The sequence below is a fragment of the Hyphomonas sp. UBA3195 genome, from assembly GCF_002366485.1.
Lineage (GTDB): Bacteria > Pseudomonadota > Alphaproteobacteria > Caulobacterales > Hyphomonadaceae > Hyphomonas.
Genome location: NZ_DEXB01000034.1, coordinates 4726 through 113307 on the forward strand (window position 1 = coordinate 4726; position 108582 = coordinate 113307).

The window sequence follows — 108582 nt, forward strand, 5'->3', positions numbered from 1 at the left end:
TGCAGCTCGTCGATCGTCTTGGCGCCGACATAGCCCATCGCCGCGCGCAGGCCGCCGACCATCTGGTGAATGATCGGACCGAGCGGGCCCTTGAACGGCACCTGGCCTTCAATGCCTTCCGGCACCAGCTTCTCCTGCGCGGCGTCCTTCTGGAAATAGCGGTCGGCCGAGCCGCGCGCCATTGCGCCGAGGCTGCCCATGCCGCGATAGGCCTTGTACGAACGGCCCTGATAGAGGAACACTTCGCCGGGCGCTTCCTCGGTGCCAGCGAACATGGAGCCCATCATCGCGGTCGAGGCCCCGGCGGCGAGCGCCTTGGCAAAATCGCCCGAGAATTTGATGCCGCCATCGGCAATCACCGGCACGCCGCTCGCCTGCGCCGCATTCGCGCACGCTTCAATTGCAGTTAGTTGCGGCACGCCAACCCCGGCCACAATCCGCGTCGTACAGATCGAGCCCGGCCCAATGCCGACCTTCACCGCATCCGCGCCCGCATCGATCAGCGCCTTGGTCGCCTCGGCGGTCGCCACGTTCCCGGCAATGATCTGGACGGAATTGGATATCTTCTTCGCCCGCTCAACCGCCTGCGCGACAGAGATCGAATGGCCATGCGCGGTGTCAATGATGACACAATCCACGCCCGCCGCGATCAGAGCTTCGGTGCGCTCGAACCCGGCATCGCCCACGGTCGAGGCCGCCGCGACGCGCAAGCGACCGGCGGCGTCCTTGGCGGCGTTCGGGTTCACGGCCGCCTTGTCCATGTCTTTCACGGTCAGCAGGCCGACGCAGCGATTATCGTCATCCACGATGACCAGACGCTCGATCCGATGCTTGTGCAACAGGCGCCGGGCTTCGTCGTTCGGCGTGTCCATTTTCACGGTCACGACCTCTTTCGTCATCAGGTTTGCCACCGATTCCGAGACGTCATCGGCAAAGCGCGTATCACGATTGGTGATAATGCCGACGACCTTGCCGCTCTTGTCCACGACCGGCACGCCGGAAAAGCCCGTGCGCTGTTTAAGCTCGACCAGATCACCAAGGCTCGCACTCGGCGAGATCGTGACGGGGTTCATCACCACGCCGCTCTCATATTTCTTCACCATGGCCACTTCACCGGCCTGCTGTTCGATTGAGAGATTGCGGTGGATCACGCCGATACCGCCGGACTGCGCCATGGCAATCGCCAGGCGTGCCTCGGTCACCGTGTCCATCGCCGCCGAGATCAGCGGAATGTTCAGCGGAATGGCTTTGGTCAGGAAGGTGGAGACGTTGACGTCAGCGGGCATGACCTCGCTGGCCCCGGGCTGGAGCAGCACGTCGTCGAAGGTAATGGCTTGCCGGATTTTCATGTGGGGAGCTCCCTTTTTGGCCCAATAAGGGAGTCGCGAGCCTTTGTGAAGTCCCCTCCTGAAAATCCCTGCAATGTGCGAGCTTTTCGCAGAATATAGCCTCAGCTTCGACCGAGGTTTCCTGTCATCTTTCGATCCAGCCAATGTGACCCTGCCGGAATTTCTTCATCCGGTCCGCGATGTCGCGCTGGCCTTGCCGCGCATTCTGCCAACAGGTCGCGTCCGCGCCCATCTCCAATCCCTGCCCGCCTGTCTTGCCGTGCCGATCTGGCAGATCGGAAAGGCCACCGGCCAGCCGCCCCTGTTGCCCCATTCCAGCTACACGCTGGAAAATTGGGGCCGGTTCGACCCTACGGGCCCGATTGATCTTTCCAATATATATACAATCCAGCATTTCGACGGCGGCCTCGACGAAGCGCAGGCGCACCTTCTTCCGGTGTAATCTAGTCTACGCAGAGCGCCGGTGTCGCGCGTCCATTTTCGACGGTGGCATAGCATCCGAAGGGGCTGTCAGTCGCTTGGCACTTGCCCGTAACAGGCTTGCCGGCTTCTGGCATGTCGTCGCCGAGGCTGAGACGGCATTGGCCAATGCAATCAGCATTATCCGCACACGCCTTTCCGGCGTCTTCGAAGGGTTGAATGCATTGTTCCCACCCCCGCATGCCGTCACGCGCGACGCGACCGCCTGCGGATTCACATGCGGCACGTTCGGCCCCAGTGGCCTTTTCTCCCGCGAACTGGATCTTTTCATAAGGGTCCGCCCCGGAACCATACACGCCGTCGCTGGAATAGACATCCTGCAGATAGGCACAGCCCGACACTACTACACCTGCGAGTATGATGGAAATTATCCTGATCATTGGCCGGGAAACCTTTCAAATCTGGCGATATCGTCTGGAACATGATGGAAGCTCTGCGCATCCGCAACCTGCATGGCCATTTGGGCCGCACCGAACACGGATGGATCATCCAGTGTGCCGACTTTCAGGATCACCGCCTGCGGCAGTGAGGGGGATCGCGTTGCGATATGCGTTCCGCAATCGGAGCAAAATTCGCGTAGCGCTCCACGTTCCAGATCTCCCCGGCGATATCCTTTTGGCGTGCCGAGCGTGTAACGGAACTCCGCAGTTGGCATCGCCATGATCGTATTGGCCTGCCCACCCGTGAAGTATTGGCATTCCCGGCAATGGCAACTTGCCTTCATGATCGCATCGCCTCCCGCCTCATACCGGATCGCGCCGCAATAACATCCACCTTTGATGGCCATTAACTTTCTCCCTGACTCGCTGACGGATAGTGGAGCGGACACAAATCTAAAGCAATACAAGGTTTTTTCGGAACAATTACTCTGGTCTTGCATAGTACTTGCAAGAGAACCCACAAAACGCAGAAGCAACCTATTAACTTATGGCAAGCGCCCACCCTCCTCTTCGCCGCATCGTCGGCCTGTCACCGATTTCGGTTGACGACGCGATTGATCGGGCCCTGGTTCAAGCGCGCGATCTCTTTGGGGAACCAGACTGGTTCGAAGTCTCGACCGCCCGTGGCTTCATCAGCAAGGGACAAGTCACCCATTACGAAGTGTCGGTCGAATTGGGCTATGAATCCAAGCCCAGAAAATCCGAAAACGACGCCTATCTGAATTCCGTTCTCTCCAGACGCCCCAACCGCCGCGTACGGAATACAATCGATTGGCGGCTCTGATAGCGCCCTTGAATTAACCCTTGAATCCCTTTGCCACCACGAAAATTTCGGGACTTCCGGCCCGGCTTGATGGCGGTTTGATGTGGCGCACCGTCTTGAAATGCGCCTTCAACGTGTCCAGCACATCCTTCGTCGCGCCACCCTGAAACACTTTCGAACAGAATGTGCCGCCCGGCGCGAGATGTTCAATCGCGAACGCGACCGCCATCTCGACCAAAGCGACGGTGCGCAAATGGTCCGTCTGCTTGTGCCCGGTCGTGTTCGCCGCCATGTCGGACAGGACAAGGTCAACCGGTCCACTCAGCCCTTCCAGCAAGGCCGCAACATCTTCCGGCTCATTCACATCGCCTTCAATGATATGCGCGCCTTCAATCGGCTCGACCGGCAAGAGGTCGATACCCGCCACTTCCAGCGCGCCCTTCTTCAGCGCGACCTGCATCCACCCGCCGGGCGCACAGCCCAGGTCAACAACGCGCTGACCCTTGCGCAGCAGGTCCAGCTTTTCATTTATCTCAAGTAGTTTGTAGGCCGCGCGGGCCCGATAGCCCTCTTCCTTGGCCTTGCGCACATAGGGATCCTGTAGCTGGCGTTCGATCCAGCGTTTGGAACTTTCATTCTTCGCACGATGCGCCGTGACCTTGCGCTCGGTCATCTGGCGACCGGACGTGTTCTTGCTTTCCTTGCCGGGACCTTTCCAGCGGCGCTTTCCATCATCCGTCATTGCCGGCCTCCGCTGCCGAATGGGTTTGAGGCGTGTTGCCGCCTTCGCGCCGTTTGCGCCCGCCTCTGCGACGACGCCGCGCGGGCTTCTGGCCATACATCATGCTGAGTAGCAGGCCTTCCCTCAGGCCACGGTCGCCAACCCGCAAACGCCCCGCCGGATAGGCCCGCCAAAGCGCGTCCAGAATAGCACAGCCCGCCAGCATCAGTCCTGCGCGCTCTTCACCAATCGTCGGCAGGGCCGCCCGCCCGTCCGGTCCGGCTTCGCGCAGCATGTTCAGCACTTTTTCGCCCGAGGTCCGGCTCATCCACGTCCCGTCCACCTTGTCACGGCGATAGCGGTCGAGCTTCAGATGTACGCCCGCCAGGCAGGTCACTGTGCCGGACGTACCGATCAGGTGCGCCCCTCTCAAACCCATCGCAGAACGGATCGCCTGCGTGCCTTGCCAGGCTTCAATAACTTCTCCGGCATGATCCAGCATTGCCTGATAGGCTTCTGCGTCCGGCAGATGAGCAAAGGCTTCGGTCAGGGTCACGACGCCCAGCGGCAGGCTGGTCCAGTTCTGGATGGGCGCACGCTGGATCAGGCCGTTCAGGCCATTGGCCCGCGCCAGTTCGGCATTCAGCCACGACAATTCCGTCGACCCGCCGCCAATATCCACCACCAGTACCGACGGCGCATCATCGCCAATCAGGTCATGACACCCGATACTGGCAAGGCGCGCTTCTTCCTTCGCGCCAATGATCTTGAAGGTCAGGCCGGTCTCGTCGTGCACCCTCTGGATGAAATCCGGACCATTCTCTGCCTTTCGGCAAGCCTCGGTCGCGATGCAGCGGACCTTGCCGACTCCATGCGTCTTGAGCTTCCCGCGGATCGCATTCAGCGCATCCATCGCGCGCTCTATCGAAGCTTCGGACAGCCGACCGGTTTCGTGCAATCCCTCACCCAAACGGGCAATTTGGGAGTGCGAATCAACCACACGGAAAGTTTTTCCGTGTGGAGTGGCCACCAGAAGGCGGCAATTATTGGTTCCAAGGTCCACGGCCGCATAGAGGTCCGAGGCCCTGGCTGGGCGCGGTCGGCCGCGTTTTCCGCGCCGTACCGCTGATTTTTTTTCAGCCATAGTGTGGCCCAAGTTTTTCAGTTGATGCATGGTGTATCACAGGAGTGGGAAATGACCAGACGCGCATCGCTCTTGGGAAAGCTGCTAGGCAGCGTGGGAATCGGTCGCCGTAAGGTTGCCGACGACGCGCTGCTGCTCGACAAACCCCTCGACCGTGACCAGCGCTATAACGACATCACCCCCCTGCTCGCAAAGTTCCAGATCGGCCAGGTTGTGCGCCACCGCCACTTCCCCTTTCGCGGCATCATTTTCGATGTCGACCCCGTCTTCGCCAACACTGATGAATGGTATGAATCCATTCCTGAAGAAGTGCGTCCGTCAAAAGACCAGCCCTTCTATCATTTGTTCGCCGAGAACGAGCGCACACATTACGTCGCCTATGTCTCGGAACAGAACCTGGTGATTGACGATTCCGACACACCGCTCAGCCATCCGGACATCCAGGAATGGTTCAACGAAACCGGACGCGGGCGCTATGAGCTCAAAAAGGGCGTCGCCAACTGACGCGCTAGTTCGGCAGCCCTTCAGGAGCTTCACCCGTCAGGCAGGCGATCACCGCGTCCCAGTGCGCCAATGCCTCGACGTCACCCTGCGCGGCCACTTCCGCTGCACGCAGCGTGGCAATCACTTCTGCGTCTTCGCCATATTGTTTGAGCAATTGGGCGGCTGTTTGCGCAGCCGGGCTCATTCTGTCTTGGACTGCGCCCGAGCAATCGCCGCCGTGGTCGACTGTCCATCCACCAACGGCACGATATGCACCGTTCCGCCGCGTGCCTGCACTGTGTCAGCGCCAACAATCGTATCGATGGAATAATCCCCGCCCTTGACCAGCAAGTCCGGCTGCAACGCCTCGATCAGCGCGCCGGGTGTGTCTTCCTCGAAAACAACCACCGCATCCACGGCCATCAGGCCCGACAGGACCCGCGCGCGGGAGTCAGCGTCATTGACCGGCCGCGTCGGTCCTTTCAGGCGCGATACGGACGCATCCGAGTTCAGGCCAACCACCAGACGGCCACAGCGCGACTTGGCCTCTTCCAAAACCCGCAAATGCCCCGGATGAAGGATGTCGAAACAGCCATTTGTGAAGCCGACGGTCAGCCCGGAATCCCGCCAGGAAGCGACCTGTGCCCTGGCTGCGTCGAGGGTCAGATAGCTGACGCCACCATTGCGCAGCCCCATCTGCAACGCCGTGATCATCTCATCCGCAGAGACCGTAGCCGTGCCCGCCTTGCCGACGGCAATCCCGGACGCCGTGATCGCCAGGCTGACCGCATCCGCCACCGAGCCGCCGCCTGCCAGGCCCAGCGCCAGCGCCGCAATGCTCGTATCGCCCGCGCCCGACACGTCATACACTTCGCGCGCCTGACCGCTCAGATGCACGGCCGGCTCGCCCTCGATGGCATAGGACATGCCCTTTGCGGCCCGCGTCACGACAATGGATTTCGCCATCAGCAAGGTCTGCGCAGCCGTCAGGGCCTCACCGACATCCTGATCCGTTTCCACCCTCAGCCCCATGGCTGCGGCCAACTCGCTGGCATTCGGCTTGAGCAAGTCCACCGCGCCATAGCGCGTGAAATCGCGGCCTTTCGGATCGGCAATCACCGGAATGCCATATTGGTCTCCAGCCGCCAGCGCGGCTGCAATGACGCCATCCGTCACCGCGCCCTTGGCATAATCGGACAGGATGATCACGCTTGCTTCATTCGCCTCGTCGGCAATGGAGGCAATCAGCTCGGCTTCCGGGCTCGGCCCGATGGGGCTGGTATCTTCCGCGTCCACGCGCAGCAATTGCTGTCCCCCGGCGACAAAGCGCGTCTTCAGCGTGGTTGACCGGTCGCGCATGGCGATCAAATCGGCATCAACGCCCTCAATGTCTCCCAGCAGCGCGGCCAGTTCCCGGCCTTCGCCATCATCCCCGACAACCCCGATAAGCGAGACCGACAAGCCGAGCGAAGCAAGGTTTCGTGCCACATTGCCCGCACCGCCCGGCATCGCCGCTTCGCGGGTGCGCCGCATGATCGGCACAGGCGCTTCGGGGGATATGCGGGTGACGCCGCCATAGATAAACCGGTCCAGCATGACATCGCCAACACAGACAACACGCTTGCCCGCAGCGGCGTGGATGAGACCCGGAAGATGTGTGCCTGACATTTCGGTTACACTCCGCTGGGGCGTATGATTCTTTTGAACATCGAAAGGGTATACCGCCCCAATTGCAGGCGCGGAAGACCAAGGCTCAGCCCCGCATGATCCATTCCGCGAACTCGCGCGTAGAGGCTTTGTAAACTGTTCAACCCTGCCCGGAGGTCTTGTGTCACAATCTGCGCCTGCCATCGTCTGGTTCCGCGAAGACCTGCGCCTTTCCGACAATCCGGCCCTGCATGCCGCCGTCTCGTCCGGCAGGCCCCTCGTCTTGCTCTACATACTGGACGAGCAGACCAAAGGCCTGCGGCCCCTCGGCGGCGCCTCGAAATGGTGGCTGGACAAATCCCTGCGCGCGCTTGCCGCGGATATCAAACAGGCGGGCGCCCAGCTGACCCTTCGCTCCGGGCAATCCGCCGATGTGCTGGACACCGTCATCGAAGAGACCGGCGCAGAGACCATTTTCTGGAATCGCCGCTATGACCAGCCCGAACGCGATCTGGATGCCGCAATCAAGGAAGACCTCACCCAGCGGGGCCTGGATGTCTCCAGCCACAATGCGCGGCTGCTGAACGAGCCGTGGCAGGTCGAGACCAATGCGGGTGGCTACTACAAGGTGTTCACTCCTTACTGGCGCGCGGCCCGCAACAACTTCGTCGCGCGCGACACGTATGGCCGCCACAAAACGCTGAGCGGCCCCAAACACGAAAGCGAATCTCTCGATGATTGGGGCCTCCACCCGTCGAGCCCTGACTGGTCCACAGGCTTTGATGACTGGACTCCCGGCGAGGACGGCGCGATTGCCCGCCTGACCGATTTCCTTGATGGGCCAATCAATGGCTACAAGGAAGATCGCAACCGCCCGGACCTCGACATGTCCACGTCCGGTCTCTCCCCACATCTCCGTTTCGGCGAGATCGGACCACTGCAGATATGGCGCGCTGTCCATGCTGGTATGGAAGCCGGCACGATCCCGGAAAAGGATGGTCACACCTTCCTGTCAGAAATTGGCTGGCGGGAATTTTCCCATACACTCCTGTTTTACAATCCGGCGCTCGCCTCCGAAAACTATAATGACTCATTCGAGTTCATGCCGTGGCGAAAAGACAAGAATGCCTTTGACGCCTGGACCAAGGGCCAGACCGGCTATCCGATGGTCGACGCCGGAATGCGCCAGCTCTGGCAGACAGGCTGGATGCACAACCGGGTACGGATGATTGTCGCCTCCTTCCTGACCAAGCACCTTCTCCTGCCCTGGCAGGACGGCGAAGCATGGTTCTGGGACACGCTGGTCGATGCTGACCCGGCCAACAATGCCGCCAGTTGGCAATGGACTGCAGGCTCAGGCGCCGATGCGGCGCCTTATTTCCGGGTCTTCAACCCGATCAGCCAGGGCAGCAAGTTCGACGAGACCGGCGCCTATGTGCGGCGCTTCTGCCCGGAACTGAAGGACCTGCCAGACAAGTACCTGCACGCCCCGTGGGAAGCCAGCGAAGAGATACTGAACAAGGCCGGCATCCAGCTCGGCAAGACCTATCCGAAACCCATAGTCGACCATTCCGGCGCTCGCCAGCGCGCACTCGACGCATATGATACATTGAAAGAAAAGCGAGACGCCGCATGAAACGCATCGCCATTATTGGATCTGGAATATCCGGCCTCGGCGCTGCATGGGCGCTGCGCAATTCCGCACACGTAACACTTTACGAACAATCAGGCCGGGCCGGGGGGCACGCATGCACGCATGCGTTCGACTATGACGGCCACGAAACGAAGGTCGATCTCGGCTTCATCGTTTATAATGCACTCAACTATCCGAACCTGATCGGCTTCTTCGATGCACTTGGTGTCGAAACACAAGCGTCCGACATGAGCTTTGCGGTCTCTGATCCGAAAGGCTGGGAGTGGGCGTCTACACTGAAAGGCATCTTTGCCCAGCGTCGCAATCTCCTGAGCCCGAAATTCCATCGCTTCTGGCGCACCATCCTCCGCTTCAACGACATTGCGCGCGCCGAACTCGCCGATGGCACGATTACGGATACAACTCTGGGCGCATGGCTCGACCGCCATGAGTTCGATACAGATTTCCGCACGAACTATATTCTGCCCATGGGAGCCGCCATCTGGTCCACCTGCGAAGACAAGATGGTCGACTACCCCGCCATGAGCTTCTTCCAGTTCTTCGACAATCACCGCCTCATGCACAAGGAACGCCCGAATTGGCGTACCGTCACCGGTGGCAGTGAAAACTATGTCCGCACTGTTGCGGACGCGCTCGGCGACCGGGTTCGCCTCAACTTGGGCGTCGAGCGCATTTTTCCCTTTGGTGACCATATCGCGGTTGTGACGACCGATGGCCGTCGCGAAATATTCGATGATGTCATTCTCGCCACCCATTCCGACCAGGCCCTGCGCCTGACCGAGGAACATTTCGAAGATCAGGCCTTCCTGCTCCGCTCGGTTCGCTATCGGCCAAACCGTATCTATCTCCACCGCGACCCGGCGCTGATGCCCTCGCGCAAGGCCGCCTGGGCCAGCTGGGCCGTGCTGAAACAGGAAAGCGGCGACATCTGCCTCACCTATTGGATGAACCGGCTGCAGGGCCTGCCCGATGAGCGCCCACTCTTCATCACGCTGAACCCCGACACGCCCCCTCGCGACGAGCTGACCTTTCTCGAATATGATTTCGACCATCCGCAGTTCGATGCCGCCGCCGAAGCAGCCGTGCGCAGCCTGAAGCGTATTCAGGGTCAGAACGGTCTCTGGATCGCCGGCGCATGGATGGGCCGCGGCTTTCATGAGGACGGCCTGAAATCCGGCCTCTCAGCCGCCCTTTCCCTTGGCGGATCCGTGCCGTGGACGGCCGAAGGTGTGGACATTGTACAGCCAGCACGCAAACTTCGCCCTGTGGAAGTCGCTGCCGAGGTGTCTGTTTGACCAATGCGCATCCCCAGCCCGCACTGAGCCTCTGGAAAGGCCAGACTGTCCATGTGCGCTATCAGCCATTCGAGCGGCGGTTTGCATATGATCTCGTCCTGATTGATCTCGACATCGACCGGTTGGACGAGGCCGCGGCCAGCTCAGCCCTGTTCAGCGTCAACGCGCCCGGCCTGTTCGCCTTCCGCACCGAAGACCACGGCCCCAAGCAGAAAGACGCGCCGCTACGTCCCTGGGCCGAATCCGAACTTGCCAAGGCAGGCATTACACTGGACGGCGGCGCCATCCGCCTCGTCACCTTCCCGCGCCACCTGTTCTACAAATTTGCGCCCCTCTCGCTCTGGTATGGCTACGGCCCGGACGGCGACCTGCGCGGGATCATCTATGAAGTGAACAACACATTCGGCGAGACCCATTGTTACGTTGCCGCCGTCAATCCGGGCCGCAACGCGCACAGTGCGCCAAAGTCTTTCCACGTATCCCCCTTCTTCGACGTCACCGGAACCTACCGCTTCACCCTGCGTTCGCCGGAAGAAAAATTGGGAGTGGTCGTGGAAAGCCTGAGACATGAAAAGCGCCTTCATATGGCAAACATCACCGCCCGGCGGATGCCTGCCACCAGCGCAAACCTGCTGAAACTCGCAGTCACCAACCCGCTCTCCACGCTCGGCGTGACCCTCGGAATCCACTGGCAGGCCCTCAAAGTGTGGATACGCGGCGCCGCCTATCGCCCAAAGCCCGCCCCTCCGGAAACCGGCACAACAATTGCGTTATCCCAACAAATACGTAATGCTGATAAGCGGAAGGATGCCGCATGACTGAGGTCATCAAAGCCAGCACCCAGACCATTCGGAACCTGAAAGACGTTCCGACAAGCTTTCGTCTGGCCGCCTTCGCGCTGCTCAATACCCAGAAGGGCAGCGTGTCCTTTGTCTTGCCCGGCGACCGCGTGCTCGAATACAGGCATGACGATACCGGTCCTCATGCCACCATCATTGTCCACGATTATAATTTCGTGAAACGCGCCATGGCTGGCGGCGATGTCGGCTTTGCCGAGGCTTACATGGATGGCGAATGGTCAACGCCTGACCTGACCGAAGTGCTGCGCTTCTTCTCTGCCAATTTCGACAATATCGGCAAACTTGCCGTGGGCGGCGCAGTGGTGCGCTGGGTCAACATGGTCCGCCACATCTTCAACCGCAATTCCCGGGAGGGCGCGAAGAAGAACATCATGGCCCATTATGATCTGGGCAATGATTTCTACAGTCTCTGGCTGGACCCTTCGATGACCTATTCCTCGGCCATCTTCGACAGCCCGAACACGAGCCTCGAACAGGGCCAACAGAACAAGTACCGGAACATCTGTGACCGGATCAGTGCGGGGCCCTCGTCGGAAATCCTGGAAATCGGCTGCGGCTGGGGCGGCTTTGCCGAATATGCCGCCAAGCAACGCGGCTCGAAAGTCACGTGCCTGACCATCTCGCCATCCCAGCGTGATTTCGCCATGCAGCGGATGCAGAAACAGGGCCTGAATGAACGCGTCGAAATCCGCCTCGAAGACTATCGCGACCATCAGGGCCAATATGATGGCGTCGCCTCCATCGAGATGTTCGAAGCGGTCGGGGAATCCTACTGGCCGAGCTATTTCGCGAAAATCTTCGAAAGCCTGAAACAGGGCGGCCGCGCCGCGCTCCAGATCATCACCATCGATGACGAACTGTTCCCGCGCTACCGCAAGCGCGTCGACTTCATCCAGCGCCACATATTTCCGGGCGGCATGCTGCCCAGCGAGACCGCTCTGAAGGAACAGTTCCACACGGCGGGCCTGCGCCATGATGGCGTCACCTATTTCGGTCAGGACTATGCCCGCACCTGCCGCGAATGGGCGCGCGATTTCAATGCCAACTGGGACACGATCGCCAAGCTGGACTTCGATGAGCCCTTCCGCCGCATGTGGAATTTCTACCTGTCCTATTGCGATGCCGGCTTCACTGACGGGCGCATCAATGTCGGCCAGTTCCAGGTGTCCAAGCCTTAGAACCACATCCGCCTTTCGGCGCATGCCGATGATACGGGCTCGGTAGTCCCGCAAGCCCCGCAGAATTCTCCAATAAAATCAAAGACCGTTGAAAGACCAATCCGACCGGCACCCCCACCCCGGATGCTCAGCTCATGTCCGAACTGCGCTATTCACCTCCACAGGAAATCCGCTCCGCCGTCTGGCTGATGCTGAATGTCATCAGCCTCGGCGTGATCCAGTTGCGCGAGCGGCTCGGCCTGACGCCGCATACGCCGCTCCTGCCGCGTCACGCGATTTCGCGCCTGTCGCGCTTCCTGGCCCAGGCCGAACCGGCGCTGCGCCGCTGTCTCTATCTCTGCGCGGCCGAACTGGGTGCGTTGCCTGTATTCCCTCGAGAGACAGCCAGTTCAGGTCCAGCGCGCCCGCAAGAAACCACGCAACACATCGCCCGCGTATTCCAGCCAGCTTTCCGTCTGTTCGAGACCCGCGCTCATCGCCCGGATGCAAAGCCGCCCAGGCCGACATTCAAGACAGGCCCACGCATCCGCTTCCTTGATGCGGACGACGTCCCAGATATCCATGAATACGATAAACTCCCGAGCGACATCCTGCCCGCCAAACGCCTCGTCCGCCGGCTGATGGCCCTCGACCATGCGATGGATCATCGCGATCTCTATATCAAAAAGATCCGCCGCTGCCTTGGCGAAGCCAGACAACTGATCGCCAAAACCGGCAAGCGCCTATTCCGGCACGGCCCTCTGACGCGCCTGCAACGCGAGACAGCCCAACTGATCGAGGCTGAAACGCACGCCGTGCAACCCCACTTCAATTCGTCCTGAGGCGGATTGTTTTTGGAGACACGCACCCGGCCGGAATCTTCCGCGCCGGATAAAAGTGCTGGTCGCCCCCTCCGCGTCACACCCGATGAGCGCAGCTCATCTGGGTGCCCATCTCGGAACCGGGCCGCTAGTGCATGAGGCAAAACCAGAGATGGGCCCTCAGACCGCTTCGCGGTCGAGGGTGACGGATCTTGACGGAAGGATCCTAAACCAGTCGGCTCTGCTTGACCGCCGCGCCGATGAAGCTTGCAAACAGCGGGTGCGGCTCGAACGGACGGGACTTCAGCTCTGGATGATACTGCACGCCGATGAACCAGGGGTGCTCCGGAAGCTCGAAAATCTCCGGCAGCTTGCCGTCTGGCGACAGGCCGGAGAACAGCCCGCCGGCCTTTTCCAGCGCCTTGATGTAACCGGCATTCACCTCATAGCGGTGACGGTGGCGTTCGGAGATATCGAGCGTGCCATAGATTTCGGCGACCTTGCTGCCCGGCGTCAGGCGGGCCGGATAAGCGCCGAGGCGCATCGTGCCGCCCTTGTCGGTATTGGCGTCGCGCTGGACCTTTTCGTTGCCCTTGGTCCACTCTTCCATCAGGCCGACCAGCGGTGCAGACGTGTCCGGGTCATTCTCGGTCGTGTTCGCTTCCTCGATACCGGCCATGTTGCGGGCCGCCTCGATCACCGACATCTGCATGCCATAGCAAATACCGAAGCACGGCACGTTGCGCTCGCGGGCAAACCGTGCCGCACGCATCTTGCCATGTGCGCCGCGCTCGCCAAAGCCGCCCGGCAGGATGATGCCATGCACGCCTTCCAGAATGTCCAGCGGCCGATGCTCATCATCGAATTCTTCGGAATTGATCAGGCGGATATCGACCTTCACCTTGTTGGCAAGGCCGCCATGCGTCAGCGCCTCGGCAACGGATTTGTAGGCGTCCGGCACATCGGTGTATTTTCCGACGAGGCCGATACAGACATTGCCGTCCGGATGATGCGTCGTGTGCGCAATCTCGCTCCAGCCGGACAGGTCCGGCTCCGGGGCGTCTTCGATGCGGAAATGCGACAGGACTTCCTTGTCGAGCCCCTCGGCATGATAAGCGCCCGGCACATCATAGATATGGCCCACATCGCGCGCTTCGATCACGCTGGAGAGGCGCACATTACAGAAGCTGGCAATCTTGCCCTTCTCGGTCTCCGGAATCGGCCGATCACACCGGCAGAGTAGCACATCGGGCTGAATACCGATCGAGCGCAGCTCCTTCACCGAGTGCTGGGTCGGCTTGGTCTTCATCTCGCCCGCCGCCGGAATATAGGGCAGCAGTGTCAGATGGATGAAGCAGGCGCGCTCCGGCCCGAGTTCCTGGCCGAGCTGACGGATCGCCTCGAAAAATGGCAGGCCCTCAATATCGCCGACCGTGCCGCCGATTTCGCAGAGCACGAATTCCACATCCTCGCCCGGATCGGACAGGACGAAATCCTTGATCTCGTTTGTGACGTGCGGAATCACCTGGATCGTCGCGCCGAGATAATCCCCGCGCCGTTCCTTCTCGATGATGCGGCTATAGATCCGCCCCGTCGTGATATTGTCGGACTGGCGTGCCGAGACGCCGGTGAAGCGCTCATAATGACCAAGGTCCAGATCGGTCTCTGCGCCGTCATCGGTGACATAGACCTCGCCATGTTGGCGGGGGCTCATCGTGCCGGGATCGACATTGAGATACGGATCGAGCTTGCGCAGACGGACCTTGTAGCCACGCGCCTGAAGCAACGCACCGAGTGCGGCGGAAGCGATACCCTTGCCAAGGGAGGACACCACGCCGCCTGTAATGAAAATATAGCGGATCATGGGATCACCCTGATGCCGTGATTCGGACAAATGGGACGCAGGGAAAACACCTGCGCGGCGCAATTACTGGGGATTACCTGTTTCCGGCTCGGTTTCCGGCACAGGATCAGCCTCGATATCGGCGGGTGGCATGTCTGCCGTAGGATCGATCAGGACACCCGGCTCAGCCGCTTCCGGCGCGGGCGTGGACAGGCCGTCCTGGCCCTCCAGCAGCGGCGCGGTTGGATCCAGCAGGTCAACCGGGCCGGTTGCGCCATCTTCGTCAGCGCCAAGTGCGCGCTCGACATTGGTGCGCGTATCCGTGTTGCGATTGGCCAGTGTGGTCAGCGCCAGGCTGGTCACGAAGAAGATACCGGCAAACATGATCGTGGAACGCACCAGGGCGCCGGCAGCGCCACGTCCGGACATGAGCGATCCCGCGCCGCCCCCGCCGCCACCACCAATACCGAGGCCGCCGCCTTCGGATTTCTGGATCAGGACCAGTCCTGTCACGATAAGACAGGCGAGGATGTGGACTACAAGGATGACGTTCTGCATGGCTGGTGCGTTTCCAGTAAAATTCAAGCGGCCCGCATATCCCCATTGGGGACAGACGCCAAGCCTTCGGGTTCAGTCTTTGATTACTTTGCTTGACCGTAAATGGCGAGGAAATCCGCCGCCTTCAAGCTTGCCCCCCCAATTAGACCGCCATTCACATCCTTGACCGCAAGGATTTCAGCCGCATTTCCCGGCTTCATGCTGCCGCCATAGAGCAGCGGAATGAGGTCTGCGGCCTCAGCACCGAATCGTTCTGTAAGGCGCGTGCGGATCGCGGTATGAACTTCATCAATCTGATCTGGCGTGGCAACTTCGCCCGTACCGATGGCCCAGATTGGCTCATATGCAATCACAATCTGTTCAGCCGTGGCCCCGTCCGGAATCGAGCCTGCGATCTGGCTGGCCACGAATTCCAGCGTCTCACCCGCCTTGCGCTGGTCGAGGCTTTCGCCAATGCAAATGATCGGCGTCAGACTCGCGCGCAGGGCGGCTGCGGCTTGTGCGGCCACGATTTCATTGCTCTCCGCATGGTCTGTCCGGCGCTCTGAATGGCCAACAATGACATGGGTTGCGCCCGCGTCTGCCAGCATTTCTGCCGACACATCACCAGTATGCGCGCCGCTTTCGGCCGCATGGCAGGTTTCGCCACCGACCCGCAGCGCTGAGCCGTGCGCGGCCTCTGCCGCAAGGGTCAGAAGGGTTGCCGGTACGCACAACAGCGCCTCGACCCCGGCCTTGCCTTGACCCACGCCTGCAGCCGCATCTCGGATTTCCCCAAGGCTGGACTTGAGGCCGTTCATCTTCCAATTCCCGGCGATAAGTGTTCTGGTCATAAGCTATCCCTATCTTGAAAGACCTAACGGGGTCGCCTAGCAAGCACTGGACCACCGCTCAACCTGCCAGAAAGACGCTGCCGATATGCTAGCCTTGATGAAAAGCCTGATGAATTCCTTCGTCGGGAAGATTATTGTCATGATCATCATTGCGGGGATGGCGTTCTGGGGTGTTGACCAGATGTTCGCTCAGCTGCGGGGCGGAATCGGCTCCAACATGGCCGCCGCGGGCAGCCGGGGCTTTGATGCCGTCACCTTCGATCGCCGCGTTGAGAGCGTCATCCGGAACATCAATGCGGACTCCGAAGAGCCCGTTACCAAGCCGGAATTGCTGGAACAGGGTGTCATCGACCAGGTCTTCCAGCTCGAAGCCGCCAAGCTCACCTTGCTCGGCTATGCCGACTCCATCGGCGTCCATCCCTCCACCGATGCCGTTGTGGAAGAACTGAAGAACATCGACGCCTTCAAGAACCCGCTGACCGGCGCGCTCGACCTCGATACATATCGCGATGTCCTCTATCGCAGCCGCATCACTCAGGCTGACTATGAACAGCAATTGTCTGACGATCTGACGATGAAAGCGCTGCGCGACGCAGCCGGCGCCGCGATCTTTCCGCCGAAAACGCTTTCCGGATTGCAAGCGCGCTATATTGGCGAAGCGCGCAATGTCGGCTGGTTCATTCTCGACACGAGCAGCCTGCCAGAGCCTGACGCGCCCACGGAAGACGAAATCCGCGCCTATTATGATGAAAATCTCGAAGCGCTGAAACAGCCTGAGCGTCGGATGATTGATGTGCTGCGCATGTCTGCCGAAGACTTCCTGTCAGAGGTCACCGTGACTGATCAGGAAGTGGCCACCGTCTATGAAGCTAGCAAGTCGGAGCGGTACTCAGAGCCTGACACCCGCACCTATGTCGAGCTCATGTTCTCCAGCCGCGAAGCGGCCCGCACGGCCTTTGGCCTGCTCGCCGCGGGCGCAGACCCGGCAAGCGTAGAAGGCGTCGCCTCGCGCGAAACCCGCACCGGCCGCCGTGAAAGCGTGTCCGATCCTCTGCTCGCAGAAGCCATGTTCGGGGCCGGCAAGCAAAGCGGCGCCCTGTTTGGCCCGGCCGAGCGCGGCGACCAATGGCTCGTGGCGCGGCTCGTCTCGGTCCAGCCCGGCGCAGTCTTTCCCCTGGAACAGGTTGAAGGCGAGATTCGCGACCAACTCTCCCGCGAACGCGCAGCCGTCCTCCTGTTTGAGAAAATGGAAGCGCTGGATCGCGCAATTGGCGCTGGCTACCCGATCGGTCAGATCGCCGAGGAAGTCGGCGTGCCGCTCATCACATTCGCGCCCGTTGACCAGTCTGGCCGCACCCGTGAAGGCGTGGCGCTCATGGGCCTGATCAGCGCCGGAGAAGCTTTCCAGCAGGCGTTCGAAATCCCGGTCGGTGAAACCAGCAACCGCATCGATATTGGCGAAGCGACCTATCTCACATCCCCCCGCAAAGTACTTGAAAGCTACACGCCGGAATTTGAGGAATTGCGTGAGGATGTGCGCACCGGTCTTGTTCGCCAGCGTGAAGCCAACGGCGTACAGGCCGCGCTGGATGATCTGACCGACCGGATCAAGTCTGGCGAGAGCACACTGGAAGCTGAAGCGCGCGCTGCCAACGAAGTGGTCGAAACACCCCTCGCGCCGATCACACGGCGCACGGCTGCCGATTCCGGCCTGCCAAATGCGGCAGTCACTTCCGTCTTCAGCGGCAAGGAAGGCGATGTCTTCACCTTCCCGAGCCGGACGGGTGATGCAGTCATGGTGATGCAGATCACCGACATCACACCACCGAGCGAGGCGGACATGTCGGAACTGGCCCCATTGGCCAATTCCAGTCTGCTGACCTCTCTGCAGACCGATCTTGATCAGGCGATGGAAGCCGAGATCGCGGCCACCATGAAGCTACGCACCAATCAAGGCACGCTCAGAGCCTACAAGGCCACTATCACGTCAGACCAATGAGCAATGCCAGACTGATTGTCCGTCGGCGAATCGGGGACATAGAAACCCCGGTTGCCGCCATGCTGAAGCTGGGCGCGGAAACGCCCGGCAGCTTCCTGTTCGAGTCGATTGCAGGTGGCGAACGCCTTGGGCGATATTCCTTCATCGGGCTTGAACCTGACCGCTGGTTTCGCATTCTCAATGGCAAAGCCGAGACGGCCAGCGATGCTGACTTCTCGGACGCCAAGACGCTTGATGCCGAGCCTGTTGCGGCTCTGAAAGCCTTTGCCCGCGATGCCCGCGCCAGCGCCGACGAAGACCTGCCACCTATGGCCTCAGGGGCCTTTGGCTATGTCGGCTATGACATGATCCAATATGTCGAGCCGGTGGAGATTACAAAGCCGGACATGCTGAACGTGCCGGAAGCCCTTCTGGTCATCCCGCGCGTGGTCATCGTGTTCGATCACATCTATCAGGAAATCCTGCTGATCGGCCGCGTCGAAGCCGACAACGAATCCGAGATCGACGCCCTGCTGGATGATGTCGAGGCACGGCTGGAACGCCTGCCCCAGATTCCACCCAAGGATCAGGCGCCCGCGCCGGTGGAACTGCAGTCCAACACCTCCAAGGCGCGCTATTTCGAGATTGTCGAAGCGTGCAAGGACTATATCCGCGCCGGGGACATCTTTCAGGTCGTACCGAGCCAACGTTTCTCCACACCCTTCCCGCGCCAATCGATCAGCTATTACCGCGCGCTTCGCCGCCTGAACCCGTCGGCCTTCATGTTCCACATGAATCTCGGCGCGGTCAGCCTGGTCGGCTCCAGCCCGGAAATTCTCGTTCGCGTCCGCGATGGCCGCGTCGCCATCCGCCCGATCGCCGGCACACGCCCACGCAGCGGGGATGATGAGGAAGACGCCCGCCGCGCCGAGGGCTTGCTCAACGATCCGAAAGAGATCGCCGAGCACCTCATGTTGCTGGACCTTGGCCGCAACGATGTCGGCCGCGTCGCCGCCTATGGCAGCGTGACGGTCACCGAGCAGTTCATCGTCGAGCGCTACAGCCACGTCATGCACATCGTCAGCCATGTCGAAGGCGACCTGCGCGAGGGGCTCGACAGCGTGGATGCGCTCTTCGCAGGCTTCCCGGCGGGCACCGTCTCCGGCGCGCCGAAGATCCGTGCCATGCAGATCATCAACGAGATGGAGAGCCATCGCCGCGGCATCTATGGCGGCGCAGTCGGCTATTTCGGCTGGAATGGCGATCTCGACACCTGTATCGCGCTGCGCACCGCGGTGCTGAAGGATGGCCAATTGCACATCCAGGCTGGCGGCGGCGTCGTGCTCGATTCCGTGCCGCAATACGAATATGATGAAACCGTCCACAAGGCTGGCGCACTTCGCCGCGCTGCCGAACTGGCCGCCGCATATGAGCATGATCAATGAGCGCGCCAAAGAAGCAGATCCTCGTCATCGACAATTATGACAGCTTCACCTGGAATCTCGTCCATTATCTGGAAGAGCTGGGCGCGGAAACGCGCGTGGTCCGCAATGATGAAATGACGGTCGAGGAAGCCCTCGCCACCGGTGCGGACGGCATTCTCCTGTCTCCCGGCCCCTGCTCTCCCAACGAGGCCGGCATCTGTGTGGGGCTGATCCAGAAGGCGCCTAAAGACCTGCCGATCCTCGGCGTCTGCCTCGGCCATCAGTCCATCGGGCAAGCCTTTGGCGGCGAGGTCATCACCGCCAGGGAAATCCGTCACGGCAAGCTGTCAGAAATCCGCCAGACCGGCGGGGACCTTTTCGAAGGTTTGCCCGAAACCTATCAAGTGGTGCGATACCATTCACTCGCGGTGAAGCCCGAAGACCTGCCGGAAGTTCTGGTAGCCGACGCCTTCACCGAGGATGGCGAAGTCATGGCCCTGCACCACAAGACACGGCCGATCTACGGCGTGCAATTCCACCCGGAAAGCATCCTGACCGAGCACGGCCACGCCTTGCTCAAGAACTGGCTCGACAAGCTCTAGAAGCTGATTTCGAAATGCTCGCCAATGTCCGGCTTGTCGTCGGTGAGATTGGCTTTGGCAATTTCGTAGAAGAACTTCGCGCCGCCTTTTGACGTCCAGACTTCACCGGCATCAAGCGACAGTTTCAGCAGTAGGACGTCAGGATCCTGTTTGCCGTCTTCGTACCAGCTGGCCGCGATGAAGCTCCAGTATTCATCAAGCTTCTCCTTGTTGATTTCTGGCATGAGGCGACCGGACAGGCTGGCATAGAGCCCTTCCTTGTCATTGCACAGAACATAGTGCGCGTTCGTTCCGTTGGCATGTTCGGCCATGAACGTACCCTTGGCGGTGATGAACCACAGCTCGCGCTTGTTCTCATCAACATAGTGGGACATGGGCACAGCCCGGCCATCAATCACGAGCATGCCTGTGCGGCAGTCTTCAAGACGATCCCAGAAAGTTTCGGTGAGGTCCTTGTCAGCGAGTTGGGTCATGGGAGGGGAAGTTCCTTTCAGTGTTTCCCTCTCAACGCCTTTCCGGGCAGCCGGTTCCGCAAGACGGTTCGCGCCCCAATGAAAAAGGGGCCCGGTCAGGGCCCCTTCCCGATACGGATGATGACGCGTCTATTCAGGCTTGCGGAAGCGCAGCGTCATCCGGTCGGATTCGCCAATCTCGGCAAAAGCTGCACGCTCTGCAGAGCCTTCTTCCGACGTCCCAAAGCTCGGTGGCAGGCGCCACACGATGTCGCCTGGACCGGCATCGTCGGCGGGGTTCGCATTGACCTCACTCGACTCTTCCAGTTCGAACCCGGCAGCCTCGAAAGCTTCGACCACGAAGCTGGTCTTCAGATATCCTGCATTTCCATCGGCCCACTCATCCGGCGTGTCTTCCGACGCGCGATGCTGGACCACGCCGACGACGCCGCCTGGCTTCAGAATGCGATACGTCTCGGCAATGGTAGCTGAGAACGTGCCAAGCTCTGCTTCCGTCCGGTAGAGATTGTGCAGTGCGCGAATGAACAATGCGGCGTCGGCCTTCTCGGCCTTGTCGTCCGGCAGGGTCGTCAGCTTGTAGTCATAGACTTTCGCGCCATTCTCGCCGGCCCAGCCTTCTGCGGTCTCGGTCCAGCCTTCAAGCTGGGCCAGGATACCCGCGACGCGTTCCTCGTCAGCGCCTGGAAGGATGCGGATCCACATCTCGTCCGGATAGTGCGCGCCGATCAGCTTGCCCTCAGGACCGAGATAAGGAAGCAGGATCTTGGAGTACCAGCCACGGCCCGGCAGGGCCTCGACGACCGTCATACCCGGCTCAATGCCGAAGAATTCCAGCGTCGCACCCGGATTGCGCGCCTCGTAGCGGGCCTGAACGTCTTCGGGCTGCGATGCGAGCGCCGCAGCAAGCGCGACAGACGAGGAAACATCCATCGCCTCATCAGCTGTCTCGGCCATCTCCGCCATCTCGGCTTCGGCAGACTGGTCAATTTCCACTGATCCTTCAGCTTCCATCACCCTTTCCACCTCGATCGTCTCTTCGGCGGTCAGGTTGTCTGACATATCGTCAGCCGGTGCGGTCTGACAGGCGGCCAGCAAGGCCATGCCAGCAACGCTCGCGAGCAACAAATTGGGTTTCATAATGTCCTCCTCAATCAGGTCAGTTTTCTCTTGAAGTTCCCCTGTTCGGCGAACCTAACCCAATCTTCCTGCAAATGCGATCACGTGTTCGTGTATCCTGCTTGAAGCCTTTGTGGCGGATGCAGTGAAACCTCGCCCTGCGGCGTCGTCAGACTTGATCTGACGCCCCCACACACCCTATGCAGACGCGAACCAGACCCGGATGACCTTCCTATGCCATCAGACAGTCTCACCACCGCCCTGCTGGCCATTGCCCGCCGCCAGCCACTGGACATCGCTACGCTTGAGGGGGCTTTCGACAAGCTCTTGTCCGGCGAGGCGGCCCCCGAAGAGGTCGGTGCGTTCCTCATGGGCCTGACCGTGCGGGGAGAGACAGCCGACGAGCTCGCCGCCGGGGCGCGCATCATGCGCCAACATGCCCGCAAGGTGCATGTGGAAGGGCCTGTCCTCGATACATGCGGGACAGGCGGCCTGCCATGGAAAAGCCTGAACACCTCCACCGCCAGCGCGATCGTGATCGCGGCGGCGGGCGGACGGGTCGCCAAGCATGGCAATCGCTCGGTGCCGCCCAAGACCGGCTCGGCCGACGTGCTCGAAGCGCTCGGCGTCAATCTCGACATGGACGAAGAAACCTTCCTCGAATGCCTGAATGGCTGCGGCGTCGCGTTCATGTTCGCGCGCAGCCATCACAGTGCCATGCGCCATGTCGCGCCGGTGCGCGCAAAACTCGGCATCCGCACCATCTTCAATCTGCTCGGCCCACTCAGCAATCCGGCCGGTGCCGAATACCAGGTTCTGGGCGTATTCGCGCCCGAATGGGTGCGACCGATGGCCGAGACCCTGTCGCGTCTCGGCACCAAGCGCGCCTGGGTCGTGCACGGCCTGGACGGCATCGACGAGATCTCCATCGCCGGCACAACGAAAGTCTGTGAAGTGGCGGGCGACGATTTACACGAATTCGAGCTGACCCCTGCCGACGCCGGACTGGAAACGAGCCCGCTGTCGACCCTGGAGGGCGGAGGCGTGGAAGACAATGCGCTCGCCATCACCGAATTGCTGGAGGGCCAGGAAGGCCCGTTCCGCGATGTCGTGCTGCTCAACGCAGCCGCCGGCCTGCATGTTTATGGCAAGGCCGACACGCTCAAACAGGGCGCCGCCATGGCCGCCGAGGCCATCGACAGCGGCAAGGCCCGGCAAACCTTGCGGGCCCTGGCTGCTCTCTCCAACGGGCAGGATCCGGAATGAGCACCGCCCTTGATCGGATCATCGCCTACAAGGTCGATGAAGTCGCCGCCGCCAAGCGCGAGACCCCGCTGGCCGCGCTGGAGGCACGCCTGCCCGAGGCCAGCCCGCCGCGCGGCTTCGCTCAATCCATGTCCATGATTGCCGGCCTCGACGAGAACGCACTGATCTGCGAGCTGAAGCGCAAGAGCCCGTCCGCCGGGGACATCCTGCCGGGCGCGGACCCTATCCAGATTGCCCGCGAATATGAATCCGGTGGCGCGGCCTGCCTCTCTGTCCTGACGGATGGGCCGAGCTTTGGCGGCAGCCTGGAGGATTTCGCTCAAATTCGCTCCGCTGTCGGCCTGCCCATGCTGCGCAAGGATTTCATGATCGATCCCTATCAGGTGATCGAATCCCGCGTGCATGGCGCCGATTGCGTCCTGGTCATCATGGCCTGCCTCAGCGACGCTCAGGCCAGCGAGATGACGGATACGGCACTCGACCTCGGCATGGACGTCCTGCTCGAGACCCACAATGAGGAAGAGCTGGCACGCGCGCTCGATCTGCCGTCTCCGCTCATTGGCATCAACAATCGGGACTTGAAGCGCATGGTCACCGATCTGGGCACAACCGAGCGCCTCGCGCCGCTGGTCCCGGCTGAGAAGGTGCTGATTTCCGAAAGTGGCGTCTCATCGCCCGAACATATCAAAAGATTGCGCGAAACAGGCACCCGGCGCTTTCTTATCGGGGAAAGCCTTATGAAAATGGGCATAAACCGCCACAAAAGCGTTACACAAATGAGGGTAGCTGGCACGAATTGACCCGAAGCATGAACACATGTAGAACATAAGTGAACATAGATTCGCCCGAAGGGAGTCACCCGTGCTGACTAGTAAACAAAAGGAATTGCTGCTCTTCATCAATGAGCGCATTCAGGAAACCGGCGTTTCGCCATCCTTTGACGAGATGAAGGATGCGCTGAACCTGGCGTCCAAATCCGGCATCCACCGTCTTATCACAGCGCTTGAAGAGCGCGGGTTCATCCGGCGTCTTGCGCATCGGGCCCGCGCCCTTGAAGTGCTGAAACTACCGGAATCGGTTTCGCCCGGCGCCCCTCGCGGCCGCAAGGAGTTCAAGCCGGCACTCGTATCCTCCGGTCAGCCCGCCCCGACTCAGAGCGCACATACCGTGCCGCTGATCGGCCGTATCGCCGCTGGTCTGCCGATTTCTGCGATCCAGCAGGACAATGGTCACGTCAATGCGCCGGATGGCCTGACCGATGGGGAAGAACACTTCGCCCTCGAAGTTCAGGGTGACTCGATGATCGACGCGGGTATCCTTGAGGGTGACATCGTGGTCTGCCGCCGCACGGATACAGCCAATACGGGCGACATCGTCGTCGCGCTGGTCGATGGGGAAGAAGCCACACTGAAGCGGCTTCGCCGCAAAGGCGCCTCCGTGGCGCTTGAAGCCGCCAACCCGGCGTTCGAAACACGCATTTTCGGGCCTGACCGGGTGCAGGTGCAGGGCCGCCTCGTCGCTCTGATCCGTCGCTACGACTAATCGGTTTCCACACCGCAAGGTTTCCAGGGCCGCGCTTTACAAGGCGCGGCCCTTTTTGATGGCGCACCTTTCGTGTTGAGAGTGATGGCACCTGTCCGGACCACGTCAGACCACAAGACAGGCTCAGCGCAACTGACGGATCGTTCGCCCGTATCCGTCAGGGCGTGTGGGACAAGTTCATACGCGGCATCGGCGCGAGGATGACAGGCTGTGGCATCGGCGTCGGGGCGCGGCAGCGCTATCCGGCCGATCTCGGCATCCAGAATGCACGGCCAGTCTGCACACAGGCCTGACGGCTCCAACGTGCTGAACCGCATCGGCGACAAACCATCGCCATCGATGTAGCGGATCTTGTGCACCTCGCCGCCAGCCAGCCGCACGAACACGTCGCCCGAAGCCGACCAATGCAGCGCCATGGCCGGGGCCGCGATCCAGAGCCAGGTTGCCGGCCCGCTGAGGGCCACCACAAACAGCCAGCGTCATATGCCCCTTGCAACCACAGCCAGTCCCAACGCCGCACTGAACAGGACGAGTGAGACACCCGGCATTTGCTTGCCGGGAGACAGCCCGCCTGGTGCCTGTTCGGTACACGTCTGGGCGATCCAGAGAATGGCCTCCAGCGAATAGCCAAAGACACGCAAGCCCAGATCTCCGTATCCAAATGGTGTGAGGATCAGCGCAGCCGCAGCGGCGGGCGCGCTCACGAACGTGATCACCGGCATGGCTGCGAGATTGGCCAGTAGGCCGAGCCCCGCGAGCCGGTCAAAATGGTAGAGTGCATACGGGGCCGTTGCCGTGCCGGCGACGAGAGACGTGACCGCGAGCGAGGCCCAGCTATAGCTGAAGCTGCCCAGCACCTTGTCGGAAGCGGATCGGCGCGCTGTCCACGCCTCGTAGGTGGCGATCAGGGCGCCTGACGCTGCGAACGACATCTGGAAGCCGGGCGTCATGACGCTTTCCGGCTGCAACAGGATCACCAGGATCATCGCAATTGCAAAGGAGCGCAGGCTCAGCGCTGCCCGGTCGAACAGGACCGCGCCGAACACGACCGCCAGCATGATGAAAGCCCGCTGGGTGGAAACGCCGGCGCCGGAAAGGATCAGATAAGCCAAACTCGCCGCGAGTGCGATGATCGCTGCGGGTTTCTGCACCGCCACGCGCAGCGCCAATGGCTCGATACAGGCGAGCAGTCGCCGCATGAGGTAGAAAACCAGCGCGCCCACAATCGCCATATGGAGACCGGAGATTGCCAGAAGGTGCGCCAGGCCGGAATTACGCAGGGCGACCTGATCCTCCACGCGCATATAGCTGCGGTCGCCCGAAACGAGCGCAGCCGCGAAGCCACCCGCCCGATCACCCGCGGCAATGTTCACATGCGCCGCCAATTGCCTGCGGAAGGCTGCGACCTTCATCCGGATATCGGGCAGTATTCCATCCGGCGCGCCAAGCGTGCCACCCCGGCAGCGGCCCTGCACATAGCCGACGCCTCCAAGTTGTTCGAACCATGCCTGCCGCCGGAAATCATATTCCCCCTCCATGCTCGGGGCGGGCGGCGGCCTCAGCACACCCCAGCATCGTACAAAGCGTCCGGAGGAAACCTCCAGCCGGGAGCGATGCGTCAGGCGCACGGTCTTGGGTGTCGTTTCCGGCGTCAGCCCTGCGATGGCGTGCACATCGATGCGCAAACGGGGTCCCTTGGCGCCAGTCTCGATTTCCGACAGCCAGCCCTCGACCATGACCGGCCCGGTCTCTGCAACGATCACGGGCGCTGCGACCAGCCGCGCCCGCAATGCTGCAGAACTCATCCCAAGCGCCGCGCCGAAGGCAAGCCACACGCAAAGTTGAAGCAGGGATGGCAACAGGAATCGTCGCCCCAGCGCGATCAGGATCGCCATGGCAAGCGGCGCCAGCAATACCGGTTCAAAGTCTGGTTCAGCGGGAGCTAGAAAATACGCCGCAGCGCCGCTTGCCATGGCAAAGGCGAGCAACAGGGGCAGTGCATCGACGGTCGCAATTGACCATATCTGACGTGGCTGCGCTGCATCCTGCGCGGCGCGCCCCTTGCCTTTGGCAGGGGAGTTGTGTTTCTGCGGCGCAAGAGCCTCACCCGCGTCCATCAATCGGAGCCTGCCTGTCCCATGAGCGTCATCACGCGTTTTGCCCCCTCTCCCACTGGCATGCTGCACATTGGAGGGGCAAGGACGGCACTTTTCAACTACCTCTTCGCGAAACGGCACAACGGGAAGTTTCTTCTGCGGATCGAGGATACCGACCGCGCCCGTTCATCTGACGAGGCGACAGCCGCCATTCTGGAAGGCATGGAGTGGCTGGGCCTGACACCGGACGCCCCTCCGGTCATGCAGTTTGACCAAGCCGCTCGCCACACGGAAATTGCCCTCGACATGATCGCGCGCGGCACCGCCTTCCGTTGCTATGCAACGCCCGAAGAACTGCAAGCGCGCCGCGACCTAGGCGAAGAAAAGCGCCAGGCTGCCAAGGCCGACGGTGTTTCGGAAGATGCGAAAGCTGCGCTGCTGGCCGAGGCCAACGAATTGCTCGCCCCCTATCGCTCTCCGTGGCGCGATGGTGCGCCGGCGCCTTCCGAGGATGCCCCCTATACTGTGCGCCTGCGCGCGCCGGATGGCGGCGACCGAATACTTGAGGATGGCGTTCAGGGTCGCGTGACCATTCAGGCGAGCGAATTGGACGACATGATCCTGCTGCGCGCCGACGGCACCCCGACCTACATGCTGGCCGTGGTGGTAGATGACCACGATATGGGCGTGACCCATGTGATCCGGGGCGATGACCATCTGAGGAATGCTTTCCGCCAGATCCCGATCTATGAGGCGATGGGCTGGGATATCCCCAAATTCGCTCACGTTTCCCTGATCCATGGACCGGACGGGGCGAAACTGTCCAAGCGCCACGGCGCCCTTTCGACGCTGGCCTATCGCGAGATGGGTTATCTGCCGGAAGCCATGAAAGCCTACCTGCTCCGCCTTGGCTGGAGCCATGGTGACCAGGAAATCTTCACCGAAGCCGAAGCGACGGCACTTTTCGATATCGAGGGTATCAACAAGGCGCCCGCCCGGCTGGACCTTGAAAAGCTGGGTCAGATCAACTCCCATTTCATGCGCGCGACCGATGACGCGCGCCTCTTCGATCTTCTATTGCCCTATCTTGAAGCCAATGCCCCAATGAGCGAAGCCGAGACTTTTCGCATCCGCGCTGCGATGGCCGGCCTGAAGGATCGCGGCACGACGCTCCCCGAACTGGCTGAGGCGTTCGCGTTCCTGCGCGACATCCGGCCAATCCAGATGAACAAGAAAGCGCGAAAGTCGCTGTCAGAAGAAGGACTTGACCGGCTCGCCGGTCTGCGCGACGAACTGCAGCAATTGCGCCAATGGACGGCAGAAACTATATCGCACGTCATAAGTTCCTATTGCGCTGACCACGACCTCTCCATGGGGCAGGTGGGTCAACCGCTAAGGGCTGCGCTGACAGGCGGCTTGCCCGCGCCAGACATTGCACCGGTCCTTGAATGGCTCGGACAGGATGAGGCGCTGGGACGTATTGAAGATCAAACGGCGAAGGCAAGGGATTAAACTCCCACGCCGCGCTGGACAAAAACATGATTTGGAAGGGCTAAAGCTGATGGAAAACAAGACCAAAGACGCTGGTACAGCGAAGATCGAAATTGACGGCAAATCGTATGACATGCCCGTCCTGTCCGGTACGCATGGGCCGAACGTCATGGATGTGCGCAAATTCTACGCGCAATCCGGCCAGTTCACCTTTGACCCGGGCTTCACCTCCACGGCGAGCTGTGAAAGCCAGATCACGTTCATTGACGGGGAAGAAGGCGTCCTGCTGCACCGCGGCTATCCGATTGGCCAGCTGGCTGCGCAAGCGACTTTCCCCGAAGTCTGCCACCTGATCCTGAATGGCGAACTGCCTTCCAAGGCCGAACTCGACAGCTTCAATGACGAAATCAAGCAGCACACATTGCTGCACACCCAGATGGACCGCTTCTTCGAAGGGTTCCGTCGTGACAGCCACCCAATGGCCATGCTGACCGGAACGGTTGGCGCGATGGCGTCATTTTATCCTGGCGCCATGGACAGCGAAGATCCGGAAGAGCGTCGCCTCGCCTCGATCCGCCTGATCGCGAAGATGCCAACGCTCTGCGCTCGCATCCTGAAGTACAATATGGGCCAGAAATTCGTCGATCCGCGCAACGAGCTGTCTTATGCGGAGAACTTCCTCAGCATGTGCTTCTCGGTCTCCGCTGAAGACTACAAGGTCGATCCGAAGATTGCGAAAGCAATGGACCGCTTCTTCATCCTGCACGCCGATCACGAGCAGAATGCCTCGACCTCGACCGTGCGTCTTGCAGGCTCGTCGGGCGCGCACCCATTCGCGGCTGTGGCCGCTGGCGTGGCCTGTCTCTGGGGCCCGAGCCATGGCGGCGCAAACGAAGCCTGCCTCAACATGCTGCACGAAATCGGCACCGTGGACCGCATTCCGGAATTCATTGAAAAGGCCAAAGACAAATCTGACCCGTTCCGCCTGATGGGCTTCGGTCACCGCGTCTACAAGAACTACGATCCGCGCGCGACCGTGATGCGCGAGTCGGCGCACGAAGTGCTCGACCTGCTGGGTCTGAAGGATCAGCCGATCCTGAAAGTCGCCATGGAGCTGGAACGGATTGCTCTGGAAGACGAGTATTTCGCCGAGAAGAAACTCTACCCGAATGTCGACTTCTATTCCGGCATCATTCTCGACGCGATCGGATTCCCGAAGCAGATGTTCACCGTCCTGTTCTCGCTGGCCCGTACGGTTGGCTGGATTGCCCAGCTCAACGAGATGCTGGTCGACCCGACCCAGCGCATTGGCCGCCCGCGCCAGATCTATACCGGCGCTGCCCAGCGCGATTATGTACCAATGGATCAGCGTTAATCCGCCATCCACGATTCAGAAAGCCCCGGCAGCGTCCGGGGCTTCTTTGGTTTCGGGACAGGTAATACCGCAAATGCCTGTTCCCTTTTCACCCGACTCCCTGCTAAAGGCCTGCGCATGAAAACCGCTGTGATTGTCTTCCCCGGATCGAACTGCGACCGCGACGCGCATGACGCCCTTGCCAAGGTAACCGGTCAGGCGCCGGCCATGGTCTGGCACAAGGATGGCACGATCCCCGAGGGCACTGACCTCGTCATGGTTCCCGGCGGCTTCTCCTACGGCGATTACCTGCGCTGCGGCGCGATGGCAGGCAATTCACCCGTGATCTCGCAATTGCACGATCATGCCGCGCGCGGCGGCTATGTGCTCGGCGTCTGCAACGGCTTCCAGATCCTTTGCGAAACGGGTCTCCTGCCCGGCGCGCTTATGCGCAATGCCTCGCTCCACTTTGTCTGTCGCCCTCAGGCCCTGAAGATCGAGTCGACGAACACGGCCTATACAAGCGCCTATTCCGGCGCATCGGACGTAGTGATCCCCGTCGCCCATCATGACGGCAATTATTTTGCTGACGACACCACGCTCAATACGCTGGAAGGCGAAGGCCGCGTGGCCTTCCGCTATGCCAGCGGCCAGAACCCGAACGGCTCTGCGCGGGACATCGCCGGCATTCTCAGCGAAAATGGCCGCATCCTCGGCATGATGCCGCATCCAGAGCGCGCCATTGGCGGGCATGAGGGCGGCACCGACGGTCTTGGCGTGTTCGAGAGCCTGCTCAGCGCGGCCTGACCCTGGGCCTCCCTGACGGCCCGCCCCCACCCAAGATTATTCTTGACGCGATAAGCGCATGAATATATCGATAATCAATAATTTTGGGGCTGCGGGGAACACCATGACATATCTTGAAGAAAGCCAGGCTGCTGGCCGCGAAATCTTTCCTGACCTTGCACGCGCATGGGCACTGTTCGGCATCGCGCTGGTCAATGTCGGCGTCCTATCCTGGCCCATGATGAGCAGCTATCATGCCGATGGTGCAACAGTGAGCGGCATCGATGACGCGGCCTGGTTCGGCGTCAACGCCCTGTTCCTGATGAAGTCCTACTCACTGTTCTCCTTCATGTTCGGGGTCGGCTTCGCCTATCAGATGCAGTCCGCTGAACGGCGCGGGGTCGGGTTCGCAGGGCGGTACTGGCGTCGCATCGTGGGCCTGCTGGCCTTTGGTGCGTTGAACATTGCCTGCTTCTTCATCGGCGACATTCTCGTGATCTATGCGGTGCTCGGCTCAATCCTGTTCCTGTTCCGCAATGCGTCCCAGAAGACGCTGATCGTCTGGGGCTGCATCATCTACGCGATCCAGATCCTGCTCGTCTCAGCGATCGCGCTCATGATGTATCTAGGGGTCACCTTTGCACCAGAGGAAATGGTGGCGGTGACGGAAGAGTTCGCCGTGGCAGACGCCAAGGCGCTCGAAATCTTCGGGTCGGCCGGTTTTGCCGAAACAGCGGCCTATCGCGTGTCTGAATATCTTTCAGGCTTCCCTTTCATGATATTGTTCCAGGGATTTGGTGCGTTCGCCTTCTTCCTGTTTGGCCTTGCGGCCGTACGCAGCAGCATCATCGCCCGTGCCTCGGCCCCTATCTGGAAACCTGCGCGCCGTTTCGCACTGCCTGTCGGTTTGCTGCTCAGCAGCGCAGGCGGCTGGTTGCTGGTCGACAGCCACGGCATGACCGATCCGAGAATGCTGCTCGGCCTCGTCCTGGTCACGATCGGGAGTCCGTTCTCCACTTTTGGATATCTCGGCGTGATCGCGAAATGGGCCGAAGGTACACCGGGGCCCGTCACGGTTTTCTTCGCACGGGGCGGCACGTCCTCGCTCACCGCCTACCTGATGCAGGGCCTGATCTTCTCGTTGCTGTTCACCGCGTATGGCTTTGGTTACTTCGCGAGCCTGACCGCGGCACAGACCATTGGCGTTGCCTTCCTCACCGCACTCTTCAGCGTCGCCTTTGTCAGCCTCTGGCGGGTGAAGTTCCAGCGCGGCCCCATGGAGGCCATCCTGCGCAACTGGACCTATCTCGGCGCACGTTAGCCGCGTTCGACCGGTTGCCCTTCGCGTCCGATCCGGTTCTATGGGACTGACCCAACAGGAGGCTTCCATGACCGCCCACAAAGATCTCATCGCGCGCTTGCCCAAGGCTGAGCTGCACCTGCACATCGAAGGCAGTTTCGAACCGGAGATGATGATGGCGCTGGCCGAGCGCAATCAGATCGAGATTCCGTTCAAGACGCTGGAAGAGGCCAAGGCGGCCTATGATTTCAACAATCTTCAGGAATTCCTGGACCTTTATTATCAGGGCATGAATGTGCTGCGCACCGAGCAGGACTTCCATGACATGACTTTCGCGTATCTGAAGCGCGCCAAGGAAGACAATGTCGTCCATGTCGAGATGTTCTTCGATCCGCAGGCGCATACAGAGCGCGGCGTGGCGTTTGGAACTGTCGCTGATGGTATAATCTCGGCGCTGAAGCGCGGCGAGGAAGAGCTGGGCATCACATCCGAACTCATCATGAGCTTCCTGCGCCATCTGAGCGAAGAGGACGGGTTTGCCTTGCTCGAAGAATCCGCACCCTGGCACGACCATTTTGTCGGCGTGGGCCTCGACAGTTCCGAGGTCGGGCATCCACCGTCGAAATTCCAGAAACTGTTTGCGCGCTGTCGCGAGCTTGGCTTCAAACTCTGCCTGCATGCCGGCGAGGAAGGCCCTCCGGAATATGTGCGAGAGGCCCTTCTGGACATCGGTGCGGACCGGATCGATCATGGTAACCGCGCGATGGAAGATCCCGCTCTGATCGCCGTATTGCGCGACACCCAGACGCCGCTCACCAATTGCCCCCTGTCAAACCTGTCGCTCTGCGTGCTCGACGACCTGCGCAAGAGCCCGGTGAAACGTCAGCTGGAAGAAGGCTTGCTGGTGTGCGTGAACTCTGACGATCCGGCCTATTTCGGCGGCTATATCGGCCAGAATTACGAGGCCATCACCGAAGCGCTGGACCTGTCGGCCGATCAGATCGTCCAGCTGGCCCGCAATAGCTTCACCGGCTCGTTCCTGAGCGACGCCGACAAAAGCCGCCACCTGTCAGAAATCGACCGGGTGCGGGGTAGCTGACCCACGTTCGATCCGTCCATTCCAAAATCTAAGGAAATCCGCAATGCTCAAGAAATTCATTTTCGGTTCGGCCGCGCTTGCGATTTCCGCTTGCGGAAACGACGCCGGCTCAGTGACTGACGCCCCAGCGGACCCACCTATTGAGCCGCCTGCCTTCGCGGTGAATGACTATTCTGATACGGCGAACTGGCTTTGTCATCCGGACAAGAGTGACGATGCCTGCTCCATCGACCTGGCAGCCACCGAAATATTGGCGGACGGCACCACGACCCGATTGCCCCACACCCCGGCAGCTGAGCCCGCTTTCGACTGCTTCTACATCTACCCAACAGTCTCTTTCGACGTCACGCCAAACAGCGACATGATTGCGGGGCCCGAAGAGTTGAACGTTGTAGCCAATCAGTTTGCCCGATACGGCGAAACATGCCGCCTCTTTGCACCAATCTACCGACAGACCACATTGCTGGAACTGCAAAAGCAGATGACAGCCGGTCAGACAGCTGCAGATGACGCGATGCGCTACGCCGATGTGATCGGCAGCTGGAACACCTATCTTGCCAACGAGAACAATGGCCGCGGCGTTGTCCTGATCGGTCACTCGCAAGGTGCCAGCATGATCTACCAGATGCTGGAAAAGGATATTGTCGGCTCTCCCGCTCAGGAGAAGCTCATCGCAGTCCACGCAATCGGCTATGAAACTGTGATTGATCCCGGCACCGGGCGCGCATCCGGTCTGCCGGTCTGCTCCTCTCCGTCCGAAACCGGATGCATCGTGAGTTTCGCCAGTTTCCGCGAATCCTCGCCACCGCCCGAAGATTCCTTTTTCGGCAAGGCCCAGGACGGCAAACGCGCGGTCTGTACGAATCCGGCGGCGCTCGGCGGTGGCCAGGGTGATTTGAAAGCCTACATGCCCCGCCAAAGCCTTGGAAGACTTGCTCCAAATGACTACGGCGTCGCGGTCGACACACCTTTTGTTTCGCTACCCGGCCTGCTCTCAGCCCAATGCCTGGCCAACGACACCCATGACTGGCTGGCTGTCACGATTCACGCTGATCCAGCGGATCCGCGCGCCGATGACATTCCAGGCGATCTTGTTTTCAACGGCAAAGTGGTCCCCGATTGGGGCCTGCATCTTGTCGACATGAATCTCGCAATGGGCAACCTCGTGGACCTTGCCAGAACGCAAGGGCAGGCCTGGTTGGACGCCCAAAACGCAGAGTGAGCACAATGAGGCTGGCGACTCGTGGCAATTGCCGCTAAAGCGCCGGTCATGACTGACAAAACTGCGATCCTCGCCCACCTCACCGCCGAGCAGGATGACACTGCCGGCCTGGAACATGGCATCAAGGCCGACGAATGGGAGCGCCTCGTCACGCGGCTCGGGCGCAAGCCGAACCTCGTCGAACTCGGCATCTATTCGGTAATGTGGTCAGAGCATTGCTCGTACAAATCCTCGCGCCGTCATCTGTCCAAATTCCCGACCAAGAATGACCGCGTCATCCAGGGCCCCGGCGAGAATGCCGGCGTCATCGACATTGGTGACGGCCAAGCTGCCATCTTCAAGATGGAGAGCCACAACCACCCGTCCTATATCGAGCCTTATCAGGGCGCGGCGACGGGCGTGGGCGGCATCCTGCGCGATGTCTTCACCATGGGCGCGCGCCCGATCGCGCTGGTCAATGCATTGCGCTTCGGCTCCCCGGACCATCCCAAGACCCGCAGCCTCGTGGCGGGCGTGGTCGCGGGCATCGGCGGATACGGAAACTGTGTGGGCGTGCCGACCGTGGCCGGGGAAACCCAGTTCGACGAAGGCTATAATGGCAACATCCTCGTCAATGCGATGGCCGTCGGCCTCGCCGATCAGGACAAGATTTTCTATGCCCGCGGCGCGACGCCCGGAAATCCGATCTTCTATGTCGGATCGAAGACCGGGCGCGACGGCATCCATGGCGCGACCATGGCGTCTGCCGAATTCTCCGAGGGCGACGAGGAGAAGCGCCCTACCGTGCAGGTTGGCGACCCGTTCACCGAGAAGCTGCTGATCGAGGCCTGCCTCGAACTGATGGCGACAGACGCCATTCAGGCAATCCAGGACATGGGCGCTGCTGGCCTGACCTCCTCCTCGGTCGAGATGGCCGCCAGCGGCGGCGAGAATGGCGAAGGCATCGGCGTGGTCATGGACCTCGACAAGGTGCCCCAGCGCGAAGAAGGCATGACAGCATATGAGATCATGCTGTCCGAGAGCCAGGAGCGCATGCTCATGGTGCTCTATCCCGACAAGATCGATGTCGCGAAAGCGGTGTTCGACAAGTATGACCTGTCGGCTGAAGTCATCGGTCACACGACCGATACCGGCCATCTTGTGCTGACGCAGTTTGGCGAGACGGTTTGCGACATCCCCGTCGCTCCACTGGCTGAAGATGCGCCGAATTATGACCGCCCCTGGACAGAGCCGCCGAAGCGCGCGCCTTTGGACATTTCAAAATATCCCGAGCCTGAAGATTATGGCGAAGTGCTGCTCAAACTGATGTCGTCGCCTGACATGGCGTCAAAGCGCTGGATCTGGGAACAGTATGACCGCCACGTGATGGGCGACACGGTCGACTCGTCGCAAAGCATGGGTGACGCCGCCATTGTGCGCATCCACGGCACGAACAAGGCGCTGGCCATCACATCCGACTGCAACCCGCACTATGTAGCCGCCGATCCCTATGAAGGCGGCAAGCAGGCGGTGGCGGAAGCTTACCGTAACCTCTCCGCTGTTGGCGCAACGCCGATTGCGATCACGGACAATCTCAATTTCGGCAATCCGGAAAAGCCCGCCACGATGGGCTATATCGTCAAGGCGATCGAAGGCATGGCCGAAGCCTGCCGCGAACTCGATTTCCCGGTCGTGTCGGGCAACGTGTCCCTCTACAATGAGACCGATGGCATTGCCATTCCGCCGACACCCGTTGTGGGCGGCGTGGGCCTGATTGAGGATTTGTCAAAGGTGGCGACGCTCAACGGCGCGCAGCCCGGGGACACCCTGGTTGTAGTCGGCGAAACAAAGGGTCATCTTGGCGCTTCGCTCTACGCTCGGGAATGGCTCGGACTCAAGGGTGACGATCTAGGTACTCCGCCGCAAGTGAACCTCGCGATTGAAGCAAAGAATGCAGCATTCGTTCGCGAGATGATACGACAAGCGAAAGTCACCTCCGCTCACGACGTGAGCGAGGGTGGTTTGATATGTGCCGCCATCGATATGGCGCTGGCCACCGGAATTGGAATCATCATTGATCCAACTATTCACAAAGACCTTACGAATTGCACTTGGTTGTTTGGCGAAGATCAGGCGCGAACCCTCGTTTCCGTCTCCGAGGACTGTTTATCAGAACTAATTGGAAGAGCGGCAGTCGCTGACGTTCACGTAGACGTACTTGGCCAGCTCACCGAGTCGCCAGACGATGACCTGTTGGTCCTAGGAACATACGGCGTGGTTTCCGTCGGAGAGCTAAGAAAAGCCCATGAGGGGTGGCTGCCGGCCTATATGAATTCCGTCGACTGAACGAGAAACACCCCTTCTGAATTCTGCAAAAGGGGTGCTCACTCTGGTGACTTTATGTCAGGCTAAAACTTGTAGCCAACGCCCAGCATCACACCATTCGTGTCGGTATCTTCGAACGAATAGTAGGTGTAGTCGCCGCGAAGCTCCCAGTTTTCGGTCAGGTCATAGGTAAGACCTGCACCGATGGCCGGGCCTTCCTCGGAATCCTCAACCGTAATCGGCGTACCGCCCGGCGTGGCCAGCGACGCATCAAGATCGATATATGCATAACCGGCGCGACCGAAGGCGCTCAGGCGCTCCGTAAGCGGCACATCTGCGCGGCCATACAGACCAACCAGATAGTTCAGGCCGATGTCGCCGGAAGCGCCGATCAAGTCGTTGAAGTCGCCATCATTGTTGTCGTCGAGATTGAATTCGTCTTCGTCAACATTGTAGTCGAATTCGCCATCATCGATGCCCGAGGCCAGTTCACCTTCAAGGCTAAAGACATTGTTGAACTTGTAGCCGAGACGCGCGGCGATGCCGTTCGTGTCAACACCCTGCTCTGCACCATCGGGTTCGATTTCCAGGTACTGGTACCCGCCATCAAGATAGAAGCCCGTGTCACTCTCATAGGACTGCGCCTGAGCGGACACAGCCAGACCCGTGGCTGCAGATGCGATCAGAAAATACTTAAACATGTGGTCTCCTTTAAAGACGTGTTCAGCTCCCGCCAGATCGGCGAGACCACAAGAAAACCGTGTCTGAACTGTGTCTGTTCCCATGACAAATCCGCAACCCCCAGCAGTTGCCGGAAAGTCACATGTTCTTAATGCGGATTAACCACCCTTACCGTTGTTTTATTTATTGAAATACGGTGCTCAGAGACTTTCGTGCAGCATTGCAAATCGGTGACGCACAGCGGGTTTGGAACCAACCCGCGGTGCCGACGTTCTCACGCCCCTTCCTCCTTGAAAGGATTAGTTTTCCTGCCGCTTGGACGAGATGAGCCAGGCATCCGCCGCCTTCACCGCCATAACAAGCGTGTCGCCCGCCCGCACAAAGAAATCATGTGTCAGATCGCCATAATCATCCGAAGGGGCGTGATATCCGGGATGGTCTTCGACCCCAAAATACAGAAATGGAATGCCGATCTCGTGAAAGACGGCATGATCGGACTGGTTGGTCCAGTCATCCTGTCCGAGTTCAGGCGAGTCATGTCCTGTGAGCAGGGTTACCGGCACTTGGGTGACCAAATCATCAATCATGGGCTTCAGCTGCGGGTAAGGCGTGGTGCCAGCGACATAGAGTTCTCCCGCGTCGGATCGCCCAACCATGTCGAAATTCATGGTCAATGCGACCCGCCCAAGATCAATCAGCCCAGATTCGACCAGAGCCTTTGCGCCCTGATAGCCGATTTCTTCGGCGTCCAGCGCGGCAAAGACGATGTCATGCTTGGGAGGATTTCGCTCGAAATATTCTGCGACACCGACAAGCGCGGCCACACCAGAGGCATTGTCGTCAGCGCCATTATATATTTCTCCGTCAACGATGCCGAGATGGTCGTAATGGGCCGTAACCACGAGCATGGGGCCCCGCCCCGGCGTCTCCCCGGCGATCCAGCCAACAATATTCACACCGTCTGCCGGTTCCGATAACCCGTCCGTTGGCCCCGGCAGGACTGGAAAGGCGTACTCGTATGTCCCGTGGAACCTGCGCAGCTCCATCGTCTCGAACCGCTTCAGGATGAATCCCCGTGCTGCGGCATTGCCTGATGATCCCGCAGCACGGCCTTCCAGTGCGTCCGAGGAAAGCGTTTCCGTCAGGTTCAGCATGGCTGGGCCGTCTACATACATCGCGCGATACTCCGTGAGACGGTCCGCCACGTCGTCATCGCGGTTCATGTAGAAGAAGACGCCCGCGACAATCATCACAATGAAAAGAACTTCGGCGAGAATGAAGGCGCGCATTCTGGTCATGGGGGCGAATCCAATCATGATTTCTGTTATTACCACTTTAGAGTTGCCCTCCTGATGTCACAATCGGTTCAGCCGGATGCTTGACGTCGCAGGTGCTAAACGCCAGTTCTGCCACGCAACTGGAAGGAACTGCCCATGGCCATGTCACGCGAGACGCTGCTCGGATATCTCACCGACGCTTTCCCGGAAGCCGAGATCACGCTGACCGACCTGGCGGGCGACGACAATCACTGGCAGGCCGAGATCGTCAGCAGCCAGTTCGCTGGCATTCCCCGCGTGAAGCAGCACCAATTGGTCTATTCTGCCCTGAAAGGCACGATGGGGGGCGAACTTCATGCGCTGGCCCTGAAAACGCGGGCACCGGATTCCTGAATCTGACGCATTGACGATACGGTCGGTTCGTTATTGTTTCATCCGCAACCAAGGATGAGGAAACGACCCCATGAAACGCCTGACCTTAACCACCAGCGCCATCGCGCTGAGCTTCATGATTGCGGCCTGCGCCGCGCCTGAAGCTGTAGATGAAACAACTCTCGACACCGCGCCTGAAGTGGTCGCTGAAGTCGATCATTCCGTGGAAATCGCTGAGGCCCGCGCCTTCCTGGAGCGCGCCGAAGCTGAACTCGCCGCGCAGAGCCGTATTGCCGCGCAAGCCTACTGGAACCAGGCCACGAACATCACGCCCGAAACCAACGCGCTCGCAGCCGAAGCTGGTGCGGCATCGACCATCCTCGCCGTTTCACTCGCGAATGAGTCCAAGCAGTTCGATGTCAGCGTCCTGCCAGCTGATTTGGCGCGCAAGATGACCATGTTGCGTACCGGGATCACGATCCCTGCCCCGTCGACGCCGGGCGCAGCCGAGGAGCTTTCGCAGATCACGACCAGTCTCGACGCCACCTACGGCACCGGAAAATTCACCTATAAGGGCGAGGCACTGAACCTCGACCAATTGTCGACGATCATTGAAACCAGCCGCGACCCGGAAGAGCTCAAAGCTGTCTGGGAAGGCTGGCGCACGATCTCCGTGCCGATGAAGGACGATTATGCCCGCATGGTCGAGATCGCCAATGAAGGCGCAAATGAGCTTGGCTTCGAAAGCCTCGATCAGATGTGGCTGTCCGGCTACGACATGGCACCGGAAGAGATGGAAGCTGAAGTGCAACGTCTGTGGACGCAGGTGGAGCCGCTTTATGAAGAGCTGCACTGCTTCACCCGCGCCAAACTGAATGAAGAATACGGCGACGATGTGCAGCCGCGCACCGGCCCGATCCGCGCTGACCTGTTGGGTAATATGTGGGCCCAGCAATGGTCATCCATCTATGACGTCGTGAAGCCTGACGTGCCGGGACCAAGCTACGACCTGACCGAACGCCTCAACGAAAAGGGCTATGACGCCATCAAAATGGTCGAGACAGGCGAAACCTTCTTCACCTCCCTCGGCCTCGAGCCGCTGCCGGAAACTTTCTGGGAGCGTTCCATGATCGTGCGCCCAGAGGGCCGCGAAGTCGTTTGCCACGCCTCAGCCTGGGATCTGGACGATGAGGAAGATGTACGCATCAAGATGTGTACTGAAGTGAACTCGGAAGACTTCTATACGGTCCATCACGAACTGGGTCACAATTTCTACCAGCGCGCCTACAAGGATCAGGACTACTTGTACAAAACCGGCGCACATGATGGCTTCCATGAGGCCATCGGCGACTTTGTCGGCCTGTCGATCACACCGGAATACCTCGAACAGATCAATCTGATCACCGCTGAGGAAAAGCCGGGCGCTGATGCCGACACGGCACTTCTGATGCAGACCGCGCTCGACAAGATCGCCTTCCTGCCGTTTGCGCTGACCGTTGATGGCTGGCGCTGGGATGTCCTGTCTGGTGAAACTGCGCCAGAGGCCTACAACACGTCATGGTGGGATCTCCGCCTGAAAAATCAGGGCCTCGTACCACCGGCCCCGCGCCCGGCAGACGCCTTCGATCCCGGCGCCAAGTACCACATTCCGGGCAACACGCCCTATTTGCGCTACTTCCTGAGCTACATCCTGCAGTTCCAGTTCCACAAGGCCGCTTGTGAGCAGGCTGGCTGGGAAGGACCGCTGCATCGCTGCTCGATCTATGACAACAAGGAAGTGGGCAAACGCTTCAATGCCATGCTGGAAGCTGGCGCGTCACAGCCTTGGCCGGACACGCTGGAAGAATTCACCGGCACTCGCGAAATGGATGGCAGCGCGATCATCGAGTATTTCGATCCGCTGATGCTCTATATGAAAGACCAGAACGCCACCGAGAGCTGTGGCTGGTAAACACCGTTCCCAATTGACGCGGTCACCCAGACGAATAGTCCTGTGGGTGGCCGCTGTCTTTTTTGTCATCGGTGGCCTTGCTGCCAGCAATCCGTTGAACAGATACCTGCTCTGGCGAAACCTAAGCGTAGACAAGCTGGATCGGATGATAGACTCGCATCTTCATGAACGTCATGAAGGTGTAGAATATGCCTGTCTCTACACCGTCACTTGCGCCAGCGGGCGGGCGCGATTGGAATTGAGGACCAGCCTGTCAGACACTGAACTTGATGACATCAGAGAAGCTATTTGGCGCCGTAAGTTCGAGGACTACTGCCCGGGCAGAACAACGAATTTGGGGCTTGAATTTCTCACGCCGGACGCCGGTCAGGCACGCCGGGACATTTGGACGTTCGGAGGAGGATTCATGGGCGAACACACCCGGTTTAATGGCGGATCCTTTTCACAAGAGGCACCATGGGAACCCTGCACTCTGGAACGCGCCTATTGGCACCGCGAACCGGATTCAGTCCCTTGACCTGAGCAAGCTCCCCACTCACATCTACTGAAACACCGGAGACTTCCTCATGACCGACCAAGCCACCCTTGACGCCATCGACAAAGCCGTCAAAGCCAATGACGTCGTACTTTTCATGAAAGGTACACCGACGTTCCCGCAGTGCGGGTTCTCATCAGTTGTGGTGCAGGTTCTGGACTATCTTGGCGTGGACTATGTCTCGACGAACGTTCTGGAAGATCAGGCCGTGCGGGAAGGCATCAAGGCCTATTCGGAATGGCCGACGATTCCACAGCTCTATGTAAAAGGCGAATTCGTTGGCGGCTGTGACATCGTCAAGGAGATGTTTGAAAGCGGCGAACTGCGCGACTTCATGAAGGACAAGGGTGTCGAGCTGGAAGACGCCTGAGGCTCAGGCCTGAAAGAATCCTGTGATGCTGGCCTGGATCATGTGTCCGTCGGCATGCACCAACGCTGGTGACGCGACAAACATGACGCTGAAGGCCAGCCCGCTCAAATAGCTCTTACGACGCCTGAACGGCATCGGATGGCAGGCCCGCGCGGCTCGACGCCACTTAATCAGCGTATATATGACCAGATAGATGCCCAGCATGGCCGCCCCCCAGGCTGCGGTAAGAATCATCAGGTGCGTCATGGGTCTCCCCTCCCTTAACTACCGGTTCCCAGATTACGCGACCTGCATTTCCGGGTGTCAAACATTTGCTGGAAATTTGCTCTAGTGAGCGAAAGGGTTTGGTAACCGAAAAAAAACGGCCCGATGTGCGCCCGACCTTTCCAGTTCGCAGCATTCGTTATAGCAGGGCGATCATGACCACGACATCCCTTGCCCCTGCTCCGATCCGGCCTGCCAAGGCCCCCAAGGTCGGCATCGTTTCCCTCGGCTGCCCGAAAGCCCTGGTCGATTCCGAGCGGATCATCACGCGCCTGCGCGCAGAAGGCTACCAGATCGCCCCGGACTATTCCGGCGCAGACCTGGTTCTGGTGAACACGTGCGGATTTCTGGATTCCGCGCGTGATGAGAGCCTTGAGGCGATCGGTGAAGCGATTGAAGCGAATGGCAAGGTTATCGTTACAGGCTGTCTCGGCGCCGAACCGGACGTGATCGAGAAAGCGCATCCCAAAGTGCTCGCGATCACCGGGCCTCACCAGTATGAGGCCGTGATGGACGCGGTCCACACGCACCTCACCCCGCCGCACAATCCTCACACCGACCTGGTGCCTGAAAGTGGCCTGCGCCTGACACCGCGCCATTACGCATATTTGAAGATCTCGGAGGGCTGCAACAATCGGTGCAGCTTCTGCATTATTCCGAAACTTCGCGGCGATCTTGCCTCCCGCCCGATCCATCATGTGCTGACCGAAGCCGAACAGCTGGTCCGGGCCGGCGTGAAGGAATTGCTCGTGATCAGTCAGGACACGTCCGCCTATGGACTGGACATGCGTTACAAGCCGGAAACCTGGCGTGGCACTGAATACCAGACGCGCTTCCTCGATCTGGCCAAGGGGCTGGGCAGCCTCGGCGTGTGGACGCGGATGCATTATGTCTATCCCTATCCGCATGTGGACCAGGTTATTCCGCTGATGGCCGAAGGCCTGATCACACCCTATCTCGACATTCCATTCCAGCACGCCTCCGCGCCGGTGCTGAAGGCCATGAAACGGCCCGCCAAACAGGACCGCGTACTTGAACGCATCCTTCAGTGGCGCCGGGATGTGCCTGACCTCGCCATCCGCTCAACCTTTATCGTTGGGTTTCCGGGCGAGACCGAAGAGGATTTCGAGATCTTGCTGGACTTCATCCGCGAAGCGAAGATCGATCGCGCAGGGTGCTTCCAATACGAAAACGTCGCCCATGCTGACAGCCGTGACCTGCCCGGTCATGTGCCAGATGAGGTCAAGGAAGCGCGCTGGCACCGCTTCATGGAAGTGCAGGCGAAAGTGTCTGCTGATCGCGCCGCTGCGCAGGTCGGAACCGTTCAGGACGTCATAATTGACGGCCCATCTGACTCGACCGGCGAAATGATAGGCCGCACCAAGGCTGATGCGCCGGAAGTCGATGCCGTGGTCTATCTGGAAAATGCAAGTCACCTGCAAGCGGGCGACATCGTCTCGGCGGCAATCACTGGAGCAGATGATTACGACCTGCTCGGACAGCTTGCCAGCAAGGACGGCTAACCCCTTAATCGTCGTCAACTTGTCTTCTGCAATGCCGACACCGGATAACAGAGCACACGCACGGGTTTTTTCGTATTATTGAAAAACAATATGTTGACTTATCGTTATTCGATACATCATACTTGCCTCATCAAATTGGAGGCACCCCCATGAAACCCGCGCTCATATCCCTGTCCGCCCTGTCCATCGCAGCCTTGCCGGCTCTGGCCGAGACTAAGGACTTCCCAGTCGGCTCCTTCTCCAGCATTGATGTGAATGGTGGTATCAAGGTCCTGTACGAAACCGGCGCTGAGACCACGGTCATTGTTGAACAGGCCGAAGGCGACTTTTCAGATATCAGCATCGAAACTGATGATGGAGAGCTGCAAATCGGCCGTGAAAGCCTCGGCTTCCTGAAATCCTTACGGGCCAATCTTCACGTGGATCTCGTCGAAGGCGACTTGCGGGTGAAGGTGAACGGAAAGCGCATGCCGTCCTACACGGTACGTGTAACGTCGCCGAGCATTTCCGAACTGGACGTGGCGCAATCCTCAATTCTTGAAGCCTCCGGGATCGATGCGGGGAAAATCGAACTGGACGCTTCTTCGAGCGCTAAACTGATCGTTTCCGGTCGCGCCGCTTCAGCCGACATGGACGCATCGTCTTCCTCCAGTATCGACGCATCCGACTTCATTGTCGGGGCAATATCGATCGAGGCAACATCAAGCGCGGATGTGATCGCTCATGCGGTCACCAATAGTCGGGCCAGAATCGACGCTTCCTCCAGCTCTGACGTTAAACTGGTTCTGGAAAGCACAGCAGATATCGATGTCGATGCCTCATCCAGCACCGATATTGTGCTCACCGGAACATGCGACGAGATTACGGTGGATGCATCGTCATCCGCCGACGTTGAAGCCAAGGATCTGTTGTGCAAGTCCGCCGAGATCGACGCATCCAGTAGCGCGGACGTGTCCGTCAGCGTGACTGAGGCGCTGGAAGCCAAAGCGTCCAGTGGCGCCGACATCAACGTTCACGGCGCACCGACCCAGGTCGATATCACCGAGTCGAGCGGCGGCGATATTTCCATAAAATCCTGACACCGAGCATTATAGGAATCAGACCATGAGAAAATCAGTTATCATCGCATCCAGCATTGCTGCGTTTGCTCTATCCGCGTCACTCTACAGCGCATCCGCCGACACAACCCAAGTGTACAATCTTTCCGGATTTGATGAACTCGATATCTCCGCCGGTGTCTCCGTCAAATTCGTGCGTGCACCTCAGCATTCGATCACCGCTGACTTTGAACGGGGTGGCCCTGAAGATGTCAAAGTGCGCCTCGATGGAGATCGCCTGTATCTGTCCCGCAAATCCACAAAGGGGTGGGGTAACAAGGTGCGCGTCAAGTTCACGGTGACCGGCCCGGAGCTCAACGAGATCGAAGCCAGCTCTGGCTCGTCCCTGCTCGCGGAAGGATTGGAGTCCGGCCCTATGGAGATAGACGTTTCCAGCGGCGCAGCGGTTTCCGTCCACGGCGTATGCACACGCCTTGAGGTAAAAGCTTCGTCCGGCGGCAGTGCCAACGCAAAAGGGCTCACCTGTGAAACTGTGCAGGCCAAGGCCAGCAGCGGCGGATCAGTCAAGGCATATGCCAGCGACGCCGCATCGAGCAAGACGTCCAGCGGTGGCAGCGTCGATATCTACGGCAATCCCGAGTCGCGCTCGGCCAACAAGTCCATGAGCGGCGGATCTACCGCGTTCCATGGCGGCTGATCGAGTTGAGTATCGGAGGGAAACATGTCCCTCCGGTCCTACCCGATGTCGAAGTCTTCCGGGTTAAATCCAGGATTTGGCCATTCAAGGTTCAAATCTTCCAGCGCGCCACGTACGAGACGGGCGATCATGGCATTTCGACGAGTCCGGCTGTCTGCGGGCACAACATACCAGGGCGCATGCGGTGTCGAGCATCGCTCAACGGCGGTCTCATAGGCCGACATGAATTTTGCCCAATCCTTGCGATCATCCAGATCCGCCGGATTGAATTTCCAAAGTTTGTGAGGCTCGACAAGGCGCTCTGCGAGCCGGACGCCTTGTTCCTCATACCCGACATTCAGCATGCATTTGACGATGACGACGCCATTCTCCGTCATGTGTTTTTCGAACGCATTGATCTGCTCATACCGCCGTTCCACGTCTTCCGGGCTAGCGAAGCCACGCACTTTCACGACCAGCACGTCTTCATAGTGCGAACGATCAAAGATGCCGACATTGCCCTTTTTGGGCACGGCATTGTGAACGCGCCAGAGATAGTCGCGGGCCAGTTCGTTCTTGCTTGGCGCCTTGAACGCTTTCACCTCCATGCCAAGCGGCGTGGTGTCGGCGAAGACATTGCGAATGGTGCCCGACTTGCCTGCCGTATCCATGCCCTGCAGCACGACAAGCACGGACTGCTTCTTGTGGGCGTAGAGCATGTCCTTCAATTCATTGATGACGGCCGCGTCCTTTTTCAGGCTGGTTTTGGCGTCTTCCTTGTCCGCAAAGAGATCAGGGTCCCGGGTCGGCCGCGCTGCCAGCGAGAAGGGTTCGCCCGGATTGGCAATGAGGTGCTGGCGGACTTGCGCGATATCGGGAATGTTCATGCGATCAGATTCTCCAAAAAGAAAGGCCGCACCAGTCTGGCGCGGCCTTTTAGATTGTTCAAGGAATTCAGTCCACTTACGAGGAGTAGAATTCGACCACCTGGGCTGGTTCCATCTGGACCGGATACGGCACGTCAGACAGTTCAGGCACGCGGACATAAGTCGCGCTCATGGCTTTCGGATCGACGTCCACATATTCCGGGATATCGCGCTCAGCGCTGCCGAGAGCTTCCAGAACGAGCGCCATGTTGCGGGACTTCTCGCGGATCTGAACAACGTCGCCCGGCTTCACGCGCGCGGAGCCGATGTTACAGCGGCGGCCATTGATCATGACGTGCCCGTGGTTGACGAACTGGCGGGCTGCGAAGATCGTCGGCACGAATTTCGCACGGTAGACGATGGAATCGAGACGCGATTCCAGCAGGCCGATAAGGTTCTCGGACGTGTTGCCCTTCATGCGGTTCGCTTCTTCATAGATGCGAAGGAACTGCTTTTCCGTGATGTCGCCGTAGTAGCCTTTCAGCTTCTGCTTCGCCATCAGCTGCAGACCAAAGTCAGAAACCTTGTTGCGGCGGTTCTGGCCGTGCTGACCGGGCTTGTAGTTACGCTTGTTGACGGGGGACTTCGGACGGCCCCAGATATTTTCACCGACGCGACGGTCGATCTTGTACTTCGCGCTGTGGCGACGTGACATGGTAATACCTCATTGTCGACGCAGGTCGGTGGGCGGCGCTCATTCGCACCCACGATTTCAACGGCGGCCCTGCACCATCCCGTTTAGAGACGCCGGGTAAACCTCAAAACCATTGGCAGGTCAAGCCATTCCACTGCTACATACAATGCAAAAAGCGGGAGGAAAACATGGGCCAGGTCGACGGCAAAATCGCAATTGTAACGGGTGCTGGCAGCGGTATCGGTCGGGCATGCGCACTCGTGCTTGCTCGGGAAGGTGCCGCCATCATGGCGACCGACATTGATGACGAAGGTCTGAGGGTCACCGAGCGACTCGTCACAGATGCCGGAGGGCGCATCATCACCGCGCATCAGGACGTGACGGATGAGAGCATGTGGGAAGCAATCTTCAGCCAAACCGAGAACGCATTCGGGACACCATCTGTATTGGTCAACAATGCCGGCATCGCCATCGCAGGCGCGATCACGGATTTTACGCTGGATGATTGGCGCAAGCAGATGAGTGTGAATGTCGACAGCGTATTTCTCGGAACGCGCGCAGCGATGCGGCACATGGGTTCCAAAGGTGGTTCGATAGTCAACATTTCATCGGTTGCCGGCCTGCGTGGCGCAGCTGGGGCGAGCGCCTATTGCACATCGAAAGGGGCCGTTCGACTCTTTTCAAAGGCAGCGGCGGTCGAGTGCGCCCAGATGGGTACGGGCATCCGGGTCAATTCGGTGCATCCGGGCATCATCGATACGCCGATCTGGCAGAAATCGATCACCCGCATGACCGAGGCCATGGATGAAGAACGCGTCGCCGCGCTTACGGCGCATTCGGGTGCCAATCAGATGGACGTCGAGGCGATTGCGACCCAGTCAAGCCCAATGGGTCGGGCCGGACGGCCAGAGGAAGTCGCAGAATTGGTCCTGTTCCTGTCCTCGGATGCTTCCAGCTATATCAGCGGGCAGGAGCATGTGGTCGATGGCGCCATGACGGCGCGCTAGCGGCCAGTAGTGATACGCAACCGCGAAACTGCCCCCAAAAGCCTAGTCCGGCTTGACGGTGGTGCGGTATTCGCGGCTCGCATAGATCAGAGAGTTGCCATTGTCGCCGAGCACAGCGTCAACAACCTCACCGATGCAGACATGATGCGTGCCGACCTGATTGTGCGAAACCAGTTTGCACTCGAATGCCACGAGCGCTCCTGAGATGACAGGCTGACCAGACCAGCCCGGCGTCCAGTCTGCCCCATCAAATTTGTCCTTGAATTTGTGGGTCATGCGGCTGGCAAAAACATCTGCCACATCCGCCTGATTGTCCTTCAAGACGTTCACACAAAACGTGCCATTGCCCAGCAGAACCGGCGTTAGCGACGAGGATTCATTGATGCAGACAAGCAAGGTCGGTTTGGGCGTATCGGCGCTGACTGAGGACATTGCGGTTGCTGTCGTGCCCGCCCGACCAGCAGCGCCGTCTGTCGTGATGACATTCACGGTCGCTGCAACCAGGCTCATTCCTTCCAGGAAACGCTGCTTGAGAAGCGCGCGGTCTGTGAGGGGCTGCAAGTCATCTGTCATGGTCATCACTTTCGGTCACATCAGTAGTATGGCGTGGACGGGCGCCGACAAGAGGTTGCAGCGCATTGATTACACCACAGACGCAGCAAGGGACCGGCAAGATATGGTTGAAGACCAGGCCGCAGCCAAACTCTTTACACGAGACGCACAAAATATTCGTCATCAGCCCGGCTGGAAAAAAGAATTCATTGAGGCCCACACGTGCGGTGAGGCTTGCTTGGTACACAAACAACGCCAACAACAAGCTGCGCCCAGGATGGCGCGCTTGAAACCAGGCTGTCTTGAGAAAAATTGGAGCGGGCGAAGCGCTCGAAATCAATCAAAATACATATGCAAATCAACCACTTGTATATATTTCCCAACACAAATGTAGGGACAAATGTAGGGAGATTTGTAGGAAAATCGCGCCAATCCAATTCAGCCACTTTTCGTACCTGAATTAATGTTGTGCATCCACGCAAATTTTGCTCCGCCACCTCTTGGACCATCCATCAATCGTAAAACGGCTATGAATTCAGGCAGCCGATACAGCGCTGCCTTGCGAGAAGATATCGTCGGTCGGCTGGCCGAGGCGATGTATCTGAATCGATATTTTCGCCAGAGCAGCAGGCGATCTTTGGAGGGCGATTGTATGTTGGATTAGCGCCTAGTCATCCAACGCCAAAGACGTGCGATTGCCCCCCGGGTCTTAGGCGGCTCTGAATCAACGCCTTTGACTTCTAGCGGTGTAGGCGTATTGCCGAACTGCACCGCTTTCGCGGCACGATCACGGGCGCGACCGGCGGCTACTTGCTCGTCTGTCCAGTCTCCCGCCCAAACAACTCGACCATTTCGGATGATGTAATGAGACCGGCACTGATGGCTCCAATTGCCGATCGACGGATGCACCGTAATTGCGGCGCCATTATAGGTGAACCTCCAATCTGTTGGACTGAGCGGTGTCACGATTTCGTGGCCACAGCCGCAACAGCAAAGATGCGCCATAGTGTCGAACTCTAACGAAATGTAGAGAATGCCCGCCGACAGCTTTCCCGGTATTTCGCCGACGAATTGGTGCTTTAGCATCGAAATTGCTTTCATGCAGCGTCCTCATTCAGCAAATGATTGCCGTCGATTGAAAGCGCCGAAAAATGCTCGCCTTCAAGATCTACATAGAAGCCGAAAAGCTTCTTAAATTTCATGACAGCCATGGCGGCGTTCAACATGTTAAGATCAGCAATCTGGATATTGCGCGCATAAAGATTGTTCTCATTAGCTGAGTGCAATGGGATTCGCTTTTTGTCGCGAACATGAGCACGCATCGCTGGTGTACTAGTCGTTACACGGATCATGCCGATGAGTCCGTCATCTGCAAACTGAACTCCCATACCTACATCGATAAAGGGAATGCCGGCATCTTCCAGCGTCTCAATGATAAGCTGCTTTGCATCGCCGTTGTCGATGCAAACGAATACAAAATCGGCATCGCGCAAACACGCCACGTTTGACGCATCAATATGCGCGGCATTTGCAACAATCCCCCGATGCATGCGGCTATAGATGCCTTTGTAATAATCGACTTTCGGTTCGCGCCGTCGGAGGTCTTCAATTCCAGGCGCGCCTGGTGCACGAAAGGCATTGTGCTGACCAAATATGTCGCCGTCATGGAGTTGGATTTGACTGACAGGGGTTTTGGCGATCGCATCCAGAACATAAGCGCCGGTACCTCCAAGGCCCACAATATGAATGCTGTGGAGCTGGAGTTTCTGCGTTATTGCGCCAATCCCAGCGCGAGTCGATGCTGTGTCCATGTACATGAAGGGCGATGTCTCATCCGTGTTCTCAACTACCCGGAACGTCCGGGCTGTGACGGATGAGTCTATCTGCGCAGCCTGGCTCGACAAAATCGCTTCATAAGTTGTCACCTTCTCATAGAAGTCAGCATAATAGCCGATCTTTGGCTTGCTTGAGAAAGAATGCGTGATGACCAATCCGCCACCCAGACGGCGCTTCGAAGCCTGATGCATGATCTTGGTCAGGGGCTTCCCTTGATGATCGCAAGGCTGCTCACCATCGAACATCATAATATGTGTATGCGGCTGAACAGTCCTGTCACCGGAAAGACTCAGCTCCGAAACAAGTCGGCCACGCTTTACACTCCGATCGCTGGAGACGTAAGGCACATTGTCGACGACCAAGTGTCCCGCAATGACCGAGAGTTCGTATCCGTCCTCGATGAGGCGCTGAAGATCCGGACTATGATTTATCAGTTGCTGTAACATTGAAGACCATTCCTGCGATAATCGACACACACTGATCTTCGATCAGCGAGCCTTCGGGCATATCCGCTGGGCCCTTGCGGTACGTGATGGTGAAGCAGATCTGTTCGCCTTCCGGCGGTGTCTCAAAGGCGAGCGCGATCAAATCTTCGAAGCAAAGCCCTTGAGGTTCGACCGACTTCCGCCGCCCATTGACGATAATGATAATTTTCTTTGGCGGGCGCTTTTTCTTGTAGAACCTCTCAAGTCCCGGATCGCTGAGGTTAATAATCGTGTCCGGCTCGATAAGATCGTCCTCTTCACCTCCGCGGCGTTCTCTCCACAGCTCGAAAGCTTCGAGATCAATACGGCCAATCTCAGCGATCTTAAGACCGGTAATCAGTTTGGTGCCCCATTCGTACCGCTCCCCCTCGATCGCCAGCCGGTGGGATTCTGCACTGGCGAAGATGATGAACTTTTCAACACCGCGCGTGCGGAGGTCCACAGCTTCATCCAGCTGAATCTCTTCAAAGCCGCCGCCACGCAATACGAGAAAGACGAGATGTTCATCCGCAGGCGTAACGCCTTTTTCCGCAATAATTTGGCGCCCAACCAAGACCGGGTCGTCAACACGATAACGTTCAAAGTCATCACTGTCGGGTCCGGCAATCTTAATTGCGTAGGGACCGTTTTGTCGCGGAGCACGACCGTCACGGACGCACGCCTCGATATCTTCTGCATCAATATGCGCCATGGCGCGCTCCTTTTTTCTTAACGAGTTGCGTTAAGATTAATCTTCCCATTCTCAGGACAAGTCAACCTTTTTCATAACGCATTAGGTAAAGAAAAAAGAGTTTGACTTGGGCGGCAAATCTTCTTAACGATTTGCGTTACGAAAAGATTCGGAACAGGCGGCCGCGTCGGCGGGCGATCGGCGTGGAATGCAATGTGGATTTGAGGATCAGCGTCTGCGCGCGCTGTGCAACAGCGCAAAGCGTCTCCAAGAGACGTTCGGGGATCGTCTTGCTCTCCATGTGCAGCGCATTCTTTGGTCGCTCGATGCGGCGCCAAATCTGGCTGACCTTTCAGCCTCTCCTCCTGTATCGCGGCGTCGGGTCGATAAGGGATCACCATCAACATTCGCTGTTGGTCCTAATGGCCCAGGCAGAATCTATTTTCGGGCCGACATGGAGCCCGAACCGCAAACATTGTCGGAGATAGAGCGGATCAAAATATACGACATAGAGGGGACGAAATAATGGCCACAAAAAATACGGAATTCCTCCCCGACTACGATCAGGAGCATGCAGGAGCATATCTGAGCTGGGTCTTGGAGGCGCGTGGTATAAAGAAGGTAGACTTCGCTCGTCGTTGTGGCCGTACGTCTAAGACAATCAGTGAGATTATTGCGGGCAAAGCCCCAATCTCACCCGAAACGGCCCTCCAGTTTGAGCGTGTGCTTGGGGATAGTGCGGGATATTGGTTACAGTTAGATGCGCGCTTTCAACTTCAACAAGCTAGGGCCAAAGAACGAATAAAGAGCGTTTCCGCGGCGGCTATGGCATGGGCGCGTGAGTTCCCAATCGCTGAAATGGTGAAGGCCAAATTCCTGCCCTCTAAACCAAAAGAAGCGGACTTGGTTGACACGATGCTTCGCTTCTTTGGTGTCAGCAGCATCAATGCGTTCAGGGAGTTTTGGGAGGTGAGGGTTAGCCCCGCACGTTTCAAGCAACACAACCACCATGAAATTGACCAATATGCAGTTGCGGCCTGGCTGAGACAGGGAGAGATACTCGCGGACCAGATAGACACAGCGCCCTATGACGAAGGTAACTTCAGGGTGCAGCTAGATGAGATTCGTGCACTGACAAGGCGCCCCTGGCAGGCGATTGAATATGAGCTAGTCGATCTTTGCGCAAAGGCAGGCGTTGCGCTCGCCCTTGTTCCAAGTCTGAAAAATACCGGATTAAGGGGAGCGGCCTTCTGGGCGCACAAAGACAAGGCTGTAATCGTTCTAAGTGATCGGGGAAAATATGAGGAGCGCTTTTGGTTCGCTTTCTTCCACGAGGCCGCTCATATCCTACTTCATAGCAAGAAATCGATATTCATAGACCAAGACAAGACGGGCACAGAAGATCGGGACATAGAACGCGAAGCAGATGCGTATTCAGCCGAATTTCTTGTGCCGGAGAATGCAATATCATCCTTTAGAGAAATGTATGGTGAATACGCTAACGATCTAGAACAAGAAGAATTGGAGGATTTCGCAGAGGAGATAGGGATTTCACCCGGCCTTCTGCTTGAACGATTGCAGCATGAGGATCTTATTGTTCGCAATTCGGCGCACAATAAAACATTGAAGCGTAAGGCTCAGTTTGACTGCGAATAGGAGGAGGCTCCGATTTCTGTGGGTTTCTTAACATCGCAACGGAGAAGTCTCACGGAATAGGCTGTGTTGGAGAAACATATGTTCAAGTTCGTCCATACTGCCGATGTCCATCTGGATTCGCCGCTGAAGTCTCTGTCTCTCAGAGATCCAGAGGCAGGCGAAGTAATAGCTAACGCGACACGTCAGAGTTTTTCAGGAATTATAGATCTTTGCCTTGAGGAAGGTGCTGACGCACTTCTGATCGCCGGCGATCTATATGATGGCGATATGAATAGCGTAAAGACCGCAGGTTTCTTTGCCGCTGAAATGCGGCGTTTGAATGAAGGTGGTGTGCAGGTCTTTATCGTCAAAGGTAATCACGACGCCGAATCGAAGGTTACGCGACATCTCGTTTTGCCGGAGAATGTTCATATCTTCTCAGCAAGAGGCGAGACCGTAGACCTGCAAAACTATGGGATCGCCATCCATGGCTTAAGTTTCAAAAATATATCTGCGCCTGATAGCCTGCTGCCGATGTATCCTGCGCCCATGGCTGAACGGATTAACATCGGCCTGCTACACACCAGTCTGGCGGGCTACGCAGAGCATGACTCATATTCGCCCTGTAGCGTTCAAAACCTGATCGACTTTGGGTACGACTATTGGGCGCTTGGGCATATCCACAAGCGCACAGTTCATCACCAAAGTGCGCCGGTTATCGTTATGCCGGGCATCCCACAAGGTCGCAGCATTAAAGAGAGTGGCCCAAAGTCGGTAACGATAGGCTTCGTCCATGACAATGGTCAGATCGATATCGAAGAACGACCAGTCCAGGTCGCACAATTCGAGCGGATTGAGGTCGATGTATCAGGTCTGTCGGACATGCGTGACCTCGTTGAGTGCTTGGATATTGCCCTCGGAGAAGCAGTGCCCAGAATTGAGTGTGGCTTACTTGTCGCCAGGCTCAATCTGGTAGGCAGTACGCCCCTCGCGCCTCGCCTTGAACGTGACCTCGATCTTGTACTCGAAGAAGCTCGGCAGGCAGCAGCGCGCGCAGGAAAAGCATTTGTCGAACTGGTTGAGTTAGATGTTTCGAATGAAAGTCAGGGCCGCCAAAGCACCCTTCCCATAGACGAATTGGCTTCGCTAATGAAGGTTGATGAGCTGCAAGCGACAAAGGAACACTTAAGACAGATCCTCGACCCCCTAACGTCCAAACTTCCCTTGGAAGTTCGCAATGCTTTGGCCCCCTCCGGCACGATAGAAGGCGAGATGCTCAATGAATGGGCCCGAAGGGGTATGCAGAAGGTCATCGCAAGACTGGTGATCGACGATAGAGAATCCCAATGAGATTTCGCCAGATTAATCTTGATCGCTATGGCATCTTCACGGATCGCACGATTGATCTTGGCGAAAGAAAAGCAGCGGGCGACATGCACATTGTGTACGGCCCGAATGAGGCTGGTAAATCGACGTTTCGTTCAGCATGTCTGGACTTCCTGTTCGGTTTCGGTCGGACAACTCAGTATGATTTCTTACACCCGGTCGATGTACTACAAATTGGTGCACGGGTTGAATTTGGCGGCACAACTTTCGAGGCACGACGTCATAAGCGCTCGAAAAATGATTTTTGCGACTTCTCCAATGAGCCGATCAGCGACGCGCAATTGAAAAGCGCTTTGGGTGGCGTGACTCGCGATGGCTACGTGCAAATGTTCTCACTTGATGAACATTCGTTGGTGGCTGGCGGCGATAGCATCTTGAGTAGCAAAGGAGATCTGGGGGCGCTTCTGTTCTCGGCGGCGTCAGGACTCACCGCGCTATCCTCTGCCATCGACGATATCGAGAACGAGGCAAATAGTTTCTATAAGATACCCGGACGAAAATACCGGCTAAATGATCTGCTAGCTGAGCTGAAACAGCTAGATACAGGCATCAAGGACATTGATGTCAAAGCAAGTGCTTATGAAAAATTGCGACGGACGGCTATGCAAGCCGATAGCGCGTACAAGGAAGCAGAAGCCGAACGCAATGAGATGAACAGGCGACAAGTGTTCCTCAAGCGATTGTTTGAGGCGCTTCCACTTTGGCGCGACCTGACAGACATCCTTGCCGAGCTCGAAGTCTCAGATGTTCCGTCTGGTATGCCGGATGAGTGGATTGATGAAATTGAGCGCTTAAAGATTGACAATTCGACTGAGGAAAGCCGTCACCGGGACGCCGTCGAGACAATTAGTGCTGCTGAAGCGGAACTCTCAAAGCTCGTCGTTAATGAAACGGTTTTGGAGTCTGCGACGAAAATTAACCTGCTTCGAGAGACCCAATTAGAGGGGCGTTACAAAGATGCCGCCGATATTGATAAGCGCAAAAGTGAAATCCGGATCCTGAATGATCAAATATCAAAACTCTTATCTTCTTTAGGCACCGACCCAGAAACTGACCCTAATTCATTATTGCTGACCGCCCCCGTTGCCGCCCGTCTTCGTGCTTTACTAGACGACCGGGGAGCGATCCTTGCTGACGAGGCGTCGGCTCATCAGGAGCTGTCAGACGCCACTCGTGATGAAAACCAAGCGCAAGAAGAACTCGACGCGTTATCCGAATTTCCGGACATGACTTCGCTCAAACAGGTTTTGGAGGCAAACCGAACTGCTTGTGACGATCGAAGTCTTCAGCTTGCCAAAACAACGCTCGCCGCCGCGAAAGCGAAGGCTGAAGAAAGGCTCAGCGGTTTATCGCCTTGGGCTGGAACTTGCGACGACTTGAAGGGGCAACGAACCGTAGCGGCGGAGGATATTGAGACTTTGCGGGATGGAGAATCAGGTCTCCAAAATCGAAAGGTTCTCAATGATCAGGAAATTACACGGCTTACGGACGAAATTCGCAGACTAACTGCCGAGACAACGGCAGCGGTGTCTGAGTCAGGGATTGTTGACGATCGACGTGTGCAGGAGGCCCTGCAGAATCGCGAAGATGCTTGGCGCGCGCATCTTTCAGAATTGGAAGACAAGAAACCTCTGGACGCGGAGAACTGTCTTTCAACAGCGAACGAATTTCGGTCGCGTGTCTTAGAAACAGATACGCTTCATGCGAGGCAATTGGCTCAGGCAGGCGATATCGCGGATCTTCGACAATCAACCCGGCGCCTGGCTGTCGCAAAATCTGACCTCGAAGCCGCGGAACAAACTCAGCACGCGCTCATTCAAGAAAAAGAAGCACTAGACGGACGAAGAACAATCTTGCTTGCTTCCCTCAAATTAGCTGCGTCGCTGACTTTGGCTGAGCTTGAGAGGTGGCTGGAGCTTCGGAAAGCTGCGTTGGAAGCGATTTCAGAGCAAGAAGAGACCACCTTTAATGTACAGAGAGAAACTGAGGCGAAAACCGTCGCCTTGGCTGCAATTCGCGACAGAGCCATCACTTGTGGCCTAGAGGCGGCGGATAATGAAGATGACCTGCTCGCAATGTGCGATTCTGCGATCAGTGCTTGGCAAGCTGCCGTTTCGAACAAGCAAACAGCATTGGACAATCTCAAACGATCTCGACAAATCAAACAACGCCGTGAAGAACAAGCAAATCGTTCGAAGCTAGCTGCTGACAAGTGGCGGGAAGACTGGAAATCTACAGTCAATTCCATTTGGATTGGCGGGCGTGCCGGCGAGTCTGATCCAGACAGCGTCAAAGCTATACTTCAGGTGCTGGAAGATCTGTCGAGCCATATAGGAGAAGTTCAGCGCCTGGAGGAACGAGTGCTCGGAATGGAGTCCAACAAGGCGGCATACCGCGATGAAGTGCGCAGAATCGCCAGTGCATGCAGCATGGAGTTTGACGATGATGAACCCCTTAAGGCAGCCGATGCGCTAAGGGCTGCTCTATCAGATGCCCAAAATGCTATCGCGGAACGAAAACGTGTTGAGAGAGAGATTGGCCGAGGCAAGCGAGCCGAAGAAGGTGCCAAAGTCGCTCTAGCGCGTATAAAAAATGAACTTTCGCCTATGGAGTCTTTTTTCGGTGCTGAGGGTGTTTCAGGAGTTGCTTCCGCAGTCAAAGCGTCAATAAAAAAACAAGAACTTGAACGACAGACGAGCGAGCTGAAAACGCAAATCACTCGCGCGGTATCGGTGGCAACTTTTGAAGTTGCTCTAGCCGCCCTTGAAGAGAATGCGTCATCAACAGAGGCGATTGAGACGTTAGAAAGAGAGCACAACGCTCTAGAAGCATCATCCGAAGATCGCAACTCCGAAGTCAGTAGACTCTATCATGAGTGGAAGACAGCTGAAGCCGCTTTTCAATCGGTGGGACAAGATGGTGACGTCGCGAGGATGGTCGAGCAACGTGAATCGCTCTTGCTTCAGATTGAACAGGAAACAGTTGCCCATCTTCAAGCGGTGGCTGGTGTTCACGCCGCGAGGCGAGCCCTCCAAACCTTTAGGGAAACCCATCGGAGCGCCCTAATGACGGAAGCAAGCAACGCTTTTGTCGCCATCACGGAGGGAGGCTTCAAAGGTCTTTATGCTGCTCCTGGAAAGGACGGTGAAATCCTCGTCGGTTCTAGAGGCGAAGGAAAGGACCTTGCAGCTGATGATATGTCCAGGGGCACCCGGTTCCAACTTTACTTGGCATTGCGCATTGCAGGGCACTCCGCATTTGCTGCCAATCGCCCACCTTTGCCCTTCTTTGCGGACGATATTTTGGAACCATTCGACGATGACCGGGCGGCTCAAACTTTTAGGTTGATGGCTGAGATGTCAAAGCACGGCCAGGTGATCTACTTAACTCATCACAAGCACCTTCTTGATGTCGCGAAATATGCATGCGGTGAGGCGCTGACAGTTCACACCTTGCCCAAACCTCGATCAAGTCTGGCCGAAGTACAGACCTCAAATGTACGTAGCCATGATGTCTCCCCATAAGAAGTCATCGGTTTCCTACGTTTGAACAAATAGGGGAATTTCGCCGCGTTTGGTGCATTATCACTAAGATGAAACATCGATACTGATCTCGTCGTGCTTGCCTCGTGCAAGTCGCGCCCTGACGCGCAATGACCGCGATCTGCGATCCTCGAGCTCCCTTTCCAACCGTTCAAATACGGGCCAGTAGACGTCGCCATATCTGTCGATCAGTTGCGCGACGACATTCAGGCCGTCTTCGATCTCCTCTTCAGATATGGTGCGACGCGAAGGCATGATCGGCAGTTGCGGTTGATTAGCTCGCTGTCGGTCGCGGACGCGACCAGACGAGATCCGCCTTGCCGTCCTGCTCGAACAACGCCGCCCAGATCGGTTCGACAAAGCTTGGATCGTCCAGAAAGACCTTGAGATAGGGGCGCGGGCTCTGGCCTTCGGACATCTTCCGATGTGCAAAGCCAAGATCGCATTGTCCGGTCTTCACAAAGAAGTCCGGGGATTTTTCATTCTTCTTGTTGCCGTTCGGAACGATGCGAACTTTGCGCGCCATGCTCAAGGTCGAGATGGTGCCTTCATATCCTTCGTGGGTGAGACGAAACTGACCGATGGTCGCCATGGTTATGTACTCCTCTGCTACTTTGATGAGTTGGGATGAGAGCCGCGCGCCTTGCGAGCTTTTTTGAAGCCGCTGTCGCTCGCAAGGAACGCTTCGAGCATGGACGGGATCAGCACCGCCACGGATGCTTTTTCCTTGTACGTCTCTTCATAAATCTGCGCGTACAGCTCCAGGTCCGCGTTGACGTCAGGATCGACGGCAATGGTCAGCTTGACGGGCGTCGTGTCGGGCAAGGGTCCGATCTTGAGAGTGGTGGCGCTCATACGTTCAATCTCCGTAGGGCTTCAATACGATGTCCTTGTTGACGATCACGCGCAGCCGATAGCCGGGCCGCACCGTGATCGTTGGTTGGACATTCAATTGCTTGGTGATGATTTGCTGGCCCGCCTGGTTGATCGTGCGCTGGCCGCCGTCGCGAAGGGCTTCAAGAATTTCGTCATCATTGCTGTCGCGGCCGAGTTCGGCGCTGACGGAAAGTACCGATGACAGGATGGCAGCCTGGAACAGGCGCCAAGCGTGATAATCGACCCGGTCTTCGAGGCCGGCGTAACCGGCCATGTCGACGCCCGGCAGGTTGTCGATCACGATTGAAGAGCCGTCCGGCATGATGATGCGCGACCAGACGACGAGCGCGCGGGACTGGCCATAGGCGATGACGCTGTCATACCGGCCTATCAGTCGCGAGCCTTGGGGGATGAGCAAGTGCGCGCCCGTCGGCGTGTCGTAAACATTCTCCGTGACCTGCGCGATGACCTGACCGGGAAGATCAGAATTCAGCCCCGTCACCAGGCTCGCGGGAATGATCGTTCCGGCCATGACCTGATAGGGCGAGATGGGCGCTTGCAGGCGATGCGGGTTGTAGATCCCGTCATCGACCTCGGCGCCGAGAAAGCCTTCCTTGCGCTGCTGGAAATTCGGATCGAGCGGGTCCGCGAATCCTGTCGAAGCTGTCCTGTCCTCGACGCCCGGACTGATGACGGACGCAAGCTGGTCGAGCCTTGTGGGCGCGCCGCCGTCGCCTGCCGCCAATACCCGTCCGCCCTGCGCGCTGTTGTTGATGAAGAAGAGGTCAGACGTCCGCGCGTCATCTGCGGCGCTGGGGCCCCCGCTTGCTGGTCCTGTGCTCGCCACGCGCGCCGGTTGGTATCTGAAGGGGTTTTCCGGCGCGTCTTCGATCCGCGGCGCGCCAATCATGGCGGCGCCAAGATCACCCGGCAGCGGCGGGCCGAGCCTTGACGGCATGTCGCCATAACTCTCGGGCAAAGACGCAAAGGCGTCGGGCATGGGTTTGTGCCGCGTATTGTAGAGTTCCGTGTGCGCCTCTTGAGCGCGATCCGGCGTGCGCAACGCCATTGCGGCGGCGCCCAGGATCAGGAGGGCGGCGACCGACGACGCCCCGATCAGGACACGCTTGTTAAAGCGCTTGACCGGCCGGGGCTTGGCGCGGATCGCCAGGCTGTCGTCTTGTTCAACCGCGCTCATAGGCCCGCCATCCAATTTCTGGGAGCGGCGGTGCGTTCGATCCGAACCACCTCCTGATCGTCTTCTCCGAGGCGCAGTTCGGCGACCGCAAACAGGCGGTCGATGATATAGTAAGAGCCATTGATCCTGTAATTGACGAGCTGACTGTCGCCGTTGCGCCCGACGACGAAGAGCGGCGGCGCTTCGCCCTGGTCGAGCCGTGACGGAAACTGAATGTAGACTTTTCGGCCGTCATCGAAAGCGCGCAATGGACGCCAGTGGGGTTCGTCACCTTTGATCTCATAACGGAAATTGATGCGATCAAGACTGAGGCCGCGATCAATGACAGTGCGCCCCTGCGCCTGCCGACGGGCGGCGTTGCCGCGCGCCGTCACCAGCTCTTCATGCGGATAACGCCAGGACACCGCCGCCATATAGGTTTCGCGGTAGGACGTCATTTCAATGTGGTAGGTCCGTTTTGATGTGGTGATGATGAGGTTGGTCTTGAGACCGGAGGCGATTGGCTTCACCAGAATGTGCGTCTGACTGGCGTCGCCGGAGCCTGAGACCGTATCGCCTAAGACCCAGCGCACGGTGTCGCCGGCGGAAACCGACATCAGCTCCTCGCCTGGCTGAAGGGCTATGTCTGTCACCTGCTCCGGGGCGGTATAGACCTGATAGAGCGCGCCAATCGTATAGGGATAAATCTGGATGGCGTTGATGAAGCTTGTCGCGTCGGGTTCAACGGCGGCGCTCCGGTTCGCCTCGTCAATGGCTTCATAGGGTTTCAACTCCGGAACCGCCGCTATTGGCGATTCCGTCAGCGGTTTGAGTTGTCCGGCCATCGCGAGCGGCTCGATCCTTTCGATGATGAGAGGTTCCCCGTTCGGATCGTCCGCCAGATAGACGGCCTCCATGAACTCGGCGTCATCAAGAACGAAGTTGTCGTGGGGATTGGTGGAAGCGCAGGCGCCCAATGAGACGAGCGCGCCGATTATTACGAGAGTGCGGATCATTGATTGCCTCCTTGAGTGAGATCTTTTGACCAGTTGATGCCGTGGACGTAGAGCCCGAGCGGATTGCGATGCAGGGTTTCTTCGTCACGAGGCGGATCGAAGACGATGGCGAGAACGCCGGTATAGGTCGCCGATGACACCTGAACGCCCGACCGAAATGTCGTTTCGCGCCAACGCAGATCGAAACTGTCTTGAGAAGACCGCACGATGCTTTGGATTTCTACGGACACTGAGCGTTTGCCGACCTCTGCGAATGGATCGTTCTCGCGGGCGTAATCGTTGAGGGTGAGCGCCGCCTGATCGGTCGTGAAGGCGTAGGCTTTCAACCAGTTCTCGCGCACGACGATGGGGTCGATCGACACCGACCGCACCTGTTTGACAAATTCCGCGAGCTGGTAAGCGATCTGAGCGTCGGTCGGCTTATAATCGGCGACCGCCGATTGCACGGTGCGGACGCGGCCGTCTGTTTCGAGTTCGACGACATAGGGCGTGATGATGCTTTGTGTGGACCGCCAGATGAATGCGCCTGACATGACAAAGGCGAGCGCCAAGGCGACGAGCGCAGTCAGGCGCCAGTTCTCCGCCTGCACGCGCGCCGATCCGATCCGGTCATCCCAGACCTGCGCGGCGCGCTGATAAGGCGTGACGGCTTCCGGCGTGGTTCCATATTTTTGCTGTTGTCTTTTCCAGAACATCGATCAGTCCTCATCCTGTTTGAGACGCGGACCGTCGCCCGACCCGCCGCGATCGCCGTCACGCAAGGCCGATGCGGCTGCGAGGCTTGCGTCTCTCTGCAATTGCTGTCGTTGAACCTGCCGCGCCCAATTCGGCGCTCCGCCCGTGGCGGCCGGGGCGGCGGCGACGTCGCCCAACGTTCCGCCTGTGGCGCTGAAAGCTGTGCGGCCTCCGCTTTCGAAGCTCCGCTTTACAGGCGCAACGGCCCGCGACGCTGCCGAGCGAGCGCCGCTTGCGAAACTCCTCGCGCCAGCCTCCACCATCGCGCCGACGCCGGCGGCGGTTGCACGCCATCCGTTTGCGCCGGAGGCGGCCTTGCCGAGGGAAAAGGAAGTCGCGGCGCCGCCGCTAAGAGATGCGCCCGCTTTGATGGCGCCGCCTGTTGCCGCTGCGCCTGCGCGCATAGAGCCGCCCGCGAGCGCGCCTCCGGCAATAGCGCCCGCTCCAACGCCTGCGGCGGTTCCGACGACGGCGCCAGCGCCGAGTTGCGGGGCGCCTGAAACAAGGCCGGCGGCGATTCCAGGGCCGAAGATTCCAAGCGCGACGAGTGCGAGCGACGCCAGAATGACGGTGGCGGCGTCTTCCAGGGTCACGTCTCCGGGCGTGATTTCCGCCGTGACAGATCCAAAGAGAGTGGAGCCGATGCCGACAATCACCGCCAGCACCATCAGTTTGACCCCGGATGAGATGACATTCCCGAGAACGCGCTCAGCGAGGAATGAGGTCTTGTTCCAAAGTGCAAAGGGAATGAGGACGAAGCCAGCAAGCGTTGTCAGCTTGAACTCGATGACCGTGACGAAGAGCTGGATCGCCAGAAAGAAGAACGCGAAGAGCGTGATGAGCCAGGCGAGAAACAGAATGGCGATGGTGACGAAGTTGACGAAGAAACCGACGGGGCCTGTCAGATCGCCGATCTCTTCAAGCAAGGGGTGCCCGGCAGTGAATCCGGTATCGGCGACGAAACCGGGACGCAACAGATCGGCGGCCGTGATGGTCGAGCCGGACGCATTCAGACCGAGCTGCGCGAAGCTCTCGAAGATGACATTGGCGAGAAAGGCGAAATTGTTGAGGATGAGGGCGAAGAAGCCGACATAGAGAACCTTCTTGACGAAGGTTCCGATGATGTTGTTTTCCGGCCCCATCGCCCAGAAGACCCCGGCGAGGACGACATCGATGCCGATCAGGAACGCCGTCAGATAGGCGACGTCGGGACCAAGCAACCCGAAACCTGAATCGATATAGGTCGAAAAGGTCGCCAGAAACCGATCGATGATGCCGAGGTCTTCCATCGCTCTCCCCTGTCAGCGCGTGTAGGCGCTGGCTCCCCCAACAAAACGGGCGAGCTTTTCGCGGCCCTCTCGCTCGATCTGAAGATCGCGGGCGCGCGCCAGCGCGTCGGCGCGATATTGCGCCGCCATCATTTCCTGCATCTGCATGGTCTGTTTGACGCCGAGCGCGGCGATCTGATTACCGGTCTGCGAAACCGAAAGATTGCCTTCAGCGATCGCCGTTTCCGCCAGCATTGCGTCGAGGGATGACGTGTCCGCCTTAAGCGTTTGAACGATCTGGGACTGAACCAGGAGCGTGTCGTTAAACGCCGAACGGGCGGACACCCATTGCATTTCCGCAGCGGTCGCCATCTGTGTGCGCGACCATGCGGAATAGTCTTCGGGAAAGTTTTCCTGAAAGAGCCGGTCGGTTTCGCTGACGACGTAGGAGATCGATCGCGCCCGGTCCATCAGGACCGAAATCTCGTTGAGGAGTCGATTGATCTCCGCCTGCGGATTGTATCCGGTACGGACGAGATTGGTCGCCTGGTTGATGAGCATGTCAGCTTCGTTCTGAAGCTGCTTCACCTGATTGTTGATCTGCTCCAATGTGTTCGCTGCTGTGAGGATGTTCTGAGCGAGATTGGAGGGATCGATCACGATGTCTCCGATCCCGAAAATTGCGTGGGCGGGCGGCGCAATGGTCATTGGCGCGGCCGCCAGTAAGAGAGCGGCAATTATTCTGCGGCGCATGGGACATCTCCTTTTGTTGCGGGGGTGGCGGTTATGAGGTCAGCCGCCCAGGCTAGGTCGCGGGCGTGCAGCCAGTGGACGGCGAACTCTTCGGGGTGTGCGCTTTGGACTTCGTCGATGAGCTTGTGATCGGCTTTCGATGACGCGGCGCAGAAAGCGAGACTGACGGGCCCGAGATCCAGATCGAACAGACGGTTTCCCGAGCGCGACTGGAAATAATAGTCCTGCCGCGGACTCGCTTCCGCAATGATTTCGATCTGACGGTCGTTCAATCCGAATGCGCGATAGGTGTCCTGCTGCTGGGGTTCGAGCGCACGGTCATTCGGTAAGAAGATGCGCGACGGACAGCTTTCGATAATCGCCGGCGCGATGGTGCTGCCGGAGATGTCCGATAAGGACTGCGTTGCGAAAATGACCGAGACATTCCGTTTCCGGAGCACTTTGAGCCATTCGCGAATGCGCTCGGAAAAGAGCGGGTTATCGAGAAACACCCAGGCTTCATCCAGAATGAGCAAGGTCGGTCGGCCGTCGAAGCGTGCCTCCAGCCGATGAAAGAGGTAGGTCAGCACAGGCGGCACGAGCGAGGGCTGGTGCATCAGCTCCTCCATCTCGAAGCACTGCCAATCGTTTTGCCCGAGTGTTTCGTCATCGGCGTCGAGCAAGGCGCCGTGGGCGCCCGCGAGCGTGTAGGGCGCAAGCGCCTGTTTGAGCCGGTTGGATTGCAGGAGCACCGACAGGCCGGTCATCGTCCGCTCTGCTTTCGGCGCGGCGCTCAACGATGTGAGCGCCGTCCAGACGGCGTCTTTCACGTCGGGATCGATGGCGACGCCTTCATGGGCGAGCAGACCGGAAACCCATTCCAGCGCCCAGGACCGCTCCGCATCTGTATCGATACGGGCGAGCGGCTGAAAACAAAGCCCCCTGTCTTCACCGAGCGCATAGTGTTCGCCTCCCATGCCGGCGGTGATGGCGCGGGCCGATCCGCCTTTATCAAACAAGAAGACTTGAGCCCCGGCGTAGCGTCGGAACTGAGCTGCAATCAACGCGAGCAGCACCGACTTGCCAGCGCCGGTCGGGCCGACAACCAGCATGTGTCCGACATCGTTCTGGTGGGGCACGAGCCGGAATGGCGTGTTCGAGTTCGCGGTTGCGTAGAGAAGCGGCGGGCCGTTCAAATGAGCATTCTCGACTGGGCCTGCCCAGACGGCTGAAAGCGGCATCATGTGAACGAGATTGAGTGTGTGGATGATCGGCTGACGCACATTGGCGTAGGCGTGACCGGGCAAGCCGCCGAGCCATGCGTCGACGGCGTTGACCGTTTCGCTCATCGCAACAAAACCCCGCCCGTTGATGATCCGCTCCACCTCGCGGATCATTTCGTCAGCGGCGGCCGCATCCCCATCCATGACCGCGACCGATGTCGTCACATAGCCATAGCTGACATGATCCTCCCCGAGCGCCTGGAGCGCCGCATCGGCGTCTGCCGCCTTATTGTCCGCATCCGTATCGACGAGCGCAGACGCTTCATTCGTCATGACCTCTTTGACGATGGCCGAAAGAGATTTTCGTTTGGCGAACCATTGACGCCGGTATCGGCCGAGAACCTTTGTCGCCTCCGATTTGTCCATCGGCAGGAAACGGGTCATCCAGCGATACGGAAATCCGAGGCGATTCAGATCATCGAAAAGGCCCGGCTCGGTTGCGTTCGGAAAGCCCTGCAGGGAGAGGACGCGCAGATGGTCGCCGCCGAGCATCGGTTCCAATCCGCCAACGAGATCGACGCCTCCCAGAACCGCATCAAGATAGGCGGGCGTTTCAGGAGCGCAAACCGGATGGCGTTTGGAGGATAAGCTCGACTGGAGGTAAGTCAGCGTCTCATCGTCTGCCAGAAAACGCGCTTCGGGCACCACAGAGGCGATAAGATCGAGACTGCGGTCGGTTTCGGCGATGAACCGGGCGAGATGATCGAAAGCGGCGAGCCCGGCTTCTTCCGCCGGCTTTTCAACAAACGCATCCTCGATGCGATTGACGCTGTCGGCAGGCGGCAGAAAGGCGAAGGTCAGCGTGTAGCGGCTTTCGAACAGAGCGCCGGCTTCGGTGAAGCGTCCCCTGCGTTCCTCGTCGATCAACCAACCCACCGGATCGCGCCACTGGCTTTCCGGATAGTCCGTCGCCGGTTCGCGAGCCGCCTCGAAATAGAGCGCCCAACCGGAACCGAAACGCTTCAAAGCGTTGTTGATGCGTGAGCAGACGGAAACGAGGCTCGCCGCCGTCGCGCTCTCCAGATCGGGCCCGCGAAACATCGCAGAGCGCTGGAAGCTCCCATCCTTGTTCAGGACGACGCCAGGCGCAATCAGACAGGCCCAAGGCAGAAAGTCTACAAGCCTCTTATTTGACTGCCGGTATTCCTTGAGATTCATCATGCGAGATACCCCTCATGGCGGATGTGGCGCAGAACCACGTCCATGAATTTCGGGTCCCGTTTCGCCATGAAGACGCAGGCGCCATGTGCGATGATCCAGTAGAGGACACCGGCGACCCAGACCTGAAGCCCCAGGCCCAGCGCGGCCGCGATCGTGCCGTTGAGGATGGCGGCGTTGCGGGGCGCGCCGCCCATCAGGATCGGCTCGGTCAAGGAGCGGTGTACGGGTATGGCGAAACCTTCGGTCATCAGATCGTTGCGCCGCCGCCGAACGAGAAGAAGGACAGGAAGAAGCTCGTTGCTGTGAACGCGATGGAGAGACCAAAAACGATCTGGATCAGTTTGCGGAAACCGCCGCCCGTATCGCCGAACGCCAGCGTCAGGCCGGTAATAATGATGGCGAGCGTGCCGACGATCTTGGCGACCGGTCCCTCGATCGACTGGAGGATGGAATCAAGAGGCGCCTCCCAGGGCATGCCGGACCCGGCCGCGTGGGCGGGACCAACAAGGACGATGAGACCGAGCGTGATTGCAAGCGCGCGGCAGGTGTGTTTCGTCAGGATCATGATGAGCTTCCTTTCAGTTTGACGATTTGGCTGAGGGGGGAGGAAAAAGGTTCCAGGCGGTAGTCGCCGGCCTCGCGGCCAAGCACCCGGCTGATTGTCCGTACCCGGCGTTCCGGTCCCCGCCCTGCGATGAAGACGATGAGATCGATGGCTTCGGCGATCAGCGCGTGCGGCGTCTGAGCCGTCACTTCCGACACAAGCTGTTCAAGGCGCTGGAGACCGCCGCCGGCGGAGTTGGCGTGAATGGTGGCGATTCCGCCCGGATGGCCCGTGTTCCAGGCTTTGAGCATGTCGAGGGCTTCGCCGCCTCTGACCTCGCCGACGATAATCCGGTCGGGTCGCAGCCGCAGGGTCGAGCGAACGAGATCGGCCATGGCGACAGCGCCGGCCTGAGTCCGCAGATTGACCTTGTCCTTGGCCTCGCATTGCAGTTCGCGCGTGTCTTCGAGGATCACGACGCGATCGCCGCTCATTGCGACCTCAGCGAGCAAAGCGTTTGCGAGGGTGGTCTTGCCCGACCCTGTGCCGCCGACGATCAGGATGTTCATGGCGTCTCGGACGGCGGCCTTGAGCGCGTCTGCGTCTTCTGCACTTGTCACGCCAGTCTCGACATAATCGTCGAGCGTGAAGACGCGGGCGGCCGGCTTTCGAATGGAGAAGCACGGCGCCGTGGTCACGGGCGGAATGACGCCCTCGAAGCGTTCTCCCCCGCCCGGCAGCTCGGCGCTGACAATGGGGTGGAGCCTATCCACTTCCTGACCGATATGGCTGCCGACGACGCGAATGACCCGTTCAGCTTCCGCAGCGGGCATGACTGCCCCGGTCTCCATGCGGCCGTCACCATGGGCGTCGATCCAGATCTTGCCATCGGGATTGACCATCACTTCAACAATGGCGGGATCATCCAGCGCCTCGACGACGGCCGGTCCCATGGCGGTTTTCAGCATGGTCTCGGTTCGAAGGTAGGTTTGGGCGCGCGCATCAGGCATCGGCATGCTCCCGCTCCGGCGCCGGATCGTGCAGGCGCATCAATTCGTCCTTGGTGAAAAAGGCGCTCTTGTCGGACATGACATCCTGGAGTGCGGCGAAGATGACGGTCTCGCCGTCCGCGAGGACGGTTTGCAGGCTCTCAATGAAGCGCTCGAAACGCGCAGCGCCCTGCGCCTGGGCGGCGCGCTTGTCTGCATCCGGCACGGGGGGAATGACGGTCAGGAAATAGCGGACGAACAGTGCGAAAGCTTCAGCGGTTATGACCTGACTGCGATTGAGGCTTTCGGCCTGCCGGGTCATGCGGTCCAGACGCCGGATCAGCGCGGCGTCCCGTTTGACTTCGTGTTCGCCCATGAAGAACGCGGTGAGGGCGTCGTTGACGATCTGGGATTCATTCGATCCCGGACGTTTCGCCAGCGCCTTCAATCGCGCGTGATTGATGGGGTCGATATAGGACCAGATGCGGGGTTTGGTGGAGGGCATCGTTCAAAAATCCATCAGGTCAATCTTGGGGGTTCCCTTGTCGACGCCGTAAGCACGGCGCGCGGTGTCGGTCGCACGGGCGAGGTCCGCCGCGCGTTTGATCGCAACCTCATCGCTATCGCTGACAGGCGTATCGCTGCGATCCTGTTCGGCGGCGTCGATGTCCGGTTGTGCAGGCGCGTCGATTTCCGGCTTGAGGTCCTTGCCGCCATCATCCGCATCATGACCGTTCCCGAATGAGGACCGGACGAGGCGTTCATCGACCGCGCGGCGCCGGGTTCCCCAGTCATCTGTGCGAGATGGCGGCCGGTCCGCATAAGGCGTTCCGCGATCACCGATTGACGCTGGAGACCCTACGCGGTCGGTGAAATTGGCGTCCTCGAAATATCTGAGCTTCTTTGCCCGAATTGGCGGCAGGCCGGATACGAGCACGACCTCGTCTTCGGCGGGAAGCTGCATTACCTCGCCGGGGGTGAGAAGCTGGCGCGCCGTCTCTTGCCGCGAAACCATGACATGGGCGAGCCAGGGCGCCAGACGGTGTCCGGCATAGTTGCGCATGGCGCGCATCTCGGTCTTGGTGCCGAGGGCGTCGGAAATTCTCTTCGCCGTACGTTCGTCATTGGTCGCGAAGGCGACGCGCACATGGCAATTGTCGAGGATCGAATTGTTCGGCCCGTACGCTTTTTCAATCTGATTGAGGGATTGGGCGATCAGGAATGCGCGCAACCCGTAGCCCGCCATGAAGGCCAATGCACTCTCGAAGAAGTCGAGCCGGCCGAGCGCGGGAAACTCGTCGAGCATCAACAAGACCTGTCGGCGGCGATCGCCATCGATCTGGCCGTCCAGCTTCTCGGTCAGCCGGCGGCCGATCTGGTTGAGAATGAGCCGGACGAGCGGCTTGGTGCGTGAAATATCTGAGGGCGGAACAACGAGGTAAAGTGAGACCGGCTTGTCTGCATCTATGAGATCCGCGATGCGCCAGTCGCAAGCAGATGTCACCTCCGCCACGGTTGGGTCGCGATAAAGCCCTAAGAAGCTCATTGCCGTGGACAGGACGCCGGACCGCTCATTCTCTGACTTGTTCAGAAGCTCTCGGGCGGCTTGCGCGACCACGGGATGCGGCCGCGCTTCGCCATCGTCGCCCAGATGGTTCGTGGACATCATGACCCAGAGGGTTTTCTCGAAGGGGCGGTCGGGATCAGACAGAAAGCGCGCGACCTGCGCGAGCGTCTTTTCTTTCTCGGCGTAGAGAACATGCAGGATGGCGCCGACCAACAGAGCGTGGCCGGTCTTCTCCCAATGGGTGCGCCGCTCCAGAGCGCCTTCAGGATCGACCAGAATGTCCGCAATGTTCTGAACGTCGCGAACCTCGTTCGCGCCTTTGCGGACTTCCAGAAGCGGGTTGTATTTGGCGCTGCTGGCATTGGTGGGGTCGAACAGAAGGCAATGAGAGAATTTCGAGCGCCACCCCGATGTGAGTTGCCAGTTCTCACCCTTGATGTCGTGAATGACGGCGCTTTGCGTCCAACTCAGTAGGGTTGGAACAACGAGACCAACGCCCTTGCCGGATCGCGTCGGCGCGAACGCCATGACATGTTCAGGGCCGTCATGACGAAGATAGTCGTCATCGAAGCGCCCAAGAAAAACGCCGGAGGGCTTGAGCATGCCGCAAGTCTGCAAGTCCTTGCGGGCGGCCCAGCGTGACGATCCGTATGTCGTCAGATTCTTGGCTTGCCGTCCCCGCCAGACCGATCCGATCGCGGCGACGAACGCGCCTAGAAATCCGCTGCCGGCTGCAATAGCGCCGCCTCTGGCGAAAACGCCCGGCGCGTATGCGTCGAAGGCGTACCACCATTCAAATAAGCGCCATGGATAGTAGACGGGGGTCTCGCCGATGTGGAACCAGGCTGGTCCAAGGTAGGCGTCATAAGAAAACTGCGCAGCGACCCATTGCGTCGACAGCCAGACACCGCAAACAATCGTGGCGAGCACGATTATGATCTGTCCAATGAGTATTGATTGCGGCGACACGGAGCATCCTCATAAAATCTGATGAGGACAGCTTCGTGCTTGGAGCAAGGACTCGTCTACTCAGGAAAGAGTATAGAAATTTGAACAAGATCAGGGTGTTCAGGGGAATTTTTCGTTGTGGCCCGTATCGAGCTAGGGTCAGTAGAATTATCGTTGGTGTGGTGGCGGTCAGATCGCCATCTGCTTGGTGTTCTGTGTGGCATTTTCAGGAAATCTGAGGACGCTCTTGTCAGGCGGAAATTCCCTCCCGCCTAGCAAGTTTCACCGAATCTCCTCATCCGCATTAGAGAACGGCGGACGCCGCTCGACCAACGTTCTTGACGTCAGCACGCGAAACGGCGCGCCGCGCCAGATCAGCTCGCCATCGTGCTTTTTGAAATGAGTGACATCCGGAAGAACCGATTCATCCGGCCACGGTATGACCGCGTTTGGATTGTGATAGATTTCGAGTTCATCCGGCCACCGTTCCTCATAGTCTGGTGCTTCAATGTTGATGTCGAATGGCAGACCTTCAAGCGCGCCCGGCATTGGATTTGATTGAATCCCCATGCGCCGGACCGCCATATCAGGGTCGCCGAACCCGGCGAGTGTTCCCATGCGTGTGAACTTCGCCTTCGTGCCCGCGTTCGAAAAAATGACAGCTGAGATATGCTCTGTACCGGGTTGATTAAAAAAACCCGCCGGTATGACTTTGTCGCCGCGTCGATGTTCCTCCAGAGGTTTTGGCGCGGCCATCTCTTGGCCGTCCTCTCCTGTCTTTCGCATTACGCTCACGCCGTACAAATAGATCGACAAGGCGGTGTGCGACCATGTCATTGAACCGGGCGCATGAAAGTCCGCTACAGCGATTGCGAAGGGATGCCCTTTGACAGGAGCTTTCTCCCAATAGGCTTTCATCTGTTTTGTATAGAGCGGCGATCCGAAAATCAGTGCCATATCGTTTTCGATAAAGCGCCAGAAATCCTCAGGCGGCGGCGCGGGGCCGGCCATGAGGTCCACGAAAGCTTGGTCAGCCGGGTTAGCGGTCGTGGCCTCGACGAAGAGTTTCATGTCGCCTTTCGAAAGCGCGAAGTCGGGCGAAGCGACCGAGAAATCAATGTCGAAATCCAGATCCCGGAAGACACGGAACAGATAAAGCTCCCAAAACCGCGCGCTCGTTCCGGTGGTTTGGAAGTCGCGGGCGAAGTTGCCGTCGCGATCCACGAACCACTTCGCCGTCTCCCGAATGATTTCTCGGGCGGCGGAGGAATGCTGGCTGTCGCGCAGATTCAGGAATATCGGATTGAGCGGTGCGTCGTGTTCAACGGTAAACAAATCGATCCCCGCCGGAAGGTCGGAGTCCGGGACTGGCAACGGTTCGGTTTGTGCCTCTATGTCGGTCAGCTTCTCCAGGATCGACTGCTCGCCGGCGCGTTTCGTCCTGAATGGGACAAGCGGAGGGAAGGCGCAGAAGCGATTGTGCTCATCCCGCAGGAACAAAGCTCCCATGAAAGCGTCAATCTTATCATTCTCGACGTAAAATAGAGCGGCCAGCGCCTGACCGTCATGGGTTTCCCAATGGGCGACATCAGTCCAGTTCTCGGTTTGGCCGGAACCGCGAAGCCCGAACAGGAAGGTGTCAAACCGTTCTTTGCTGATACGGGTGGGCATTGTCCCCTCTTACGGCATCACACGCTTCATGAATTCGTCGAAGAGCGGCACTGTGAATGCGGCGTAGCCATATTTCGGGCTGTAGATCATGCCGTTTTGCATGAGCGCGTCGCGGATGAAGGCAACTTGCTGAGATGTCTTGCGCATCTGTTTCGCAATATCTCCGGAGCGGTGCGGACCGGGACCGAGTTCCGCCATGGCGCGAAGGTATTCCTTTTGAGGGTCGGCAAGGCGCGAATAGCGCGACTTGAAAAAGTTGTCGTCCAAACGGGCGATGGCGGCCTTGCTTGCCGTGTTGACATCCTTGACGGTGATGGGAGATTTCGTGGCGGCTTTCCAACACTGGTATCCCCATTCCTGAAGGAAATACGGATATCCCTTTGTGTGCTGAAGGATCAGAGCGACCGCTTTTTCATCATAGGCCACATCGGCGTCTTTCGCCGGAGCGACCAGCGCTTGTCGTGCGTCTTTGTCATTCAGGCTGCCAATATCCGGGTAGTCGAACAATCGCTCGGCATAGGACTTCGCATCGCCTGACAGTTTGACAAGCGTCGGCAGCCCGGCGCCGACAACCAGAAACGGAAGACGCTTTTGATCGACGCGGTGAATCGCCATGATCAGCGCTTCAAACTCGTCCAGCTCAAGGTTCTGAATTTCATCGATTAGGATAACAATCGATGACTTCCGCGCTTTCGCCGCCTCACCGGCGGCAAGGAACAGTTCCGCGAGGTCGCGCGTGAGTGTGCCGCTGTCAGCGACGCCGGCTTCTTCCTCCACGTCGACGGAAAATTCCACGTCGCCATATTTGACTTTCACGGCGCCGACAAAACTCTTGAGGACGCGCAAGCCCTTTTTCACCTTTTCGCTGACGCCCTTCATCCGGTCGAGCTTCAGCAGGGCGGCGCGCAGGGTGGCGATGATGACGACGGAAAGCGGCTCGTTTTTGCTGACTTCGATGAAGTCGGTGAAGGCGCCTTCTCTGTCGGCCATCGACTGAATCTCATTGAGGAGGACGGTCTTGCCGACGCCGCGAAGTCCAACCAGCATGACGCTTCGGGCAGGTTTGCCGGCGCGGCTCATCTTGATCGCAAGCCCCGCCTCGTCGAGGATGCCGTCCCGCCCGGCAAGTTCCGGAGGCGGGTAGCCAGCGCCTGGCGCGTATGGATTGGCAAGTGCCTTCATGATTGACAACTTATAGCGAGTTTAGGGGATCGAATGCTAAACTTACTATAACCGATTCCTCTGTAACGGCCACTGGTTTAGGTCTCACCCGGCTAAACTGACTATAACTCTTCGGACAGGTTCCGAAGGCTCCATCAAGGCCGGTAGCCAGACGTAGCCATAGATGACTACAAGACGCCCTCGCCCAATCATCCAATCCCCCTTCCGCGCGTCAGCGTCCAGCTAATCCCGCCCTCCCGGACGAGGCCGCTCACCGACTTGCCGAGATTGCGGTCCATCACGTCCCGCCATGGAACGAGCGTAAAATCGCGCGTCCGCTCGATGACGGCGTATCTGCCACTCGGTCGTTCAACCGCCTGCGTGTACACACCATTCACGCGCCCGGCCGCCGGCGCCGGGGCATAGGGTTTGCCAAGCGTTTCGGCGAGGGAGTCGCCGGCGTCCTTCAGGTCATGAGCTTCGAGCCTATCGAGCACCGATTGTGACAACCGTCCATGGTCGTGATTTATCAGACCCTGCTGCATCAGAAATTGCCGCCGTGCGATGCGCGCCGCCTCGACCTCGCCAGCGAAGCCATGAACGGCGCCTGCATCATCGAAGTCCCGCAAATGCTCATCGAGCCAGGTCGCGCCCATCGCCGACTTCATCTGCGCCAGCCGCAAAGAGGAATGCACCCTAATCTCGACCGGGCGGCCGGAGGTGGCGGCTTTCTCATAATCGCCTGCGCGGTCCAGATAGTCTTCGGGCACGCGCCAGCTTCCATCCGATACGCGTGTTGCATGACCCACACGCCGGAGCGCTTCGAGCCGCCTGATATGGGCGGCCACGAACTCTGGCCGGGCGCTCTTATCGTGCGCCATGTGGAGCGCGCTGGAATAGCGCCCCTCATTGGCGGCGGCGATCTCGGCGATGACATGATCGGCCCGGCGCGGGTCCCGGTTCGGCGGCGCGACGGTAACGATGCGACCTGTCTCAAGAGACGCAAGCCGATCCTCGCCGCCGACGACGACATGGACAGGCCGGCCCCGAAGCCCGTCAACTACGATGAAGGCGCGGTCGTTGACGTCGTCGGCGACGCCCTTGTCTAGAATGACGCCTGTGACAGGCCGAGCGCCCTCGGATGCGGGATCGAAAATCGCACCAGCATCAAGCGTGCGCGCGACGCCCTGATTTCGCATAGCGCGGTGCATGGCCTTGATGACGTCGCCACGCTCGCCCATGCGTCGCAGATCCGTTTCGGCATGGTCCGCCAATCGCCAGCGTCCCTTTCCCAAGGGTTCGGCGAGGGCCATCCCCTGCAATTTTCCAAGACGCATGCGCTCAATCTGTCGGCGCCATCCGTCGCCGGGACGGTGCGGTCCGGACAGATCGACGACACTCTCCCGCGCGCGCCGGATGAGGGCGCGATCGATCTCGGTGAAACGCGCCTGTCCGACCATGCGAGCCATGCGGGCGCGGCCGTCGGTTTCCGGAACGGGTCCGAGTTCAAGCTCGACAAGCGCCTGCGCGCGTTCGCGCAGGCCACGCGAAATAAAATCGCGGGGGATGACGAGATCGCGCCCATCGTCGCGTTTGCCCGAGATGATGAGATGCGTATGGGGCTGGCCGGTGTCGTAGTGATCGACCGCCACCCAGTCGAGCCTGGTTCCAAGATCGCGCTCCATCTGCGCCGTCAGGTCGCGTGTGAATTCGGTGAGGCTGGAAAGCTCGCCCGCATCCTCCGGAGACAGAATGATCCGGAACTGGTGGCGGTCCTCCGCCCCGCGCTCCAGGAATGCCTGTTTGTCGGCGTCCGGGCCATGCCGGTCATAGAGGCGCGAGGGCTCGCCGTCCGGGCCGGTCCCATCCCGCTCCACATAGTTGAGGTGGAGCTTCTGCGCGAGGCGGCCTTTTGGATCCATGCTGACGACACGCACCTTGACCAGAACGCGCCGGTAAAACTGCGTGCGCGCAGCGCTGCGTTGCGAGCGCCCGCGTCCGCCGCCGCGCCCGAGTTTGCGGGCGCCCTTCGAGACCTTGCGGAAGAAGCCCTCGACCTTGCGCGCGCCTGACGGCGACCGCATGCGGCCGAGGCGCACCTCGAACCTGTCGCCGTCGCCCGTCATGACGCCCACGTCCCATCAGTCGATTTCCGGGGATCACCCCCGAATACGTCAGTCATGACCGGAGTAACCGTGCAATCGGGGGTGCTCCCTGCACGAATAATATCACTCCCGAAAATGATGTGCAGACAAGGGATAAGCGCCCAGGGGGCGCTCCCGTCTTTTATCTTGCCCTCCGCGCCCCTCACTGACGTTCGTCCCGCGCCCCGCCGGTTTGCGCGCCGGACGCATCCGATCGATCCGGTTCCGGACCAACGAAATCGACCGTGCCGAGCACGTTTTTGACCGGGACCGGTCCGAAATACCGGCTGTCGAAAGAAGTCTGCACATCGGTGGAGACGAGAAAAATCTCGTCTGAACGAAGGACAATACAGCCTGTCCAGACCGGCATCTCCCGCCCCGAACCGTCCTGCGCCAGCGCGTATATATCAGGACGGTTCGGGGCGCGGATGACGCCTCCTTCGGAACAGATTTCTTCTCCCGCCGCCGCCCAGACAGTCTTGATGAGGGGAATATGGGACGGCAGATAACCCCGTTCATGGGCGAGCAGTCGCGCCTCATCCGGTGCATATGCAGCGACCATCGCGCCGCGTTTGACGGCGCCGTCTGCGTCGATCCTGTACCATCCGACCGGCGCGCTTTCGCTTGGATTATAGAGGACAAGCGGGTTCGGCGGCGCCGCAATTTGCACCACTGTTGCGGCGCACACGATCGTTGCGGCGGTTCCTGCAATCAGACGCGCGGCCATGATGGATCGCTCCCGTCGTTCAATGTGGATGGGCGTGTTTGGAGCGCGTTGTGCAGCGCGCGCCAGCGATGCGGCGCCAGGTCTTCAAGGCTTTCGCCCTCCCGCCTGAGCGCATCGAAGGCGGCGAAGGCGCGCTTCACTTTCGTTTTTCCGCGCGCTTCAAGCAGCAGGACGGCCCCCGGCAGCACGCCCGGAATCTTCGTCAGCGACCCCTGTGATGACGTGCGGCACACGAACAATCGCCAGTCCCGCGTGCCGTGGTCTCCCGCCTGCCAGCGCTCATAACCGAAGGTCGCATCGGGGGCGAACGCGGCGAGTCTTCGCCGCCATCCCCGGCGCACAATGAAGCGCGCCGTCCCGAAAACGAGCCGATGATTAAGCCTGTTCTTTCGATATTGAAGGATGACGACGGTGAGGCGATGGGCTTCAGGACCGGGCGCCATCGCCGTCCTCATTCGCGCCGGGTTCGTTTCTCACGGTCGGATCGGAATCGCGCCCGCGCGACCAGCGATCCAGCGCATCCCTGTGATAGACGACCTTGCCGCCATGCTTGCGCCAGTTCGGTCCTTCCTTTCGCCAGCGCATGGCGTTGAGGGTTGATTCTTCAAGCCTGAGATAAGCGGCAGCCTCGGCGGCGGTGAAATACGGACTTTCGACAGGCGGATTTTTCGCGTGTTCCATGATGTCCCCACTACGCAACAACAGTGTCGGGGCCGGTCGAATTTTCGGCTCCTAGAGGAAATCATGACGGATTTTGAGGGAGGCTGAAGCGGCGAATTCGCGACGTTGCGTTTTCGCCGCGACGACCTTCACCATGCGTTAAAGGGTCTTTTTCCCGAGAAGGCCCAGATAGCCTTCATTCACCATGAAGCGGGCGCGGGCGACAAGCCGTCTTGCCCAGTCTTCATAGTAGCAGGATGGTCCGCCCCAGCGTTCCGCCACTTTGTCAGCGCCGTAGATCGCCTCGGCGACATCGCGATGGGACCCGCCCGCATTCACAATGTCGATGGCGATAAGCCCTTGCGCGAGCCGTGTCGAGTCCCGGCTGCGCCCGATCAGGGAAATTTTTCCGCCTGCTGAATGATAGAGCGACAGGAGCTGGCTCGCAGTATCAAGACGACGCTGATAATGACGAATTGAATCGATCCGAACCGCGATGGCGCAGTTTTCAGCCCGTGATCGCGGGGCTTCGCAAACAAGCTGAACCCAGAAACGCCGTCCGCACAACAGAATGTGACGGGCGCCATCGACTGTGTCGAGCATGATCCGCCGGGTTTGAAGCTGGCAGAGTTCGATTTCCTCATGCGCGGCGTTTTCGCCATCGACGCCCGTTCCCCGAAGCCGGAGAAGCTGGATCGGCAAGGCGCCCGCCAGCCTGTCGGGCCGCCAGAAAACATTCGCTTCTTCGCAAGACTTTTCCGGGTCGGCGAAGCTCAAGAGTCCCCACTTTTCGGCATCGGACCATCGTCTTTTTTCGCGGATCAGAACGGCGCCTGTATTCAGCGGAACGGGTCGTGCGCGACCGGCGCGGGAGGATCGATAGCTGCGCGCATAGTCCCTGTTTCGCCTCAGATACTCCCATGCCCAGGCCGCATAAGGCAGACGCAGATCCCGCGCCGGCGGATCGCCGGCGCGTTCTGATTGTCTTGGACTTGTCGCGCGATCATTCATCGGAACTCCTGGCCGGCCATGATCGCAGTTGACGGTTAGGATTCGTTAAAATTTCAATTGAAAATTACAAACCAGAGATTGAACCGCGCAGCGATCGGCGCGCGGGATGTCGCCCGCGCGTCGAATTCTATTCAGGCCGCGTTCCAGAGGAGCGCGAACTCGCCGTCCTGACCGCCCGAGGCGGGGCCGAGATTGGCGTAGACCCGGCGCTGCGAGATCATCGGATGCGCCAGTGTCAGCGACACATATTCACGTCCCGAGGTCTTTCCGGTGCGGGTCCAGCCGCCGCCAAGTTCCCCGAATTGCGGGCTGAAGATGCGGAAGTCGGGCTGTTTCGAGCCCGGCTCTTTCGCCGCGTTGCGGGTGATTCTGATGCGGGCGTTAACGCCCATGGCGAGGGTACCTTCGTAATCGCCGTTTTCGGTTTGCGTCACATATCCAAGTGCTTGAGCCATGATTTTCGTCTCCATGTTGTCGCGCCCTGCTCGGGGCCAATCCCCTTGGCGCCCCCCCATGAAGGCCGGGGCGGCGACGGTCCGAACCGGCTCTACGGAGCCGGGCGGAACGCATGTGGAGCACCCGGAGCCGCGCGCTTTTTTGGTTCGCGATGAACCCGCGCAGCGGGGAGGAAAAAAGCGGGCAGCGCAGGGTTTCAGGGCCGGCGGCGTTTCGGCCCATGGGTCAGGGCTCGCTAAGGGGAAGTGGCCGAGACGAGGGTCTGGCGCTATGAGAGATGGTGATGGCGCAAGCGACTGGATGCAGGCTCAACCCGTTTCGACGACGCAAGGCGCGGCCGCCGAGTTGCCGAGACCAGTCGGTGATGCCGGTTCCGAAAGAGGCGAGGCCCGGCTCAATTCGCCGATCCGTGCTCCTCTCCAGTCCAATCGGGATCGACAAGGTCGCGCAGGGATACGCCCAGCACTTCGGCGATGTCTGCGAGCATGTCGATGGAAACCGATGTCTCGCTGCGCTCGATCATGCCGATATAGTTGCCGGACGATTCAGCGCGCGCGCCGACCTCGTCCTGGCTGAGGCCCAGTTCGGCGCGTCTTTTCCTGACATTCCGTGCGACGATATCCCTTGCGTTCATCCGCCCCAAGTGGACAAGGGGCGCGATTCTTCGCTACCAAATATATTTGGGAATCGTCATTCGCGGCTGACGGCGGGCATTTGAGAAAGGCGTTTGAGGTGAATCATCCTGTAGATATCGAGCGCCTGCGCATTTTCATGACGCAGTCGGGATTCGTCGCGCTTGATTGCGAGAATTTGTCCGCCGAGGACAATGCGCGACTGTTCGGCGATGACGGCGTGTGCGGGCCGGTAGCCCTTCACGCATTGGTCTGCGAAATGCTCGCGCTTCAGTCCGCCGCACCCGGCGAAGCAGATATGGCGGCGTTGACCGGGCTCGCCGACAGTCTTCGATCCTGCCTCGATGAGGTAGGCGCCGCACTGGCGAACCAGCGCGGCGCTTGATCGTTACGCTACCGCTTTCTTCTCTTCTGAAACCGCCGAGCGCGCCTTTTCCGACGCCGCGACAGGCGGACAGCCATTGGCGGTGAGATAGGCTGTGGGAACATCCGTCATCCAGCGCGGACGCCAGTCGGGCGAGGCTTCGCATCCCTTGCCATCGATGCGGTTACGGATGATTTGCTTTTGCGCCTTGCCGGTTTCCGTGAGGCAGGCTTTTGCGGCGGCGTCACCCGCGATGTCGGCCACCATCGCGTTGATGACGCGCTTATCCCGCAAGAGATCGAAGAACGCTTCGTCCGGCGTCCAGAGCGCGGCGAGGTCGGGTTCGATGGTCTGCGCCAAAGCCTCGACCATTGGCGATCCTGCTTCCAGACTTTCGGCCATTGCAAGAGCGAGTATGCGCAGCACATCGCTGTCCTTCATTTCCAAAAGCCTTGCGAACACCTTGGCGGTCGTCCAGCCGTCTCCGTTCTGGCGCACCAGCCCGCGTTCGGGATTTTCAAAACCGATCATGGCGCAGACATGGGCGGCCTCTTCCTGCATGAGGCGTTCGCCTTCACTGGCGGCGAGGCTGTCGGCTGTCGCCTGCTTGCGGGTTCGCTGCGGGTCGGCCTCGATGCGCCAGAGCGCCGAGCCGATCAGCAGATGGGCGACGGCGAGACGGAGCGCGACGCCCGGATGACCGGGCAAGCGCGCCCGGATCGCGGCGTGACGGTGGAGGGTGACATATTCCCCCAAGGGGCCGGACATTTCCGGTTTTTCAGGCGCCGCTGCGCCCTTCTCCCCTTTCGCCGTGCGCTCAAGCCGCTGCGCTTCCTTCTGGCCGATATAGCCTTCATGGAAGGTCACGGCGCCGTCATGGCGGGTTTCGACATAGATGCGCCCGCCCTTGGTCTTGGGTCGTTTCACATATTCCCATGACGAAAAGTACGCCCCGCGTTCCAATATCTCGACCGCTTGCCAGCCCGCCGCCTTGTAGGCGTCGATCCGTTCGGCGATGGCGGCGTTCTGACAGGACCAGAACAGGTCCGGGTCGGCGAAAATGGCGCTGTCGCCGAACAGGTCGGTCAGGATATGCCCGTCATAGACGGCAAGATCGAACAGCGCCGCCTTGGTGAAGATGCGCGCGCCGCCCGTCAGCCATGCTTTCAGGCGTTCGCCGCGCGGGGCGTGTTCGTTCGGATCAGCGACGAGTTTCAGCCAGCTTTCCTGCTGGTCCGGCGTGGCGAGGGTCAGCGCGCGCAATGTGCCCGCATCGATCTCGTCCTCTTCATAGAGCCGCTTGATGTCCGGCAAGAGGTTCGCCAACGCCAGCACGCGGCGTACTTTAAGGTCCGTAACGCCAAAGGTCGCGGCGATGTCTTCGACGGACTTTCCTGCCTGAACGAGCCGGGCGAAGGCGTCATATTGCTGCAACTCGCCGGGCGGCAACCGGGCGATGTTTTCCAGAAGCGAGTCTTCAATCGCCTCGGCGTCGTCTCCCGGCCCAAGAACGCCGCATGGCGCGGTGAGGGATTTGCCGGTTTCCTTGGCGACCTGTTTGAGGGCGAACAGGCGGCGACGACCGGCGACAACGCCGTAGTGCTGGCCTTCCTTGCGAACAAGCAGCGTCTGGCGAACGCCGCGTTCGCGAATCGACGGCAAGATATCCGAAATATCGGGCTTTCTGCGCTCATAACGCATATTCAGCTTGCTGACTTTCAACTGCTCGACGGGGATATGTTGGAGTTTCATGCGGTCGTGTCCTTATGGGTTGGAGTTGGGATATTCGTCAGCCGCTTGCGGCATCTTGATTGCAAAGGGTCGCGCAAAGCCGCGCCTGCTCGGCCCGCGCGGCGTCGAGGGCTTCGGCCAGAAGTTCGTTTGCAGTTTCGGTCAGATAGGAATTGTCGGTATCGGGATAATTCGCCTCAACGCCCCAGAGGCTGGCGGCGCAGTCAAGCAATTTTATCTCGGCGAAACTCACTGACAGGACGACGCCGCAGTAGAACCAGTCGTCCTTGCGCCACGCCCCCATGATGTGTTCGGCGCGCGCTTGAGCGTCGTCGAAGCGCTGGCGAAAGTTCTTTCCGGGTCCGATGAAGCCGGGCGCATCCTTGTAGAGCGAGGGCCAGAATCCGTCCTGGCGCTTGTCCGGCGCGTCGGGGCAATCATCGCGGAAGATGCGCGCGGTGACGTGATACCCGTCTTTTTCGCAGTGGATCGCATCGCCTTCGCACACGAAGCCGCCAAAGGTTTCGGTGAAGGTCATGGCGCCCTCCTGAGGTCAAAGCCTTCGCGGGCGCAAATCTGCGTCAGGGCGCGGGTTTCAACCGTCTTCAGATCATCGCCCATCTGGCGGTAGATCGAGCCAAGGCGAAACCCTTTGCTTGAACGGACCACATGCGCCCATCTGTAAGGGCCTTTGCCGTCCTCTCTTGGTTTGGCTTGAAAGCGGGCCATCGTTCTCGCCCCCTCAACGCGACCAGAAGACGTGGACTTCTTCAAATCCCGTCTCAATGGTGAAGACGTCGCCCGACAATTCCATGTCGCGGCCCATCGCCTCCCAATCGATGTAATATTCGTAGCGTTTCGGAATGGCGGGGCCGCATTCCAGATTCAAATCCTCGGCGAAGTGCGCGAGGCTTTTATGTTCGCCCGCATAATCCTCGAAGGCGGCGCGCGCCGCTTCCAGATCGTCGCCGAAATGGCTGTAGAGTTCCGCGCCAAGACGGCCATGTTCGCCGATAAACTCGGACAGCGCCGCAACGGTTTCAAAGCTGGAATATTCTTCAAGGCTTGCGCCCTCGAAGCCTTCATAGTCGTGAATCGCCCATTCCTCCGCATTCGGAATAGGCGAGGCGGCAAGCATGGCGCGCGTCTCACCCCAGATATGGGCTTCGCCGCTGGCGGCGTCGATCCAGCGCCCGTGCAGAATGTCGTTATTGTAAGCCGCGAGGCAGGCCACATAGATGCGGCAATCATCCCGCTGGGGTGTTTCGCAGCTTCGCCCGGCAGGCGTTTCAAGGGGTGCGGTGTTCGCAGGTGTGGTCATGGCATCAGCCTCCTTCTCCGCCCTGTCACACATTTCCCCGGAAGGCGGGGGTGGGCGGTGAGAGGCCGTCAGGCGCCGGGCATGAGGGCGCGGGCGCAAGGGTTTTGGTAGGAGGAGAAAAGCGACCTAGACGGACTAAAATCCAAGGCCCTTGCGGCCGGGACCGCCCGGCGCCATACGCGCCGACCGCCCACCCCCGTCTTCAGGGGAAACACCAAAAAAGCCGGGGCGCGTTCCGCGACCCGTCCGCTGTTTGAAACGATCAAGATGCGCCAGCGATCAAAGCCCGAAGGGTGGAGACGCCCGCTTGGGCGGCTCCATTCACGCGAGCGCGGTCCGGCGCAGCCGGAGGCGCCCCGATCCGGTCCCAACAAAATCAACCAGGATGGTAATTTCACATGTTCATGTTGATTCTCATTATGGATCCTCATCGTTTCTAGCCGGCTATATCCATGCTGATGGCTATGTCAGCTTCAATCCTCTGTATGAGACTCCGGATATCATGGAGGTTGCCTGTAGGTGCCTATCCGGCGCAAATCTGTTGATCTCGTCAAAGGCTCGGGCTCGGTTATGGCCGAAGAAGCTGTCAGAAAAGATTTCTGAGCTTTTTCGCCATCGAGAAACAGATGGTGTGCCAGGAACAATCAAAACTAACGCTAGACGACTTTGAAGACTGGCTGCGCAACCAAGTTTTGCAGGTCTCTACCAAGCATGCTCTTGGTAAGGCGATCAGCTTTGCACTTATCCTGCTGACCAAGCTGAAGGTCAATTTGGAACACGGCGAACTGGAACTTGATAACAATGACGCCGAACTCAACATGCGTTGTATTCCTGTCGGCCGGAAGAACTATTTGTTCGCCGACTCTGAGCGGGGCGACATCACCGGATGGGTGCGAAGCAAAAGAAACGAATTCAGTTTTCTGGATAAAGAAGTCTACGGAACATGCCGATATGAGACGACGTCATTTCCTTGCGGTCTTTGCCTTCGATTTTTTCCCAGTTCAAAAAGACCCACTCATCCAGGGCCTGGGCAAGACCTAGTGTACAGGTAACAAGCAAATCAATTGGCAGATCTGTGCGCACCTGGCCGAGTGCTTGGCCGTGCTCAAGTAATACTTTTGCCCATTGTCGGGCGATGGAAAACATTTCTTCCGCACTCTCTGCAAGGCTTTGGCTGTTCTGGAACTGGTAAAACATTCGTCCAAGTCGCACGAACCATTCATCCCTTCCGAGCATGTCCACGCACTTGCCATAAAAGCGCTCGCATTCAGGCCAGAAGGAAGATCGGTCTAAGTCCAGTGGGTCGAACGGTCCAATCTCGTCCTGCATTTTTAGAAGGGACTTCTCTAAAAGAGTGCGGAATAGGTCGGCCTTGTCATCAAAGTAGTAATATAGCGAACTCTTGCTGATGCCCGCCACTTCAAGAATGCGGTTCAGTGAAGCGCCTTCAAATCCCCTAGTCCCAAATTCTGCGGCAGCTGCATCCATCAGGAGGCGCTGTTTCGATGGGTCGAGATTTTCGAATCTGGGGCGGCTCATGGCTTGATTGTAACGGACTGGAAGGTTAGAACCAACGGTGCGGACCATGTGGTCCACAAGGAGTATTCTATGAAAATCTGCATTAGCGGCGCTGGAGTTGCTGGCCCCACCCTTGCGTATTGGCTGCTAAAAGATGGGCATGAAGTAACGATTATTGAAGAAGCGCCAAAATTGCGGACAGGCGGGTATGTCATCGATTTTTGGGGCGTGGGCTACGATGTTGCCGAAAAGATGGGCATTCGCGAGACCATTCACGACGTAGGATATGACGTGGAATCCATACGAATGGTGAATGATGGTGGCCGAACCCGCGGCGGGTTCTCCACGGATGTATTTCGCCGAATGACACGCAACAGATATACCAGTCTGGCGCGAGGAGATCTTGCCCGGATTGTGTTTGAAACGGTAGCAGATAGGGTAGATACGCGTTTCGGCCAGACCATCACGGCGATTGAGCAAACAGACGAGGCTGTAAGCGCAGAATTTTCAAACGGCCAGTCTCAAACTTTCGATATGCTAGTCGGTGCCGACGGCTTGCATTCCAATGTCCGGCGACTGGTATGGGGCGCTGGTCCTTATGAGCGCAAACTTGGATATTATGTTGCTGCGTTCGAATGTGATAATTACCCTCATAGAGATGAGAATGTATATCTTAATTATGCCGAGCCAGGGCGAAGTGTTTCGCGATATGCCCTGCGTGGCAACAGAAGCCTGATCTTATTTGTGTTTTCGGCAGACCAATTGCCTGGGGGGAAAGAGCCGGAAAGCAACACATCACGAATATCTGTATTGCACGAGATCTACGCCGAAAGCGAATGGGAAGTCCCGCAAATCTTGAAGCGGCTAGATGCCGCTGGGGACATCTATTTTGATCGGGTCAGTCAGATCGAAGTGCCATCCTGGAGCAAAGGTCGTGTTGCCCTGGTTGGCGATGCGGCTGCGTGCGCTTCATTGCTGGCCGGCGAAGGGACCGGCTTGGCAATGACGGAAAGCTATGTGTTGGCTGGTGAATTGCACAGTAACGGTGGGGATGTGTTGGAGGCTGGAAAAGCTTACGAGGCACGCCTGCGCGAGTTTCTGGAAGAGAAGCAGCAATCGGCGCGAGACTTTGCATCTTCCTTCACGCCTAAAACCGAATTTGGCATCTGGCTGCGAAATCTCGCCACGCACTTCATGATCGTGCCTCCCATTGCAGACCTCCTCATGGGTAATACGGTGAAAGATGATTTTGAGTTGCCAGACTATGGTTTTGAATGAAATTTCTGCGATAAATTGTGAGCCGAGCCTTTCCGCCGCTCATTCTATCTCGGAGTCTTTGGCCTTGGCTTGGGGCTCAGATTAAAACTTCGACGTGGAACTGCTGTAACGTTAGAGGCGTTACCCCAGCCTGAGTGAGCCTTTGAAGGTTAGTGAAACGCTCGGGGCTCTCTTGCTGTAATTCCGTATCGATACAGAAAACATGAAAGCCCGCCTCCAGAAGATGAAGTGAAAGGAGAACGTATCGCGGTTCCAGCATATCACCGATGACCACAGCTTGGTGGACAGACTGCTCCGCTACAAACTGTTTCAGTATGTCTTCTTCCCAAGGAAGCAGTTGGTCATCGGTAAAATCCAAAACTGGAGTTGGGGCAAGTTCATCGAGCGTTGCTGTCGCCTCCTTCAGTTCTACTGATTTGTTGTTTCCACTCAAGAAAATCAGTCCGCAATCAGAAATCCGGACAGACTGTCGAATTGTGGGAGTTACACCTCCCATCTTGTTGTCGTTTAACCCCATTTTTAAAAATATCTCTCTATACGGAAGAATAGTGTGTGGGGACGTTTATCGTATGTGGAACTGCTAGGCGAAACGGCACGACCGCCAAATTCCGTTCGACGATGCCCCAGTGGAAGCTGCGCGCCGGCTATCAAGCTGACATTGTCTGAAAGGTTGTAACTGGCGTCGATGATCGCAAGCGTGCTGGCGTCATTTAAATTGACAATCATCGTCGGAGTGAGAGTGAGAAGAGGTGTCCAGTCGATGCTTGCGCCGACTGCAAGATAGTCCCGTCCTGTATTGAATAGCTGGCCGCGAGCAACACGATTAGTCAGATCTTCCGGCAACTCTGTAGAAGCTCGCCGATCGGCGACGCCAAATCCGTTCCGGTAATACTCGACAAAGCCCGTCACCGGGCGCCCACCCCAATCCCAGCTGTTTTGAAGCGAAGTTACGGCTGAGACAGAAGCGTCGCTTCCATCCTTGAAGGTGGAGACGACGTCGAACTTCCAGACTGCATCGCCTAAGGGGCTCGCACCCCCGATGGCGAGGATGCCGTCGCCATAGTCGCTCGCTGCGACGACTTCCAGCTCCACGCTCCCTGTCATCCAGAAGCCCTTAACAGCGAAGGAACTTTCTTCAGAGGAAAGTCCGCCACCGGAGCGCTTTCGCGGTACAATGATCGCTTGAATGTCCGCACCGGTGTCGAAGAGATATTGTCCGTAGACCATATCGGCACCGGGTTTGTAGCTCGTATCCTGCGCATCGGGCGCGAAGGGATTGAACAGATCGAGCGGCTGAAAGACTTGGCCATGGCCCCAACTTAAGGCTTGGCGTCCAATGCGAACGACCGTCTTCGGGGTCGAATGCGCGATCCAGAAACGATCGAGCCGATGCGCGACCAGTCCGTCAGGGCCTTCGACGAAACTGTCTTCAAGATCGATGGGACTCTCCGCTCGTTGTGGCGGCGTCAATGAGTTAAGCTCTTCAAACCGGCTGCTGTATGCCGCCTCCATGAGGTAGTTGACGTCATAAGACCATGGGCCGGAGACATCTGACGCCTTTAAACGAACGTTGGCACCCGAAATTCCGAGCGTATCGTCGGCGATGTGTTCGAGCTGATCGCCATTGCGAGTAATCAACACTTGTTGTTGAAGCTTGATTTCGGCCCCCAGATCAGGCTCGGCAAAAGCCGGCATGCTGACGGCCGAAAGAAGGCTAAGCGTCAGAATGAATCTGGCCATCAACAAGCCTCACATGCCGGCGAGCGTATTCGAGCGCTTTGGGGTCATGGCTCGCGATCACGATCGTTACCCCTTCCTCTTCATTAAGCTGACGCAAGAGTTGAAGGAGAGCGTCCGAGGCTTTGCTGTCGAGATTTGCAGTTGGCTCATCCGCCAGCACAATTGCGGGGCTTGATGCAATAGCTCGCGCGACGGCTACGCGCTGCTGCTGGCCGCCTGACAGCTCGGCTGGTCGTCTATTCTCCATGCCAGAGAGACCGACAGAGTCCAGAACCTGTTTGGCGCGGCGCCGTCGTTCCCCAGTCGACTTGCCCTGTAATTGCATGATAAATCCAACATTCTCTGCGGCTGAAAGAACTGGTATGAGATTGTAAGCTTGAAAAACAAACCCAATGCGATTCATCCGAAGATCAGCAAGCTGAGAATTTGATAATTCGTTCAGCCATTGGTCCTCAACGCGAACGTCTCCTCCATTAGGTCGATCAAGCCCGCCGATAATGTTTAGAAGAGTAGTTTTTCCGCAACCTGAAGGCCCGGAGAGACTGACGAACTCTCCAGCGCTGACATTGAGACTGACGCCCTGCAGCGCTTGGACCTCGATCTTACCGCTGACATAGGTTCTTTTGACGTCCTTGCATTCGATGACGGCGGTCATGGTCGCTCCTCAGGTTTGCGCACGAGTCAGCACGTCGACTGGCACACGCCGGGACGCCTGCAATGCAGGATAAAGGCTGGCTAAAATGGAAAGCCCGATAACAATGGAGCAGGCAACGGTGATCTCGGCCGCGCTCACTTTCGGATAAAGAACTTGAGAGACACCGAACATTTCCGCCCCGATACCGAGATGTCCGAAATCTAGTCCGCCGGAAAAGGCGTTTACCGTTACGGCACCGGCGATCGCTCCAGCCAAAGCACCGAATACAACAAGGTAAACGGATTCCACGAGTATTTGGACAAGCAGCAGTACGGGCTTCATCCCAAGCGCTTGCAGCAATCCAAACTCTCGCATCCGCTCGTAAACTGCCATCATCAGTGTATTGACGAGACCGAAAGCTACAAGGACGAAGGAGACGAATATCCAGATGAGATTCGCGCCCTCGGCCAGATCGATCATCGCCTTGGCGAACGGTTGAAGCTCGTCCCAGCGGCGGATATCGAGATCAGGTGCAGCCTGTTTCAAATCCTCGATGGCGACATTGATGCCGTCTCTTTGCGGCGCCAGGAAGGCGATTTCGGAAACCTCACCTTCGAGGCCGAGGAGTGCCTGCGCTTCCTTAAGCGAGACAAAGACGGCGTATTTTTGAAGATCCGGCTGGCCCTTGTAAAACCCTGTGACACGGACGCCAATTTCGGCGATGTCGCCATTTTCGTCTTGGGCGGAAATCACGACACGGCGCCCTCGTTCGACCTGTAGCCGATCAGCGAGGGATCTGCCCATGATCAGACCTTTCGACGTGGCGCTGGTAAGAGGCGCACCGTCGATGGCGTTTGGCTTCAAAAATGAAACCGCCGACTCGCGTTTAGGGTCGATGCCGTAAATCATAATCGGCGCACTCTCCCGTTCGGACCGGATCAAGGCAAGCGCGACGATTCTTGGCGTCCAAGCAGCAACGCTTTGTCCTGAGAGCACATCCAGAAGCACTCCCGCCGGCTGCGGCATCGCGTGTTCGACCGTGGGGTCATCTAAAAATCCTTCCGCATGAATCTGTCCGTGAGCGGTCAGCGCTTCGACGGTTCGATCAAAGGCGCTGCCGCCCCAGGCGCGCATGAAGGCGCCAAGTATGATCAGGGATGCCACCGCCATGGCGATTGCTGTGATGGTGAGCAAAGTACGCGATTTGCGGCGCCACAGATTGCGCCAGGCGATCGGCGCCATGATTTTCAATCCGCCCATCACGCCGCCCTCATGGCTTCAATAATCCGCAGGCCCTGGATTCTGAACGCCGGATAGGTTCCCGCGAGCAACAGCGCAAGAACGATAACGGCGGGCCCCGCGAACAGAGTGAGAGACGTCAATTCCGGATACAGCGTACCGGACATGCCATATTGCTCGAAGACGGCTTGCGCGGATTCGAATTCAATTCCCTGCCGCCCTAGCCAGAACGTTAGAATGACGCCGCCAAGCATGCCGGCCAGAACGCCGAGCAAAGACAGAAGACCGATTTCCACCCAAACAATACGCCCAAGCAGACCCGGCTTCACTCCGAGCGCCAACATCATGCCGAACTCCCGCGTGCGCTCCAGCACGGAGATAAGCAGCGTATTCAGCAAGGAGATGACCACTACGACGATCAGAACTGCATAGATCAGGACAGCGCTGGTCGCATCGAGACGGATCGCGGCGTCGAGGCTTGGTTGCAGCTCGGTCCAATCGCGAAGGGCAAGCCCTTCTTCCTCAACCAGGGGACGAAGACCGCGAACCTCATGTCGAAGCGCAGCCATATCGCCCCCGTTCAGCACAATGGAGTGGCGCTCGCCATCCATGGCGAAGGTCGCGTCGAATCGTTTGAGCGGAATCTCAGCAAGCGTTCGGTCGATGTCAGTGATTCCCGTACGGAACACGCCTGCGACTGTAAGCACATCGGCAGCGAGAGAGGCGTCATGACCGACGCCCAAGAGTGTTATACTGTCGCCAATGCCCACCTGAAGATTACGCGCCAACACTTCTCCGAGAACGACCTGATCGTTCTTGGAGAGATAATCGCCCTGCACGATGTTGGAAGGGATTGTCGAAATCGACGGTTCGGCTTCGGGCTCAACGCCGAGGATCTGCGCCCCAATGCTACGGGTATCGGATGAAAGGAGCACATACGCGACGCCGCGTTGCCCGACGCTGACATCCGGCGGCAGGTCCTTGAGCGCGGTGCGGAGGGCCTCGGTGACTTGAAAGGAATCCCGCATCGCCGGCGTTGAAAGATAGTCCTTATGCTGCACCTGCGCGTAGCCATCGGTAAATCCGATATAGGTTCGCACCATGCTGGAATAGCTGCCGGCCTGTAAGGATGGCAAAAAAACGACCACGGCAGCAGTGATTGCTATTGCTACGATACTGAACAGGGTCCGCCGCCGACGTCGCCATAAGTTTCGCCATGCTAAGGTGAGCATCATCGAGGCGACCAGTCTCTCGGATTGCGCAGGTTGGACTGTGTGAAGAGAAAGGACGGCGGCTCGACGTCAAATTTACCGGACTGCGTAACGACAAGCGTCCAGTGATCCTCCTCTTCCACATCCACCATACGCATTTCTTGAGGGTAAGGGCGACCATCCAGCGGGCCAATGCGATCCGCTATCATGCGCTTCACGAGCTGATCTGTTTGGTCGTAGTAGTCCCGCTCAAGAAACACGCTATCATCGCGAATTCGCAACACCTCTCTTCCCCACACCACTGGCGCATCGTCATGAGGCACAGCTTCAATAACGTAGATCTCGTGGCCATCCGCTTCTTCGGTGGTTTGAATAGAAAGTTCGTAGTCAGTTAAAAGCGCGTCGGTTTTCGATAGGTCATCATATGAAAAGTCACTACCCATCCACGATTGGGCCATCATGCTGGCGGGTAGCTTGATCACTCGATTGAGGCGTGGTGTGAATACCCACATATCGCGATCGAGCTTCAGCGTTGCATTGCCTTCATCGCGTGCCGGCGCTGTGAAGCGAACGAGAGCGTCCTTGTTTCCACGCGTGATGCTGACCATGGCTGATGAGCGCTCCCACTCGGGACGATGAACAATCATGGTTTGTTCAATGTAGGAACTCGTCCCCCGCCAATTGTCGATGGCGTCGCGGACGATTTCAGCAGGATCAGGGTCCGCCAAGGCGGGCGACGCCGACAGAGCACCGAATAGAATTAAACAGGCAAGCTTTTTCATGCTCTCCTCCGTTTCGCAGAGGAAACCGATATGATTGATGTGGAACGTTTGTTGAGCCGACTGCTTTCGCGACTCTCAAGCAGGTCACGGAAGAGGCTGATATGCGTCGCGGGCAATGCGTTGCGTTCATCGTCTGACAAATCATCCCAATGGGTGACGACCCACCGGTCTAGAGACTCAAAAAGTCCCATGGTCGAATCTATCAACAAACTGTTGGGAATGTCCTGCCTGATCACGCCAAGCTTTTGTCCCCGCTCGATGATGACGCCAACCCAGTAACGAACAGCCTGAAACAGCCGCCCGGTTGGCGCACCGGTGTTCGGATTAGATCGAAGGCTATAGAAGATGGCCCCGAACTTAATTAGCCATCCATTGCCGTGTGCGAGAGTGACCGCCTTTTCGTAGCGGTCTTCAAAGTCGTCCCAAAATGTCTCCGCCGTGAGAGCCTCGGGATCAAAATCACCAACCCTCCTCATCAGGACAGAAATGGACCGTTCGATCAGTGTAGTGAACAAATCCGCCTTATCGTCAAAATAGTAGTAGAGCGAGCTTTTGCTCATCCCTGTTTTTTCGAGGATGCGATTAAGCGAAGCTCCGTCAAATCCGTTTGCAGCAAATTCTTCTGATGCAACTTCGAACAAAACGCGCTGTCGCTCTGGATCAAGATTCTCAAAACGTGGGCGACTCATTTGCACATCCATCCATTTATTTGTTGCTTGTACCGCAATATGGACCATCAGTCCAGCCCCCGGTACAAAGCAAGTTTAGCCTCTAGAAAATGACAGACAGAGAAACGGCTCCAAAAAGCGAACTGTCCTCTTGCCCATAGAACTCGTTTGTCCGGAAAACATCTGTCAACGTTAAGCTGACGCGCGGCCATACAAACGTAACGCCAAATTGGGCGTCGCTAACAAAGTGTCGCTTTTCGATGGATGGGCCGTCACGGAAACTATTGCCATCGAGGAAAATATTTCGCGCAACCGCTCGCCCTTCTATGCCGGCGAAAGCATAGACGCCAAATTGTGACGCCTTGAAGTACGAGGGGCCTGGCAAGCTCGGTTGAATTCGAGGTGCGCCAAAGCTTTCGGGTATCCTCAAGCCAAATCGTACAGCGCCGCCAACCGCGCCATAGGTGAAGACATTGCCTAGGTTAACGCCTGCTCTGGAAATAACTTCAAGTTCAAATGGGCCGACCGGTTTTTGGACAATCCGCCAACTCCGCCGATACGCGATCATCAGCGCCGGTTCGTTGCGCAATTGGTTTTCCCAGCCTAACGGTTTCTGCGCTCCTATCAATTTGTGTACAAACTTTTGCGTCGGAGCTGCGAGTGAAGCTGGACCGACTACCCCAAGGCTGACCGATAATGAATCCTGCCGATCTTCAGTTTCACCGATCAGCGATACCTCTCCATAAAGCCAGCCTGCATAGGGACGCTGATCCGAGGGGGCGGGATATATGTCGATATCCCGCGGGGTATACATGTTTTGCCCCAGCGAAAAAGTTTCGCGAAATTCTGCCTCATCAGAAAACAATACATAGAGTTTAGAGGCGGGAGGCATCCAGGCCGGCGCCTTGTCTGGCGGTCTAGCGTACTCAAGGCGAATGCCGTTCGTATAGTTTCTGTCTTGAGCGTAAAAAAGGTCGTTCTCTAAAATGAACGTCCAAACACCGCGATCCAGTTGCCCACGATTCTGTGCGTGGGCCGCAGTTGATGGAGTGATCAAAGCGGCAGCGAGCAGTGCGCCTAGCGCAATTCGATTTGTTAATTCCATACACCGTATACAGGAGCCGAGTTCAGTTCAGCTCGACTATCAAAAGCCCCCAATTCGTAAGCACTCTCTCGTGAACCGATATGTGAACCAGTAGTCCACAATCCGAAGAAGTCAAGGGGGCGTCCGAGCGGGTCAGCGCAGACGGCAGAGCCGATCATGGGGCATAGCGCAGGCGGAAAACTAAAAAGGCAGAGGATGGGACGGCAGAGACATGCTTTGAGCGAGGTTTACTGAATTGATGCGCCCAACTGCTCCCACCCCTTCAACGCTACGCATGCGGATGTATTGTTGAATGATGATGCGCGGCAATAGGAAGGCATTGCGGCGCGCGATATCGATGAATGGTGGAAGAGGTTGCGTGAGCGTTGCCTCTTGGGCAATCAATGAGGGCGAAATGTTGCAAATAGTGTCTTGAGTTGCCGTGCTAAAATGACAACGCGTAGCCATATGGAATATGGTCAGCGGACCAGTTCGACTTCACCGAGCGCGCAAAAACTCGATCAATTTATCCGACATGGGATGTGCAATTTTACGAATTTGATCCCTACGATACGCCATAGAGCCGCCGTCGCCATAGGCTGGGCGTGAATTGCGGTGGCCCATAATCATGCAGCGGAAACCGTAGTCGAGTTCCGCTTCCTGCATGCGTTTTTCAAACGAATGCCGGAACGAATAGACCTTATGATCGGGGGTCGGAAACAGGTTCCGCGACTTCATCGCTGTCATGAGATTTGCAGACAGCAAATCAGGTTTGTCTCGGTAGTGCGGGAAGCCGTTCGGAGCCCGCCGCATGGCTTCAAGTGACACGCCAACGAGCGGAATTTCCCGGATGGACGACGCTGTTTTAATCTCCCGGTCCTTCTTAGGGCGGATGGATATGTATGGCGCATCGCCATCGAGATTGATGTCTTCGGCGAAGAGGTTGGCGATTTCACCAGGCCGGCATCCGGTTTCGATCAGCGCATAAAGGATCAAATCAGCATCACCCCGAAGACCCTTGAAGATGCCGGGAACAAGGATTTTTTCGCGAACCCACTTGTCTTCAAAGGGCGGTACGTCGGCGGATTTTTTGTCCTTGAATGAGAGATTTCTGAATGGATTGGGGCGGTCTTCTTCCCCGACATATTTGAAATGTTCGCCGTAGAGTTTGCGCATATTGCCAAGATCGCGATTGGCGGTTTTGGTGCTGAGCGCCTTTTTTCCCGGCTTCGGGACGACGCGATCCTTCCACCAATTGTAGTATTGCTGCGCATCCTGCCGCGTGATTTCCCGCATGGATTTGTCACCGACCACGTCGATGAAATACTGGACGCCACGGTTCTTGGTCTTCTTCCACGCCGCCTTCTGAGCCTCGGACTTTCCAATCAATTCGTCAGCGGCGATCTCTTCGCAATAGAGTTCAAACGCGGAGCTGACCGTTACAGGCGGCGATGAAACTGTGCCCAGAAGCGCCTCAGCTTCCACCTCTTCAGACTGGCTTGGCGCACCCTTATCGGCGCTTTTGATGACTTTAATTCTGTCGAGAATATCACCGAGATCAGGCGTCTCGGCGAGCTGATCGATGGGTGTATAGACGAAGCCGCGCGCCAGCGCCCGGACGGTTGCGGCCTTGTAGCGTCTCTCGGCGACTTGCCGCTTTCTGGCCTGCGCTTCGCCTGTTTCCGTCTCGCCATCCATCCCGACGAGAGACGCCCAGAACAGGTTGTCGGACTCTTCCATCGCGTCGCGCCGCAACCGTGCGATCTCGATCGATTTCGTGCGAAGCGAACACTCCACGACGCCACGATCATCGATGCTCTCATAGCGCTTCGGCACGCGGCGCTGATAGTGCCAGTACGCCCGCTTGCGCTTGAGATGACGGTTATCCTGATCCACAACCCAATCGCTTTGTAGGAACAATAGTAGGGAAATTTGTAGGGAAAGATTGAGCAAACGTCAAGCGATGGGCTTGCGCTCATGCCTTACTGCGCTGATTTAATTGATATTTTTGAGAGAATGTTTGGAGCGGGCGAAGAGATTCGAACTCTCGACCCCAACCTTGGCAAGGTTGTGCTCTACCCCTGAGCTACGCCCGCATCCTTATTAGGGTATTCACGGCGTTGCCGCCGAGAGGCGTGATAAAGCGCATCAGCCCCGGCTTTGCAAGACGGAAATTCTGCGAAACTGCACAATTTCCAAACTGTCGGTCGGAGACTTGAGCAAACCTATCCCCGCAACACTGGACGTATCTGGTCGGGGCGCACTTCCCGGCCTTCAACATCAACAAATGCCGCTCGGATGGCACTCTTGGATCCCGCCTTCGTAAAGCTGATCGGAGGCGCCTCGCCCTGTCCGAGACAAGCGTCGCCCCATTGCGTCAGGCCGATCAGGATCGGCCGCAGCGAAAGGCCCGTGGCGGACAGAACATATTCCGGTCGGGCGCGCTTGCCAGGCGCCTTGTAAGGCTTTTTGGCCAGCAGGCCGGCATCCACAAGTTTCTTCAACCGCCCCGACAACACGGTTCTTGGGCATCCCAGCTCAGACTGGAAGTCATCGAAGCGCCGCACACCATAAAGTGCTGCGCGAAGGATGAGCAAAGTCCACCTGTCACCAATCAGGTCTATGGCTTTGGCCAAATTACAGGTGTCTGGCGGGACTGGCGAGCGGCGGACGAGCGGAATTTGGGACATAGTTCATATCTGGATAAGTTCGCTTTTGAAATCCAGCCAGTTTCCCTATTCCTGCCTCATATTTTAAGGCAAATGCCCAGAGACTCACCACAAGGCGAAACAAATCATGCGGAAATCGATCTACTCTCCCTTGTTTGGCTTGGCCGTAGCCGCGTTTGTAGCCTGCGCGGTTCCAGCCGGTCCGCCGGCAATCGGTACGGCCGACACAAACCAGGGCCGGGGCCATCCTGCACTGTCGCCAGGTACGCTGAAGGCGCTATCCTGCCCCAGCGGGACATCTTATGTGGCACCGTCGGAGATCTCCATTGTTGCGGAATCCGTGCCACTATCTGAACGCGCCAACATTTCGCTGTTCCCAGGCGTCCGCTTCGCGCAGGGCTGGGCGCTCACTTCCCCCAATAAGAACTTTGGGGGATTGTCGGGTATTGAGCTACATGCCGACGGAGGCTTCCTGGCGGTTTCCGACATGGGCGCATTTGTCTGGATTGATCGTGACGGTGGTGAGCTGACCGGAACGGGCCGAATTGCATATATGCGGGGACAGGACAACGAGTTGCTCAAGGGCAAGACCGAGGGCGACTCCGAAGGGCTCGCCCTGAAGAATGGCGCTGCATATGTCAGCTTCGAACGTCGGCACCGTATCGAGGCATTCGATCTGAGCACTTGTGGCGCCGCCGCACGCGCCACGCTGGTCGCGGATCTGCCGAGCGAAATTGAAGGCACGGAAATCCGCGAGAATTCCGGCGCAGAAGCGCTATCTTTCGGAAAATCACTTCGTGCAGGATACGAACAGCTCATTGATGGCAAGTCGCCGATCGTCGAGCTTGTCCCGATCGGCAATGCTGTTACGCTTGTCGAACCGATCAATACCGATTTTGACAGTCCGCTCGTGGGCATGACAAACCGGATTGCGCTCGGCGATCAGTCGATGGCCGGATCCGTGGTTTACAGTCTACGTCGCAACTATAATCCCGTATTCGGTAACCGTTTGGCCGTGGAGGCCGAATATCAGGATGCTGGCGGGTCAAGCCGACGCGGTCTGTTTACGCTGTCCCGACCCATGAATGTCGACAATTTCGAAGGCATCACGGTTGAAACCCTGCCAGACGGCGTCCACCGCCTCTGGATTGTCTCTGACGACAATTTCTCGGATCGCCAGCGCACGCTACTTTTTGCCTTCGATCTTGTCGGGGAAGCACACTGAGACAATTCAACACGTGACCGCATGCTGGCCCCTTACAATCAGCGCGTCACCGAATTACATCATCAACCAGCATGAGGGCTGCTTCGTTTGCGACGGACTGATCTCCGGCGACCTTAATTTCCGTCAGGGAGCTGGCATTCTGGCTTGGGCCGTGGTCCGGGCTCATCCGGCGCCCACCTAGTATCTAGGTTGACGGGAGTGAATATGCCCCGCGGCGTTCGTGGTTCTCATGCGCTATTTTTCTGTGTGCCATAGTCAGGCGCCGAACAGCCAACCCGATGGATACTCTGATGGACAAGACCGACCTGCGACATCGGATGCGAACCCTGCGGGCCGAAGCGGCCGCGCGCGATCCTGATGGCGCAGATTCTGTGGCTGAAAAATTTCCGATGAAGCTGCTTGAACGCTATGGCCCGGTTGTCGCTGGATATGTGGCGATCAATGAAGAGCTTGATCCCGCGCCCCTAATGATGCGTTTGGCAAAGGCTGGCGCAGAATTATGTCTGCCCCGGATAGAGGACACTGGCGAACTGACCTGGCGCACATGGCATTTCGGCGAACCACTGGAGCGCCGGCCATTTGGATTGTCCGAACCGTCAGAAGATGCACCGCTGGCTCATCCGACGTTGATTCTGACGCCTCTGCTCGCCTTTGATGGCATGGGCAATCGGCTTGGCTATGGCAAAGGGCATTATGACAAGGCGTTTGAAAAGCTCCGGGCAAACGGCCGGGCATTTGCCTGTGCATTGGCCTACCCGGCCCAGCAGATCGACTCCGTCCCCAGCGAACCACATGATCAGCCGCTCGACTGGGCCGTCACACCAATTGGCTCAATTCCGCTATTCATGATGCGCAACATGAAAAGTCTGACACCCCCCCAAGAAAGCGGCTAAATCGGCTTGGGTATTGCTAATTTTCCGTTAAAGGTAAACGGAAGGTAAAGCGATGTCCCATTTCGGCCTCATTTCGGTAACCACGGCCAGAAGGACTGTGTCAGTTCTGGACGTTATGATGTTTGCCGTCGTATCTGCTGCACTTGTTACAGGTTTCGCCGTGAGTGTATCCGGTGGCCAGGACGCGCTCGCATCTTCATATCAACAAGCGCAGATTTACTATCCCGTTGAAAAACCCGCTGCCGCGGCGATCCAGGAACCGGTGGCTATCAAGCCCGCAGCGCCAACTGAGAGCAATCCCACAATCAAGCAGCTCGCCAAATCCGGTCATGGATTCCGGTCGACATTTGGATCAGAATCCATCGAGGACAAATTCTGGTTGTCTGAGACGCATGCGATTGACACCTTCTATGGCGGCAGGTGGGCTCCCGAAAACGCCATCACGACACCTCAAGGTTTGGCACTTCAAGTCAAACGCGAGCCAGAACAGGACATCCCGTTTTCCATTGCCGAAGCAAGATCAAAGCAACGCGTCGGTTATGGACGTTATGAGGCGGTGATGCAGGTCGGTAAGGGGTCAGGGCTGGTCTCGGCCTTTTTCACGTATACCGGACCCTATGCAGGCGATCCTCACGACGAAGTGGATATTGAGTTTCTGGGCAAAGACACATCAAAAGTGGAGTTCAATTACTGGCGGAATGGAAAGCACGGAAAGAATGCCAAGTTCGATTTGCCATTCGATGCGTCAGCCGCGCCACACCTCTACGCATTCGAGTGGTTGCCTGATCGGATCACCTGGTATGTCGACGGGGTTGCCTATTACTCCACCGAACCAGATGACGCGTTCATTCCGCGCACGTCCGGACGCCTCTATTTCAGTCATTGGACCGGCGTACCAAAGATGCAGGGATGGCACGGAAAGCCCAAATTTAAATCCGGTGAAGCCACCATCGTGAGCTGCACGTCATTCACGCCAGTCAATGAAAGCACCCAGACATGCGGGGACAGTTTCCGGCCAACCCTCGCAGGTACGGCCGAAAACCACATCTACGCTACTTTGAGTCCTTGAGAATCTGCTCGCGCGCAACCGGCAGCAGTTCTGCCATCTGCTCGCGAATACGAGCATCGGTGCGATCTATGCCAGCCGTATCGAAGTCACCGCGCACCTTGCGGAACACGTCGTCATCGCCCGCTTCTTCAAGATCGGACAGTACGACCGTCTTGGCATAAGCCTCAGCATCTGAGCCTGTCAGACCCATGAGATCGGCGGCCCAGAGACCGAGCAGCTTGTTTCGGCGCGCCATGACCTTGAATTGGGTTTCCTGATCAAAGGCGTATCGAGCCTCCTCGGCGCGTTCGCGATCGTCAAATGTGCTCATGAGAAAGGCCTTTCTGAACGGTGGTAATTCACCAGTGCATATAGTCGTTGAGTTAAGGTGTGCGCAATAATTGTTTCTTTGCCCAGATTGGCGTAACAGTCGCGCTTTCTGGGGTGGCTGAAAACGATTCCTGTTACAGCGATCCGGTACCGTCAGGAGATCCGTCCGCATGAGCAAGAAGCGCATTATCTATGAGGGCAAGGCGAAAATCCTTTATGAAGGGCCGGAGCCAGGCACCCTCATCCAGTATTTCAAGGATGATGCAACCGCCTTCAACGCGCAAAAACGCGCGGTTCTGGATGGTAAAGGCGTTCTGAACAATCGCATCAGCGAATTCATGATGACACGCCTGTCGGCCGTTGGAATCCCCACCCATTTCATCCGCCGCCTCAATATGCGCGAGCAGCTGGTCAAGAAGGTCGACATCATTCCACTGGAAGTAGTCGTGCGGAATGTGGCGGCTGGCACGCTCTCCAAGCGTCTCGGAATTGAGGAAGGCCAGGTCCTGCCCCGGCCCATGGTGGAGTTCTATCTGAAGGACGACGCGCTAGGTGATCCATTGGTCACAGAAGAGCACATCGCCGCCTTCGGATGGGCCGCGGCTCAGGAATATGATGATCTGATCGCCATGTCGCTCCGCGTAAACGACTTTATGTCGGGCCTGTTCGCAGCGGTCGGCATTCGGCTAGTAGATTTCAAACTGGAGTTCGGCCGCCACTATGAGGGCGATAGCGATGTGCCGCGCATTTTGTTGGCTGACGAGATCAGCCCCGACAGTTGTCGACTTTGGGATTTCGAGACCGGTGACAAGCTCGACAAGGACCGGTTTCGCCGTGACCTCGGCGGCGTGACGGAAGCCTACGCGGAAGTAGCCCGGCGTCTCGGCATCCTGAAAGAGTCCGGCGAGAGTGACAATGTGGTGAGCTTCACCAACGGCAAGTAAGCCCTTTGTACCACGCCGCCGAGCAAGAGACCTTACCCAATGAGCCAAGATACAAAAACCAAGATCCGCTCCAAACTATCATACATGAACGGTCGAAAGCCGGTCTTTGCCACGGCACTTGTTCTTGTCGGCATGGCTTACGCGGTAAGCTTGTTTCAATAGGACTGAAATCGGGCTATGGGGGCCCGACTCAGACTTCCCAGGAGACCTCTCATGAAAGCCATCGTCCACGTCGCGCTGAAGAATGGTGTTCTGGACCCGCAGGGCAAGGCCGTTGCGGATACGCTCGCGCGTATGGGCTACAAGGAAGTCGAGGCCGCTCGCATCGGCAAAGTGATCGAGCTCGATCTCGAAGACGGTCTTTCGTCCGATGCGGCCGAAGCCCGCGTCAGAGAAATGTGCGAGAAGCTGCTGGCAAACACCGTTATTGAAAGCTACCGCTTCGATCTCGTCAGTTAGGCTGACTTTTCAACTACTGAGCCATATCCGGTCGTAAGCACTACGACATCCAGTTATGCCGATCGAACATGTGAGCGAATACTCACTTGCGTCTAGATGGATCTGCGCCTAGATTGGTATCAGAGACATGGAGGGCCAGATGGCGAGACCATCAAGTACAGATCAATCCAAGACAAAGCCTCGCGCCCGGAATGCGCGGCCGAAGATCGAACGCGCAGCGCTGAAACTTTTCATTCATGAAGGGATCGATGCTGCCACGACACGCGAAATCGCCGAAAAGGCCGGCGTTTCGGAAGGGGCACTCTATCGCCACTACAAGGGCAAGGACGAACTTGCACTGTCCCTGTTCATGGAAACCCATAATCGCCTGGGCGCGATGATGGCGCAGGCCCTCTCGGCGGATGGCTCACTCGAAGAAAAGGTTCATGCAGCTGTCGAAGCCTATTGTGCGCTGGCGGACGAAGATTTCCTGCTGTTCTCGTTTCACCTCGTCTCGCTCAATCGCTTCCTTCCCTATGACAAGCGCCGCGAAGATGATCCGGTCTCAATCACTGAAAAGATAATTGCCGGCCTGATTGCGGACGGACATATTCCAAAGGGCGACCCGGCGCTGAAAGCCGCCATGGCGCTTGGCGTGGTCATGCAGGCTGGCCAGAACAAGATTTACAACCGCCTGCCCGGACCATTTTCCCAGCACGTTGACGCGTTGTCTCGCGCGGTTCTGTGCGTCTTGAATTCCTAGTGATCAGATAGCGAAGGAGCCCCTGCAATGCGCGGCCTCGTCTTCACAGTCGTCTATTATATTCTCTCTGTTCTTTACGTGCTGGTATCGCTGCCTTTCCTGATCTTGCCGGGGCGAGGCCCTGTCCGCATGATCATCCGCAGCTATACACGGGCGATGAATCTGAACCTTCGCATCGTCGCCGGAATTCGCAAGGAAGTACGTGGACGAAGCAACCTTCCGGACGGTCCCTTCATCCTCGCGGCGAAGCACCAAAGCTGGGGCGACGGATACCTCATCTACCCGGAAGTGAAGAATCTTGCGTTCGTGACCGGCGACCATTTGGAAAAGTTTCCACTGGTCGGCGGAATTCTGCGAAAGCTGGGTGCCATCGTCATCGACACTTGCGGCGGCGGAGATCGCAAAGCGGCCTCGTTGAAGGAAGGCATGGTTCGCGCCCGTGACGAAGGCCAACGGGTACTGATTTATCCTGAAGGCCACCTCGCGCCGGTCGGGTACCATTTTCGCTACAAGGCGGGGGTCTGGCATATGGCGCAGGCAATGAATGTTCCGGTCATTCCCGTCGCCACCAATATTGGCGTGTTCTGGCGCCAGCAGGAACGCGACAAAACTGCCGGCACCGCGATCATTGAATTCCTGCCCCCTCTGGATCCGAATCTGCCTAAAGTAGAATTCCTACAGACCCTGACCGGGACCGTGGAGCTGCACACAGCAAGACTCGTGGCCGAGGCAACTGGTGCGCCGGTAGAGCCGAGCATCCTCATTCCGGATCCTCCAAAGGGCATGGAAGCAAGCCCCAGCTCCGACGACCTGGCGGCTTTTGGAAAGCCGTGAGACTCACCGCTCAACATAAACTTTACACACACAAGAATTATTGATAAACAATAATTGCTCAGGCGATCCCGGGGGCCATATCGGGATTGAACAAATGACGAAATCAAAATCGAAAACAGCAATCGGCCTGTTGGTAGCCGTTGTTGCAACCGCTTATCTGCCTGCCTCCGCGACCGGATGGAAAGTTTGGGACGGACACAATGAAAAGGCGCCTCGCGCCATCCTGACGACCACCGCCGATCAAGCTGGCGCAGTGCTCGTATGCGCGCCAAACGGCCAGATGTCCGCCATTCTATCGCTTGAGGCGGGCGATATTTCTGATCAAATCGACAAGCATGCCACATACAGACGAGGAGAGACCGCTTCAATCATGGCGGGCGACACACCTGGCGTCGAAACAGTTGTTCAATACGCTCCGGCAAACAGCACAATCGAGATCGGGTCGCACAGCCCGGCTGCCAAGATCTACAACTCCGTCATTCGGGGAGATACTGTCAGTGTCTCAGTTGAACATGCCGGTAAAGTTGAGACGAAGTACCCAGAGCCGGATGATGCGTTCAAAGCATTCGCAAAAACCTGCAACGCCGCCCGCGCGGCGAGTGCGAACTAGGTTTCTCTCAAAGAGTGCGTATCGGTTCGGTTTAGGGTTGACGAGCCAGCATGGCTCATGCCCAATCTTGGGGAAGCACGCCTCAAGGAAAGCCCAATGTTCAAATACCTGATTACTGTAGCTGCCATGGTGATGGCAGCTACACCTGCACTCGCCGACTCAGCACCACGCGTCTGGACCCAGGAAAAAGATCAGTTGATCGGGGTCGACAGTTCAGATGCCGGCAAGGACCCGAACTTCAAAAGCCTGGTTCGGATCATAAAGGCGGAAGGCGGTGACCACCCGACCATCCAGCTGAGCTGCCAGATTACGACGAGTGGATACAAAGCCCTGAATTTCAGCGTCCAGCTCGATCCGGAAAACACCTATGAAGATGATGCTGATCGCAGTCCGCGCTTCCATCATATCTCAGGCATAATGGAGATCCGCGACGAGAAATTTCCGGACCGATACGCGTTTCATGCCAAATCAACCAAGCTGATCCCGCTTAGCCGTGAGGTGCCTTCGCGCATCTACAATTCCGTTGTGCGCGGAGACCAGGTGCAGCTGAAGGTAAAGGGCAAGAAGCGCGATCTTGCCTTGCCGGAAAAGAACGACGTATTCGTCGCCTTTGCCAAATTCTGTCCGGTCACCAATGGTGGCAAGTTTGATGTCTCGGTCTTTGAAATCCTGAAGGGCATGGATCTGAGTCCAAATCTCTGAGCGTGTAACTGTAACCTGCGCCTCACATTACTACGCTCCTTTCTGACGAGATAGATTCCATGACCCTGTCTTTGCCCAGGCTTTTTGCCTTGCTTTTTCTGAACGTTTTGTTGGTACAATCCGTGATGGCTGATGAGCCAAGAACCGCGGAACCCTCGGCAACACCCTCATGGGTGCCAGCATCTACGCTTAGTATTGAATATGATAGCAAAGATCCCGGTCGGTCCCCTGACTTCACGATGACTACGCGGGCGATCCGCTCATCCGGCTCGGAAAACTCGCCGATTGTATTTTCATGTGCGGTTTTCTCGGATGGCCGGTCTCGGATATACGCATCAATTCAGCTGAATCCGGGAGATCCCATACATAAGGACGTCAAACGTTTCGGGCAGGGTCGCACTCGTTTTGCGAAAATTGAAATCGATGGTGAGCGGTTTTCAACGTTGCTGATCTATCGCCGTCGGTCAAATACGGTTCATGTTAGTCCGCTCACTTCCACAGCACCGAAATTATACAATGCCGTTTTGAAGGATGCTGAAGCGACACTGATCATGGGTTCAAAAACCTATATGATCAATCTACCATCAAGGGATGATGTCTTCACTTATTTCGCAACGTCCTGTCCTGTCACGAACGGCGGAAACGTTGAGCGTTGGAACAGCGAACTCCTCAAAAAACCGCCGGTTCAATTACAAGCACGATAGTACATTTCAGAGCGGCCTTCATTCAGACCGCAGTCAATGCATCTCTCCAGCGTTCGCATTTCGCTTCGTATCGTATCGCCGCATAGGCCGGGCTGGTAGAAGGTGCGCTTCTGACAACTAGTTCTTGGAAAACTGGCGCAACATATCTCTCAAAGCTGCTTGACGCCTTTCCCCCATTAAGGACCACGCGCTGAATATGGGGATGATGCGCGAAGAACCTCTCGAAGTCGTTTGGCACCTCGTCCTTTATGTTTGAATCCAGACTGCCTTCGCGATGGCAAAGCTTCAGGACATCCCAGACTGCCACGCCCTGCTCTTTCAGGATCGTGGTGCGCTCGGCATAGGGCCGCTCCAACCCGGCCCCATAGACATCTCCCATTATGCGCCAGAAAGCGTTCCTGGGGTGTCCGTAATACTGATTGGCTTCCAGTGAGGCGATGCCTGGCATGCTGCCCAGGATCAGGATACGCGCATCTGAATCGGCTATGGGATCAAAGCCCTGAACAATCATCGGCCTTACCTGCCCCGCAGGCTATACCGTCGCCGGGATAATCGTCACGCTCTCTCCACAACCACAGGCATCGGTCTGGTTCGGGTTACGAAAGACAAATTTCTCATGCAGCGGTGTGACTTCATAGTCCACTTCGCTGCCGAGCAAAAACAGCACAGCCTTGGCGTCGATCAGGATGGTGACCCCATTATCCTCGACCACTTCGTCCAGCGGCTCGGGCGCCATGGCATAGTCCATGACATATTCCATGCCCGCACAGCCGCCATTCTTGACGCCGACACGCAGGAATCCTGCGCCGCGTTCCTGCATGATCTCCTTCACGCGCATTGCAGCAGCGTCGGAAAGCTTCACGGGCTTGGGTCTGGGTCTTCTGGCCATGACAATCACATAGGAACGAAAGCGTTCCGGTTCAATTAAAGCATGTTTAGCGCAAGACGGGCTTCGTCCGACATGCGCGACGGGTCCCAGGGCGGATCGAAGGTAAGGCGAACCTCCACATCCTGCACACCATCAACGGTGCGCGCGGCAGTTTCGATCCAGCCCGGCATATCGCCGGCAACTGGACAGCCCGGCGCCGTCAATGTCATGTCGATATCGACCTTGTAGTCGTCATCTATGTCGACCTTGTAGATCAGGCCGAGTTCGTAGATGTCGACTGGAATTTCCGGATCGAACACCGTTTTGAACGCTGTGATCAGATCATCGGTGATCCGGTTCAGCTCATCTTGCGGAATCTTCGACCCTGCTTCCTCGGAGGAAACATCAACCATGTCGCGAGATGTCATATCGTCTGCCATGCCGTCACCTATACCAGCATTTCCCGCGCCTTGGCGAGCGCTTCAATGAACGCGTCCACTTCGGCGAGAGTGTTGTAAACTGCGAAACTCGCCCGCGCCGTTGCGCTGACGCCCAGATGCTCCATCAGGGGCTGGGCGCAATGGTGGCCGGCGCGGACAGCGATACCGTACCGGTCGAGAATTTGAGCAATGTCATGAGGGTGTGCCCCTTCGAGGCTGAACGCCAGCACGGCACCCTTGTGCGGCGTCTCACCATGGATGGTCAGGCCATTTACGCCCCTGAGTCCCTCATAAGCGCGCGCGTACAGCGCATCTTCATGCGCCTTCACATCTGCATGATCGAACGCCGTCATCCAGTCCAGCGCTGCTCCCAGTCCGATAGCCTCGAGGATTGGCGGTGTACCTGCCTCGAATTTGTGAGGCGCCGTATTGTAGCTCACCCGGTCGCGGGACACGATTTCGATCATCTCGCCGCCCCCCTGATAGGGCCGCGCACGATCCAGCGCTTCTGCTGTCCCATAGAGCGCGCCGATGCCCGTCGGGCCATAGAGTTTGTGCCCGGTCATGACATACCAGTCACACCCGAGCGCCTGAACATCGACCTGCAAATGGACCGCAGCCTGGCTGCCATCGGCCAACACTTCAGCGCCAACTTCATGCGCGAGGCGGGAAATCTCGGCCATGTCCGTCACGCTGCCGAGCACATTGCTCATATGGGTAATCGCGACCATACGCGTTTTCGGACCAATTGCTTCCGCCAGGTCTTTCATGTCCAGCGAACCATCTTCGTTCAGGCCCACCCATTTCAGGACAGCGCCATGGCGCTCCCGCAAGAAATGCCACGGAACGATGTTGGAATGATGCTCCATGATGGAGAGGACAATCTCGTCGCCAGGCTCAATCCGGGCGGCGAGCGCAGAGGCGACAAGGTTGATACCTTCCGTCGACCCCTTGGTGTATACGATATTTTCTGTCGACGGCGCGTTGAGAAATGCTCGGACTTTCTCACGCGCGGCCTCATAGGCCTCGGTGGTCTCGTTCGACAGGGTGTGAATGCCACGATGCACATTGGCATATGCCGTGCGCGACTGGTTTGCGATCTTGTCGATCACCGCATTCGGTTTTTGCGCACTGGCAGCATTGTCCAGATACACCAGCGGCTTGCCATTCACTTCACGTGACAGGATCGGGAATTCCGCGCGGATCGCATCGATGTCGAAGGAACGGCTCATACAGCGGCCAGCCAGGCTTCGGCTTCCGCGCGCAGCACTTCCTCTAGCGCGCCAGCTTCAGCAAATGCTTCGGCGACGAAGGCTTGTGTCAACAGGGCGCGGGCCGTCTTCTCCGGCAAGCCGCGCTGGCGCATGTAGAACAATTGATCATCATCAAGCGCGCCGCTCGTATTGCCATGCGCGCACTCGACATCGTCCGCATAGATCTCAAGCTCGGGCTTCGCGAAGACAACCGCGCCGTCTTCCAGCAACAACGCCTTGTGCTGCATGTCGGCATCCGTGTACTGGCCTGCCGTACGGGGAACAAAGAATTTCCCCTGGAACACGCCGGTGCCGCCATTCAGGACAGCGCCCTTTGTCAGCTGCCGGGTTACACAGGAGTTGGCCCCGTGACGCACATGGGTGGTAAAGTCCGTATGCAGATCCTTACCGACAAGATAGGCGGCATTCAGCGTCGCCTTTGCACTTGGCTCTTGATGCGTAACGCGCGTTTCGAGCCGCGCAACCTTGGCGCCAAAGGCGAGTGAGGTCTGTGTATAGTGCGAATCCGCGTCGAGATGGACGAGCGCCGTTGAAGCAATCGTCTCTTCTGACGTACCGCGCTGATAGACCGTCCGGTTGACCGCGCTGCCTTTCTGGAGACCAAACTCGATCACGGAGGATGTCAGCCCCGCCCCGCCCAGATGGCTCTCCGATACGGTGAGCGCCATATCGGAGCGAACCACGACAACAACACGCGCGAAATTCGCTTCTCCTTCGCCGCTGAACTGGAAATGGAGACGCGGAAGTTCTTTCGAGGTCACTTCCAGCAACAGGGTTGCGGGTCTGGCCTTGCCGCCAGACAGGGATGCCGCCAACGCACCGAGCGGCACGTCTTCGGCCGCTCCCAAGGCCTGAGCTTCGTCTTTCTCGAAAACGTTCAGCCCGTCCGGAATATGGTCTGGCGGGAAATAGCCATTTGGCGAGAACCGGAAGACCAGTGCGCCAGCATGCGGAATCGGATCGTGCGCGGGCGGCGTGGAGGGACGATCGAGCCCCTGCAGCGCCACCTTGAAGTCGGTCCATTTCCACGCTTCCAGCCGGCGATGCGGCAGTCCCGTCCTGGAGAACGCCTCAAACAGCCGCTCGCGGCGGGAATCTTCCGGTTGCATGCCATAGCGCGCGACCAGCTCCAGCTCCGCCGTCGTCGGATTGGCAATCATGTCCCGCAGGGCTGTGGTCACGCCACCTCCCCGAGGATGCCTTCATATCCTTCTTTTTCCAACCGATGCGCCAGTTCCGGGCCACCGGTTGCCACGATACGGCCTTTGGAGAGGACGTGCACCTTGTCCGGCTGGATGTGGTCCAGCAGGCGCTGGTAGTGCGTGATGACCAGCATGCCGCGATCTGGCGAGCGCATCGCATTCACGCCGTCAGCCACCGTCTTCAGCGCATCAATGTCGAGCCCGGAATCCGTTTCATCCAGGATCAGGAAGTTCGGTTCCAGCATCATCATCTGGTAGATTTCCAGGCGCTTCTTCTCGCCGCCAGAGAAACCGACATTGAGCGAGCGCTTCAGCATTTCTGCATCCAGCTTCAAGGCCTTGCCGATTTCGCGGGACTGTTTGATGAAGTCCGGCGCAGATATCTCGTCTTCGCCACGAGCCTTGCGCTGTGAATTCATGGCCGCCCGCACAAAGGTCATGACGGGGACGCCGGGAATTTCGACGGGATACTGGAAAGACAGGAAAAGTCCCTTGGCCGCCCGCTCTTCCGGATCCATATCCAGAATGTCTTCACCATTCAGCGTCGCGCTTCCGCCCGTCACCTCATAGCCGTCGCGACCGGTCAGCACATAGGACAGGGTCGATTTGCCGGCGCCATTCGGCCCCATGATTGCGTGGACCTCGCCTTTCGGCACGTCCAGCGTCAAGCCATTGATGATCGTCTTGGCGTCATCGTCTTCACCGACAGTCGCGGTCAGGTTTTCAATCTTCAACATGGTGCGCATGTAAGCTCCCTAGCCCGGTGCGAAAAGCCCCGGATGCAGGAAATGGCCCGTATAACCGCTTGAAACAGGTCTGGCGGTCCGATTCTTCGGTTTTGCCGCACCTGGCCTCGGGTTTTTCAGGCGTCACGCTGGGACAGCATGTCAGATTCGCGGACCGAAAGGGTTTCGGTCCAGAGCGTCAGTGACGTGCATAAACCTGCGGCGTTCAGTTCGGCCTTGAGAATACCGTCAGTGCGGTACGGTTCATCCAGGGCCTCAATCAGTCCCCCGGCCTTCCAATGGGCCCAGTTATCCGCAATTTTTCCCACCTTGAACGACACGTCCACGATCCGCGCCCAATTCTCGGCAAATACAGCAACGATCTTCTCTACGCCGGTTACCGGAGCATTGAACGGCGTTTCGAACAATTTTGCGTCTTCACTCAACAGGGACTTGAGAAGCGCGACATCTCCGCCCTCCTGCGCCCGTGCATAGGCATTGAGCCAGTCTCCGAATGCGTCCGGATCAGCCAACGCTGCCCTCCAGGCTCACCTTGAGCAGGCTCTGGGCCTCGACCGCAAACTCCATTGGCAATTCCTGCAGCACTTCGCGGACAAAACCGTTCACCAGGAGCGCAACCGCTTCCTCTTCTCCGATGCCACGCTGGCGGACATAGAACATCTGGTCGTCCGACAGTTTGGTCGTCGTCGCTTCGTGCTCCAGTTGGGCATCAGCCCGGCGGTTCTCGACGTAGGGCACAGTGTGCGCGCCGCAGCGATCCCCGATCAGCAAACTGTCGCACTGGGTGAAGTTGCGCGCCTTGTCGGCCTTGCGGTTGATCGAGACGAGGCCGCGATACGTGTTGTTGGACTTGCCAGCCGAGATGCCCTTGGAGATGATTCGGCTGCGCGTGCGCTTGCCGAGATGGATCATTTTGGTGCCAGTATCGGCCTGCTGACGGCCATTTGTTACAGCGATGGAGTAGAATTCGCCCACACTGTCATCGCCGCGCAAGATACAGCTCGGATATTTCCACGTCACGGCCGACCCCGTCTCGACCTGCGTCCAGCTGATCTTGGAGCGGTCGCCCCGGCAATCGCCGCG

114 protein-coding genes, 1 tRNA gene, 1 other RNA gene and 1 pseudogene are annotated in these 108582 nt (G+C 58.2%); 46 read left to right on the forward strand and 71 right to left on the reverse strand.

Annotation, left to right across the window (positions count from 1 at the left end; all coding sequences use genetic code 11):
- Positions 1–1349, reverse strand: a 1349-nt coding sequence (gene guaB / locus B2344_RS10505; protein ID WP_290485188.1) for an IMP dehydrogenase, incomplete at its 3' end; no start/stop codon positions are given.
- Positions 1350–1422: 73 nt separating this feature from the next.
- Between guaB and B2344_RS10510 the strand changes: the two genes are divergently transcribed.
- On the forward strand, positions 1423–1791 hold the full coding sequence (locus tag B2344_RS10510; protein ID WP_290485189.1) for a hypothetical protein: 369 nt from the start codon (positions 1423–1425) through the stop codon (positions 1789–1791).
- A 1-nt stretch (position 1792) separates the two neighbouring features.
- On the opposite strand, the gene B2344_RS10515 is transcribed toward B2344_RS10510, so the two are convergent.
- Together B2344_RS10515 and B2344_RS10520 are read right to left on the reverse strand one after the other, a co-directional pair.
- Positions 1793–2209: a hypothetical protein gene (locus B2344_RS10515; protein WP_290483058.1), complete on the reverse strand. Its 417-nt coding sequence runs from the start codon at positions 2207–2209 to the stop codon at positions 1793–1795.
- Positions 2206–2616 carry a GFA family protein gene (locus B2344_RS10520; RefSeq protein WP_290483059.1) on the reverse strand — a complete coding sequence of 137 codons (411 nt, stop codon included), beginning with the start codon at positions 2614–2616 and terminating at the stop codon, positions 2206–2208. The genes B2344_RS10515 and B2344_RS10520 overlap by 4 nt, the downstream gene beginning before the upstream one ends.
- A 140-nt stretch (positions 2617–2756) precedes the next feature.
- Here B2344_RS10520 and B2344_RS10525 point away from each other — a divergent pair, with 140 nt between their 5' ends.
- A complete protein-coding gene (locus B2344_RS10525; RefSeq protein WP_290485190.1) occupies positions 2757–3053 on the forward strand; it encodes a dodecin family protein in 297 nt (98 codons plus the stop codon).
- A gap of 13 nt (positions 3054–3066) precedes the next feature.
- On the opposite strand, the gene B2344_RS10530 is transcribed toward B2344_RS10525, so the two are convergent.
- Both B2344_RS10530 and B2344_RS10535 read right to left on the reverse strand, forming a co-directional pair.
- Complete coding sequence (locus tag B2344_RS10530; protein ID WP_034815489.1) at positions 3067–3774, reverse strand: RlmE family RNA methyltransferase; 708 nt, start codon at positions 3772–3774, stop codon at positions 3067–3069.
- Positions 3764–4927, reverse strand: coding sequence for a Ppx/GppA phosphatase family protein (locus B2344_RS10535; RefSeq protein WP_339798088.1), 1164 nt, complete (start codon positions 4925–4927; stop codon positions 3764–3766). Before B2344_RS10535 ends, B2344_RS10530 begins: the two co-directional genes overlap by 11 nt.
- Positions 4928–5071: 144 nt before the next feature.
- Here B2344_RS10535 and hspQ point away from each other — a divergent pair, with 144 nt between their 5' ends.
- Positions 5072–5401 (forward strand): heat shock protein HspQ, encoded by a 330-nt coding sequence (gene hspQ / locus B2344_RS10540; protein ID WP_349677876.1) that lies wholly within the window; start codon positions 5072–5074, stop codon positions 5399–5401.
- A gap of 4 nt (positions 5402–5405) precedes the next feature.
- Here the strand turns inward: hspQ and B2344_RS10545 are convergent, their stop codons facing one another.
- Positions 5406–5585 carry a hypothetical protein gene (locus tag B2344_RS10545; protein ID WP_206990593.1) on the reverse strand — a complete coding sequence of 60 codons (180 nt, stop codon included), beginning with the start codon at positions 5583–5585 and terminating at the stop codon, positions 5406–5408.
- Positions 5582–7048 (reverse strand): D-glycero-beta-D-manno-heptose 1-phosphate adenylyltransferase, encoded by a 1467-nt coding sequence (rfaE2, locus tag B2344_RS10550; protein WP_290479531.1) that lies wholly within the window; start codon positions 7046–7048, stop codon positions 5582–5584. Before rfaE2 ends, B2344_RS10545 begins: the two co-directional genes overlap by 4 nt.
- A 160-nt stretch (positions 7049–7208) precedes the next feature.
- Between rfaE2 and B2344_RS10555 the strand changes: the two genes are divergently transcribed.
- The 5 genes from B2344_RS10555 (at position 7209) to B2344_RS10575 (ending at position 12835) form a co-directional block, all read left to right on the forward strand.
- A complete protein-coding gene (locus tag B2344_RS10555) occupies positions 7209–8663 on the forward strand; it encodes a cryptochrome/photolyase family protein (protein ID WP_290485191.1) in 1455 nt (484 codons plus the stop codon).
- Positions 8660–9976: an NAD(P)/FAD-dependent oxidoreductase gene (locus B2344_RS10560; protein WP_290485192.1), complete on the forward strand. Its 1317-nt coding sequence runs from the start codon at positions 8660–8662 to the stop codon at positions 9974–9976. Before B2344_RS10555 ends, B2344_RS10560 begins: the two co-directional genes overlap by 4 nt.
- Positions 9973–10794 (forward strand): DUF1365 domain-containing protein, encoded by an 822-nt coding sequence (locus B2344_RS10565; protein ID WP_290485193.1) that lies wholly within the window; start codon positions 9973–9975, stop codon positions 10792–10794. Before B2344_RS10560 ends, B2344_RS10565 begins: the two co-directional genes overlap by 4 nt.
- Positions 10791–12014 carry an SAM-dependent methyltransferase gene (locus tag B2344_RS10570; RefSeq protein ID WP_290485194.1) on the forward strand — a complete coding sequence of 408 codons (1224 nt, stop codon included), beginning with the start codon at positions 10791–10793 and terminating at the stop codon, positions 12012–12014. Before B2344_RS10565 ends, B2344_RS10570 begins: the two co-directional genes overlap by 4 nt.
- 134 nt (positions 12015–12148) lie before the next feature.
- Positions 12149–12835: a hypothetical protein gene (locus B2344_RS10575; RefSeq protein WP_290485195.1), complete on the forward strand. Its 687-nt coding sequence runs from the start codon at positions 12149–12151 to the stop codon at positions 12833–12835.
- Between the two features lie 205 nt (positions 12836–13040).
- Here B2344_RS10575 and B2344_RS10580 read toward each other — a convergent pair whose 3' ends face one another.
- The 3 genes from B2344_RS10580 to tpiA form a co-directional block, all read right to left on the reverse strand.
- Positions 13041–14678 (reverse strand): CTP synthase, encoded by a 1638-nt coding sequence (locus B2344_RS10580; protein WP_290485196.1) that lies wholly within the window; start codon positions 14676–14678, stop codon positions 13041–13043.
- Between the two features lie 63 nt (positions 14679–14741).
- Positions 14742–15215: a preprotein translocase subunit SecG gene (gene secG / locus B2344_RS10585; protein ID WP_051607879.1), complete on the reverse strand. Its 474-nt coding sequence runs from the start codon at positions 15213–15215 to the stop codon at positions 14742–14744.
- Between the two features lie 83 nt (positions 15216–15298).
- On the reverse strand, positions 15299–16048 hold the full coding sequence (gene tpiA, locus B2344_RS10590) for a triose-phosphate isomerase (protein ID WP_290479537.1): 750 nt from the start codon (positions 16046–16048) through the stop codon (positions 15299–15301).
- 97 nt (positions 16049–16145) lie between these two features.
- Here tpiA and B2344_RS10595 point away from each other — a divergent pair, with 97 nt between their 5' ends.
- Genes B2344_RS10595 through B2344_RS10605 form a run of 3 tightly spaced genes read left to right on the forward strand, consistent with a single transcriptional unit; the run spans position 16146 to position 20052 of the window.
- Positions 16146–18047 (forward strand): peptidylprolyl isomerase, encoded by a 1902-nt coding sequence (locus B2344_RS10595; protein ID WP_290485197.1) that lies wholly within the window; start codon positions 16146–16148, stop codon positions 18045–18047.
- Entirely contained in the window at positions 18044–19471 is a 1428-nt protein-coding gene (gene trpE / locus B2344_RS10600; protein ID WP_290485198.1) for an anthranilate synthase component I, read from the forward strand. Before B2344_RS10595 ends, trpE begins: the two co-directional genes overlap by 4 nt.
- The gene (locus B2344_RS10605; protein WP_290481715.1) at positions 19468–20052 is read left to right on the forward strand and encodes an anthranilate synthase component II; all 585 of its coding nucleotides are present in this window, start codon (positions 19468–19470) and stop codon (positions 20050–20052) included. Before trpE ends, B2344_RS10605 begins: the two co-directional genes overlap by 4 nt.
- Here B2344_RS10605 and B2344_RS10610 read toward each other — a convergent pair.
- Together B2344_RS10610 and B2344_RS10615 are read right to left on the reverse strand one after the other, a co-directional pair.
- Complete coding sequence (locus B2344_RS10610; protein ID WP_206990605.1) at positions 20049–20525, reverse strand: pyridoxamine 5'-phosphate oxidase family protein; 477 nt, start codon at positions 20523–20525, stop codon at positions 20049–20051. The genes B2344_RS10605 and B2344_RS10610 overlap by 4 nt on opposite strands.
- 129 nt (positions 20526–20654) lie before the next feature.
- Positions 20655–21662: a class I SAM-dependent methyltransferase gene (locus tag B2344_RS10615; RefSeq protein ID WP_290479540.1), complete on the reverse strand. Its 1008-nt coding sequence runs from the start codon at positions 21660–21662 to the stop codon at positions 20655–20657.
- A gap of 213 nt (positions 21663–21875) precedes the next feature.
- On the opposite strand from B2344_RS10615, the gene trpD reads away from it, so the two are divergent.
- The 3 genes from trpD (at position 21876) to lexA (ending at position 24449) form a co-directional block, all read left to right on the forward strand.
- Complete coding sequence (gene trpD, locus B2344_RS10620) at positions 21876–22907, forward strand: anthranilate phosphoribosyltransferase (RefSeq protein ID WP_290485199.1); 1032 nt, start codon at positions 21876–21878, stop codon at positions 22905–22907.
- Entirely contained in the window at positions 22904–23707 is an 804-nt protein-coding gene (gene trpC, locus B2344_RS10625; protein ID WP_290485200.1) for an indole-3-glycerol phosphate synthase TrpC, read from the forward strand. The genes trpD and trpC overlap by 4 nt, the downstream gene beginning before the upstream one ends.
- 61 nt (positions 23708–23768) lie before the next feature.
- Positions 23769–24449 carry a transcriptional repressor LexA gene (lexA, locus tag B2344_RS10630; protein WP_034815518.1) on the forward strand — a complete coding sequence of 227 codons (681 nt, stop codon included), beginning with the start codon at positions 23769–23771 and terminating at the stop codon, positions 24447–24449.
- On the opposite strand, the gene B2344_RS10635 is transcribed toward lexA, so the two are convergent.
- Positions 24446–24913 (reverse strand): hypothetical protein, encoded by a 468-nt coding sequence (locus B2344_RS10635; RefSeq protein WP_290485201.1) that lies wholly within the window; start codon positions 24911–24913, stop codon positions 24446–24448. The genes lexA and B2344_RS10635 overlap by 4 nt on opposite strands.
- A 15-nt stretch (positions 24914–24928) precedes the next feature.
- A complete protein-coding gene (locus B2344_RS10640) occupies positions 24929–26566 on the reverse strand; it encodes a ComEC/Rec2 family competence protein (RefSeq protein ID WP_290485202.1) in 1638 nt (545 codons plus the stop codon).
- Positions 26567–26587: 21 nt separating this feature from the next.
- Here B2344_RS10640 and gltX point away from each other — a divergent pair, with 21 nt between their 5' ends.
- The 7 genes from gltX (at position 26588) to purL (ending at position 36122) form a co-directional block, all read left to right on the forward strand.
- Positions 26588–28057, forward strand: coding sequence for a glutamate--tRNA ligase (gltX, locus tag B2344_RS10645; protein ID WP_290485203.1), 1470 nt, complete (start codon positions 26588–26590; stop codon positions 28055–28057).
- Between the two features lie 49 nt (positions 28058–28106).
- Complete coding sequence (gltA, locus tag B2344_RS10650; RefSeq protein ID WP_206990612.1) at positions 28107–29411, forward strand: citrate synthase; 1305 nt, start codon at positions 28107–28109, stop codon at positions 29409–29411.
- Positions 29412–29528: 117 nt separating this feature from the next.
- Positions 29529–30197 carry a phosphoribosylformylglycinamidine synthase subunit PurQ gene (gene purQ, locus B2344_RS10655; protein ID WP_206990613.1) on the forward strand — a complete coding sequence of 223 codons (669 nt, stop codon included), beginning with the start codon at positions 29529–29531 and terminating at the stop codon, positions 30195–30197.
- Between the two features lie 103 nt (positions 30198–30300).
- Positions 30301–31497, forward strand: a complete 1197-nt coding sequence (locus B2344_RS10660) for a DUF418 domain-containing protein (protein WP_290482900.1) — start codon at positions 30301–30303, stop codon at positions 31495–31497.
- 67 nt (positions 31498–31564) lie between these two features.
- On the forward strand, positions 31565–32575 hold the full coding sequence (locus B2344_RS10665) for an adenosine deaminase (RefSeq protein WP_290485204.1): 1011 nt from the start codon (positions 31565–31567) through the stop codon (positions 32573–32575).
- Positions 32576–32618: 43 nt separating this feature from the next.
- Positions 32619–33797, forward strand: coding sequence for a DUF3089 domain-containing protein (locus B2344_RS10670; protein WP_290482899.1), 1179 nt, complete (start codon positions 32619–32621; stop codon positions 33795–33797).
- Between the two features lie 48 nt (positions 33798–33845).
- Positions 33846–36122 (forward strand): phosphoribosylformylglycinamidine synthase subunit PurL, encoded by a 2277-nt coding sequence (purL, locus tag B2344_RS10675; RefSeq protein ID WP_290485205.1) that lies wholly within the window; start codon positions 33846–33848, stop codon positions 36120–36122.
- Positions 36123–36184: 62 nt separating this feature from the next.
- On the opposite strand, the gene B2344_RS10680 is transcribed toward purL, so the two are convergent.
- Together B2344_RS10680 and B2344_RS10685 are read right to left on the reverse strand one after the other, a co-directional pair.
- The gene (locus B2344_RS10680; RefSeq protein WP_034815756.1) at positions 36185–36802 is read right to left on the reverse strand and encodes a porin family protein; all 618 of its coding nucleotides are present in this window, start codon (positions 36800–36802) and stop codon (positions 36185–36187) included.
- A gap of 279 nt (positions 36803–37081) precedes the next feature.
- Positions 37082–38080 (reverse strand): M20/M25/M40 family metallo-hydrolase, encoded by a 999-nt coding sequence (locus tag B2344_RS10685; RefSeq protein ID WP_290485206.1) that lies wholly within the window; start codon positions 38078–38080, stop codon positions 37082–37084.
- Positions 38081–38215: 135 nt separating this feature from the next.
- Between B2344_RS10685 and B2344_RS10690 the strand changes: the two genes are divergently transcribed.
- From B2344_RS10690 to grxD, 3 genes are all read left to right on the forward strand, one after another.
- Complete coding sequence (locus B2344_RS10690) at positions 38216–38452, forward strand: BolA/IbaG family iron-sulfur metabolism protein (protein WP_034815527.1); 237 nt, start codon at positions 38216–38218, stop codon at positions 38450–38452.
- Positions 38453–38522: 70 nt separating this feature from the next.
- A complete protein-coding gene (locus B2344_RS10695; RefSeq protein ID WP_290483606.1) occupies positions 38523–40382 on the forward strand; it encodes a M2 family metallopeptidase in 1860 nt (619 codons plus the stop codon).
- A 566-nt stretch (positions 40383–40948) separates the two neighbouring features.
- A complete protein-coding gene (grxD, locus tag B2344_RS10700; protein WP_034815529.1) occupies positions 40949–41287 on the forward strand; it encodes a Grx4 family monothiol glutaredoxin in 339 nt (112 codons plus the stop codon).
- A gap of 3 nt (positions 41288–41290) precedes the next feature.
- Here the strand turns inward: grxD and B2344_RS10705 are convergent, their stop codons facing one another.
- Positions 41291–41533, reverse strand: coding sequence for a hypothetical protein (locus B2344_RS10705; RefSeq protein WP_034815530.1), 243 nt, complete (start codon positions 41531–41533; stop codon positions 41291–41293).
- A gap of 173 nt (positions 41534–41706) precedes the next feature.
- Between B2344_RS10705 and rimO the strand changes: the two genes are divergently transcribed.
- The 3 genes from rimO (at position 41707) to B2344_RS10720 (ending at position 44829) form a co-directional block, all read left to right on the forward strand.
- Positions 41707–43074: a 30S ribosomal protein S12 methylthiotransferase RimO gene (rimO, locus tag B2344_RS10710; protein WP_290485207.1), complete on the forward strand. Its 1368-nt coding sequence runs from the start codon at positions 41707–41709 to the stop codon at positions 43072–43074.
- Positions 43075–43223: 149 nt separating this feature from the next.
- A complete protein-coding gene (locus B2344_RS10715; RefSeq protein ID WP_290485208.1) occupies positions 43224–44153 on the forward strand; it encodes a GIN domain-containing protein in 930 nt (309 codons plus the stop codon).
- A 25-nt stretch (positions 44154–44178) separates the two neighbouring features.
- A complete protein-coding gene (locus tag B2344_RS10720; RefSeq protein ID WP_290479554.1) occupies positions 44179–44829 on the forward strand; it encodes a GIN domain-containing protein in 651 nt (216 codons plus the stop codon).
- Positions 44830–44867: 38 nt separating this feature from the next.
- Here B2344_RS10720 and B2344_RS10725 read toward each other — a convergent pair whose 3' ends face one another.
- Together B2344_RS10725 and rpsD are read right to left on the reverse strand one after the other, a co-directional pair.
- Positions 44868–45695: a PPK2 family polyphosphate kinase gene (locus B2344_RS10725; protein WP_290483608.1), complete on the reverse strand. Its 828-nt coding sequence runs from the start codon at positions 45693–45695 to the stop codon at positions 44868–44870.
- A 76-nt stretch (positions 45696–45771) separates the two neighbouring features.
- A complete protein-coding gene (gene rpsD, locus B2344_RS10730) occupies positions 45772–46389 on the reverse strand; it encodes a 30S ribosomal protein S4 (RefSeq protein WP_034815539.1) in 618 nt (205 codons plus the stop codon).
- A 167-nt stretch (positions 46390–46556) separates the two neighbouring features.
- Between rpsD and B2344_RS10735 the strand changes: the two genes are divergently transcribed.
- Positions 46557–47375, forward strand: a complete 819-nt coding sequence (locus tag B2344_RS10735) for an SDR family NAD(P)-dependent oxidoreductase (RefSeq protein ID WP_290485209.1) — start codon at positions 46557–46559, stop codon at positions 47373–47375.
- A gap of 42 nt (positions 47376–47417) precedes the next feature.
- On the opposite strand, the gene B2344_RS10740 is transcribed toward B2344_RS10735, so the two are convergent.
- Entirely contained in the window at positions 47418–47948 is a 531-nt protein-coding gene (locus B2344_RS10740) for a flavin reductase family protein (protein ID WP_290483610.1), read from the reverse strand.
- On the opposite strand from B2344_RS10740, the gene B2344_RS10745 reads away from it, so the two are divergent.
- On the forward strand, positions 47947–48321 hold the full coding sequence (locus B2344_RS10745) for a hypothetical protein (protein ID WP_290485210.1): 375 nt from the start codon (positions 47947–47949) through the stop codon (positions 48319–48321). The genes B2344_RS10740 and B2344_RS10745 overlap by 2 nt on opposite strands.
- Positions 48322–48587: 266 nt before the next feature.
- On the opposite strand, the gene B2344_RS15960 is transcribed toward B2344_RS10745, so the two are convergent.
- Genes B2344_RS15960 through B2344_RS10755 form a run of 3 tightly spaced genes read right to left on the reverse strand, consistent with a single transcriptional unit; the run spans position 48588 to position 50939 of the window.
- Positions 48588–49028 carry a DUF6527 family protein gene (locus B2344_RS15960; RefSeq protein WP_081812207.1) on the reverse strand — a complete coding sequence of 147 codons (441 nt, stop codon included), beginning with the start codon at positions 49026–49028 and terminating at the stop codon, positions 48588–48590.
- Entirely contained in the window at positions 49025–50209 is a 1185-nt protein-coding gene (locus B2344_RS10750; RefSeq protein ID WP_034740627.1) for a ThiF family adenylyltransferase, read from the reverse strand. The genes B2344_RS15960 and B2344_RS10750 overlap by 4 nt, the downstream gene beginning before the upstream one ends.
- Positions 50184–50939, reverse strand: a complete 756-nt coding sequence (locus B2344_RS10755) for a multiubiquitin domain-containing protein (protein WP_051615399.1) — start codon at positions 50937–50939, stop codon at positions 50184–50186. The genes B2344_RS10750 and B2344_RS10755 overlap by 26 nt, the downstream gene beginning before the upstream one ends.
- Before the next feature lie 504 nt (positions 50940–51443).
- Here B2344_RS10755 and B2344_RS10760 point away from each other — a divergent pair.
- From B2344_RS10760 to B2344_RS10770, 3 genes are all read left to right on the forward strand, one after another.
- The gene (locus B2344_RS10760; protein WP_034740626.1) at positions 51444–52574 is read left to right on the forward strand and encodes a HigA family addiction module antitoxin; all 1131 of its coding nucleotides are present in this window, start codon (positions 51444–51446) and stop codon (positions 52572–52574) included.
- A 78-nt stretch (positions 52575–52652) separates the two neighbouring features.
- Complete coding sequence (locus B2344_RS10765; protein ID WP_034740625.1) at positions 52653–53903, forward strand: metallophosphoesterase family protein; 1251 nt, start codon at positions 52653–52655, stop codon at positions 53901–53903.
- Positions 53900–57463: an AAA family ATPase gene (locus B2344_RS10770; RefSeq protein WP_034740624.1), complete on the forward strand. Its 3564-nt coding sequence runs from the start codon at positions 53900–53902 to the stop codon at positions 57461–57463. The genes B2344_RS10765 and B2344_RS10770 overlap by 4 nt, the downstream gene beginning before the upstream one ends.
- A 63-nt stretch (positions 57464–57526) precedes the next feature.
- On the opposite strand, the gene B2344_RS10775 is transcribed toward B2344_RS10770, so the two are convergent.
- The 23 genes from B2344_RS10775 to B2344_RS10885 form a co-directional block, all read right to left on the reverse strand.
- The gene (locus tag B2344_RS10775; protein WP_290485211.1) at positions 57527–57736 is read right to left on the reverse strand and encodes a hypothetical protein; all 210 of its coding nucleotides are present in this window, start codon (positions 57734–57736) and stop codon (positions 57527–57529) included.
- 19 nt (positions 57737–57755) lie between these two features.
- A complete protein-coding gene (locus B2344_RS10780) occupies positions 57756–58073 on the reverse strand; it encodes a DUF736 domain-containing protein (protein ID WP_034740623.1) in 318 nt (105 codons plus the stop codon).
- A 17-nt stretch (positions 58074–58090) separates the two neighbouring features.
- On the reverse strand, positions 58091–58336 hold the full coding sequence (locus B2344_RS10785; RefSeq protein WP_034740622.1) for a DUF2274 domain-containing protein: 246 nt from the start codon (positions 58334–58336) through the stop codon (positions 58091–58093).
- A gap of 4 nt (positions 58337–58340) precedes the next feature.
- Entirely contained in the window at positions 58341–59555 is a 1215-nt protein-coding gene (locus B2344_RS10790; RefSeq protein WP_034740621.1) for a TrbI/VirB10 family protein, read from the reverse strand.
- The gene (gene trbG, locus B2344_RS10795; RefSeq protein WP_034740620.1) at positions 59552–60550 is read right to left on the reverse strand and encodes a P-type conjugative transfer protein TrbG; all 999 of its coding nucleotides are present in this window, start codon (positions 60548–60550) and stop codon (positions 59552–59554) included. Before trbG ends, B2344_RS10790 begins: the two co-directional genes overlap by 4 nt.
- On the reverse strand, positions 60547–61245 hold the full coding sequence (gene trbF, locus B2344_RS10800; protein WP_034740619.1) for a conjugal transfer protein TrbF: 699 nt from the start codon (positions 61243–61245) through the stop codon (positions 60547–60549). The genes trbG and trbF overlap by 4 nt, the downstream gene beginning before the upstream one ends.
- 3 nt (positions 61246–61248) lie before the next feature.
- Positions 61249–62574 (reverse strand): P-type conjugative transfer protein TrbL, encoded by a 1326-nt coding sequence (trbL, locus tag B2344_RS10805; RefSeq protein ID WP_290485212.1) that lies wholly within the window; start codon positions 62572–62574, stop codon positions 61249–61251.
- Between the two features lie 12 nt (positions 62575–62586).
- Positions 62587–63306 carry a P-type conjugative transfer protein TrbJ gene (gene trbJ, locus B2344_RS10810; protein WP_034740718.1) on the reverse strand — a complete coding sequence of 240 codons (720 nt, stop codon included), beginning with the start codon at positions 63304–63306 and terminating at the stop codon, positions 62587–62589.
- The gene (gene trbE / locus B2344_RS10815; protein ID WP_034740713.1) at positions 63291–65729 is read right to left on the reverse strand and encodes a conjugal transfer protein TrbE; all 2439 of its coding nucleotides are present in this window, start codon (positions 65727–65729) and stop codon (positions 63291–63293) included. Before trbE ends, trbJ begins: the two co-directional genes overlap by 16 nt.
- The gene (locus B2344_RS10820; RefSeq protein ID WP_034740710.1) at positions 65726–65977 is read right to left on the reverse strand and encodes a VirB3 family type IV secretion system protein; all 252 of its coding nucleotides are present in this window, start codon (positions 65975–65977) and stop codon (positions 65726–65728) included. The genes trbE and B2344_RS10820 overlap by 4 nt, the downstream gene beginning before the upstream one ends.
- Positions 65977–66294: a TrbC/VirB2 family protein gene (locus tag B2344_RS10825; RefSeq protein WP_034740707.1), complete on the reverse strand. Its 318-nt coding sequence runs from the start codon at positions 66292–66294 to the stop codon at positions 65977–65979. The genes B2344_RS10820 and B2344_RS10825 overlap by 1 nt, the downstream gene beginning before the upstream one ends.
- On the reverse strand, positions 66291–67289 hold the full coding sequence (gene trbB, locus B2344_RS10830) for a P-type conjugative transfer ATPase TrbB (RefSeq protein WP_034740704.1): 999 nt from the start codon (positions 67287–67289) through the stop codon (positions 66291–66293). Before trbB ends, B2344_RS10825 begins: the two co-directional genes overlap by 4 nt.
- Positions 67276–67767 (reverse strand): hypothetical protein, encoded by a 492-nt coding sequence (locus tag B2344_RS10835; protein WP_051615419.1) that lies wholly within the window; start codon positions 67765–67767, stop codon positions 67276–67278. Before B2344_RS10835 ends, trbB begins: the two co-directional genes overlap by 14 nt.
- Positions 67768–67770: 3 nt before the next feature.
- The gene (locus tag B2344_RS10840; protein ID WP_034740703.1) at positions 67771–69798 is read right to left on the reverse strand and encodes a conjugal transfer protein TraG; all 2028 of its coding nucleotides are present in this window, start codon (positions 69796–69798) and stop codon (positions 67771–67773) included.
- A 261-nt stretch (positions 69799–70059) separates the two neighbouring features.
- The gene (locus B2344_RS10845) at positions 70060–71448 is read right to left on the reverse strand and encodes a hypothetical protein (RefSeq protein ID WP_051615416.1); all 1389 of its coding nucleotides are present in this window, start codon (positions 71446–71448) and stop codon (positions 70060–70062) included.
- Positions 71449–71457: 9 nt separating this feature from the next.
- Positions 71458–72630, reverse strand: coding sequence for an ATP-binding protein (locus B2344_RS10850; protein WP_034740700.1), 1173 nt, complete (start codon positions 72628–72630; stop codon positions 71458–71460).
- 188 nt (positions 72631–72818) lie between these two features.
- A complete protein-coding gene (locus B2344_RS10855) occupies positions 72819–74735 on the reverse strand; it encodes a DUF3363 domain-containing protein (protein ID WP_034740696.1) in 1917 nt (638 codons plus the stop codon).
- Positions 74736–74916: 181 nt separating this feature from the next.
- Entirely contained in the window at positions 74917–75480 is a 564-nt protein-coding gene (locus B2344_RS10860; RefSeq protein WP_034740693.1) for a S26 family signal peptidase, read from the reverse strand.
- Positions 75465–75923: a DUF2840 domain-containing protein gene (locus B2344_RS10865; protein WP_051615412.1), complete on the reverse strand. Its 459-nt coding sequence runs from the start codon at positions 75921–75923 to the stop codon at positions 75465–75467. The genes B2344_RS10860 and B2344_RS10865 overlap by 16 nt, the downstream gene beginning before the upstream one ends.
- Positions 75907–76161 carry a helix-turn-helix domain-containing protein gene (locus B2344_RS10870; protein WP_034740690.1) on the reverse strand — a complete coding sequence of 85 codons (255 nt, stop codon included), beginning with the start codon at positions 76159–76161 and terminating at the stop codon, positions 75907–75909. Before B2344_RS10870 ends, B2344_RS10865 begins: the two co-directional genes overlap by 17 nt.
- A gap of 138 nt (positions 76162–76299) precedes the next feature.
- On the reverse strand, positions 76300–77151 hold the full coding sequence (locus B2344_RS10875; RefSeq protein WP_034740689.1) for a DNA -binding domain-containing protein: 852 nt from the start codon (positions 77149–77151) through the stop codon (positions 76300–76302).
- Between the two features lie 131 nt (positions 77152–77282).
- Positions 77283–77621, reverse strand: coding sequence for a DUF736 domain-containing protein (locus B2344_RS10880; RefSeq protein WP_051615410.1), 339 nt, complete (start codon positions 77619–77621; stop codon positions 77283–77285).
- Between the two features lie 380 nt (positions 77622–78001).
- Entirely contained in the window at positions 78002–78241 is a 240-nt protein-coding gene (locus B2344_RS10885) for a helix-turn-helix domain-containing protein (RefSeq protein WP_034740683.1), read from the reverse strand.
- 98 nt (positions 78242–78339) lie between these two features.
- Here B2344_RS10885 and B2344_RS10890 point away from each other — a divergent pair, with 98 nt between their 5' ends.
- Entirely contained in the window at positions 78340–78624 is a 285-nt protein-coding gene (locus tag B2344_RS10890) for a hypothetical protein (protein WP_034740681.1), read from the forward strand.
- A gap of 3 nt (positions 78625–78627) precedes the next feature.
- Here B2344_RS10890 and B2344_RS10895 read toward each other — a convergent pair whose 3' ends face one another.
- The 4 genes from B2344_RS10895 to B2344_RS10910 are packed head-to-tail and all read right to left on the reverse strand — an operon-like array spanning position 78628 to position 81655.
- Positions 78628–80355, reverse strand: a complete 1728-nt coding sequence (locus tag B2344_RS10895) for a ParB/RepB/Spo0J family partition protein (protein WP_051615408.1) — start codon at positions 80353–80355, stop codon at positions 78628–78630.
- Between the two features lie 37 nt (positions 80356–80392).
- A complete protein-coding gene (locus B2344_RS10900; RefSeq protein WP_290485213.1) occupies positions 80393–80872 on the reverse strand; it encodes a hypothetical protein in 480 nt (159 codons plus the stop codon).
- On the reverse strand, positions 80869–81063 hold the full coding sequence (locus B2344_RS10905; protein WP_034742735.1) for a hypothetical protein: 195 nt from the start codon (positions 81061–81063) through the stop codon (positions 80869–80871). The genes B2344_RS10900 and B2344_RS10905 overlap by 4 nt, the downstream gene beginning before the upstream one ends.
- Before the next feature lie 13 nt (positions 81064–81076).
- The gene (locus tag B2344_RS10910; RefSeq protein WP_290485214.1) at positions 81077–81655 is read right to left on the reverse strand and encodes an antirestriction protein ArdA; all 579 of its coding nucleotides are present in this window, start codon (positions 81653–81655) and stop codon (positions 81077–81079) included.
- A gap of 626 nt (positions 81656–82281) precedes the next feature.
- Between B2344_RS10910 and B2344_RS16030 the strand changes: the two are divergent.
- Positions 82282–82518, forward strand: a pseudogene (locus B2344_RS16030) (IS66 family transposase); the annotation flags it as partial.
- 49 nt (positions 82519–82567) lie between these two features.
- Here the strand turns inward: B2344_RS16030 and B2344_RS10915 are convergent.
- Positions 82568–83242 (reverse strand): TetR/AcrR family transcriptional regulator, encoded by a 675-nt coding sequence (locus tag B2344_RS10915; RefSeq protein WP_034741997.1) that lies wholly within the window; start codon positions 83240–83242, stop codon positions 82568–82570.
- Positions 83243–83263: 21 nt separating this feature from the next.
- Between B2344_RS10915 and B2344_RS10920 the strand changes: the two genes are divergently transcribed.
- A complete protein-coding gene (locus B2344_RS10920) occupies positions 83264–84451 on the forward strand; it encodes an FAD-binding domain (protein ID WP_034742000.1) in 1188 nt (395 codons plus the stop codon).
- A gap of 76 nt (positions 84452–84527) precedes the next feature.
- On the opposite strand, the gene B2344_RS10925 is transcribed toward B2344_RS10920, so the two are convergent.
- The 11 genes from B2344_RS10925 to B2344_RS10975 all read right to left on the reverse strand — a co-directional run bounded on the left by B2344_RS10925 (position 84528) and on the right by B2344_RS10975 (position 94499).
- Positions 84528–84968, reverse strand: coding sequence for a hypothetical protein (locus B2344_RS10925; RefSeq protein WP_034742003.1), 441 nt, complete (start codon positions 84966–84968; stop codon positions 84528–84530).
- Positions 84969–84970: 2 nt separating this feature from the next.
- Positions 84971–86191, reverse strand: a complete 1221-nt coding sequence (locus B2344_RS10930) for a hypothetical protein (protein WP_034742006.1) — start codon at positions 86189–86191, stop codon at positions 84971–84973.
- On the reverse strand, positions 86166–86846 hold the full coding sequence (locus tag B2344_RS10935; RefSeq protein ID WP_034742009.1) for an ABC transporter ATP-binding protein: 681 nt from the start codon (positions 86844–86846) through the stop codon (positions 86166–86168). The genes B2344_RS10930 and B2344_RS10935 overlap by 26 nt, the downstream gene beginning before the upstream one ends.
- A 9-nt stretch (positions 86847–86855) precedes the next feature.
- Positions 86856–88085, reverse strand: a complete 1230-nt coding sequence (locus B2344_RS10940) for an ABC transporter permease (RefSeq protein ID WP_034742012.1) — start codon at positions 88083–88085, stop codon at positions 86856–86858.
- The gene (locus tag B2344_RS10945; protein ID WP_034742014.1) at positions 88085–89299 is read right to left on the reverse strand and encodes an ABC transporter permease; all 1215 of its coding nucleotides are present in this window, start codon (positions 89297–89299) and stop codon (positions 88085–88087) included. Before B2344_RS10945 ends, B2344_RS10940 begins: the two co-directional genes overlap by 1 nt.
- A complete protein-coding gene (locus B2344_RS10950; protein ID WP_034742017.1) occupies positions 89296–90057 on the reverse strand; it encodes an outer membrane lipoprotein-sorting protein in 762 nt (253 codons plus the stop codon). Before B2344_RS10950 ends, B2344_RS10945 begins: the two co-directional genes overlap by 4 nt.
- Positions 90054–90794, reverse strand: a complete 741-nt coding sequence (locus B2344_RS10955; protein WP_081812256.1) for a TetR/AcrR family transcriptional regulator — start codon at positions 90792–90794, stop codon at positions 90054–90056. Before B2344_RS10955 ends, B2344_RS10950 begins: the two co-directional genes overlap by 4 nt.
- A 34-nt stretch (positions 90795–90828) precedes the next feature.
- Entirely contained in the window at positions 90829–91830 is a 1002-nt protein-coding gene (locus B2344_RS10960) for a lipid A deacylase LpxR family protein (RefSeq protein WP_034742022.1), read from the reverse strand.
- A gap of 477 nt (positions 91831–92307) precedes the next feature.
- Positions 92308–93705 (reverse strand): integrase, encoded by a 1398-nt coding sequence (locus B2344_RS10965; RefSeq protein WP_034742024.1) that lies wholly within the window; start codon positions 93703–93705, stop codon positions 92308–92310.
- Positions 93706–93830: 125 nt separating this feature from the next.
- Positions 93831–93905: transfer RNA gene (locus tag B2344_RS10970), tRNA-Gly, on the reverse strand.
- 129 nt (positions 93906–94034) lie between these two features.
- The gene (locus tag B2344_RS10975; protein WP_206990626.1) at positions 94035–94499 is read right to left on the reverse strand and encodes a winged helix-turn-helix transcriptional regulator; all 465 of its coding nucleotides are present in this window, start codon (positions 94497–94499) and stop codon (positions 94035–94037) included.
- A 106-nt stretch (positions 94500–94605) separates the two neighbouring features.
- Here B2344_RS10975 and B2344_RS10980 point away from each other — a divergent pair, with 106 nt between their 5' ends.
- The 4 genes from B2344_RS10980 (at position 94606) to B2344_RS10990 (ending at position 97665) form a co-directional block, all read left to right on the forward strand.
- Positions 94606–95703, forward strand: a complete 1098-nt coding sequence (locus B2344_RS10980; protein WP_290485215.1) for an esterase-like activity of phytase family protein — start codon at positions 94606–94608, stop codon at positions 95701–95703.
- 72 nt (positions 95704–95775) lie between these two features.
- Positions 95776–95934, forward strand: a non-coding RNA gene (gene ssrS, locus B2344_RS16050) — 6S RNA.
- A gap of 59 nt (positions 95935–95993) precedes the next feature.
- A complete protein-coding gene (locus tag B2344_RS10985; protein ID WP_242517314.1) occupies positions 95994–96596 on the forward strand; it encodes a 5-formyltetrahydrofolate cyclo-ligase in 603 nt (200 codons plus the stop codon).
- Positions 96597–96648: 52 nt separating this feature from the next.
- On the forward strand, positions 96649–97665 hold the full coding sequence (locus B2344_RS10990; RefSeq protein WP_290483612.1) for a family 16 glycosylhydrolase: 1017 nt from the start codon (positions 96649–96651) through the stop codon (positions 97663–97665).
- On the opposite strand, the gene B2344_RS10995 is transcribed toward B2344_RS10990, so the two are convergent.
- Positions 97649–97975: a DUF1476 domain-containing protein gene (locus B2344_RS10995; RefSeq protein WP_034815548.1), complete on the reverse strand. Its 327-nt coding sequence runs from the start codon at positions 97973–97975 to the stop codon at positions 97649–97651. The two genes, B2344_RS10990 and B2344_RS10995, sit on opposite strands and share 17 nt — an antisense overlap.
- Before the next feature lie 169 nt (positions 97976–98144).
- On the opposite strand from B2344_RS10995, the gene purC reads away from it, so the two are divergent.
- The 7 genes from purC to B2344_RS11030 all read left to right on the forward strand — a co-directional run bounded on the left by purC (position 98145) and on the right by B2344_RS11030 (position 102969).
- Positions 98145–98918, forward strand: a complete 774-nt coding sequence (gene purC, locus B2344_RS11000) for a phosphoribosylaminoimidazolesuccinocarboxamide synthase (RefSeq protein WP_206990630.1) — start codon at positions 98145–98147, stop codon at positions 98916–98918.
- Between the two features lie 213 nt (positions 98919–99131).
- Positions 99132–99377 (forward strand): phosphoribosylformylglycinamidine synthase subunit PurS, encoded by a 246-nt coding sequence (gene purS, locus B2344_RS11005; RefSeq protein WP_034815552.1) that lies wholly within the window; start codon positions 99132–99134, stop codon positions 99375–99377.
- Positions 99378–99516: 139 nt separating this feature from the next.
- On the forward strand, positions 99517–100119 hold the full coding sequence (locus tag B2344_RS11010; RefSeq protein ID WP_242517315.1) for a TetR/AcrR family transcriptional regulator: 603 nt from the start codon (positions 99517–99519) through the stop codon (positions 100117–100119).
- A gap of 27 nt (positions 100120–100146) precedes the next feature.
- Positions 100147–100953, forward strand: a complete 807-nt coding sequence (locus B2344_RS11015; RefSeq protein ID WP_290485216.1) for a lysophospholipid acyltransferase family protein — start codon at positions 100147–100149, stop codon at positions 100951–100953.
- A 94-nt stretch (positions 100954–101047) separates the two neighbouring features.
- Complete coding sequence (locus tag B2344_RS11020) at positions 101048–101563, forward strand: hypothetical protein (RefSeq protein ID WP_034815557.1); 516 nt, start codon at positions 101048–101050, stop codon at positions 101561–101563.
- A gap of 96 nt (positions 101564–101659) precedes the next feature.
- Positions 101660–102265 carry a hypothetical protein gene (locus tag B2344_RS11025; protein WP_290483616.1) on the forward strand — a complete coding sequence of 202 codons (606 nt, stop codon included), beginning with the start codon at positions 101660–101662 and terminating at the stop codon, positions 102263–102265.
- 59 nt (positions 102266–102324) lie between these two features.
- Positions 102325–102969: a hypothetical protein gene (locus tag B2344_RS11030; RefSeq protein ID WP_206990635.1), complete on the forward strand. Its 645-nt coding sequence runs from the start codon at positions 102325–102327 to the stop codon at positions 102967–102969.
- A gap of 22 nt (positions 102970–102991) precedes the next feature.
- On the opposite strand, the gene B2344_RS11035 is transcribed toward B2344_RS11030, so the two are convergent.
- The 8 genes from B2344_RS11035 to B2344_RS11070 all read right to left on the reverse strand — a co-directional run.
- Positions 102992–103480, reverse strand: a complete 489-nt coding sequence (locus B2344_RS11035; protein ID WP_206990636.1) for a DNA-deoxyinosine glycosylase — start codon at positions 103478–103480, stop codon at positions 102992–102994.
- 21 nt (positions 103481–103501) lie between these two features.
- Positions 103502–103858 carry a HesB/IscA family protein gene (locus B2344_RS11040; RefSeq protein WP_206990637.1) on the reverse strand — a complete coding sequence of 119 codons (357 nt, stop codon included), beginning with the start codon at positions 103856–103858 and terminating at the stop codon, positions 103502–103504.
- Between the two features lie 35 nt (positions 103859–103893).
- Positions 103894–104277, reverse strand: a complete 384-nt coding sequence (locus tag B2344_RS11045) for an SUF system Fe-S cluster assembly protein (protein WP_206990638.1) — start codon at positions 104275–104277, stop codon at positions 103894–103896.
- 8 nt (positions 104278–104285) lie between these two features.
- On the reverse strand, positions 104286–105509 hold the full coding sequence (locus B2344_RS11050) for an aminotransferase class V-fold PLP-dependent enzyme (protein ID WP_290485217.1): 1224 nt from the start codon (positions 105507–105509) through the stop codon (positions 104286–104288).
- Entirely contained in the window at positions 105506–106732 is a 1227-nt protein-coding gene (locus B2344_RS11055) for a SufB/SufD family protein (protein WP_290485218.1), read from the reverse strand. Before B2344_RS11055 ends, B2344_RS11050 begins: the two co-directional genes overlap by 4 nt.
- The gene (gene sufC / locus B2344_RS11060; RefSeq protein ID WP_034815776.1) at positions 106729–107490 is read right to left on the reverse strand and encodes a Fe-S cluster assembly ATPase SufC; all 762 of its coding nucleotides are present in this window, start codon (positions 107488–107490) and stop codon (positions 106729–106731) included. Before sufC ends, B2344_RS11055 begins: the two co-directional genes overlap by 4 nt.
- 125 nt (positions 107491–107615) lie before the next feature.
- Positions 107616–108011 (reverse strand): nuclear transport factor 2 family protein, encoded by a 396-nt coding sequence (locus B2344_RS11065; protein WP_290483620.1) that lies wholly within the window; start codon positions 108009–108011, stop codon positions 107616–107618.
- A partial coding sequence (locus B2344_RS11070; protein WP_290485219.1) for a SufD family Fe-S cluster assembly protein occupies positions 108004–108582 on the reverse strand: 579 nt, incomplete at its 5' end. The genes B2344_RS11065 and B2344_RS11070, both read right to left, overlap by 8 nt.

Excerpts from the sequence above, each read along its gene's own strand:
- B2344_RS10510 (WP_290485189.1), top strand. The coding sequence starts at position 1,423 with ATGTGCGAGCTTTTCGCAGAATATAGCCTCAGCTTCGACCGAGGTTTC.
- B2344_RS10515 (WP_290483058.1), bottom strand. The coding sequence starts at position 2,209 with ATGATCAGGATAATTTCCATCATACTCGCAGGTGTAGTAGTGTCGGGC.
- B2344_RS10520 (WP_290483059.1), bottom strand. The coding sequence starts at position 2,616 with ATGGCCATCAAAGGTGGATGTTATTGCGGCGCGATCCGGTATGAGGCG.
- B2344_RS10525 (WP_290485190.1), top strand. The coding sequence starts at position 2,757 with ATGGCAAGCGCCCACCCTCCTCTTCGCCGCATCGTCGGCCTGTCACCG.
- B2344_RS10530 (WP_034815489.1), bottom strand. The coding sequence starts at position 3,774 with ATGACGGATGATGGAAAGCGCCGCTGGAAAGGTCCCGGCAAGGAAAGC.
- B2344_RS10535 (WP_339798088.1), bottom strand. The coding sequence starts at position 4,927 with ATGCATCAACTGAAAAACTTGGGCCACACTATGGCTGAAAAAAAATCA.
- B2344_RS10545 (WP_206990593.1), bottom strand. The coding sequence starts at position 5,585 with ATGAGCCCGGCTGCGCAAACAGCCGCCCAATTGCTCAAACAATATGGC.
- rfaE2 (WP_290479531.1), bottom strand. The coding sequence starts at position 7,048 with ATGTCAGGCACACATCTTCCGGGTCTCATCCACGCCGCTGCGGGCAAG.
- B2344_RS10560 (WP_290485192.1), top strand. The coding sequence starts at position 8,660 with ATGAAACGCATCGCCATTATTGGATCTGGAATATCCGGCCTCGGCGCT.
- B2344_RS10570 (WP_290485194.1), top strand. The coding sequence starts at position 10,791 with ATGACTGAGGTCATCAAAGCCAGCACCCAGACCATTCGGAACCTGAAA.
- B2344_RS10575 (WP_290485195.1), top strand. The coding sequence starts at position 12,149 with ATGTCCGAACTGCGCTATTCACCTCCACAGGAAATCCGCTCCGCCGTC.
- B2344_RS10580 (WP_290485196.1), bottom strand. The coding sequence starts at position 14,678 with ATGATCCGCTATATTTTCATTACAGGCGGCGTGGTGTCCTCCCTTGGC.
- secG (WP_051607879.1), bottom strand. The coding sequence starts at position 15,215 with ATGCAGAACGTCATCCTTGTAGTCCACATCCTCGCCTGTCTTATCGTG.
- tpiA (WP_290479537.1), bottom strand. The coding sequence starts at position 16,048 with ATGACCAGAACACTTATCGCCGGGAATTGGAAGATGAACGGCCTCAAG.
- B2344_RS10595 (WP_290485197.1), top strand. The coding sequence starts at position 16,146 with ATGAAAAGCCTGATGAATTCCTTCGTCGGGAAGATTATTGTCATGATC.
- trpE (WP_290485198.1), top strand. The coding sequence starts at position 18,044 with ATGAGCAATGCCAGACTGATTGTCCGTCGGCGAATCGGGGACATAGAA.
- B2344_RS10605 (WP_290481715.1), top strand. The coding sequence starts at position 19,468 with ATGAGCGCGCCAAAGAAGCAGATCCTCGTCATCGACAATTATGACAGC.
- B2344_RS10610 (WP_206990605.1), bottom strand. The coding sequence starts at position 20,525 with ATGACCCAACTCGCTGACAAGGACCTCACCGAAACTTTCTGGGATCGT.
- B2344_RS10615 (WP_290479540.1), bottom strand. The coding sequence starts at position 21,662 with ATGAAACCCAATTTGTTGCTCGCGAGCGTTGCTGGCATGGCCTTGCTG.
- trpD (WP_290485199.1), top strand. The coding sequence starts at position 21,876 with ATGCCATCAGACAGTCTCACCACCGCCCTGCTGGCCATTGCCCGCCGC.
- trpC (WP_290485200.1), top strand. The coding sequence starts at position 22,904 with ATGAGCACCGCCCTTGATCGGATCATCGCCTACAAGGTCGATGAAGTC.
- B2344_RS10640 (WP_290485202.1), bottom strand. The coding sequence starts at position 26,566 with ATGGACGCGGGTGAGGCTCTTGCGCCGCAGAAACACAACTCCCCTGCC.
- gltX (WP_290485203.1), top strand. The coding sequence starts at position 26,588 with ATGAGCGTCATCACGCGTTTTGCCCCCTCTCCCACTGGCATGCTGCAC.
- gltA (WP_206990612.1), top strand. The coding sequence starts at position 28,107 with ATGGAAAACAAGACCAAAGACGCTGGTACAGCGAAGATCGAAATTGAC.
- purQ (WP_206990613.1), top strand. The coding sequence starts at position 29,529 with ATGAAAACCGCTGTGATTGTCTTCCCCGGATCGAACTGCGACCGCGAC.
- B2344_RS10660 (WP_290482900.1), top strand. The coding sequence starts at position 30,301 with ATGACATATCTTGAAGAAAGCCAGGCTGCTGGCCGCGAAATCTTTCCT.
- B2344_RS10665 (WP_290485204.1), top strand. The coding sequence starts at position 31,565 with ATGACCGCCCACAAAGATCTCATCGCGCGCTTGCCCAAGGCTGAGCTG.
- B2344_RS10670 (WP_290482899.1), top strand. The coding sequence starts at position 32,619 with ATGCTCAAGAAATTCATTTTCGGTTCGGCCGCGCTTGCGATTTCCGCT.
- purL (WP_290485205.1), top strand. The coding sequence starts at position 33,846 with ATGACTGACAAAACTGCGATCCTCGCCCACCTCACCGCCGAGCAGGAT.
- B2344_RS10680 (WP_034815756.1), bottom strand. The coding sequence starts at position 36,802 with ATGTTTAAGTATTTTCTGATCGCATCTGCAGCCACGGGTCTGGCTGTG.
- B2344_RS10685 (WP_290485206.1), bottom strand. The coding sequence starts at position 38,080 with ATGACCAGAATGCGCGCCTTCATTCTCGCCGAAGTTCTTTTCATTGTG.
- B2344_RS10690 (WP_034815527.1), top strand. The coding sequence starts at position 38,216 with ATGGCCATGTCACGCGAGACGCTGCTCGGATATCTCACCGACGCTTTC.
- B2344_RS10695 (WP_290483606.1), top strand. The coding sequence starts at position 38,523 with ATGAAACGCCTGACCTTAACCACCAGCGCCATCGCGCTGAGCTTCATG.
- grxD (WP_034815529.1), top strand. The coding sequence starts at position 40,949 with ATGACCGACCAAGCCACCCTTGACGCCATCGACAAAGCCGTCAAAGCC.
- B2344_RS10705 (WP_034815530.1), bottom strand. The coding sequence starts at position 41,533 with ATGACGCACCTGATGATTCTTACCGCAGCCTGGGGGGCGGCCATGCTG.
- rimO (WP_290485207.1), top strand. The coding sequence starts at position 41,707 with ATGACCACGACATCCCTTGCCCCTGCTCCGATCCGGCCTGCCAAGGCC.
- B2344_RS10715 (WP_290485208.1), top strand. The coding sequence starts at position 43,224 with ATGAAACCCGCGCTCATATCCCTGTCCGCCCTGTCCATCGCAGCCTTG.
- B2344_RS10720 (WP_290479554.1), top strand. The coding sequence starts at position 44,179 with ATGAGAAAATCAGTTATCATCGCATCCAGCATTGCTGCGTTTGCTCTA.
- B2344_RS10725 (WP_290483608.1), bottom strand. The coding sequence starts at position 45,695 with ATGAACATTCCCGATATCGCGCAAGTCCGCCAGCACCTCATTGCCAAT.
- rpsD (WP_034815539.1), bottom strand. The coding sequence starts at position 46,389 with ATGTCACGTCGCCACAGCGCGAAGTACAAGATCGACCGTCGCGTCGGT.
- B2344_RS10735 (WP_290485209.1), top strand. The coding sequence starts at position 46,557 with ATGGGCCAGGTCGACGGCAAAATCGCAATTGTAACGGGTGCTGGCAGC.
- B2344_RS10745 (WP_290485210.1), top strand. The coding sequence starts at position 47,947 with ATGGTCATCACTTTCGGTCACATCAGTAGTATGGCGTGGACGGGCGCC.
- B2344_RS10740 (WP_290483610.1), bottom strand. The coding sequence starts at position 47,948 with ATGACAGATGACTTGCAGCCCCTCACAGACCGCGCGCTTCTCAAGCAG.
- B2344_RS15960 (WP_081812207.1), bottom strand. The coding sequence starts at position 49,028 with ATGAAAGCAATTTCGATGCTAAAGCACCAATTCGTCGGCGAAATACCG.
- B2344_RS10750 (WP_034740627.1), bottom strand. The coding sequence starts at position 50,209 with ATGTTACAGCAACTGATAAATCATAGTCCGGATCTTCAGCGCCTCATC.
- B2344_RS10755 (WP_051615399.1), bottom strand. The coding sequence starts at position 50,939 with ATGGCGCATATTGATGCAGAAGATATCGAGGCGTGCGTCCGTGACGGT.
- B2344_RS10760 (WP_034740626.1), top strand. The coding sequence starts at position 51,444 with ATGGCCACAAAAAATACGGAATTCCTCCCCGACTACGATCAGGAGCAT.
- B2344_RS10765 (WP_034740625.1), top strand. The coding sequence starts at position 52,653 with ATGTTCAAGTTCGTCCATACTGCCGATGTCCATCTGGATTCGCCGCTG.
- B2344_RS10770 (WP_034740624.1), top strand. The coding sequence starts at position 53,900 with ATGAGATTTCGCCAGATTAATCTTGATCGCTATGGCATCTTCACGGAT.
- B2344_RS10775 (WP_290485211.1), bottom strand. The coding sequence starts at position 57,736 with ATGCCTTCGCGTCGCACCATATCTGAAGAGGAGATCGAAGACGGCCTG.
- B2344_RS10780 (WP_034740623.1), bottom strand. The coding sequence starts at position 58,073 with ATGGCGACCATCGGTCAGTTTCGTCTCACCCACGAAGGATATGAAGGC.
- B2344_RS10785 (WP_034740622.1), bottom strand. The coding sequence starts at position 58,336 with ATGAGCGCCACCACTCTCAAGATCGGACCCTTGCCCGACACGACGCCC.
- B2344_RS10790 (WP_034740621.1), bottom strand. The coding sequence starts at position 59,555 with ATGAGCGCGGTTGAACAAGACGACAGCCTGGCGATCCGCGCCAAGCCC.
- trbG (WP_034740620.1), bottom strand. The coding sequence starts at position 60,550 with ATGATCCGCACTCTCGTAATAATCGGCGCGCTCGTCTCATTGGGCGCC.
- trbF (WP_034740619.1), bottom strand. The coding sequence starts at position 61,245 with ATGTTCTGGAAAAGACAACAGCAAAAATATGGAACCACGCCGGAAGCC.
- trbL (WP_290485212.1), bottom strand. The coding sequence starts at position 62,574 with ATGGAAGACCTCGGCATCATCGATCGGTTTCTGGCGACCTTTTCGACC.
- trbJ (WP_034740718.1), bottom strand. The coding sequence starts at position 63,306 with ATGCGCCGCAGAATAATTGCCGCTCTCTTACTGGCGGCCGCGCCAATG.
- trbE (WP_034740713.1), bottom strand. The coding sequence starts at position 65,729 with ATGATGAATCTCAAGGAATACCGGCAGTCAAATAAGAGGCTTGTAGAC.
- B2344_RS10820 (WP_034740710.1), bottom strand. The coding sequence starts at position 65,977 with ATGACCGAAGGTTTCGCCATACCCGTACACCGCTCCTTGACCGAGCCG.
- B2344_RS10825 (WP_034740707.1), bottom strand. The coding sequence starts at position 66,294 with ATGATCCTGACGAAACACACCTGCCGCGCGCTTGCAATCACGCTCGGT.
- trbB (WP_034740704.1), bottom strand. The coding sequence starts at position 67,289 with ATGCCGATGCCTGATGCGCGCGCCCAAACCTACCTTCGAACCGAGACC.
- B2344_RS10835 (WP_051615419.1), bottom strand. The coding sequence starts at position 67,767 with ATGCCCTCCACCAAACCCCGCATCTGGTCCTATATCGACCCCATCAAT.
- B2344_RS10845 (WP_051615416.1), bottom strand. The coding sequence starts at position 71,448 with ATGCCCACCCGTATCAGCAAAGAACGGTTTGACACCTTCCTGTTCGGG.
- B2344_RS10850 (WP_034740700.1), bottom strand. The coding sequence starts at position 72,630 with ATGAAGGCACTTGCCAATCCATACGCGCCAGGCGCTGGCTACCCGCCT.
- B2344_RS10855 (WP_034740696.1), bottom strand. The coding sequence starts at position 74,735 with ATGACGGGCGACGGCGACAGGTTCGAGGTGCGCCTCGGCCGCATGCGG.
- B2344_RS10860 (WP_034740693.1), bottom strand. The coding sequence starts at position 75,480 with ATGGCCGCGCGTCTGATTGCAGGAACCGCCGCAACGATCGTGTGCGCC.
- B2344_RS10865 (WP_051615412.1), bottom strand. The coding sequence starts at position 75,923 with ATGGCGCCCGGTCCTGAAGCCCATCGCCTCACCGTCGTCATCCTTCAA.
- B2344_RS10870 (WP_034740690.1), bottom strand. The coding sequence starts at position 76,161 with ATGGAACACGCGAAAAATCCGCCTGTCGAAAGTCCGTATTTCACCGCC.
- B2344_RS10875 (WP_034740689.1), bottom strand. The coding sequence starts at position 77,151 with ATGAATGATCGCGCGACAAGTCCAAGACAATCAGAACGCGCCGGCGAT.
- B2344_RS10880 (WP_051615410.1), bottom strand. The coding sequence starts at position 77,621 with ATGGAGACGAAAATCATGGCTCAAGCACTTGGATATGTGACGCAAACC.
- B2344_RS10885 (WP_034740683.1), bottom strand. The coding sequence starts at position 78,241 with ATGAACGCAAGGGATATCGTCGCACGGAATGTCAGGAAAAGACGCGCC.
- B2344_RS10895 (WP_051615408.1), bottom strand. The coding sequence starts at position 80,355 with ATGAAACTCCAACATATCCCCGTCGAGCAGTTGAAAGTCAGCAAGCTG.
- B2344_RS10900 (WP_290485213.1), bottom strand. The coding sequence starts at position 80,872 with ATGACCTTCACCGAAACCTTTGGCGGCTTCGTGTGCGAAGGCGATGCG.
- B2344_RS10905 (WP_034742735.1), bottom strand. The coding sequence starts at position 81,063 with ATGGCCCGCTTTCAAGCCAAACCAAGAGAGGACGGCAAAGGCCCTTAC.
- B2344_RS10910 (WP_290485214.1), bottom strand. The coding sequence starts at position 81,655 with ATGACCACACCTGCGAACACCGCACCCCTTGAAACGCCTGCCGGGCGA.
- B2344_RS10915 (WP_034741997.1), bottom strand. The coding sequence starts at position 83,242 with ATGGTCCGCACCGTTGGTTCTAACCTTCCAGTCCGTTACAATCAAGCC.
- B2344_RS10920 (WP_034742000.1), top strand. The coding sequence starts at position 83,264 with ATGAAAATCTGCATTAGCGGCGCTGGAGTTGCTGGCCCCACCCTTGCG.
- B2344_RS10925 (WP_034742003.1), bottom strand. The coding sequence starts at position 84,968 with ATGGGGTTAAACGACAACAAGATGGGAGGTGTAACTCCCACAATTCGA.
- B2344_RS10930 (WP_034742006.1), bottom strand. The coding sequence starts at position 86,191 with ATGGCCAGATTCATTCTGACGCTTAGCCTTCTTTCGGCCGTCAGCATG.
- B2344_RS10935 (WP_034742009.1), bottom strand. The coding sequence starts at position 86,846 with ATGACCGCCGTCATCGAATGCAAGGACGTCAAAAGAACCTATGTCAGC.
- B2344_RS10940 (WP_034742012.1), bottom strand. The coding sequence starts at position 88,085 with ATGGGCGGATTGAAAATCATGGCGCCGATCGCCTGGCGCAATCTGTGG.
- B2344_RS10945 (WP_034742014.1), bottom strand. The coding sequence starts at position 89,299 with ATGATGCTCACCTTAGCATGGCGAAACTTATGGCGACGTCGGCGGCGG.
- B2344_RS10950 (WP_034742017.1), bottom strand. The coding sequence starts at position 90,057 with ATGAAAAAGCTTGCCTGTTTAATTCTATTCGGTGCTCTGTCGGCGTCG.
- B2344_RS10955 (WP_081812256.1), bottom strand. The coding sequence starts at position 90,794 with ATGGTCCATATTGCGGTACAAGCAACAAATAAATGGATGGATGTGCAA.
- B2344_RS10960 (WP_034742022.1), bottom strand. The coding sequence starts at position 91,830 with ATGGAATTAACAAATCGAATTGCGCTAGGCGCACTGCTCGCTGCCGCT.
- B2344_RS10975 (WP_206990626.1), bottom strand. The coding sequence starts at position 94,499 with ATGTCCCAAATTCCGCTCGTCCGCCGCTCGCCAGTCCCGCCAGACACC.
- B2344_RS10980 (WP_290485215.1), top strand. The coding sequence starts at position 94,606 with ATGCGGAAATCGATCTACTCTCCCTTGTTTGGCTTGGCCGTAGCCGCG.
- B2344_RS10985 (WP_242517314.1), top strand. The coding sequence starts at position 95,994 with ATGGACAAGACCGACCTGCGACATCGGATGCGAACCCTGCGGGCCGAA.
- B2344_RS10990 (WP_290483612.1), top strand. The coding sequence starts at position 96,649 with ATGTCCCATTTCGGCCTCATTTCGGTAACCACGGCCAGAAGGACTGTG.
- B2344_RS10995 (WP_034815548.1), bottom strand. The coding sequence starts at position 97,975 with ATGAGCACATTTGACGATCGCGAACGCGCCGAGGAGGCTCGATACGCC.
- purC (WP_206990630.1), top strand. The coding sequence starts at position 98,145 with ATGAGCAAGAAGCGCATTATCTATGAGGGCAAGGCGAAAATCCTTTAT.
- purS (WP_034815552.1), top strand. The coding sequence starts at position 99,132 with ATGAAAGCCATCGTCCACGTCGCGCTGAAGAATGGTGTTCTGGACCCG.
- B2344_RS11010 (WP_242517315.1), top strand. The coding sequence starts at position 99,517 with ATGGCGAGACCATCAAGTACAGATCAATCCAAGACAAAGCCTCGCGCC.
- B2344_RS11015 (WP_290485216.1), top strand. The coding sequence starts at position 100,147 with ATGCGCGGCCTCGTCTTCACAGTCGTCTATTATATTCTCTCTGTTCTT.
- B2344_RS11020 (WP_034815557.1), top strand. The coding sequence starts at position 101,048 with ATGACGAAATCAAAATCGAAAACAGCAATCGGCCTGTTGGTAGCCGTT.
- B2344_RS11025 (WP_290483616.1), top strand. The coding sequence starts at position 101,660 with ATGTTCAAATACCTGATTACTGTAGCTGCCATGGTGATGGCAGCTACA.
- B2344_RS11030 (WP_206990635.1), top strand. The coding sequence starts at position 102,325 with ATGACCCTGTCTTTGCCCAGGCTTTTTGCCTTGCTTTTTCTGAACGTT.
- B2344_RS11035 (WP_206990636.1), bottom strand. The coding sequence starts at position 103,480 with ATGATTGTTCAGGGCTTTGATCCCATAGCCGATTCAGATGCGCGTATC.
- B2344_RS11040 (WP_206990637.1), bottom strand. The coding sequence starts at position 103,858 with ATGGCCAGAAGACCCAGACCCAAGCCCGTGAAGCTTTCCGACGCTGCT.
- B2344_RS11045 (WP_206990638.1), bottom strand. The coding sequence starts at position 104,277 with ATGGCAGACGATATGACATCTCGCGACATGGTTGATGTTTCCTCCGAG.
- B2344_RS11050 (WP_290485217.1), bottom strand. The coding sequence starts at position 105,509 with ATGAGCCGTTCCTTCGACATCGATGCGATCCGCGCGGAATTCCCGATC.
- sufC (WP_034815776.1), bottom strand. The coding sequence starts at position 107,490 with ATGTTGAAGATTGAAAACCTGACCGCGACTGTCGGTGAAGACGATGAC.